Origin of the sequence: Rhizobium sp. TAL182 (assembly GCF_002117725.1) — a bacterium.
In the GTDB taxonomy this organism is placed as follows: domain Bacteria; phylum Pseudomonadota; class Alphaproteobacteria; order Rhizobiales; family Rhizobiaceae; genus Rhizobium; species Rhizobium esperanzae.
The window spans coordinates 513,213-627,355 of record NZ_CP021024.1; the positions used below are offsets into that span (position 1 = coordinate 513,213).

Consider the following 114,143-nt stretch of genomic DNA (forward strand, 5'->3'; position numbering starts at 1 on the left):
ACCCAGATGATGTCGTCCGGCTCGATCAACGGCGCCAGCCGGTGCGCGAAGAAACGGTTGACGCGGAAATAACCGGCCATTTCCTTGCGGCCATATTCGGCGAGATCCAGGCGGTAGTGGCAGATCGGCCAGAGAACGCGGTTTGCAAAGCCGCGATAATATTCCTCGACGTCGGTGTCGGTGAGGTCGGTCAGGGCATAGGTGATGTTGCCCTTCTGCTGCAGCGACAGCGCGCCGGGTTCCCTGTCGCCGCTCGATTCTCCCGACCACCCCATCCAGATGCCGCCGCGCGCCTGCAGGGCCGCCTGCAGCGCGACGGCGAGGCCGCCGGCCGCACCGCCATCTTTGCTCGGCACGGGAACGCGATTGGAAACGACGATAAGACGGCTCATAAGCTTCCTTCAGTTGAGATGCTACATGAAAACGCGAGATGACGAGCGTCCCGGAAAACCTCCTGAATGTGACGGGGACGATGCTGGGCAGGCACCGACATCGAACGAGCCATCCGGACGCGGGGCCGCCGCATAGGCCGGCGGGAACAATGGAACGGAGCGCCGTCCCGGGCTTGATAGGCCATGTCGTCGGAAGTACCCATTGCACAGAATTTGCTTGAATCTAGGGCGATTCCGGCGGAATGGAAGAATTCTTTCTACAATTTTCCATTAGAAGAACGTTTCATCCGGTTGCGGACGACGAGCCCGTCGCGCGGAGGCCCGCACCCGACCGCGTCGATGTCAGTTTGCAATGATGATGTCGGCGCCAATGGCGGCGTCGGCCGGTCATTGGGCGCGCCAATCGCAGCCTGTCGGCGGCCCCTCTCAGGCCGCCGGAGGATGGCAGGGACAGTTGCCCGGCCGCACGGATTGAGGTGATGCGCTGCCCTCGAGCGCCTACTTCGCGAGTTTCGCCAGCGCCGCGACCAGCCCTTGCGTCGAGGAATCATGGCCTGCCGCGCTCTCCTTGCCTTCGACAACAGGCAGCAGGCCCGTCGCCAGTTCCTTGCCGAGCTCGACGCCCCACTGGTCGAAGGAGTTGATGCGGAAGAGCACGCCTTCGACGAAGACGCGGTGTTCGTAAAGCGCAATGAGGCGGCCGAGCGCGTAAGGCGTCAGCTTGTCGTAAACGAAGGTGATCGACGGCCGGTTGCCCGTAAAGACGCGGTGCGGGGCGATGAAATCGGCCTTCTTGTCGTCCATGCCCTTGTCGGTCAGCTGCTTCTTGGCTTCGGCGAAGGTGCGGCCCTTCATCAGCGCTTCCGACTGGGCGAGAACGTTGGAGATCAAGAGCTGGTGCTGATGGCGCAGCTCCGGCTCGAAGGCATTGGCGGCGATCATGAACTCGGCCGGGATGATGCTCGTGCCCTGATGGATGAGCTGATAGAAGGCGTGCTGGCCGTTGGTGCCGGGCTCGCCCCAGACGACCGGGCCGGAATTGCCCTCGACCGGCGTGCCGTCGATGGTGACGCCCTTGCCGTTCGATTCCATGTCGAGCTGTTGCAGATAGGCCGGGAAGCGCGACAGGCGCTGGTCGTAGGGCAGGATGGCGCGGGTGGGATAACCCAGCACATTGCGATGGTAGAAGCCGATCAGGCCGAGCAGCATCGGCAGGTTTTCGGTAATCGGTGCCTGACGGAAATGATTGTCGACGGCATGCGCGCCGTCGAGGAACTTGCCGAAATTCTCAGGGCCGACGGCGATCATCAGCGGCAGGCCGATCGCCGACCAGATCGAATAGCGGCCGCCGACCCAATCCCAGAAGCCGAAGACGCGGGCGCTGTCGATGCCGAAGGCGGCGACCTTGTCGAGCGCCGTCGAGACGGCGGCGAAGTGATGCTGCACCGCCGCTTCGCCGAGCGCCTTGGCGATGAAATTGCGCGCCGTCTGCGCGTTGGTCATCGTCTCGACGGTGGTGAAGGTCTTCGAGGCGACGATGAACAGCGTCGTCTCCGGCTGCACGAGCTTCAGGATGTCGGCAATGTGGGCGCTGTCGATATTGGAGACGAAATGGGCGCGCGGGCCGTCATGGAAGGGGGCAAGCGCCAGCGCCGCCATGACAGGGCCAAGATCCGAGCCGCCGATGCCGATATTGATGACATCGGTGATCGCTTTGCCGGTGGCGCCCTTCAGTGCGCCGGAGCGGATCTCGTCGGCAAATCTGCCCATGGCGGCGAGAACCGCGTTGACATCGGGCATCACGTCCTTGCCGTCGACCAGAACCGGCGTGTTGGAGCGGTTGCGCAGCGCGATGTGCAGAACGGCGCGGTCTTCGGTGAAGTTAATCGCCTTGCCGGAGAACATCTCCTCGCGCTTCTTCTCAACGCCGCCGTCTTCGGCAAGCTTGACCAGCAGCTTCAGGATGTCGTCATTCACCGCCGTTTTGGAAAAATCCATCAACAGATCGTCGAGCGCGACGGAAAAGCGCGAAAAACGCTGCGGATCGGCGGCGAAGGCGGCACGGAGATCGGTCGCCTTGGTGGCGGCGGCAGTGCTTTTCAGCTGTTCGACGATGGCGTTCATGGGGAGGCTCCTTTGGAGGCGGAAAGGGTTGCGGAAACTATTCGCTTTATCGGGGCCAAATCAAGTTCGGCCGCCGCTCCGAATACAAAAAAGCCACCCGCGGGAAGCGGATGGCTCAGTTTGTTGACAAAGTCTCCTCCGTCATGCTCGGCCTATGCCGAGCCTCTGACCACGATCATTGTTTGACAGGAAAATATTTATTTTCAGATGCTTAATGAGACCGGCGCAGATCCTCGGCACAAGGCCGAGGATGACGTCGCGGGTTTTGCAGTGGTTTGTCCGCAGCCTGAGCCATCTGCAGGAAGCGGATGGCTGTTAATTTCATTACAGCGCCATGCGTCTGAAAGACGCGCAAAGACGCTGTAACACTTTGAATTCGTCAAATTCAGCCGCGCAGGTCCTTGCGCAGGATTTTGCCGACAGGCGACTTCGGCAACTCGGTGCGGAATTCGATGAAGCGCGGGCGTTTGTAATTGGTGAGATTGGCGATGCAATGGGCCTTCACCTCCGCCTCTGTCAGGTTCGGATCCTTCCTGACCACGAAGAGTTTTACCGCTTCGCCCGAATGCCCGTCCGGCACGCCGATCGCCGCGGCTTCGAGAATGCCGGCATGCATGGCGGCGACTTCCTCGATCTCGTTCGGATAGACATTGAAGCCCGAAACCAGGATCATGTCCTTCTTGCGGTCGACGATCTTGGTGTAGCCGCGTTCGTCCATGAAGCCCATGTCGCCGGAGCGGAAATAGCCGTCGGCCGTCATCACCCGCGCCGTTTCCTCCGGTTTCTGCCAATAGCCGGCCATCACCTGCGGCCCGCGGATGCAGATCTCCCCGATTTCGCCTGATGGCAGCGGACGGCCCTCCTCGTCGCGGATGTCGAGTTCGGTGGAGGGCAGCGGCAGGCCGATCGAGCCGGTAAACTCGATCGAATCGAAGCGGTTGGCGGTGGCGACGGGCGAGGTCTCGGAAAGGCCGTAACCCTCGGTAATTGCCGTGCCGGTCATCTTCAGCCAGCGCTCGGCGACCGGGCGCTGGACGGCCATGCCGCCGCCGAGCGACATGATCAGCGAGGAGAAGTCGAGCTTGGCGAATTCGGCATTGTTCATCAGTGCGTTGAACAGCGTGTTGAGGCCCGGGAAGATATGCACATCGGACTTTTCGAATTCCTTGACGAGGCCGGGAATGTCGCGCGGATTGGCGATCAGGATATTGTGGGCGCCGAGCGACATGCCCATCAGCGAATTCACCGTCAGCGCGAAGATGTGGTAGAGCGGCAGCGCGCAGAGGAAATTCAGCACTTCCGGCTGTTTCTTGCGCTCGAAGGCCGATCGCAGCCAGAGCGACAGCTGCAGCTTGTTGGCGAGCAGGTTTTGATGCGTCAGCATCGCACCCTTGGCAACGCCTGTTGTGCCGCCGGTATATTGCAGGAAGGCGACGTCGCCGCCGGCAAGCGTGACCGGCTGGAGGTTCTTCTTCGCGCCTTCGCGCAGTACTTGGCTGAAGCTCTTATGCTGCGGGATCGACCAGGAGGGAACGAGCTTCTTCACCTTGCGCACGACGAAATTGACGATCAGCCCCTTCGGCCCCAGCATTTCGCCGAGCGAGGTGACGACGACGTGGCGCAGGTCGGTCTTGTTCAGGACCTGCTCGACCGTGCGGGCGAAATTCTCCAGCACGAAAATCGCCTTGGCGCCGGAATCGCGCAGCTGGTGTTCGAGCTCACGCGGCGTATAGAGGGGATTGACGTTGACGACGACGAAACCGGCTCTGAGGATGGCATAGGTCGCGACCGGATTCTGCAGGACGTTCGGCATCATCACCGCGACGCGGTCGCCCTTCTCGAGGCCGATGCTCTGCAGCCAGGCGGCGACCTTGCGCGTCTGGTCCTCCAGCTCGCGGTAGCTCATCGCCTTGCCCATGCTGGAAAAAACCGTCCGGTCGGCGTAACGGGCGCAGGACTTTTCCAGGAGTTCGGCAAGAGAGACATGTTCCAGCGGCGGGAGTTCGGCCGGAACCATTTCGGGATAGGTGGCAAGCCAGGGCTTGTCGGCTTTTGCTCCGTTCGGATGGACGGAAATGCTGCTCATCGTGTCTCTCTCTCTCTCCCTTGCGGCCGCTGCGCCGGCGCCGAGCCGCTATCGGCTGGCCCGCAATTGACCGGAAGCATCCTCCATCTTCCTGTCCGGCAGCTTATGCCATTGCCTGAACGGTTCAAGCCGAATGACGCTATACTAACCTTGACGTAAACGTCAACATTGGCTCGCCGCGCAGCGCTCGAAAGGCAGGGAACTTTGAGTCCGCCATGGCGTTGACCTTTCATACCAACCATGAGGAAACACCAAAGGAGGTTCAAATGTTGAATCAGGACACCGACGCCAGCCGCCGTGACCCGAACGCCAAGGAAACGCATTCGCTGATCGCCAGCGACCGCGTCGAAGGTACCCGCGTCTATGGCGCCGATGGCCGGCATATCGGCTCGATCGAACGCCTGATCATCGGCAAGCGCGATGGCCGCGTTGCCTATGCGGTGCTGAGCTTCGGCGGCTTCCTGGGCATCGGTCACGATCACTATCCGCTGCCCTGGGAAAAGCTGAATTACGACACCCAGCTGGACGGCTATCGCATCGACCTGACCAAGGAGCAGATCGAAGGCGCACCCAGCTATTCGGACGATGATGACACCTGGTACAACGATAATGGCCGCCGGGTCTATGACTACTACGGCGTGCCGCCCTACTGGATGTAACGTCGTCCGATGGACCGAGCTGGAAGGGCCCCGTGCGATGCGGGGCCTTTTTGGTGTGTGGTGACGTGCCTTACAAAAGTTGCCAGGAACTGGGAGGCCGCGGCATCTCTTCTTCTCCCCGAGGGGAGAAGAGGGAGTCGAGACGTTGCTGCCGCCTTTATTGTCGACCCGCGACAAGATCATTGGCCGACCGCAGCACTGTACCGACGACAATGTCATTGGCCGAAATCACCTTTGCCGTCTTCACCGCAAACACATGGCCCTCGCCCGGCAGCAGCGTCACCAGCATCGTATCCACCACAGCATCCGGATCCAGCCGATCCGCCATCAGGCAGAGGTCTTTGAGGAAATTCTCGGCCGTCACCTTCACGGCATAACCGCCCTCAGTGCCGGTCACATCGACCGCCAGCCGCGGCACCGGCAGGGCAAGCTCGATATCCTCGACGAAATAATGCAACGCTCGCCGGTCGAGCATCTCGACGACGATGACCTCGTCCTTTGGTAAGTCCGGCCTGACGATATTCTCGGGCAGCGGAAATTCCTTGGCTTCGAAGCGGTCGCAGAGCAGGCGCCAGAATTCGAATTCGGCCAGCACGGTGCCGTCGAGCTTCAAACGTCTGCCGCTGATCTTCGCCCGCCAGAACAGCGTGCGTTCGTTGACCGCCACTGCCGCAAGTCCGCGGCCGCGCGGCTGGATGGTCAGCAGGCGTGGATCATAGGCTGCCTGCAGCGCATACCAGAGCGGCTTGCGGCGACCGGCCGAATCGAGCGCCGCCCAGGAGGTCACCGGCCAGCAATCGTTGAACTGCCAGACCACCGCACCCCTACAGATCTCCCGATGCGAGCGCAGGTGCTCGATGGCGAAGCGGATGGCGCGGGCCTGGTTGAGCTGGGTGGCGAAGTGCCAGTCGTCCATCGTCTTTGGCTCCGGCAGATGGCCGGCCAGCCCGCGGATCAGCTTGTCATTGCCCTGCGTCGCCTTCTGATGGTGGAAGACGCCGTTCGATTGCGGCGTCAGCGGCTGGTCATGCACGCTTTCTTCGATCGTCGCCCAGGCGGGCGGCGCCTGCCAGCCGAATTCAGAGCAGAAGCGCGGGATATAGTCGCGGTAGACCTCGTAGCCGACATCGTTCCACACGTCCCATATATGTTTGCAGCCATGTCCGTCGGCATTCGGCTCGATCTCCATCGAGCCGGAATAGGGGCTGCCGGGATAATAGGGCCGGTCGGGATCGAGCTCACTGCAAAGCCTCGGCAGCAGGTCGAGATAATAGCCGAGCCCCCAGCTCTCCCCTTGCTTGATGATCGGCCGCCAGCCCCATTCGTCGAAGCCCCAGATATTCTCGTTGTTGCCATTCCAGAGGATCAGGCTGGCATGCGGCATCAGCCGCACGACATTGTCGCGCACCTCCGCCTCGACCTCGCTTCGAAGCGGCTCCTCCTCCGGATAGGCCGCGCAGGCAAAGAGGAAATCCTGCCAGATCAGCATGCCCATGCGATCGCAGGCCGCGTAGAATTCGTCGCGCTCGAAGATACCGCCGCCCCAGACGCGCAGCATGTGGATATTGGCGGCCTTCGCCTCCTCAATCCGGGCGGCGTAACGGTCGGCCGTCACCCGCGAAGGGAAACAATCGTCGGGGATCCAGTTCGCGCCGGCGATGAACAGCGGCACGTCGTTGATGACGAAGGTGAAGGCCGAACCATGCGCGTCGGCCGAAGTGTCAAGCCGCAGCGAGCGGAAGCCGAGCTCGCGCTCGAAGCGGTCGAGCTGATCGCCGCTGGCCTCGTCGATCAGCATGAGCGTCAGCGGATAGAGCGGCTGCGCGCCGAGATGGTGCGGCCACCAGAGCTGGGGCGAGGGCAGGCTAATTTCGAAAGCGACCGTGTCTTCACCAGGCGCAATCGCCGCAGTCGTCGTCACACCGCCGATCTCGGCGGTCAGCCGGCACGGCCGGGCATTGCCGTGGCGCGCCAGCCTTGCATGCACCGTCACCAGCCCCTCGCCGCCGGCAAGGCTTGCAGACACCCGCGTCTCGGCGAGCCGCGCCCGATTCCAGTTCTCCAGCCTGACCGTTTTCCAGAGGCCCGCCGTCACCAATGTCGGTCCCCAGTCCCAGCCGAAATTGCAGGCCATCTTGCGCATCAGATTGCCCGGGCCTGGATAGTTGTTGGGCCGGTAGCCGTAGTGCTTCTCCATCTCTGCGCCGTAGGCGTAGGCGGAGCGGAAGGTGACGGAGAGTTCGTTGGCGCCGGTCTTCAGCAGCTCGGAAACATCGAAGCGGTAGGTGCGGTGCATGTTGAATGTGCGGCCGATCTCTTCGCCGTTGAGGCTGATGACCGCGATCGTATCGAGCCCGTCGAAGACGAGTTCCTGCACGTTGCCCTCGTCAGGCGTCGCCTCGAAGCGGCAGCGATAGGTCCAGCCCGCCCTGCCGACCCAGTCGTTGGTGATCTCGTTGACGTCGATATAGGGATCGGGGATCAGCCGGCCGGCGAGAAGGTCGGTATGGACGCATCCCGGCACCGTCGCCGCTATCACATTCGGCAGGTCGGGTCTTCCTGTATCGTTGCAGGTGAGTGTCCAGCCGGAATTGAGCGCGGTCTTCTCGATCATGGCGGGCTCCTGGTTATGCCGCTCGAAGCTGTGGGATTATGGTTGGGTCGGAAGATCGCGCGCGGTCAGAGAAACCGGCCGTGGCGCTGCAGCACCTCGATCTTGTAGCCGTCGGGATCGCTGACGAAGAAGAACAGGCCGAAGAGCTTGCCGTCGCGGTTGAGCTCCACCAGCTCGCCCGGTTTGAGCCCCAGTTTCACCATGCGCTCGCGCTCGATGGCGACTTCTTCGACCGAGACGGCGAGATGGCCATAGCCTTTGCCGAGATCGTAGGGGTCGGCGCGGCCCTTGTTGACGGTCAGCTCCAGCTCGAAGCCGGTCTCGGAATTGCTCAGGTAGATCAGCGTGAAGGTGTCGAAATCGACGCGGTCGGCGACCGTAAGACCGAAGGCCTTGCCGTAGAAGTCGACCGAGCGCACCTCGTCGAGAACGCGGATCATCGAGTGGATCATCTTGGCCAATTCTGCCTCCCATTGCTTCGATCACGCCAGCCTTGGTAGCGGTCCTCTTAAGCCGCGCGCAAGCCGATTCTTCGCGTGATCGCGCTTTCGATCAGACCCATGGCGTCATAGATCAGGACCGCCATCAGCCCGACGATCAGTCCGCCCTGCAGGATGAAGGCGGTATTGTCCGATATCAGCCCGGCGATGATCACCTCGCCCAGGCCCTTTGCCGCCACCGTCGAGCCGATCGTCGCCGTGCCGATATTGATCACGGTCGCGACCTTCAGCCCTTCGAGGATCAGGGGCAGGGCAAGCGGCAGCTCGACCCGCAACAGCCGCTGCGTGGCACTCATGCCCATGCCGTCGGCCGCGTCGAGCACCTGCGGCGACACCTGCTTGAGACCGGCGACGGTATTTTCGAAGATCGGTAAGAGGCCGTAGAGAAAGAGTGCGATCAGCGTCGGCATGGCGCCGAAGCCGGTGGCGGGGACGGCGAGCGCCAGCACCGCGACCGGCGGAAAGGTCTGCCCGGCATTGGCAATCGCCCGCGACAGCGGCAGGAAGTCGGCGCCGCTTTCGCGGGTGACGAAGATGCCGCCGAGCACGGCGAGTACGGCGCTGCAGGCGATGGATCCGACGACGAGCTGCAAATGGCCGGCAGCCAGCGACGCAAGGCTGTTCTGCGTATAGACGGCGGGCGCATTGTTGCTGGTCAGCGGCGTCAGCAGGAAGGAAAGCCACTCGGTCCTGAACAGCAGGATGAGCAGTAGGGCGAGCGCCGCCAGGCGGAAGAGATTGGCGACGAGGAGTTTCATGCCTTGCGGCCCAGTTCGAGCAGCCGCGCCATCGAGATCGAACCGACCGGCGCCTTCTCGCTATCCTGCACCGCCGCCTCATCGACCCCCTGCCAGATCATTTCGGCGAGCGCATCCCGAAGGCTGAGCGATTGCGGCAGGGCATAGGCGAGACCGCTCTTGGCCGGCTGCATGCTTTCCTTCAGCGGCAGCAGCGACATCAGCTTCAGCGCCCGGTCGGAGGTGCCGGTCAGTTGCTGCACAAAAGGATCGGCCGGTTCGGTGAGGATCTTTTCCGGCGTGGAGCATTGCAGCAATCGGCCCTGGCTCATCACCGCGATCTGATTGCCGAGATGGAACGCCTCGTCCATGTCGTGGGTGACGAGAATGATGGTGGTGCCGAACTGCTTCTGGATCGCCAGCAGGTCGTCCTGCGCCTTGCCGCGGATGACCGGATCGAGCGCGCCGAAGGGTTCGTCCATCAGCAGCAGTTCCGGTTCGGCGGCGAGCGCCCTGGCGACGCCGACACGCTGCTGCTGGCCGCCGGAAAGCTGGTGCGGATATTTGTCGGCGAAATCAGCCGGATCGAGATTGAAAATCCCGAGCAGCTCCTCGACGCGGGCGGCGATGCGTCTGGAATCCCATTCGAGCAGCTGCGGGACGGTGGCGATATTCTGCGCCACGGTCCGGTGCGGAAACAGCCCGTGCCCCTGGATTGCATAACCGATCCGGCGACGGAGCTCGGTCACCTCGACATCCATCACATTCTGGCCGCCGACGGAGATCTGGCCCTCGCTGATCGGCACCAGCCGGTTGATCATCCGCATCAGCGTCGATTTTCCCGAGCCCGATGTGCCGACGATGACGGTGATCTCGCCTTTGTCGACCTTCATCGAGACTTTGTCGACGACGGTGGCAGCACCATAGCGCTTGGTGACGTTGCTGATCTCGATCATGCTCATGCGGCAGGTCCCCGGATGCTGTCGATGACCGCATCGAGGATGACGGCCGATGAGAAGGCGAAGAACACGGTCGGCACGGCGCCGAGCAGGACGAGGTCCATCGCCGTCTGGCCGAGCCCCTGGAAGATGAAGATGCCGAAGCCGCCGCCGCCGATCAGCGCGGCGATCGTCACCATGCCGATCGCCTGCACCAGCACGATGCGGATGCCGGTGAGGATGACCGGAAAGGCGAGCGGCATGTCGATACCGGCGAGGATCTGCCGGCGCGTCAGCCCCATGCCGGCCGCCGCATCGCGCACCGAGGGGTCGACGCCCTGCAGGCCGACGACGGTATTGGCAACGATCGGCAGCAGCGAATAGAGCACCAGCGCAATCAGCGCCGGCGCCGTGCCGATGCCGCGAATGCCGATCGCTGATGCCAGCGGCACATGCGTGGCGAGATAGCCGAGCGGCAGCATCAACAGGCCGAAGAGCGCCAGGCTCGGGATCGTCTGGATGAGGCTCAGGCCCTGCAGCACGACGGCGCGCAGCCGCGGCACCCAGAAGCAGAGGATGCCGAGCGGCAGGCCGAGAATAATGGCGATGGCAAGCGAGCCGAGCGCCAGCAACAGATGCGAAAATGCTTCCGTCTCGAACTGGGCGGCCCGCGTCGAGAATTCCTTCATGATCGATAGGCTGTCGAGCAGGCCGGAGAAGAGGAAGACGAAGAGCAGCGTCGTGTAACCCGCAAGCGCCACCACCCGCATCCACGGTGCCAGTCGGATCTTGACCAGCGCATCCGATATGATGAGCCCGATCACCGCAAACAGCACCCAGAAACCGCCGCCGGGTGTCATGCGCGCCACCGTGCTGCCGGGCGGCGTCGCCGCAGTCGAGACCAGGCCGATCGCGGCGATCAGAGCGGCAAGGCAAAGGGTGGCAATGACAAGCCGCGCCAATGCGCTGCGCAGAAACAGCGTCGCCAGGGCGGTGAGAATAAGCAGGGCGGTCAGGATGACGACGGAAGGCTGGGGAAAGAGCTGGGTGAGCAACATCGGCTTGCCGGCGGCGATACGGTTTGCCTTGACGTAGATGAAGGGCATCAGTGCGGTGGCCGCAATGCCGCCGGCCACCAGAACCACGCCGAGCCGGTCCAGCCTGCGCACCGCTGAGGTTTCGTCCATCGATCCAACCTTATGGGGAAAGGACGCTCCGCCCGCTGCCGGGCGGAGCGGGCGATGATTACTTCAGGAAGCCTTTTTCCTTGAGATAGGCCTCGGCGACGGATTTTGCCGGCTCGCCGTCGACCTGGATCTTGGCGTTGAGTTTGCGCAACTCGTCGGCGCTGAGGCTCTTGAAGATCGGCGAGAGGATCTCCTCGATCTTCGGATTGGCCTTCAGCACCGCTTCGCGGATGATCGGGGTCGGCGCATAGACCTGCTGCACGCCCTTGTCGTCTTCGAGAACGGTGAGTTCGGCCGCTTCGATCGCGCCGTCGGTGCCGTAGACCATGGCGGTGTTGACGCCGTTCGTCTGGTCGGCCGCGGCCTTGATCGTCGCCGCCGTGTCGCCGCCGGAGAGAACGACCATCTGATCGGGCTTCAGCTGGAAGCCGTAGGTCGTCTGGAAGGCGGGAAGCGCGCCAGCCGAATTGACGAATTCGGCGGATGCCGCAAGCTTGGCGGTGCCGCCGCCGGCAACCCATTTGCCGAATTCGGACATGGTCTTCAGCTTGTTCGGGCTGGCGACGTCGTTGCGCACGGCAAGCGCCCAGGTGTTATTGGCCGGCGACGGCGTCAGCCAGACGATCTTGTTGGCGTCGTAATCGAGCTTCTTCGCCAGCTCATATCCCTGGTCGTTGTTCTTCCAGGCCGCGTCGTCGGCCTTGTTGAAGAAGAAGCCGGCATTGCCGGTATATTCTGGATAAATATCGATTTCGCCTGCGGTGATCGCCTTGCGCACCACGGGTGTGGCGCCGAGCGCGATGCGGTCCCGCGTCTTGATGCCGTTTGCTTCGAGCGCCAGTGCGATGACGTTGCCGAGCAGCGTGCCTTCCGTATCGATTTTCGACGAGACGACGACGTCTGCGGCCTGAACCGCACCCGCCGCGAAGGCGGAGAGCGAGACGGCAAGTGCGAGTTTCTTCAGCATGAATATCCCCTGTTTTAACACCGTTGACGTGGCGCAAGCCCCCGGCGGGAGGCGTATGCGCAGGAAATCCGCCGGCGAAGGCGACAAGGCCGCCATCATGCCGGAATTGCGTGCGTCATGGAAATAGCGTGCACGTTCGAAAAATCGATGCAAGCCCCCTCCAGTATTTGCGCTCGCGCCCGAGATTATGGCGGCGAACGCGGCTCGGCGCGCGGAAAGGCATTCCCTTTTCCACGGTCGGCGCGATTTGTTTTTGTTCCCTTGCGTGTTTCCGCGATGGTTCCGGTGCTCTTCTGCGGATAACCGCCGCCCGGATCTTTATGACGGCGACGATAGCCCGGCTCTGTCGAGGCAGGGATATCTTTTTTCCCGAACACATCATATCGTCCGGTTTTTAAAGCGCTTTCCGGAGCCAGCCTTTGCATCTCGGCGCCCTGTTCATCATCCGTCACGTCCTGACCTCGGCGTCGGTCCGCGAGACCGCGCGTCGTTTCCAGTTGTCGCCCTCCACCGTGTCTGCGGCCATCCGCAATGCCGAGACCGAGCTGGCGATGAAGCTGACGGAACGCGCCTCCGGCGAGTTGGTGACGCTGATCGCAAGCGGCGGCGTGCTCGAAGGCCTGGAGCCGATCACGGTCGCGATCGGCGAACTCTGCCTATTCGCCGGCCAAGTCGGCGCCGGCGGGATCGATGAGGCCTGGGCCGCCCGCATTCCCGTCAAGATCGGCGCGATCGAGCGGTTCCTCGAAGTCGCCGACCAGGGCAGCATCAACCGCGCGGCTCGCCGCCTGCATCTCGGTCAGCCGCAGCTTTCGCTGCAGCTTGCCAATCTCGAAAAATTTCTCGGCCGCCGCCTGTTCGAGCGGCAGGCGCAGGGCTCGGTGCTGACGGAGGAGGGCAGGCGCGCTTACCAGATCTTCATGGCGATCAGCCAGGCATGGAATGATCTGAAATCGGCGGCCGACGAGCGCTACCGGCGCACCGCCCGGTCGCTGCGCATCGGCTCGATCATTCCGACCGGATCGGAAAGCTGGGTGGCGCGCTGCCTCGGCTTGTTGGTCTCCGAATGGAATGCGCGCCGCAACAACAATGCGATCTCGCTGGTCTCGATGACCGCCGACGATCTGCGCGAGGCGCTGAAGAGCGGCCGCATCGATGTGGCGATTCTGGATTCGGTCTTCGGCCTGGATGACTTCCGCCACCGCGAATTGCTGCGAACCGAGATGGTGGTGATCGCACCGCCGCAAAGCACGCAAACCTCGGTTGCCGATCTCGTTGCCGCGCATGCGATCTGCATGCCGAGCCCGCGCACTGGCCTCGGCCATGCGGCCATGACCTTCAGCGACGAGCGGGCGCCCGACCGGCGCTTGCGCAGCCGCGATATCACCGCGGCGGATTCGCTGCCCGTGATCGTCGATCTCGTCGCCAATCACGGCTACGTCTCCTTTCTCGGCCGGGTCAGCGCCGTGCCGATCGCCGACAAGGTACGCATCGTCGATCTCGACGAGCATCTGCCGATGTCCTATCACGTCGCCTTCAACCATCGCAAAGCCGCCGCCGATGCCTGCGCCGTCATCATCGAAGCGGCGGCGAGGATTACGTCGGAATCTGTCGCGCAAACCAATAGCGTTAGGGAGAGCGCAGCATGACGATTTTACTTGAGGTCTGCGTCGACAGCGCCGAAGGCCTTGCTGCCGCAATCGAGGGCGGCGCCGGCCGCATCGAACTCTGCTCGGCGCTGGAGCTCGGCGGCCTGACGCCGCTGTCGAGCCTGATGAAGATCGCCGCCCGCGCACCCATCCCAATCTATGCGATGATCCGCCCGCATGCCGGCCTCTTCATCTTCGGCAGGACGGACGAAGAAGCGATGATGCTCGATATCGATTCCGTGCGCGCCGCAGGCCTCGCCGGTGTCGTCATCGGCGCCAACCGGCCGGACGGCACGCTCGACCTGCCGTTGGTCCGCCGCCTGAAGGCGCATGCATCAGGCCTCGGCTCGACGCTGCACCGGGCTTTCGATCTGGTGCCGGATGCCGACCAGGCGCTGGAGCAGGCGGTCGAGCTCGGCTTTGAGCGCATCCTGACCTCCGGCTGCGCGCTGAAGGCCGCAGACGGGATCGAAACGCTGAAACGCCTCTCGGCCAAAGCGGCCGGCCGCATCTCCATCATGCCCGGCAGCGGCATCCGCCCGGCCAATGCCGGGGCGATCTTGCAGGCGACCGGCGCCCGCGAGGTGCATGGATCCTGCAGCTCACCGGTCGAAAGCGCCGACCCCCGTGCGGTTGCCTTCGGTTTCGAGGCGAAGAGTACGAATAAGACGGATGTTGCGGTGGTCAGGGAGATGCGCAGAGTGATTGCGGCTGCGGGTTAGCGGCTGCTGGTGACGCGAACGCCTGGGGAAGAAGGGGATGCCGCGACCTCTCGAATCCCTCTTCTCCCCGAAGGGAGAAGAGATTTGCGGCAGCCTCTCTGTTCCTCGCTCACTTCTCGCAGGGGAAATTCGCGGGGTCGGAAGAACGGGTCGAGACCACTGGCTCGACCCCCGGCAATTCCTCTAACCCCCAACCCGGATCACCGCCTTGATCAGCCCGCTCTTCTCATGCGCCCAGCGGGCGAGATCGCGTGGCGCATCGGCAAGCGTCGTGCGATGGGTGATCAGCTTGTCCACCGGCACCAGGCCCTTGGCGATCGAATCCGCCACATGTTCGAAATCGGCGCGGGTGGCGTTGCGGCTGCCGATCAGCATCATTTCGCGCTTGTGGAATTCCGGGTCGGAGAAGCGGATATCGTCCTTGACGACGCTGACCAGCACCAGTGCGCCGCCATGGGCGACGAAGGAGAAGGCTTTCTCCATCGACGGGCCGTAACCGGTCGCGTCGAAGACCACGTCGAAACCGTCGCCATCGGTTTTTTCCCGCACGACATCTGCGGTTTTCGCATCGGCGACGATGCCTGAGGTAAAACCAAACCGTTCCGCGGCCATCTGCAGCCGTTCGGCACTGGTATCGAGCAGCGTCACCTCGTGACCGGCAATGCGCGAAAAGATCGCCGCGCCGAGGCCGATCGGGCCGGCGCCGATGACGAGTGCGCGCTGGCCGGCGCCGGCCAGCGAGCGGCGCACCGCATGCGCGCCGATCGCCAGAAATTCCGTGGTCGCCGCCGCCTCCAGGCTGAGGCCCCTGGCGGGATAGAGATTGCCTGCCGGAACAGAGATCTCTTCGCAGAAGGCGCCGTCGGTATGGACGCCGAGCACCTTGATGTTGGTGCAGCAATTCGGCTTGCCCTTGATGCAGGCGACACATTGGCCGCAGGAGAGATAGGGGTTGACGATAACAGGTGTGCCGGCCGCAAGCGTTACGCCGTCACCGGCTTCGATGACGGTCGCCGAGATCTCGTGCCCCATCACCCGGGGATATTCGAGGAAAGGGTGTTTGCCCTCGAAGATATGATAATCCGTGCCGCAGATGCCGACATGGCTGACGGCGAGCCGCACCCAGCCGGGCGCCGGTGCGGCGGGAGATGGCCGCTCGACGATCTCGAGCACGCCGGGCTCACGACAAACAACTGCTTTCATGACAGGTCTCGCATTCCTGGAAATTGAAGAAGCCGGCCTGTCCGACCGGCTTCGCTGTGTTTCTCAATTGCTCTTGCGGCGGCGCAACTGGTCGAAGAACACGATCACGATGATCAACAGACCGGTGATGATGCGCTGCCAGAAGGAATTGACGTTCAGAAGGTTGGCGCCGTTGTTGATGGTGGCGAGAATGAAGGCGCCGATCAACGGGCCGTGCACGGAGCCGACCGCCCCGAACAGGCTGGTGCCGCCGATAACGGAGGAGGCGATCGCCTGCAGTTCCCAGCCGTCGGCCTGTGTCGCATTGCCGATTGCGATGCGCGAGGCGAGCAGCACGCCGACGAAGGCGGCAAAGCCGGCCGAGAGGATATAGGCGAGATAGATCATGCCCTTGACGTTGACGCCGGAAAGGCGCGCCGCTTCCGCATTCGAGCCGACCGCGAAGAGATAGCGGCCCCAGCGGCTCAAATGCAGGAAGACGAAGGAAGGCACCGCCACCAGGATGACCATCCAGAACAGGCTCGGAATGCTGAGGAAATCGGCCCGCGCGAAATTGCTGAAACTCTCGTCGGTGATGCTGATCGTCGAGCCGTTGGTGATCAGCAGGCCGATGCCGCGCAGCGACGTCAGCGTTGCCAGCGTGATGATGAACGGCGGCAGGCCCATATGCACGATGCCGAAGCCGTGGAAGGCGCCGATCGCCACACCGATGGCGAGCGTCAGCACGATAGCGCCCCAGAGCGGCACGCCGGCCTGCAGGAGCCAGGCGATGATGACGGTGCAGAAGCCGACGATGGCGCCGACCGACAGATCGATGCCGGCGGTGATAATGACGAAGGTCTGGCCGAGCGCCAGAATCGCCGTCATCGCCCCCTGACGCAGCAGGTTCGAGATGTTGAGCGGCGTCCAGAAGCTCGGGGTGACCAGCCCAAGCACGACCCAGAGGAAGATCAAGAGCCCGATCAGCGTCAGGCCGAACAGGATGTTCATTTTCCGGCGCGGCGGCGGCGCGACGATTTCGGTGGGGGTGGCAGTCATGAATTTTCTCCCTCTTAGAGCCTTTCCGTTTTTTTCCGAACCGCGGAAATGCTCTATCTCTTTGTTGTCTCGTGCTCAGACGCCGATCGCTTCGCTGAGCACTTCTTCATGCGTCGCCGCGTGATAATCATGGCTGGCGACGATCCTGCCGCCGCGGAAGACGTGCAGCCGGTCGGCCAATTCGTAGACCTCGGGCAGATAGGAGGAGATCAGGATGATGCCGGCGCCCTCCTTCAGAAGCTTGGCGAACAGCCGGTAGATCTCAGCCTTGGTGCCGACGTCGACGCCGACCGTGGGTTCGTCGAAGATGAACAGCCTGGCGCCGTGGCTTAGCCACTTGCCAATGACGATCTTCTGCTGGTTACCGCCCGACATGCTGGAGGCCGGAACGCGCCGGCTCGGCGTCTTGATGCTGAGATTGCGGATCTGATTGTCGGCATTCGCCGATTCCCGCGCATGGTTGATGACCGGCCCGTGGCTGAGGCGCCCGAAGACCGGCAGGTTGATATTGAGGCCGATCGACTGATTGAGGCAGAGCCCCTGGTCGCGCCGGCTTTCCGGCGCCAGAGCAATGCCGAGCTCCATCGCGGTGCGTTCGTTCCGGATGTCGACGCGCTTGCCCATCCAGTGGATTTCGCCGGCGCTTGTCGGCTGGCGCCCATAAAGGCCGAGCGCAAATTCGCTACGTCCGGCACCGATCAGGCCATAGAGGCCGACGATCTGTCCTGATTTGACGCTGAGCGACACGTCCTCGAAGCCCGGACCCGAAAGCCCTTTGACCTCGACGATCGTCTCGCCGAAGGCGATCTCTTCCTTATGGTAGATCTGCTCGATCGAGCGGTTGATCATCAAAGCGATCAGCTCGGCATCGTTGGTCTCGCCGATCAGCCGGGTGCCGACATGCGTGCCGTCGCGCAGCACCGAGACACGGTCGGCCAGTTCGAAGACCTCCTCCATGCGATGGCTGATATAGACGATCGTGACGCCTTCGCCCTGCAGGCGGCGGATCAGCTTGAAAAGCTGCGCCGATTCCTGGCGGGTGAGATAGGCGGTGGGTTCGTCGAAGATCAGGAACTGCGTGCCGCGCATCGCCGCGCGCGCCGTTGCCACCAGCTGCTGCTGGCCGATCGTCAGCGAACTGAGAAGCGCGCCGGCCGGCAGGCCGAAGCCGAGATCGTCGAGCACGGCCTGGCCCATCTTCTCCATCTGCTTCTTGCGCATCAGGCCGTAGCGGTTGACCTCGTCGCCGAGGAAGAGATTGGCGGCGACTGTCAGGTGTGGGCAGAGCACCACTTCCTGGTGGACGGCGTTGATGCCGCGGGCGATCGCCTCGTTCGGCGTCGACAGCCCCACCGGGTGACCGCACCACAACACCTCGCCGGCCGTGCGGGTGATGACGCCGGTGAGCAATTTGATCAGGGTAGATTTGCCGGCGCCGTTTTCGCCGACGATGGCGTGGATCTCTCCCGCCAGGAAGGTCAGCGTCGCCGGTTTCAGCGCCTGCACATGACCGTAATTCTTCTGCAGGCCTTTGAGTTCGAGGATAGGCGACCCGGTGGGAATGCGATTGGCTTCTTTCAGCGTGGCGCTGTCATCATGGCGATGACTGACCTCTTCCAGTCCGATCATGGACCTCTCCTCCTCTTGTCGTCTCTCGCTCCATCCCGGGTGAATCATACCATGGATGAAAAAAGCCGCGCCGGTTTTTGACCCGGCGCGGCCATCTTGTTCTATTACTTGATCTTCGGGTTCAGCAGCGCATCGATCTTCGGATCGGCCATATTAGCCTTGGTCACGAGGTTAGCGCCGGTATCAACATTTTCCGGAACCTTCTCGCCCTTGGAGACGGCAAGCGCGGTCTTGATGCCGTCATAGCCCATGCGATAGGGGTCCTGAACGACGAGGCCGGCAATGGCGCCATCCTTGAGGAAGCCGACCGTCTTGTCGTCGCTGTCGAAGCCGATCACCTTGATCTTGTCGCCGAGCTTGTTTTCGGCGATCGCCTGGCCAACGCCCTGCGCCAGGATGAGGTTCGAGGCGAAGACGCCGACGAGCTTCGGGTTGGCGGTGATCAGGTCAGTCATCATGTTGAGGCCGGTCGTCGCCTGGCCGTCGCCATACTTGTCGGCGATGACCTTCAGGCCGGGATGCTTGGTCTTGATCTGATCCAGGAAGCCTTCGCGGCGCTGCTCCAGCGAGCCGACGCCGGGAAGATTGGTCAGGATGACGATGTCGCCTTCTTCCTTGCCGGTCATCTCCTTGATGGCAGCGGCAAGGCCGTCGGCGGCGATGCGGCCGCCCTGGACGTTGTCGGTCGTCAGGAACGACTTGAACGCCTTGGAGTCGGCGCCCGAATCGATGCCGATGATCGGAACCGACTTGGCGGCTTCATCGATCGGCTTGCCGAGCGCCTTGAATTCGGTCGGCGAAATGACGATGGCGGCCGGCTTGCCGGCGACGGCGTTCTCGAGAATGCTGATCTGGCCGTTGATGTCGGATTCTGCCTGGGCGCCGAGTTCCGGCACGTTGACGCCGAGATCCTTGCCCGCCTTGCGAGCGCCGGCCAGAACGATCTGCCAGTAGAAGGACGTCGTGTCCTTGACGATGATCGGGATCGTCACATCGGCGGCAAAGGACGTGACCGGCATCGCCGTGGCGATGACGGCGGCACCCGCGAGCGCGGTAAAGGCGCGACGCGACAGAATGGATTTCACGATGCTCATAAGGGTTCTCCTCTCAGGATGCGTTCTCCTCCAATAAACCGGACCGCTGAACGCTGGCGGAGGGTTTTTATCGATAAAAAACATTTGCAGGCAGAAGCTAGCCGAGGAGCAATCAAATTGCAAGAGCGTCAATTGCGCTTTTTTGCTCCGAAAAACTCCTCCCAAGCATCTGATTTCATTTCAATACAACGATAGCCTAAAATAGCTATCAGGTGAAATCGACCTCATGCGGATGCACGACGCCCTTTTTCAAAATCAAGTTGCCGTACAGCCGGAATTCGGTGGTCGCGACGATGTAGGCAGCCTTGCGCGCCATCGCATAAAAGGCGAAGCGCTCGACCGGGACAATCGAAAAATCGCCGGCGCGCTTCGAAACGATCTGCTGGAACTCGGCGCAGACTTCGGGCACGGCCTGCGGGTCGCCGACCACCTCCATCCGCCATGCCGTTTCCGGCACGAAGGTGTCGAGCGGCATATGTGTCAGGATAGCTTCGGCCATCGCTGTGGCGCTGACGCCGTCGGCGCGGATGACCGGCGGGCCCATCGAGCCCGCGGGGAAATTGGCGTCTGCGATAACGATGTCGTCGCCATGCCCCATCGTCTTCAGGGCATGGAGCAGGTCGGGACCGAGCAGCGGATGAATACCCCTCAGCATAGTTGTCTCCTCAGACTCGGACCGCTTCGGCGCCGAGCGGCGGCGCGGTGAGCGTATAGGGCTCGAATTCGGTAAAGATGCCCTCTGCAAGCGGCGGCTCGACGATTTCCATGTTGCGGGTCAGGCTCGACGGCTTGGCGGTGCCGATCAGCACCGAGGCGACGAGGGGATCGCGCAGCGGAAACTGCATGGCGGCGGCCGCGAGCGGCACGCCGTGACGCTTGGCGATCGCCTCCATGGCGCCGACCTTGGCAAGCACGTCCGCATCGGCCGGCATATAGTCGAAATGCGAGCCCGGCACCGGACCGGTGGCGAGAATGCCGGAGTTGAAGACGCCGCCGACCACGAGCGAGGTGCCCTTCTGCCGGCAGAGCGGCAGGAGTTCCTCCACTGCGGAGCGGTCGAGCAGCGTGTAGCGGCCGGCAAGCAGAATGCAGTCGAGATCGGCATGGCGCATGACGTCGAGGCAGACGGGCACTTCGTTGACGCCGAGGCCGAAGGCGGAGATCGCCCCGGAAGACTTCAGCTCTTCCAACGCCTTCACGCCGGAATCGAGCAGCTGCTTCTGATAGACCGCGTTCTTTGCCGCCCCATGCGTATAGACGCCGATATCGTGCACATAGAGAATATCGATGCGGTTGAGGCCGAGACGGGCATAGCTGAACTCGACCGAGCGCATGATGCCGTCATAGGAATAGTCGTAATCGGCATCGAAGGAGAGCGGATTGACATAGCTGTAATCCGGCACAGTCCCCGTCGGCACCGGCCGAAGCAGCCGGCCGACCTTGGTGGACAGCACGTAAGCGCCGTCCGGCTGGTCGCGCAGGAAATCGCCGACGCGTCGTTCGGCAAGGCCGAGGCCGTACCAGGGAGCGACGTCGAAATAGCGGATGCCACTGTCCCAGGCGGCTTGCAGCGTTTCCATCGCCTGCTCGCGCGGGCAATCGCGGTAGAGACCACCCAGTGGAGCTGCGCCGTAGCTGATTTCGGTCACCTCAAGCCCGGTCTTGCCGATCCGTCTCGTCTTCATCATGCCCCCTCGGGAATTGCATAAAAACAAAAGCTTAGCATCGCAATCTAGAGCGTTGCGCCGAGATGCCAAGGCACGAATTCGTTATCGCCGTAACCGAAGATCTCGCTCTTGGTCTTCTTGCCGGAGGCCGTGTCGACGATCAGATCGAAGATTTCGCGGCCCTTGCCGCTGATCGTCGCATCACCCGTCGCGATCGTGCCGCAATCGATGTCCATATCCTCCTCCATCGAGGCGTAGAGAGCCGAATTGCTCGAAAGCTTCAGCGACGGCGCCGGCCGGCAGCCGAAGCAGCTGCCGCGCCCTGTTGTAAAGGCGATCATGTTCGCCCCGCCGGCCACCTGGCCGGTCGCAGAGACCGGGTCATAGCCGGGGGTATCCATGAAGACCAGGCCGGCGGCTGTCACCCTCTCGGCATAACCGTAAACCGCCGTCAGCGGCGAGCGGCCACCCTTGGCAACCGCGCCGAGCGACTTTTCCAGGATGGTGGTGAGACCGCCGCGCTTGTTGCCGGGCGACGGGTTGTTGTCGAGCGAGGCGCCGTGCAGGGCGACATAGTCTTCCCACCAGGCGATTTTCTCGTCGAGCTTTCTCGCCACCTCGTCGCTGACGGCGCGGCTGCGCAGCAGATGTTCGGCACCATAGATTTCCGAGGTCTCCGACAGGATCGCCGTGCCGCCGGCCGCCGCCAGGAGATCGGCGGCGACGCCGAGCGCCGGATTGGCGGTGATGCCGGAAAAGCCGTCCGAACCGCCGCATTGCAGTCCGATGATGATCTCGCCGATCGAGATCGGCACCCGCTTCTCCTTGCCGACATCGGCGGCGATCTCGCGCAGCACGCCCATGGCGCGCTCGACCGCACGGCGCGAACCGCCGGCGTCCTGGATGTTGAAATGCCGTTTCGAGGCGCCCGCACCACTCTGGCCGTAAAGCGTCAGCTGGTTGACCTCGCAGCCGAGGCCGATCATCAGCACGCCGCCGAAATTGACATGTCTGGTATAGCCGGCAAGCGTGCGGTGCAGCACATTCATGCCGTCGCCGGTGGAGCTCATGCCGCAGCCTTGGTCATGCACGATCGGCACGAAGCCATCGATGCCGTCATAATGCGGCAGGATCGTCCGGTTCGCCTCGTCGGCGATCGCCCGGCAGACGGTGGTGGAACAGTTCACGCTGGCGATGATGCCGATATAGTTGCGCGTCGCCGCCCGCCCGTCGGCGCGGCGATAGCCCATGAAGGTGCGCGCCTTGTCTTCGGCCGTCGCCGTCTCCGGCGCCGAATTGGCGGTGGCGGCCAGCCGGTCGTTTTCGAAATGCAGATTATGGCTGTGCACATGGTCCCCGGCCTTGACCTCGGCGGTGGTGCGGCCGATCGCCTGTCCGTATTTCACCACGGCGGAGCCGAGCGGAATATCGGCGATCGCCACCTTGTGGCCCGGCTCGATCTTCTGGCGGGCTGCAATGCCGGCAACCGTCGAGCCCTCGGCGATGGCGGCCGTTGCGACCGCGACATTGTCGCCGGCCGACAGGATGATCCAAGGCTGTTTGTCCAATCTCTTCTCCCTGAAGGAAACGCTCGCTGCATCGGCGAATGCGATTGATTTTGTTTTTTATCTACAATAAACATTTTCAAGTCAACGGGAATATTGATCCTGTGGACGAGGGAGGCAATGCGCCGCAGACGATCGGAAATACGCTAATGGTTTTTTCAACAAGCTCCGGTCGGGCGCCGTTTCGCTGTTGAAGCGTGAACGGAAATCCCGGCACGCGGGCGGAAAGCGGGGGATCTGATGGCAAGGCAGAATACGGTCTTCAAGGAAGCCTACAACAGGTATGCCGCGGCCCTGCGCACGGATACCTCGTTGCCGTCGGAACCGGAGATCGCCGCCCAGCTCGGCGTCAGCCGTTCCACCGCGCGCGCCATCCTCACCCGCCTCAGCGACGAAGGCATCATCCGCTGGAACAAACGTCAGAAGATCGTGCTGCGCGAGCCCACCGACCGCGACCTCTTTCCCTCCGAAGAGACGGATTCGCTGCATGACATCATCGAGCGCAGCTTCATGCGGCGCATCCTTGCCGACGATGCCGCGCCCGGCATGCAGATCAATGAGCTGGAGCTTGCCCGCGAGATCGGCACCGGCACGACGAGCGTGCGCGAATTTCTGATCCGCTTCTCCCGCTTCGGACTGATTGAAAAGCGGCCGAACAGCCATTGGACGCTGAAGGGTTTTACGCGCGAATTCGCGCTCGAGCTTGCCGATGTCCGCGAAATGTTCGAGCTGCATTCGGCTGCCGAGTTCGGCCGGCTTCCCAAGGACAATCAAGCGTGGATCGATCTTGCCGCCATGCGCGAGGAGCATCTTTCCATGCTTGCCGACATCAACCAGCGTTTCAAGGACTTCTCCGTCCTCGACGAGCGCTTCCACCTGCTGATCCACCGCGCTTCGAAGAACCGCTTCATCGCCGATTTCTACGACGCGATCGCTATCATCTTCCACTATCACTACCAGTGGAACAAGACCGCCGCCCGCGAGCGCAACGAGCGCGCCATCCACGAACATCTGGATTATATCGCCGCACTGGAATCCGGCGACCAGGCAGCGATCGGCAAAGCCTGCCGCGTCCACCTGCGCTCCGCTCGCCAGACCCTGCTGCAGTCTCTGCCGCAGACTATGAGCGACAACGCCTGAGCCGCCTATGTCGGCAGACGTCATCTTCATGCGCGCGCCACGTCGGCGCCGGTGCCATGAAACCTTCTGATTTGTAAGCCGTTATCGTGCTTATGACCGACGTTAAAATCAAACCGAAATCGGTCGACGGCACCGAGCAGGGCGGTGCCGAGAAGTCGCGCCAGGAGAAGGTATCGACTGTCGAGGTCGCGCCGCCGCCAGATGTCATCGAACCAAGTCAGAAGCTCACGCCCGAGGAGGCCGAGCAGGCGCGCAAGCGATATTTACTGAGGCGTTTCTGGATCAGCGCCCGCCGTTACTGGGGCCGCAGCGGCGACAGGTTTGCCTGGCCGTGCTCGATCGGTCTGTTGATGATGATCTGCATGAATGTCGGCTTCCAGTATGGGATCAATCGCTGGAACCGCGGTATCTTCGACGCTATAGAGCGACACGACGCCGGCACCGTCTATTATCTCAGCGCCGTCTTCGTGCCGCTTGTGCTCGGAAGCGTCGCGCTTGTCACCGCGCAAGTCTATGTTCGCATGATGATCCAGCGCCGCTGGCGCTCCTGGCTGACGAAGGCGGTGATCACGCGCTGGCTGGCCAACGGTCGTTATTATCAGCTGAACCTCATCGGCGGCGACCACAAGAATCCTGAGGCGCGCCTCTCGGAGGATTTGCGGATCGCCACCGAAGCGCCGGTCGATTTCATCGCCGGCGTCATCGCCGCCTTTCTGTCGGCCTCGACCTTCATCGTCGTGCTGTGGACGATCGGCGGAGCGCTCACGCTGCCGGTCGCCGGGTCGACCATCACCATCCCCGGTTTTCTCGTCGTCACCGCGGTTCTCTATGCCGTGATCACCTCAACCGTGATCGCGGTCATCGGCCGCCATTTCGTCCAGGTCTCGGAGGTCAAGAACCAGGTGGAGGCCGAGCTTCGCTACACGTTGACCCGTGTGCGCGAAAACGGCGAGAGCATCGCCCTGCTCGGCGGCGAGGAAGAGGAGCGTAGCGACCTCGACAAGACATTTTCCAATGTGCTGAAGCAATGGGCGCTGCTTGCGCGCCAGCACATGCGAACGACCTTCGTTTCGCACGGGTCGATGCTGATTGCTCCTGTTGTGCCGCTCCTGCTATGCGCGCCGAAATTTCTCGCCGGCGGCATGACGCTTGGCGAGGTCATGCAGGCTGCCTCCGCCTTCGCCATCGTTCAGACGGCGTTCGGATGGCTGGTCGACAACTACCCGCGTCTTGCCGACTGGAACGCCTGCGCGCGACGCGTCGCCTCGCTGATGATGTCGCTCGACGGACTCGAGCGCGCCGAACAGAGCGACGCCCTGGGACGCATCAGGCACGGTGAAACCAAGGACAATACAATCCTGAATTTGAACGATCTCGCGGTGTCTCTCGATGACGGCACCGCGGTGGTCAAGGAAACCCAGGTCGAGATCGCGCCGGGCGAGCGGGTGCTGGTGGCAGGCGAATCCGGCTCGGGCAAGAGCACGCTGGTGCGCGCCATCGCCGGTCTTTGGCCCTGGGGTCACGGCAGCGTCGATTTCCACGGTGACCGGCGCTTGTTCATGTTGCCGCAGCGGCCCTATATCCCCTCCGGCACGCTTCGCCGCGCAGTGGCTTACCCCCGCGCCGCCGACAGCTGGACGCCGGAGGAAATCAAGGCCGCCCTTGCCAAGGTGGGGCTGGATTATCTGAGCGAGAAGATCGAGGAAGAGGCGCCATGGGACCAGATCCTGTCGGGCGGCGAAAAGCAGCGGCTCGCCTTCGCACGGCTGCTGCTGCATACCCCCGATATCATCGTGCTCGACGAAGCGACCTCGGCACTCGACGAGAAGAGCCAGGACAGGATGATGGAGATGGTGATCGACGAATTGCCGGCGGCGACCATCATCAGCGTGGCACATCGCGCCGAACTTGAAGCCTTCCACAGCCGCAAGATCACCTTGGAACGGCGCGAGGGCGGCGCCAAGCTCGTCAGCGATATCGATCTCGTCCCGCGCAAGGGAAGACGAAACTTGATCCTGCGCGTTTTGGACAACCGCCGCTAAGGCGATCCCACGAAAGGCGCGAAGCGGCTTTTCCGTAGGTGCTTGGATACCCGCGACGTCATCCTCGGCCTTGTGCCGAGGATCTGCACGCGTCCAATTAAGTATCTGAAAATAAATGAGTCATGCCAAGCAATTGCGGTGCTCAGATGCTCGGCACAAGGCCGAGCATGACGGAGGAGACGTTGTCAACAAACTGCCAGGCGCTTCCCCTGAGGAGCAACCTTATCAATGCGAGGCCGCCTCGCTTGCCACCGCCGGCTCTTCGCGCGTCTGGCGGTGGCCGACCGGGATCAGCCAGGTGGTGAAGAAGGTCAGCACAGCGACGACGACCACGCCCCAGAAGCTCCAGTGCAGCGCCGCGTCGAAGATGCTGCGGATCGCCGGATCGGCGGCGAGGGCCGAGAGCCCGGTCGGCTGGTTCAGCGCCTTATGAAGGGCTGCCGCCGTTTCGCCGCTCGCATAATGGCCGATGCCGGCATTGAGAATGGCGCCGAGCACGGTGGCGCCGAGCGTATTGCCGAGGCTGCGGGCGAAGATGATCGAGGCCGTCGCGCTGCCGCGCATCGACCATTCGACGCTGTCCTGCACCAGCACGATGCTCGTCAGGCTGATCAGGCCCATGCCGAAGCCCATGAAAAAGGAGCCGGCGCCGGCAAGAACCGGCGAGCTTTCAGGCGTCAGGAACAACAGGAAGCAGGCGCCGAACGGAAACATCAGGCTGCCGACGCGCAGCGTGCGGCGAATGCCGAAGGCCCGGTAAAAGCGGCTGGAGAGCATCACCGCCAGGGGCCAGCCGACGATGAGCATGGTCAGCGTGAAGCCGGCGACAACAGGCGAACGCCCGAGCACGCCCTGCACGTAGATCGGCAGGATGGTGGAAAGCCCGATCAGCGCCATGCCGGCAAGCAGGGTGGCGGCATTGCTGGTCGCGATCAGCCGGCGGCTCCAGAGGGCGATAGAAATGATCGGCTCCGGCGCCCGCCTCTCCTGGGCGAGGAAGAACAACCCCGAGACCACGAAGACGGCGAAAAGCGACAGCAGGATCCAGGCGCTCGCATCGGTTTCCGTCAGCATGATGAGCAGGGCGACGATCGAAATCGAAAACAGCACCGATCCGAGGTAATCGATCCTCGCCTGTTTATGCGCAACGTCCTCCTTCAGGAAGATCATGAAGGCGATGATCGAGACGATGCCGATCGGCAGGTTGATCCAGAAGATCCAGGCCCAGGAGAAGGTGTCGACGATGATGCCGCCGGCAAGCGGCCCGACCACGGCCGAGGTCGCCCAGACGGTCGCCATCGCCCCCTGCACGCGGCCGCGTTCCTCGAGCTTGAAGAGATCGCCGATGATCGTCATCGTCACCGGCTGGATGGCGCCCGCACCGAGCCCCTGCAGCAGCCGGAACAGCACCAGCGACATCATCGACCAGGCAAAGCCGCAGAGCAAAGAGCCGGCGAGGAAGATCAGGATGCCGCCGATCAATACCGGCTTGCGTCCGAAAATATCCGAAAGCTTGCCGTAGATGACCGTCGTCGTCGATTGCGCCAGCAGGAAGGCCGAAAACACCCAGCTGTAATAGGAAAAGCCGCCGAGCTGCCCGACGATGCGCGGCATTGCGGTCGCCACGATCGTCGCCTCGATGGCAACCATGAATGTCGCCACCATGATGGTCGCGACGACAAGCACGCGGTTCGAGCGATGCGCTGCATTCGACATGACGGTCCTCTTCGGGTGCTCCGCGGACGCCGGAGATATCGGCAGGCTGGCTGGGTGTGGCGATTGCCATGTGCGGAGGGATGCTGCCTTGTACGACCGGAACGCCGGCCGGTAAAGCAATTCTCATTGGCGGCTGTCATTTTGCGCGACGTCACCGGCGGCAGTTGAAATGAAAGCTCGGCGCCATCACGGCCGGGCCTTCATTCTGTCGGCAGGGGGCGCCATTTCTCACCGCTGGCATGCCTCGCTCATCGAACTGCTGCCGTCGGTGCAGCCCGGGGTCTGCTGGAGATCCGGATTGACGCCGCCCGGATTGATCGTGCCGCGGCCGCTGTTGAGATCGACGCCGCCATTGCCGGTGGTGCTGCCTGTCGTGCCGGGATCGGTGCCGATGGAACCGCTGCCGGTCGACCCCGTACCGACGGAGCCGCTACCAGTTGAACCCGAGCCTGTATTGCCCGAGCCGCCGATAATGGGCGCCACCGAAAGCCGCCCGCTGGAATTCGCCCCACCGGCTGTCTGGGCCAGAGCCGAGCCGGCAAGACCGATCGAAAGGAGGGATATTGCGATGAGTTTGCAGGACATGGTCTTCTCCATCCTTATTGTCTCAAGGGAGAAACCTGCTCGGGAGCGGCATGTTCCGTCCGATATTTCGCAGTCGAAAGGACGCGGCGGACAGCCTGACGCCACCCGGCCTGCATCGACTGTCGACCCGCACAAGTTGTGCCGCAGCGCATTAAAATCCGCTCGACACTATCCGGTTGCCGTCGAAGATGCTAACCCTGCCCGCGGATACGAATGGATAGAGGTATCTCATGGACGCGATGAAAGGCGGCAGACGCATCGAATGTCTGGATGGTTTGCGTGGTTTGGCGGCGCTATGGGTGCTGATCGGCCATGCGCACATCCTGACGGGATTCAAGGTGCCGATTATCGGAGATCCGGAGCTCGGGGTCGACCTGTTCATCATGCTCTCCGGCTTCCTGATGGTGTTTCACTATCAGCGGCGGAAGGGCAGGGAGCCATGGGAGAGCCCGCAAACATGGGCGGTCTTCTGGGCGCGTCGCTTCTTCCGCATCGCACCGCTCTATTACGTCATGCTGGTGGTTGCGCTCATCGCCGGGTCCGAGATCTATCAGGCAAGGATGGTCATCGATGCGTTCAACGGCAATCCGGCGCAAGCCGCATCCCGCTATCTGGACGATAGCCTGACCAATTACCTGATGCATCTCTCCTTCCTGTTCGGCTTGTCCCCGGCTCACGCCTTCCGTACGGCGCTGCCCGATTGGAGCATCGGCCTGGAAATGCAGTTCTATGCGGCTTTGCCCTTCATCATGATCGTTCTCGGGCGGCTGGGCTGGCTGAAGGGCATGCTCGTCACCGTCGGCCTGGCGGTCATTGCCGCCTGGGTGGTCCATCATCTGGGCTTTCGCTTCCCGATGCCGTCGTTTCTGCCGATGAAAATGCACATCTTCGCCGCCGGCATGCTGCTGGCGGGCGCATTGTGGATGTCGCAGGGCAGAGCTTACCTCGCTTTCGCGATTTCGGCTCTGCTGGTCCTCATCCCTCTCGGCGGCGACGTGACTGTGCTGCACGAAACTGTGCGCGTGGGGATCGTGGTGCTGTTCTTTGTCCTGGTGCACGCGGATCGTTTCCCGGGTTCCGCCGGCGATTATTCGCGCTCGGTCAATTCGGTGCTCGGCAACACCTTCTTCCGAAACCTCGGGGAACTTTCGTTCGGGGCCTATCTCATTCACCTGCTCATCATGCAGCCGGTGATCGCCTGGCTGATCGGCAATACCGACCTCAGCAATCCCGCTCGCTGGCTGGTGACGCTGATCGTCACCATCCCCGCCGTCTATGTCTTGTCCTTCATGGGCTACAAGTTCATCGAGCTGCCCGGTCAGTCGGTCGGCAGGCGCCTGACGCAACAGAGGCAGGTGGCGACATAGAGCCGCAGCGGATGGGCTCCTCCAGCCGCTACCTCATCGAGTCTCTGGGCCTACTTCGCCATTGTTTCGTCCGTTACTTCTTGAGCCGTCTTGGCGCACGGGCGCGTCAACCCTATTGATCGGCGAGTTTGCTATTTCGCTCGCCACAAGCGGCTTCAGCACTCTTTCGGCTTGTTGGATCGACGCCAGCGCCGACGCCAACCATAGATCACGCAGAGGCCATTTATTGCGGTGTTTTCGGCGAAGCACCTCGGCGAAGTGAGGGCTGCAAAGAAACTCCGCAAGTGACAAAGCACCTTTGGATCGGTTGCATCCCAAGCAGGCCGGAATCGTGAGGCCGCCGCTTCCGTGCACCTTCGGTACAACATGATCACGGGTCGCCTTGGTGTCGGGAAGCGGTCGGCCTGGCCCGAACCTGCGTCGCATCGGGATGCCGCAATAAGCGCACCAGTGGCGACGATCATCCTGCCACCAGTTCCCAAGTTCTCTTTGCAGTAAAGCGGCCGCCTCGCTTATTGCCCTCATGTTGTGATTTAAGCATAGAAGGTTGGAAGAGTCGATTCGCTAAGTGGTCTTCTTCTAGAGTTCTATGATTCATAAGTAGAGCGGGCGGAGGAAGATGAGTCGATAGTCTCCTGCTTTTTATAGCTATGCTTAGGTAAAACTAGAAGCGTATTACTATGGCTCCTCCTACAGTTCAGCATGGCACGCACCTGCTTCAGCTGGGTCCGCGGATGGGGAACAAAGCCGCGACTTGAGAATGCGGAAAGGGCTCTGCAAAGAAATGTCTCACCGGAATGTCCCGCCAAGCCGGGATAAAGTCTTTGATTTTGAAGAAAAATGGTGCCGCTTACGTGACTCGAACACGTGACCCCATCATTACGAATGATGTGCTCTACCGACTGAGCTAAAGCGGCATTTGGCGGCCGAAGCGTGCGGCCTGCGATTTGCATGGCGCTGATACAGGCATTGTCTGAAGATTTCAAGCACCCTGTCATGCCTTTGGCAAAAAAGAGGGCAGGGTGTGGAAGACCCTCAGAGCGCGAGCCGCGTGCGGGCGGCCTTGTATTCGGCCTCCAGCCGGTCGACGACATTGGCCACCGGCTCCACCGCCTTGACGGCGCCGATGCCCTGGCCGCTGCCCCATATGTCCTTCCAGGCCTTGGCGCCGCCGGTGGCTTGCTCGAAATCCATCTTCGAGGGGTCGGCGACGGGCAGGTTGTCGGGGTCCATGCCGGCGGCGACGATCGAGGGCTTGAGATAGTTGCCGTGCACGCCGGTGAAATAGTTGGAGTAGACGATGTCGCTAGCGGCACCGTCGACGATCGCCTGCTTGTAGGCGGGCGCGGCGCGCGCTTCCTCTGTTGCGATGAAGGGCGAGCCGATATAGGCCATGTCGGCGCCCATGGCTTCGGCGGCCAGGATGGCGCCGCCGGTCGCGATCGCGCCGGCAAGCAGCAGCGGCCCTTCGAACCATTCGCGGATTTCCTGGACGAGCGCGAAGGGCGACAGCGTGCCGGCATGGCCGCCGGCGCCCGAGGCCACCGCAATCAGCCCGTCCGCGCCCTTGCGGATCGCCGAATGGGCGTGGCGGTTATTGATAATGTCGTGCAGCACGATGCCGCCATAGGAATGCACGGCGGCGTTGACCTCCGGCACGGCGCCGAGCGAGGAGATGACGATCGGCACCTTGTATTTGACGCAGAGCGAGAGGTCGTGCTCCAGCCGCTTGTTCGACATGTGGACGATCTGGTTGACGGCAAAGGGCGCGGCCTGACTTTCCGGATGGGCGGCGTCGTGGCGGGCGAGTTCCTCGGTGATCTCGGCCAGCCATTCGTCAAGCTGGCTTTCCGGTCGGGCGTTCAGCGCCGGAAAGGCGCCGATGACGCCCGCCTTGCATTGCGCCAGCGTCAGCGCCGGATGCGAGATGATGAAGAGCGGCGAGCCGATCACCGGCAGTCTGAGTTTGTCCTTGAGGATCGGGGGCAGGGCCATAGTTCACCGCTCGCATTGACGTTTACGAAAACGTCAATCTCATAACAGAGAAGAAAAGCCGATAAAAGAGCAGCCGCCATGCCTTCGTCGATTTCAACCCGATATATCAGCTGCGCATGAATAAAAGGGCAAGGCCCGGAAGCCGTGAAAGCTGGCGATTATCGCCGCCGATCAACGGCTAACGGGGCTGCAAGGCTTGCGGTTTGCCGCGCTTGCCGCTACCGAATTTTGATAGAGAACGGCAGGGACGGCAGTTCGATGCCGGGTTCGAAGTGAAGGACTTGACGTGAGCGGATTAGAAACGGCCATCAGAACAGCGCTCGAAAATGCCGATCGCGACAATCCGGAGGTTCGAGCGAGGATCTACCAATCGGCCCGCCAGGCGCTGGAAGCCGGCCTGCGCAAGCAGGATATCACCGATGCCGAGGCCGTCGCCCATCATCGCCATCGTCTGGAAACCACCATCCACGCCATCGAAAGCGAGGAGCGAGACCGTCTTCACCCTCGCCAGAGACCGCCGGAAGTGCCGGTGCCGCCTGTCGTCGATATGCCGCCGCCGGCTCACCGAGGGGATGTGGCCGATATCGACAGCCTGATCGACAGCCCGGTGGCGGTCGGCGAAATCCGTGCTCCCGAAGTGATCATGCACCGCAGCGACGAGTCGAGGCTCGACGATGTGCATGCGAGCACTGCCGATCATCTCTCCGCCGCCCCGGTTGGCGACGAGCGGCTGCAGCGCGGCCAGCGCGCCGCCAACATGGATTTCCGTCCGGAGCGGGCCGCCGGCCGCCGCAAGCCGCGCAAGTTCTTTTCGAGGCTTCTCGTGTGGTGCGTGCTGCTCGCCTTCATCGGCATCGGCGCCTGGTGGGCCTATACGTCGGGCCTGCTCCTGACGGCGGTCGAGCGCGACACCAGCGTCGCCAATCCGCCGGCCAGCACCCAGCCGGAGGATTTCACCGGCAACGACGACAGCGCCGGCAATGCCGCCACCCATACCGATCAGCCGGTGACCATCGATCCGCAGAACAGCTTTTCGTCCGATTGGATCCCGGTGTTCAAGCCCGATGAAGCCGACAAGATCACAAGCGGCCCGCGGGCCCGCACCGAAAACATCACCGAGAATGACGGCCCCGCCGTGCGCCTGATTTCCGAAAGCGGTGCGGCTGACGGCAATATTTCGGTCAGTGTTCCCGCCTCTGTGCTGCAGCAGCTTGCCGGCAAATCCTCGACCATCGCGCTGACGCTGCAATCGACCACCGACGAGCCGACGCAGGTGACAGTCGAATGCGATTTCCAGTCGCTGGGCAATTGCGCCCGCCATCGCTTCAGCGTCACGCGCGAGAAGTCGGATGCGCTGCTGCAGGTGAAGTTCGACCGCTCGCTCGCCCCGAATTCGCCGGGCACCCTTGTGATCAACAGCGATCTCGACGGCAAGGCGCGCGGCATCAACCTCTTCGCCATCCGCATCCTGCCGGGGCAGTGACGCGGCAGGCGATCTATTTCAGGAAGCCGGGGCCCGAGCCGATGATCTCCTTATCGATGGCGCCGAGCGCCGCCTCGTCCTTGCCGTCATAATCCATCCGGTTGAGCATGTGACGGATGAGCTGCAGCCTTGCACGCCGCTTGTCGTTGGCGCGAATGACGGTCCATGGCGCGAAATCCGTATGGGTTTCCTTCAGCATGCGGTCGCGCTTTTCGCTGTAATCGCCCCATTTCGCCAGCGCCGCGATGTCCATCGACGACAGCTTCCAGACTTTCAGCGGATCGTGCCTGCGATCGTGGAAACGCTTGAGCTGCATCTCGCGGCCGATATCGAGATAGAATTTGAAGAAGAAGATCCCCTCATGGGCAATGATCTTTTCGAGCTGCGGCGCCTGTTTGAGGAAGCCTTCATATTGCTGCGGCGTGCAGAAACCCATGACCGGCTCGACGCCGGCGCGGTTGTACCAGGAACGGTCGAACAGCACGAATTCGCCTGCGGTCGGGAACTGTGCGACATAACGCTGGAAATACCATTGCCCCTGCTCGCGCTCGGTCGGCTTGGCGAGCGCGACGACGCGGGCAAGGCGCGGGTTCATATGTGCGGAGGAGGCCGAGATCGCGCCGCCCTTGCCTGCCGCGTCGCGCCCCTCGAACAGCGCCATCACCCGCTTGCCGGTCGCCTGCAGCCAGAACTGCACCTTGACGAGTTCGACCTGCAGTTTTGTGAGCTGCTCCAGATAATCCTCCTCGTTGAGTTTCTTCTTGTAGGGAAATTCGCCGGATTCCAGCGCGTGGTCGTCCACCCAGTCCGGCAGGACCGGATCGTCGACGTCGAAGATGCGCTTCTTGCCGCGGATATCGAGCTCCACGGCCCTGCTTTCGACAGCCTCGCCCATATGCTCCTCCTGCGCTGGTGGTCCTCTGGCCGCAGGCGAACATATTTGCCGTTGAAAATCAAATCTTTCGCTTTTGGTCGGTAATTTTTCTTGAAGCTTGTGCTGCAGTCTTTCGCTTGAGCGGCGCCAGCCGAAAACTTCTGTCATGAATTGCCGCTATCAGGCAGAGTTCAATATAAAGAAAAACGAATCGACGCCGCGAGGCCCAGTTGCAAGACGAAACCCCCTGGAGAAAAAGCCTGCTGGCGCGCATCCGGCGTGAACGGCCGGTACTGCTTGCGGCCATCCTCAGCGCGCTAGCCGCCCTTGCCGCCGGGATGAACAAGTGGGTCGTGCTCGTTCTCCTGCTCGTCATGATCTTGACCGCGCTGTTCAATGAGGCGCCGGTCCTCAAGGCGGAACCCGTCGAACCGGTGGAGGCGGGGCCGGAAACGCCGCCGAGCCGCCTGCCTGAGATTTCCGCCACGCTCGCCGGCCTCGATATTCCCGTCATGGTGCTGTCGGACGACGCTTCGGTGCTGTTCCAGAACCGCGCCGCCGAAAAGGCCTTCGGCGAGGTGGCGATCGGGGCACATATATCGGCCCGGCTGCGCTCGCCCGGCGTGCTCGACATGGTGCGCGAAACCATCGCCACCAATGCGCCGAACCAGATCGAGCATGCCGAGCGGCTGCCGTCCGAGCGCGTCTATATCGTCCGCAGCGCGCCTGTCGAATTCCGGGCCGACGGAGAGCCGGAGCGGTTTTTCATCCTGTCCTTCCGCGATATATCGGAGGTCCGCCGCATCGACCGCATGCGCTCGGATTTCGTCGCCAATGCCAGCCATGAGCTGCGCACGCCGCTTGCCTCGCTGCGCGGCTTCATCGAGACCATCCAGGGGCCAGCGAAGAACGATCAGAAGGCGCAGGCGCAGTTCCTCGGCATCATGCTTGATCAGGCCACCCGCATGAGCCGGCTGGTCGACGACCTCTTGTCGCTCTCCCGCCTGGAGCTGAAATCGCACATCGCGCCGGATGAAAAGGTCGATCTGGTGCCGCTGCTCGGCCATGTCCGCGACTCGCTGGTGCCGCTGGCCAGAGATGTCGGCGTCGACATCAACCTGCATCTGCCCGATGGCAAGGTCGAGGTGCTGGGAGACCGCGACGAGCTTGTCCAGGTTTTCGAGAACCTGATGGAGAATGCCTGCAAATACGGCCAGGAAGGCAAGATCGTCGACGTCTGGCTGAAGAACGGCGCCGGCGGGCCGGTGGAGGTCAGCATCGTTGACAAGGGGCCGGGCATTCCGGCCGAGCACGTGCCGCGTCTGACGGAACGCTTCTATCGCGTCAGCATCGAGGACAGCCGCTCGAAGAAAGGCACCGGCCTCGGCCTTGCCATCGTCAAACATATCCTGACCCGCCACCGCGCCCGGCTGATCGTCAAGTCCGAAGTCGGCAAGGGCACCGATTTTACGGTGCGGTTCTGACGTGTCCTGTGCGAGGTCTGCGAGGAGCGGAGAGGTTGCGGCATGTCCCTTCTCCCCAGCGGGGAGAAGGTGGCCCGAAGGGTCGGATGAGGGGGCCACACGGACATCCTTAAGTAATTCCCCTTTCAGCAAGCGGATGGTCTAAACCCGCATGAGGACGTTGGAAAGACCTGAGTTGCTGGCCCCCTCATCCGCCCTACGGGCACCTTCTCCCCGAGGGGAGAAGAGGGGGTCGAGAGGTAGCGGCACGTGCCCTTTCGCCCGTTTGCGGGCCTCCGGCAACCGATGGGCCGCTTATGAAAAATTTTGCAATGCCAGGTCGAGTGTGCGGTCCAAACTTTGCCGCCCGCCGACGTGATTGGCTGAGTGTTGCGTAATTTATCATTTAAAACAATAACTTAACCTGTCACAAATGTTTCACCGATTTGACATAAAAGGACGGTGCTTACAGCGCTAAGAGAGTCCCGCCGATGAAAAATGGCACTGCGGGGGCCTCTTTAGGCCGCACTCACACAAGCCCAATGCGGGAGATTTTAATGAACACCTTCAAGCTCACCGTTGCCGCGCTCGCTGCAACTGCTGCTTTCGCTGGCGCAGCCGTCGCTCGCGACCAGATCCAGATCGCTGGTTCGTCCACCGTCCTGCCTTACGCCAAGATCGTTGCCGAGTCCTTCGGCGAGACCTTCACCAACTTCAAGACGCCGGTCGTCGAATCCGGCGGCACGGGCGCTGGTCTGAAGGAATTCTGCAAGGGCGTTGGTGAAGACACCATCGACATCGCCAACGCTTCGCGTCCGATCAACAAGAACGAAGCCGAAGCCTGCAAGGCTGCCGGCGTGACCGACATCCAGGAAGTCAAGATCGGTTATGACGGCATCGTCTTCGCAACCGACTCGTCCAACCCCGATGTCGCTTACGTTCCGGCCGACATCTACAAGGCCCTCGCCGCCCAGGTCGTCGTCGACGGCAAGCTCGTCGCCAACCCCTACAAGAAGTGGTCGGAAGTCAACCCGAAGCTCCCGGCTGTTGATATCGCCGCCTATATCCCGGGCGAAAAGCACGGCACGCGCGAAGTCTTCGAACAGAACGTTCTTGCCGCCGGCTGCAAGGCTTCGGGCGCTCTCGACGTCATCGCCAAGGAAATCTCCGACAAGGCCGCCCAGACCAAGGCTTGCGTCGCAGTTCGCAAGGACGGCGCTGCAGTCGACATCGACGGCGACTATCCGGAAACCCTCGCACGCATTGCCGCCAACAAGACCGGCGTCGGCGTATTCGGCCTTTCCTTCTATGAAAACAACGCCGACAAGCTGAAGGTCGCCAGCGTGAACGGTATCGTTCCGTCCACCGAAACGATCGCCAACGGCACCTATCCGGTTTCCCGCCCGCTGTTCTTCTACGTCAAGAAGGCACATCTCGGCGCCGTTCCGGGCCTGAAGGAATATGTCAACTTCTTCGTATCCGACCAGATGATCGGCCCCGACGGCCCGCTGGCTGAATACGGCCTCGTTGCCGCTCCGGATGCCGAGCGCGATGCGATCCGCAAGGACGTCGAAGCCGGTAAGGCTATGTAATGACTTTGCCGGCGCGGTGCTTCAAACACCGCGCCGGCATCGTCTATGTCCCTGCGTGCCGGTCTTTCCGCTGCAGGGTTGAATTCCTTCTCCATGATTGGAAGCCGAAGGCAGGCTGTTGAAGCCGCCGCGCTTTTTTGGGGGCCACGGGCCTGGGGACGTAACGAATGAGCACATCCGTCATACTTCTGTGCCTTGTGGTGATCGGCGCCGCCGCCTATCTGGTCGCGCGCAGCCGTGCCACGGCCCTTGCCGGAGGCAGGTCCTCCGCACTGCATTCCCGGCCGGCCTATTACGGCGCCTATGCCGCGATCTGGGCCGTTCTTCCCGCCCTCATCGTTCTCTGCGTCTGGCTCTCGGTCAGCCCCGGTATCATTCAGTCCTCCGTGCGCGGCACTTTCCCCGCCGACGTCAAGGCCCAGGCCGCAGTCGAGCAGGATCTGAGCTATTCGATGGTGGCGACGATCGCGCGCGGCCTGACGATGCTGACTTCCGACGAAGCCGCCGCGGTCGCAAACGATCCGGCCGCCCTGCAGGCCAAACTCAGTGAGAAGGGTGTGCCGCTCGCCGGCCAGCCGCAGCCTTACATGGTCGAGGCCGCCAAGAAACTCAACGCCATGAGCCTGACGAGCCGCATGGCCATGACCGCGGTCGTCTTCATTCTGGCCGTTGCCGGCGCCTTCTACGCGCTGCGTGCCATTGCGCCCCGCTTCCGCGCCCGCAATCGCGTCGAGCGCGTCATGCTCTGGGGCTTGCTGCTCGCCTCCTCGATCGCCATCCTGACGACCGTCGGCATCGTGCTGTCGATGCTGTCGGAAGCCACGCGCTTCTTTGCCGTCGTTCCCGCCGGCGAGTTCTTCTTCGGCACGGTCTGGGATCCACGCTTTGCCGGCGCCGGCAGCTCCTCCTTCGGCCAGTTCGGCCTGATCCCGCTGTTGCTTGGCACGCTCTACATCGGCTTGGTCGCCATGCTGGTCGCAGTGCCGGTTGGGCTCTTTGCCGCCATCTACATGGCCGAGTACGCCTCGCCGAAGCTGCGCGGGGTCGCCAAGCCGCTTCTCGAAGTGCTGGCCGGCATTCCGACGATCGTCTACGGCTTCTTCGCCCTCGTCACTGTCGGTCCGTTCCTGCGCGATTTCTCCGCGCAGATCAGCGGCCTGCTCTCCGGCAGCTACACAAACTTCATCCAGGCGCAGAGTGTTCTGACGGCCGGCATCGTCATGGGCATCATGCTGATCCCCTACGTCTCCTCGCTGTCGGACGACATCATCACCGCCGTGCCGCGGGCCCTGCGTGACGGTTCGCTCGGTCTCGGCGCCACACGCTCCGAAACCATCAAGAAGGTGGTGCTGCCGGCAGCCCTTCCTGGCATCGTCGGCGCGCTGCTGATGACCGCCTCGCGCGCCATCGGCGAAACCATGATCGTCGTGCTGGCCGCCGGTGTCGCCGCCCGCATCCAGATCAACCCCTTCGAGCCAATGACGACGGTGACCGTCAAGATCGTCAATCAGCTGACGGGTGACCTTGAGTTCACCTCGCCGCAGACGCTGGTCGCCTTCGCCCTCGGCATCACGCTCTTCTGCATCACGCTTTGCCTCAATATCTATGCGCTCTACATCGTGCGCAAATACCGGGAGCAGTACGAATGACGGATATTGTTTCTCCCACATCAGGCGTCACAGTTTCCAAGGCGCCAGCCCGCCGCGATATCGGCATCAAGCGCCGCTACGCCGCCGAGCGCCGGTTCCAGGCCTATGGTATCGCCGCCATCACCTTCGGTCTCGTCTTCCTGTTCATCCTGCTATGGACGGTGATCGGCAAGGGCTACACCGCCTTCCAGCAGACGGCGATCACCCTGCCGATCGAATTCTCCGAGAAGACGATCGACCCCAGCAATAAGCGTGCGACCGACCCTTCGGTGCTGATCGCCGCCAATTACCCGGTTCTGCTACGCGACGCGATCGTCAAACAGCTGAATATCAATGCCTCGAGCAAGCCTGACGTGCGCGATGCATCCGCTATGCTCTCCAAGAGCGCGCCGATCCAGCTGCGCGACATGGTCGTCGCCGATCCCTCGCTGATCGGCAAGACGGTTAATGTCTCCGTTCTCGCCGACGCCAATATCGACAGCGCCAACAAGGGCCAGATCGATCTCACCGTCGATGAGAAGAACCGCAAGGTCAACGATAAGCAGGTGACCTGGATGAACCAGCTGAAGGCGAGCGGCGCTCTCCAGAAGCAGTTCAATACTGGCTTGTTCGTCAACGGCAACTCCAGCCGTCCGGAGGCTGCCGGCCTCGGCGTCGCCCTGATCGGCTCGCTCTACCTGATGCTGATCGTGCTGGCGCTGTCGCTGCCGATCGGGGTTGCCGCCTCGATCTATCTCGAGGAGTTCGCGCCGAAGAATAAGCTGACGGACCTGATCGAGGTCAACATCAACAACCTCGCCGCCGTCCCGTCGATCGTCTACGGTCTGCTCGGCCTTTCCGTCTTCATCAACTTCATCGGCCTGCCGCGCTCGGCCTCGCTGGTCGGCGGCCTGGTGCTGACGCTGATGACCCTGCCGACGATCATCATCGCCACGCGTGCGGCCCTGCGCGCCGTGCCGCCCTCGATCCGCGCCGCAGCGCTCGGCCTTGGCGCCTCGAAGATGCAGATGGTGTTCCACCATGTCCTGCCGCTCGCCATGCCCGGCATCCTCACCGGCACGATCATCGGCCTGGCGCATGCGCTCGGCGAAACCGCGCCGCTGCTCCTGATCGGCATGGTCGCCTTCGTCGCCAATGCGCCGACGACGCCGCTCGATCCCTCGACGGCCCTGCCGGTGCAGGTCTATATGTGGGCGAACGAGGCCGAACGTGCCTTCGTGGAGCGTACTTCGGGTGCCATCATCGTCCTGCTCCTGTTCCTGGTCGCCATGAACATGGGTGCCATCCTCTTGCGTCGTCGCTTCGAGCGCCGCTGGTAAACGGAGTAGATATCATGAACATGTTGACGGAAGCTGCAGTTGAAAAGGCGCTGGGTCAGAAGATGAGCAACGTCCCGTATAAAATGATCGGACAGGATGTCTCCGTATACTACGGCGAGAAGCGTGCGCTTTTCGATGTGAACCTGAACATCCGCGAAAACACCGTAACCGCCCTGATCGGTCCTTCCGGCTGCGGCAAGTCGACTTTCCTGCGAAGCCTCAACCGCATGAACGACACGATCGAGGGGTGCCGCGTCACCGGCAAGATCACCCTCGACAGCGACGACATCTATGATCCGGATATCGATGTCGTCGAACTTCGCGCTCGCGTCGGCATGGTTTTCCAGAAGCCGAACCCGTTCCCGAAGTCGATCTACGAAAACGTCTCCTACGGCCCGCGCATCCATGGCCTCGCCAAGTCGAAGGCCGATCTCGACCAGATCGTCGAGACCAGCCTGCAGCGCGCCGGCCTCTGGAACGAGGTCAAGGACCGCGTGCACGAATCCGGCACCGGCCTTTCCGGCGGCCAGCAGCAGCGCCTGTGCATTGCCCGCGCCGTCGCCGTCAGCCCGGAAGTCATCCTGATGGACGAGCCCTGCTCGGCGCTCGACCCGATCGCCACCGCCAAGGTCGAGGAGCTGATCCACGAACTGCGCGAGAACTACACGATCGTCATCGTCACCCACTCCATGCAGCAGGCCGCGCGCGTGTCGCAGCGCACCGCCATGTTCCACCTCGGCAACCTCGTCGAGGAGAACGACACCGACAAGATGTTCACCAACCCCGACGATCCGCGCACCCAGGACTACATCATGGGTCGCTTCGGCTGATTGCGGTCATCCGAAGCCTTCCCGTTATTCGAGGACAAAGCCCCATGGCATCGACACATATTTATTCTGCCTATGATGATGATCTGAAGTTCCTCTCCAGGCGGATTTCCGAAATGGGCGGCCTGGCCGAGCAGATGGTCGCCGAATCCGTCCGGGCGCTGGTCAACGGTGATACCGCGCTGGCGCAGAAGGTGATTTCCGACGACGTGATCCTCGATCACACCGAGCGCGAAATCGGCGACAAGGCGATCGTCACCATCGCCCGCCGCCAGCCGATGGCCGCCGACCTGCGCGAAATCATGGGTTCGATCCGCATCGCCGCCGATCTCGAACGCGTCGGCGACCTCGGCAAGAATACCGCCAAGCGCGTCATCGCCGTGCAGAGCACCGGCGTTCCGCGCAAGCTCGCTCGTGGTCTCGAGCACCTGTCCGAGCTGGCGCTCGTCCAGCTCAAGGAAGTGCTCGACGTCTATACGACGCGCGCCGCCGACAAGGCGACCGCCATTCGCGAACGCGACAACGAGATCGACGCGATGTACACCTCGCTGTTCCGCGAACTCCTGACCTACATGATGGAAGATCCGCGCAACATCACGAGCTGCACGCATCTGCTCTTCTGCGCCAAGAACATCGAGCGCATCGGCGACCACGCCACCAATATTGCCGAAACGATCTACTACATGGCGACCGGCGCCCAGCCGGAAGGCGACCGTCCGAAGGACGACAGCGCCAATACCGTCGGTGCCGCCACGGAATAACCGTGCCGAACCAGCCATTGCGTGCGCGCCCGTCCGGGCGCGCAAAGAGGTCGCAGCCAATTTCTGATTTTGCGCGGGATCCCTTGCTTAAATCACTCCCGGTTTAAGGATCGTGCGCGAGGAGACGGACACGCATGATCCCGAGAGTTGCAGTTGTTGAAGACGAAGAGGCCCTCAGCGTGCTTCTCCGCTATAATCTCGAAGCGGAAGGTTTCGAGGTCGATACCATCCTGCGCGGCGACGAGGCCGAAATCAGGCTTCAGGAGCGCACGCCCGATCTCCTCATCCTCGACTGGATGCTGCCTGGCGTCTCCGGCATCGAACTCTGCCGGCGCCTGCGCATGCGGCCGGAAACCGAGCGGCTGCCGATCATCATGCTGACGGCGCGCGGCGAGGAGAGCGAGCGGGTGCGCGGACTGTCCACCGGCGCCGACGATTACGTCGTCAAGCCTTTCTCGACCCCCGAACTCGTCGCCCGCGTCAAGGCGATGCTGCGTCGCGCCCGTCCCGAGGTGCTGTCCTCGGTGTTGAAATGCGGCGATATCGAACTCGACCGCGAAACCCATCGCGTTCATCGCAAGAGCCGCGAAGTCCGCCTCGGCCCGACCGAATTCCGCCTGCTGGAATTCCTGATGTCGTCGCCGGGCCGCGTCTTCTCGCGCTCGCAGCTGCTCGACGGCGTCTGGGGCCACGACATCTATGTCGATGAACGCACCGTCGACGTCCATGTCGGCCGCCTGCGCAAGGCGCTGAATTTCTCCAACATGCAGGACGTCATCCGCACCGTCCGCGGCGCCGGCTATTCGATGGAAGCCTGAGGCTGAGGGAGTGTGTGGTCGGCGTTCCCGCCGGTGCAGCCTTTCCCAGGCCCTTCATTGCACCGGCGCGGCGTATGAGCGGGCACCACCTCACCTCTGTCATCCAGGCACCACCTCTCCTCCGTCATCCCAGGGCTTGACCCTGGGATCCATGCGGCTGGCGCTGCGGGAGGAGCGATGGCATTCAAATGCAGGGAAATTATCGAAGCCGAGTGCCTGGTCGTGGATCCCAGGGTCAAGCCCTGGGATGACGGAATGCGTGGTCGGCTTTGCTGCCAAACACAAAGGTCGCTTCCCCACTCTAATCACAAAAAACGGGCTGCTCGGCCCGTTTCTCACTCTCGACGATGTCGCCCGCTCAGCTGACGCGCGCTGCCGCCCGGCGGCGTTCGTTGATCGGCTGGTAGGCAAGCTTCTGATGGTAGCTGCAATAGGGCGAATTGTCAGGGGATTCGCAGCCGCAGAAGTGGAAATCGTCCTTCAGCGGATCGCCGACCGGCCATTTGCAGGTGCGTTCGGTCAGTTCCGTCAGGCCGAGGCGGCGGGAAATCGGCACGACCACGTTGCCCTTCGGCACGTATTCCATTTCCTCGACCGTTTCGATCTCGATCTCTTCCTTCAGCATCGTTGCGCCCTGCTGGCGGGTCACGGTGCGGGTGGTGATCCGGGAGGCGTAGTTCGGCGCGCGCGGTGCCGATGTATTGCGCTTCGGCGTGCGCGCCGCCGTCGCCGTGCCGCCGGCCTTGGCACGACCCGGCAGGTTCAGCCGGTGCACCTTGCCGATAACGGCGTTTCGGCTGACCCCGCCAAGCTGCGCAGCAATCTGGCTGGCGCTCAGTCCTTCGGCCCAAAGCTTCTTCAGTTTCTCGACCCGCTCGTCTGTCCAGTTCATGCCCTGTCTCCACCTTTTGCGTTGGTGATGGCAGAATCCCTCACCGTTGTCCCGGAAGCCTCCGAAACAAGAAACGCTTGATCAATTTTGGTGACTAGTTCCGCCGCATGCAGTCTAGTAATTGAACTTTAACCTAGTGTGAGGCTGACTCCGTGACAAGAGTCGCGGGAATCCGGATGAATCGAATTTCAAGTTTTCCCCAACTTGCTTCCTCTGCGTGTCATTTCTGCAATAATGCCTGTTGAAGGCCGAAAGTGCCCCTGTACAAGCTTGCTGCATACGCTAAGGCCGCAGTTTTGTTGACATTGCAGCGCGAAAAGGAAATAGTACCGCTCGCCGCCGAAAGGCGGCATTTTTGATTTTTCGGACCTGGTTTCGTTAGCCGGAGTCCGTGCAAGACAACACTGAACGGGAGACCCGCGCCATGGCTGAAGCCGCGCCGCTTTATGACACCTATTCTCGCGCCCCGCTGCGGTTCGAGCGAGGCGAGGGCGTATGGCTGATCACCGAGAGCGGCGAGCGTTATCTCGATTTCGGCGCCGGTGTCGCCGTCACCTCCGTCGGCCACGGCAACCCGCATGTGGTCGCGGCGCTGAAGGAGCAGGCCGATAAGGTCTGGCACCTCTCCAACATCTATGAGATCCCCGGCCAGGAGCGTCTGGCCAAGCGCCTGACGGACGCCACCTTCGCCGATAAGGTGTTCTTCACCAATTCGGGCGCCGAGGCGCTCGAATGCGCCATCAAGACGGCGCGCCGCTATCAGTTTTCCAAGGGCCATCCCGAGCGCTTCCACATCGTCACCTTCGAAGGCGCCTTCCATGGGCGCACGCTTGCGACGATCGCCGCCGGCGGCCAGGAAAAATATCTCGAAGGCTTCGGCCCCAAGACGCCGGGCTTCGATCAGGTGCCGTTCGGCGACATCGAAGCGGTACGCGCCGCGATCACCGATGCGACGGCGGCAATCCTCATCGAGCCGGTGCAGGGCGAGGGCGGCGTGCGTCCCGCCACCAGCGAATTCATGAAGGCGCTGCGCCGGATCTGCGACGAACACGGCCTGCTGCTGATCCTCGACGAGGTGCAGACCGGCGTCGGCCGCACCGGCAAGCTCTTCGCCCATGAATGGTCCGGCATCACACCCGACATCATGGCCGTCGCCAAGGGCATCGGCGGCGGTTTCCCGCTCGGCGCCTGCCTTGCGACCGCTGAGGCCGCCTCCGGCATGAAGGCCGGCACCCATGGTTCGACCTATGGCGGCAATCCGCTGGCCATGGCCGTCGGCGGCGCCGTGCTCGATGTCATTCTCGCCGACGGCTTCCTTGAGCATGTGCGCGACGTCGCGCTCGTCTTCCGCCAAGGGCTGGCCTCGCTGAAGGACCGTTATCCCGATGTGATTGAGGATATCAGGGGCGAGGGCCTGCTGCTCGGCGTCAAGGCGGCCGTCCCCTCGGCCGAGTTGCTGCAGGCGATCCGCGCCGCGCATCTGCTCGGCGTGCCGGCCGGCGACAATGTCATCCGCCTTCTCCCGCCGCTCGTCGTCACCGCCGAGGAAGCCCGCGAGGGTCTCGCCCGCCTCGAACGCGCCGCCGAGAGCATCCGCGCCGCCAAGATCAAGAAGACGGCTTGAAGGGATCGCCGCCTTCGGGCGCACGACAGGTAAGAACATGGCTCCTAAACATTTCCTCGATCTTTCGGCCGTCACATCGGCCGACCTCAGAACCATCATGAACGACGCGCTTTCCCGCAAGCAGGCCTTCAAGGCCGGCGCCGGCGACAAGCCGCTCGCCGGCAAGATGCTGGCGATGATCTTCGAGAAGCCGTCGACGCGCACCCGCGTCTCCTTCGACGTCGGCATGCGCCAACTCGGCGGCGAAACCCTGTTTTTGTCCGGCACGGAAATGCAGCTCGGCCGCGCCGAGACGATCGGCGACACCGCCAAGGTGCTGTCGCGTTACGTCGACGCGATCATGATCCGCACCACCGAGCATTCGCGCCTGCTGGAGCTTGCCGAACATGCGACCGTGCCTGTGATCAACGCCCTGACGGACGATACCCATCCCTGCCAGATCATGGCCGATATCATGACCTTCGAGGAGCATCGCGGCCCGATCAAAGGCAAGACCATCGCCTGGACCGGCGACGGCAACAATGTGCTGCATTCGCTGGTCGAGGGTGCCGCGCGGTTCGGCTATCGCATGAACATGGCCGTACCCCTTGGTTCGGAGCCCAAGGATCACTATCTGAACTGGGCCCGCAATGAGGGCGCCGAAATCATGCTCTGCCATGATGCCGACCGTGCGGTCGAAGGCGTCGATTGCGTGGTGACCGATACCTGGGTCTCCATGAATCAGGAACATCGGGCCCGGGGTCATAACGTCTTCCAGCCTTATCAGGTCAATGCGGCCTTGATGGCCAAGGCCGGCAGCGATGCATTGTTCATGCATTGCCTGCCCGCGCATCGCGGTGAGGAAGTGACGGATGAGGTGATCGACGGCCCGCAATCCGTGGTCTTCGATGAAGCGGAAAACCGCCTTCACGCGCAGAAGTCGATTCTAGCTTGGTGCCTGGGCGCGATCTGAACCATAATCGGACGCCGTGCGCGAACAACGTGCGGCCGCGCGAGCGAAGGGCACCCTGACCCTTCGCTCTGAAAACTAGGAGTAAAGCCATGGCAGAAGCTGCAGCCGCCCTCGGCCAGTTCGATTTCGCCGGCGATGACCATGTCGTCCCCTTTCAGGTGGAGGGTCTGGATGTGCGCGGTCGCGCCGTCCAGCTCGGCCCCATGCTCGATGCCATCCTCGAGCGCCATCATTATCCCGCGCCCGTCGCCCGGCTGCTTGCCGAGGTCGTGGTGCTGACGGTGCTGCTCGGCACCTCGCTGAAGTTCGACGGCAAGTTCACCGTGCAGACCAAGGGCGACGGCCCGGTCGATCTGCTCGTCGCCGATTTCTCGACACCTGAGAACGTGCGCGCCTATGCCCGTTTCGATCGGGCGCTGCTCGACCAGGCCATTGCATCGGGCGAGACCGAGCCGGAGCAACTGCTCGGCAAGGGCGTGCTCGCCTTCACCATCGATCAGGGCAAGTTCGCTCAGCCCTATCAGGGCATTGTCGCGCTCGACGGCACCTCGCTCGAGGAGATCGCCGGCGTCTATTTCCGCCAGTCGGAGCAGATTCCGACGCGTGTGCGCCTGGCTGCGGCCGAACTCTTCGACCGTGACGACGCCGGCAAGCCGCGCCACCGCTGGCGGGCAGGCGGCCTCGTCGCCCAGTTCCTGCCGGAGGCGCCGGAGCGCATGCGCCAGCCCGATCTCCACGGCGGCGACGGCGACACCGGCGACCGCCCGCATGGTGAGGACGATGCCTGGACCGAAGCCCGCTCGCTGGTCGAGACCATCGACGCCGACGAGCTGACCGATCCGCAGGTCGGCACCGAACGGCTGTTGTTCCGCCTGTTCCACGAGCGCGGCGTGCGCGTCTTCGAGCCCCGCGCCGTCTTCGACCGCTGCAGCTGTTCGCGGGAAAAGATCGGCAACGTGCTGAAGGGTTTCACCGCCGAGGAGATCGAGGCCAGCCAGGAAAACGGCGAGATATCCGTCACCTGCGAATTCTGCTCGACCACCTACCGCTTCGAAGCGACCGAGCTTCAGCCGGCGGAATAATTCTCGGCGGCGCCGAAAACCCCTCCCCACAAGGGGGAGGGGCTTGGATGCCGCCCCCACTGTTTTCCATTTCACCGTCTCCGCAGAGAAGCAGATGTCTGCTGCAGTTGGCGCATTGCGTTAGAGCTTTTCCGGGTTAGATTGAAGCATTCTGTTGGCTCAAACGGAGTCGGATGGTCGACCGGCCGGCGCGCGTCGTAGCCCAGCTCTACGGCCAAGCCGGCCGGTCGATCAGCCGGCCCGTTTCAGCCAACCCGAAGGGCCGGGCATGTTTCCGCCAAGATCAGAGGCGATCGGCTCGGACGTACCTGGAGGTATGCCCATCGCCAATCGCCTCTGCCCTGACGAAAACCTGCTCCGGCAGAATGCTTCAATCTAACCCGGAAAAGCTCTAGCCCCTCCCCCTTGTGGCGAGGGGACTTTTTCAGATCTCGGCAATCTCCTGAGTGGGAACTTGCCCCTCAATTCAGCACGCGCAACAGCCCCGGCGAATCCAGCGAGAAGGCGGGGATGTCGACGTCGAACAGCTCGCCTTCATCCGTTTCCATCTGATAGTGGCCGAACATCAGGCCTGAGGGCGTGTCGAGCGGGCAGCCGGAGGAATATTCGTAGGTGTCGCCGGGGCTGAGCCGCGGCTGTTCGCCGACGACGCCGGGGCCGGTCACCTCGTCCACCTGTCCGTTCTGATCGGTGATGTTCCAGTAGCGGTTGACGAGGCGAACGGCGACGCCGGAATTGTTGCTGATGACGATCCGGTAACCCCAGACATAGCGATCGTCCTCCGGATCGGATTGCTCCTCCAGATAGAACGGTTCGACCACGACTTCGATATCTCTTGTGAGGGCGCGATACATGCCTTGCACCATAGTCAAGATATGTTACCCGTATCTTATAAAGAGGCCCTGTCCGTCAAGAAACGGAACGTTGATCAGCGGTCAAATGGTGATGATCGAAGGGTTTTCGATCGTTAAGCCTAACTGTCAGCGTTAATTTTACTTCGCAACGGCGGCGCGGGTGGACTTTTTCCCGCGGATCGGCGGCCGGCTCCGGACGAAGTCCGGCCGCTATTCCAATCGATCAGGCCGAGATCTTGGTAAGCGCCCGCGCGAAATCCTCGATCAGGTCGTCCGTGTCCTCTATGCCGGCCGAAAGCCGCACCGTGCCCGGAGAAATGCCGAGTTCGGCGCGCGCCTCTTCCGTCAGGTTCTTGTGCGTGGTCGTTGCCGGATGGGTGATCAGGCTCTTGCTGTCGCCGAGGTTATTGGAAATCTTGATGATCTCAAGCGCGTTCTGCAGCGCGAAGGCCGCCTCCTTGCCGCCCTTCAGCTCGAAGCAGACGAGCGTCGAGCCGCCGGTCATCTGCTTGGCGATGATTTCGGCCTGCGGGTGATCCTTGCGGCCGGGATAGATCACCTTGGCGACCTTGCCTTGCTCCGCCAGGAAATCGGCGATCTTCGCCGCATTCTCGGTCTGCTGGCGCACGCGCAGCGGCAGTGTCTCGATGCCCTTCAGAAGCGTCCAGGCATTGAACGGCGACATGGCCGGGCCGGTATGACGGAAATAGTCGTGCAGGTTCTCGTCGATCCATGCCTTGTCGGCGAGTACCACGCCGCCGAGGCAGCGGCCCTGGCCGTCAATATGCTTGGTGGCGGAATAGACGACGATATGAGCGCCGAGCTCCAAGGGCTTCTGGAAGAGCGGCGTCGCAAAAACATTGTCGACGATCAGCTTGGCGCCGACCTGGTTGGCGAGCTTGGCGACGCCTGATATATCGACCACTTCGAGCGTCGGGTTGGTCGGGCTTTCCAGGAAGAACACCTTGGTATTCGGGCGGATCGCCTTTTCCCAGTTGGCGAGATCCCGGCCGTCGACCAGCGTGCACTCGACGCCGTATTTCGGCGCCAGCGTTTCCACGACCCAGCGGCAGGAGCCGAACAGGGCGCGGGCGGCGACGATATGGTCGCCTGCCTTCACCTGGCAGAGAACGGCGGCGGCGACGGCCGCCATGCCGGAGGCGGTAGCACGGGCATCTTCGGCGCCTTCCAATGCACACATGCGCTTTTCGAACATGTCATTGGTGGGGCTGCCGTAGCGGGCGTAGATGAAGCCGTCCGTTTCGCCCTTGAAGCGGGCTTCGGCTGCTTCCGACGTGTCGTAGACGAAACCCTGGGTGAGATATATTGCCTCCGACGTTTCGCCATATTGCGAACGCAGCGTGCCGCCATGGACGAGTTGGGTTGCCGGGCGCCAGGTCTTGCTCATGCCATCACCTTCACATAACAAAAAAACCGGCCGCAAAAGCAGACCGGTTTCAACCCGGTCTTTTTAGCCACTTGTTTAACGTGGCTGCAAGCCGACCGGCCAAATCACCACGGGATAATTCTGCAATACTGCTGTTAGCTGCTTGCGTCAATTCCCCGTATTTGGTTTTGTCGGCGGCAAAATGATGGATGGGGCATGATGGCTCGCGAAACTGGAATTCTGGCGGACCGCGCGATTGCGGCGCTGTTCGAAACGGGGCGTCTGAACTCTGAGCGGGAGCTCGACCGCGATCAGATCCAGCCGGCAAGTCTCGACCTGCGCTTAGGAAGCAAGGCTTTTCGTGTGCGCGCTTCCTTCATGCCGGGGCCTTCGCATCTGGTCTCGGACAAGCTCGATCGGCTGAGCCTGCACGTGATCGATCTGTCCCAGGGCGCGGTGCTCGAAACCGGCTGTGTCTATATCGTGCCGCTGATGGAGAGCCTCGCGCTGCCGGCCGACATGTCGGCCTCGGCCAATCCGAAGAGTTCGACCGGCAGGCTCGATATCTTCACCCGCGTCATCACCGACTACGCCCAGGAATTCGACAAGATCCCGGCAGGTTATTCCGGCCCGCTCTATCTCGAAATCAGCCCGCGGACCTTCCCGATCGTCGTGCGCCGCGGCTCGCGCCTGTCGCAGATACGCTTCCGCGTCGGCCAATCCGTGCTCGGCGAGCCGGAACTTCTGAAGCTGCATGAAAGCGAGACGCTGGTTGCCAGCAAGCAGCCGAACGTGTCGGGCGGCGGCATCGCGCTGTCGATCGATCTCACCGGTGATAAGGACGGCCTGATCGGCTATCGCGGCAAACACCACACCGCCGTCGTCGATGTCGACGAGAAGGACCAGCACGATATTTTCGATTTCTGGGAGCCGCTCTATAGCCGCGGCCGCAACGAGTTGATCCTCGATCCCGACGAGTTCTATATCCTCGTTTCGCGTGAGGCCGTGCATGTGCCGCCGGATTATGCCGCCGAAATGACCCCCTTCGATCCGCTGGTCGGCGAGTTCCGCGTCCACTATGCCGGCTTTTTCGATCCGGGCTTCGGCCATGCGCCGGCCGGCGGGCGCGGCAGCCGCGCCGTGCTCGAAGTGCGCAGCCATGAAGTGCCCTTCATCCTCGAAGACGGCCAGATCGTCGGCCGCCTCGTCTACGAGCACATGCAGGAAAAACCCGCCAGCCTCTACGGCTCCGGTCTCGGCTCCAACTACCAGGCCCAGGGCCTTAAGCTGTCGAAACATTTCCGCATCTGAGCCGGCCTGAAGGGCTGCGACTTGACAGCCGGCCCCATCTGTTGGAAATCTCAGCGCATCGCGGGTGTAGCTCAATGGTAGAGCAGCAGCTTCCCAAGCTGAATACGAGGGTTCGATTCCCTTCACCCGCTCCAGCTGCTCGTTCACTGCTGACTGAATCTCACTCTTCTTCTGTGGAGTTTGCGATGCGCTTGACCGCAGCGGTCGCGGATTCGAGGACGCGCTCCGACATGCGCCGATCCGTCATGATGCGAGAGATCGTCACGGCGCCCACCATGAGGGACAGGATGACCATGGCCTTGTCATAAGGGTCCGTGCTCTCCGACGACGGGATCAGTTCGTCGAGAATCCGAAGATGAGCTTCAATGCCGGCTTGGAATGGAGCCCGGACCTCCTCGCTTTGACGTGCCGCGTCGGACCCAAGCGCGGTCAGGGGGCAACCGTCACCTTTCTCTTCCCGGTGCCCGGCTGAGAGATACAGGTCGACAACCGCGTCGAAGGGATCGGTGCTTCCGGCGGCAGCCGTCGACCATCGGCGAAGTGCGCTTTCCATTGCCCGTCCGGATGCGAGTGCGGCGAGATCGTCCTTCGATTCGAATTGCTTGTAAAATCCGCCTTGGGTGAGGCCGGCACCTTTCATCAAATCCTTCAGCCCGATGCCGTCGAAACCATGCTCCCGGAAGAGCCGGCTTGCGACATTGATCACCGTTTCGCGGTTGGCCTCGGCCTGGGCACGGCTGACTCTCATAGCGATCTCCAATTAGATTTCGTTTGACATCTATATCAGTTTTAGAGTTAGATCGCAATCTAAATGATCCGCCACGCGGTCAACAAGGGTTACTGAGATGAATCGCAAAATATTATTCGCCGCTTTTGGTCTTTTGGCTGCTGCCGGCGCCACCGCTTTCGTGCTTATCGAGGAGCCCTCCAAGGCAAGTGCAAAAGCCGCCGATCCCCGCACGGCACCCCCCTTTGTCAAGCTGGTGGAGGCAAAAAACCCGGAGGCGGCCGAACGCACCTTCACGGGCACCATTGCCGCCCGGGTGCAGAGCAATCTCGGTTTTCGTGTCCCCGGCAAGATCATGCAGCGTTATGTGGACGTCGGCGTGCCGGTCAAGGCTGGCCAGCCGCTGATGCGCATCGATGAGACCGATCTGCGTCTCGCACTGACGGCGAAACGAAACGCCGTTGCGGCAGCCCAAGCAGTGCTGATCCAGGCGCAAGCCGACGAGCGGCGTTATGCCGCCTTGGTGAAAAACGGATTGGCCGCGACGCCACAGCGCTATGAACAGGCAAAGGCAGCCCTCGACACCGCGACGGCGCAGCTTGCCGCGGCGGAAGCGGACGCCAAGGTCGCAGAGAACGAGACCGCCTATTCCATCCTCGTTGCCGATACCGATGGGACGGTTGTCGAAACGCTCGGAGAGCCGGGGCAGGTGGTGACGGCCGGACAAACAGTGGTTCGGCTCGCACAGGCCGGCCCGCGTGAAGCATTGGTCTGGCTTCCTGAATTCCTGCGGCCTGAGATCGGCCAGACGGCCGATGCCAGCATCTACGGAAGCGAAGGCCGGCGGGACAAGGCGCGGCTACGGCAGATCTCCGACGCGGCCGACCCTCAAACCCGCACCTATGAAGCCCGCTGGGTTCTGGATGGCGCGGCAGCGTCGGCCCCGCTGGGCGCGACGGTGACGATCAGGATCTCCAACAGCAGCGGCCAATCACAGGCCGCGGTGCCTGTCGGCGCGGTTTTGGACGACGGCAGCCGAACCGGCGTGTGGGTCTTCGATGAGAAATCTTCGACCGTCCACTTCAGGCAGGTGAAAATAGAACAAATAGGCGAGGAGGTCGCGGTGGTTTCCAGCGTCAAAGCAGGCGAGCCGGTCGTCGCTCTCGGCGCCCATCTGCTGCAGGACGGCGCCAGCGTGCGCACCAAGGTAGAACAGGCAGAGGCGGCAAAACAATGAACTTCAATCTATCCGCGCTCGCCGTCCGCGAACGCGCTGTTACGCTGTTCTTCATCATTCTGCTGGCCGCCGCCGGCGCCTATGCCTTCGTCAAGCTTGGGCGCGCGGAGGATCCCTCATTCACCATCAAGACCTTGACCGTGACGACCGTGTGGCCGGGTGCCACGGCGCGCGAGATGCAGGATCTGGTCGCCGAGCCGCTGGAGAAGCGCCTCCAGGAACTCACCTGGTACGATCGTGTCGAGACGACAACCCGGCCGGGATACGCCTTTCTGACTGTGACGCTGAAGGACAGTACGCCGTCCACGGCGGTCGAAGAGGAATTCTATCAGGCCCGAAAGAAGCTTGGCGACGAGGCCCGCAATCTGCCCCAGGGCGTCTTCGGTCCTTTCGTCAACGACGAATATTCGGATGTCAGCTTCGGGCTTTATGCGCTGAAGGCCAAGGGCATGCCGATGCGCGAGCTGGTGCGCCAGGCCGAGGTCATCCGCCAGGATCTTCTGCATGTGCCTGGAGTCAAGAAGATCAACATTCTCGGTGAGCGGCCCGAACAGATCTTTGTCGAATTTTCCTATGCCAAGCTGGCGACGCTCGGCATTTCTGCGCAAGACGTCGCGGCCGCTTTGCAGCGGCGCAACACTGTGACGCCGGCGGGGTCGATCGACACCCGCGGCCCGCAGGTCTTCATTCGCTTCGATGGCGCCTATGACAGCATTCAGGCGATATCAGACACGCCGATCGTCGCGGCCGGACGCACATTGAAACTCTCCGATTTTGCCGAAGTGCGGCGCGGCTATGAAGATCCGGCCACCTATCTTATTCGCCACGACGGCGAGCCCGCCATCATGCTCGGCGCGGTGATGCAGCAGGGCTGGAACGGTCTGGAACTCGGCAAGGCGCTGGAGGAAAGATCCGCCGCGATCGCCAAGACCTTGCCGCTCGGCATGACGCTCGCCAAGGTCAGCGACCAGGCCGTCAATATCCAGGAAGCCGTCGGCGAATTCATGCTGAAATTCGCCATGGCGCTCGGCGTCGTCTTGTTCGTCAGCCTCGTCAGCCTTGGTTGGCGCGTCGGGATCGTCGTGGCTCTGGCCGTTCCGCTGACCCTTGCCGTCGTCTTCCTCATCATGCTGGAGACCGGCCGGTTCTTCGATCGCATCACCCTTGGGGCGCTGATCCTCGCGCTCGGCCTTCTGGTCGACGACGCAATCATCGCCATCGAGGTGATGGTGGTGAAGATGGAAGAGGGGATGGACCGCATCAAGGCGGCCGCCTATGCTTGGAGCCATACCGCGGCCCCGATGCTATCAGGCACGCTCGTGACGATCATCGGCCTGATGCCGGTCGGCTTTGCCCGCTCGACCGCCGGCGAATATGCCGGCAATATCTTCTGGGTCGTGGGCTTTGCCTTGATCGTATCGTGGATTGTAGCGGTGATCTTCACCCCATATCTCGGCGTCAAGATGTTGCCCGCCATCAAACCGGTCGAAGGTGGCCATCACGCCATCTACGACACGCCGAATTACCGGCGTCTGCGGGGGATGATCGAATTTACCGTGCGTCACAAGTTCGTCACTTGTGCGGTGGTCGGCATCGTCATGGCGGTCTCTGTCGTGGGCATGGGAGCGGTGAAACAGCAGTTCTTCCCGACGTCGGATCGTCCGGAAGTTCTGGTTGAAGTCCGCATGCCTGAAGGGACCAGTATCGAAACCACGGCCGCAACGGTGGGGAAGCTCGAAGACTGGCTGCAGCAGCAGCCGGAGGCAAAGACCGTGACGAGCTATACCGGTCAGGGCGCTCCCCGCTTCTTCTTCGCCATGGCCCCTGAGCTGCCGGACCCGTCCTTCGCCAAGATCGTCGTACTGACCCCTGACGCCCACACACGCGAGGCTTTGAAGCTTCGCCTGCGCGCGGCCATCTCGGATGGGCTCGCTCCCGAAGCCTATGTCCGCGTCACCCAGCTCGTATTCGGTCCCTATACGCCGTTTCCGGTCGAATTCCGCATCATGGGTCCTGACACCGACCAATTGTACCGGCTCTCCGAAAAGGCCCTGGAAATCATGAAGAGCGTGCCGGATGTGCGTCAGGCAAACCGTGATTGGGGCAACCGCACACCGGTGCTGCGCTTCGTTCCAGACCAGGAACGGCTGGGCCTGATCGGCCTTTCGCCGGCGGAGGCCGCCCAGCAGATGCAGCTGCTGCTGAGCGGGATTCCGATTACCGAGGTTCGCGAGAATATCCGCAACGTGCCTGTCGTCGCCCGCAGTGCCGGCGACAACCGGCTTGACCCGTCGCGATTGGCGGACTTCTCGCTGATGAGCCGGGATGGCCGCCAGGTTCCGCTCGATCAGATCGGTCATTCCGAAATCCGGTTTGAAGAGCCGATCCTGAAACGTCGCGATCGAACGCCCGTTGTCACGATCCGTTCCGATATCGACGAGGCGACGCAGCCCCCGGAGGTGTCCCAGCAGGTCATGAAGGCGCTGCAGCCGCTGATCGCCACGCTGCCTGTGGGCTATCGCATCGAGATGGGCGGGAACATCGAGGAGTCGCTCAAGGCCAACGCAGCCCTCGTCAAAATCTTCCCGGCGATGATTGCCGCCATGCTGATCGTTATCGTGCTGCAGGTCCGCAGCCTGTCGACGATGACTATGGTCATGCTGACGGGGCCGCTCGGTCTTGCCGGGGCGGTTCCGGTGCTGCTTCTCTTCAATCAGCCCTTCGGCTTCAACGCCATTCTCGGATTGATCGGCTTGGCCGGAATCCTCATGCGCAATACCTTGATCCTGACGGAACAGATCAAGGAGAACAAGGCAGCCGGTCTCGACGATTATCACGCCGTCATCGAGGCGACGGTGCAGCGCACGCGTCCCGTTATCCTGACAGCCCTTGCGGCCGTCCTTGCCTTCATTCCTCTCACCCACTCGGTGTTCTGGGGGTCGATGGCCTACACGCTGATCGGCGGAACGGCGGTCGGGACCGTGTTGATCCTGCTCTTCCTTCCCGCTCTCTACGCAACCTGGTTCCGCATCAAGCCGACGAAAAACGAAAGTCACGAGAATTCACCAAAGGACGTGGATCTGCAGGCAGCATTGGCTGCCGAGTGATGCCTGTGTTGCCGAGGCAGCCGCTTCTACTGAAGCCCATAATTGATGACCCGCGCCAATCAAGGAGCATGCATGTCTAAAGATAAGGTTGTAGTGATTACCGGAGCGTCCTCTGGAATAGGCGAAGCTTCGGCGCGCCTTCTTGCACAAAACGGGTTCCAGGTCTTTGGGGGTGCGCGCGACCCGAAGCGCGCTAATCCGATCGCCGGCGTGCGCTTCGGCACTGTCGACGTCACCGATGATGCCTCGGTCTCGAACTTCGTCGAATGGGTTTTGTCCGAGGCAGGCAAGATCGACATCCTGATCAACAACGCCGGCGTTTCATTGGTCGGGCCCGTCGAAAACACGTCGATTTCCGAAGCGCATACGGTGTTCGATACGAATGTGTTCGGCCCTTTGCGCATGATCCGCGCCGTCTTGCCCTCCATGCGAGCCGCGCGGAGCGGGCTGATCATCAATGTCAGCTCAGTCCTTGGCTTCCTGCCTGCGCCATTTATGGGAGTCTATGCGAGCAGTAAGCATGCGCTGGAAGGACTGTCCGAGTCTCTCGACCATGAGATCCGTGAGTTCAACGTGCGCGTGGTGCTCCTTGAACCTACCTTCACGAACACGAAACTCGATGTGAACGCAGCACAAACGGAGATTCCCCTGGGAGTCTACGCGACGCAGGCTGACGCGACCATCAAAGCTGTACAGGCCCAGATCAGGACCGCGCCGTCGCCGCGGGCAGTAGCAGATAAAATCTTAGCTGCGATCGATGGTCCGTATCGAATGCGTCAACCAGCCGGTGGTCAGGCGACGCTTTTAAGCCGGTTGCGCAGGTTTATGCCGGCAAGCGCTGTCGATCGCAGCCTGCGTAAGACATTCGGTTTCGGAAAGCGAAGCGCGTCCTGAGTTTCATTCTAAATTTTACAACGCCGTCGGTTTCAACAGCATCGAGCACTGGTGAGCCGACGACGTCATACCATCAAGCGAAGCCTAATCCCCGTAGAACCGGATCGGCTTGTATTGCCGATGCGCGATGATCAGGCTTCGGTCCGGCTGGATGATGTAGGTTTCCTCCACCTGCCGGCCATACTGGTCGGTGAAATCATGTGGGAAGCTGGAGCCGGGTGGTGATTTGGTGAGCTTGCTGCGCGGCTGGCCGTTATAGGTGATGCTGCCCGGGATCGGTTCGAGGCCCGGTCCGCCATAGTAGGAAATGCTGTTGCACCCGGCAAGAACCAAGGTGCCGATGAGGCCGAGGAGTGCGGGTTTCATGTCCATCCCTTCCGATGCGCCGAAGCGACGATCTTACTCCTGATTGCATCTTGCTTGCCAGATCAAACGCCATCTCCGCCTTCACGCCTTCGCGAAGCATCGCCGGGAGCGCCGTGATCGCTTCAGCCTTCCATTGCCGAAACCGGCGCAGTCTGCTAGATCGGCATCGTCGAAAAAGGCAGGATCGGTTGAGGTAAGCCCGATCCCTTCCGTCTGGGCGTCAAAGCGCTCTGACGAAGCTCTGCTCCGTGCCCCAGGGCACGAGAACCCGCGACGTGATCCGCATGCAGATGCGGGATCCCGGCGGCATGCGGAGACGGCAAACGGCAGTCCCGGGATTTGTTTGAACGGAGACTGTCAATGCGCCTGAACCATCTCGATTTTCACGTAGCCGATATTGCTGAGACGGCGGATTTCTTCATCCGTCATTTCGGCCTGAAGCTCAAAGATATGCGCGGCAACAACGGCCTGGCGATCCTCAATGACGACACTGGCCTCGAAATCGTCTTCAGCCACGCCATCCCCAAGTTCGGCACCGCCGACCAGGTGGAGATAGGCCGCCAGACCTATCATATCGGCTTCATTCTGCCGGAAAGGGGTGATGTCGATACTGTCCATGCCGGACTTGTTGCCGCTGGTGCCGTGCTCTCCGGTCCGCCGGCCGCCATGCGCGGCGGCTGGCTGTTCTATTGCACGGCGCCGGGGAATATCCTCGTCGAGGTGGGTTGGCGGCCGGGTTAGAGTGGGCCGGAGCCGGTAAACGCGGCTAAGAGGGACATGCCGCGACCTCTCGATTCCCTCTTCTCCCCTCGGGGAGAAGAGAATTTACGGCAACCTCTCTGTTCCTCGCCCCTCGCAGGGCGCGTCTTCTCGTGCCTTGTGCCGAGGTCTGTTGCTCAGAACTCCGTCCAGTCCGCCTCCTGGCTCTTTGAGGGCGTGCTGCCGCCGCCGAAGGCGTTGGCGAGCGTCTGGCCGAGGGCGCGGGCCGGTGAGGCGGTCGGGCGGGCCGTGCCTTCCCCGGCGACGCGGATCGCGGGGGACTTGGCCAGCGGGCGCGCGGCGGCACGGGGGGCTGCTGCCGGCGGCCGGGTGGAAGCGATCGGGGCGGCGGCGGCGAAGCTGCCGGTACCGGTCAGCCGGAACTGGCCGAGCAGATTGTTGAGTGCCGTCGCCTCCGTGGCGAGGCTATGGCTGGCGGCGGTCGACTGCTCGACCATCGCCGCATTCTGCTGCGTGCCCTGATCCATGGTGTTGACGGCGGTGTTGATCTCCTGCAGCCCGATCGACTGTTCGCGCGAGGCTTCGGCAATCGCGTGGACGTGCTGGTTGATTTCCTGCACTTCGGTGACGATCGCATCGAGCGCCTTGCCGGTCTCGCCGACCAGCGAGACGCCGGTTTGCACATGCGTGCCGGAATTGGTGATCAGGTCCTTGATTTCCTTTGCCGCCTTGGCTGAGCGCTGCGCCAGCTCGCGCACTTCCTGGGCGACGACCGCAAAGCCTTTGCCGGCTTCGCCGGCGCGTGCCGCCTCGACGCCGGCATTCAGCGCCAAAAGGTTGGTCTGGAAGGCGATGTCGTCGATGACGCCGATGATGTTGGAAATTTCGCCCGACGACTTTTCGATCTCCTGCATGGCGGAGACGGCCTTGCGGACGATGTCGCCGGATCTTTCGGCACCGAGGCGCGTGCGGGTGACGAGCTGGCTCGCCTCTTCGGCGCGCTTGGCGGCGTCGTGTACCGTCGTGGTGATCTCTTCCAGCGCTGCGGCGGTTTCTTCGACCGAGGCCGACTGCTGTTCGGTTCGCCGGGAAAGCTCGTCGGCGGAGGAACGAATCTCGTTGGCGCCGGCGCCGATCGCCCGGGCATTGGCCCCGACCGCCTGCATGGTTTCGTTGAGCTTCTCGACCGAGTGGTTGAAATCCTGGCGCAGCGCATCGAGATGGGCGACGAAGGGCTCGTCGATATGAGAGGCGAGATCGCCGGCAGCAAGGCGGCGCAGGCCGTCGCCAAGGGCTGCGACGGCGCGTTCGAGCTCGGCTGCCTCGCGGGCTTTCTGCGCCTCGCGTTCGCGGCGCTCGCCGTCGCTGACGCTGCGGTCGGCCTCGGCGCGCGCCTCGATCTGGCGACGCTCGATCGCGTTGTCGCGGAAGATCGAAACCGCCTTTGCCATCTGGCCGACTTCGTCGCGGCGATCGAGACCGCTGATATCCCTATCGGTGTCGCCCTCGGCAAGCCGCGTCATGCGCAGGCTGAGCTTCGTCATTGGGCCGGCAATGCCTTTCTGCGCCACGGTGACGGCGAAGCCGATCGCGGTGAGGACAGCGATGCCGATCAGGACGAGACAGAAGGTGATCCGGCCATTGACGGACGTCGAAAGCCCGTCGCCGCCGTCGTTGAGCAATGCCATCATCGCATCATTGTTGGCGATCATCTTCGGCGTCAGCGCATCGAGCTTGGCATTGATCAGCGCGACGTTCGCGAGCGCGCCGGCGCTGTCCTTGGTCTTGCTCTGTTCGATGATCTTGTTCGCCAGAGCTTCGATTTCATCGATGCCGGCCTGGATTTCGTCGATTGCCGCCTTGCGGCTCGGAACCAGTGCGAGCGCCTGTTTCATCCGGTCGCGGGCCTGCGGCAGCTTGCTCGGGGTGGCAAGCGCCGTCTGGAAGGCCGGCGTATCGGGTTTCATGTCGGCCAGCAGGGTGACCTGCAGCACCGAGGCTACCACCGATGCGCTGGCGCGCGCGCTCAGCATCGAAGCCTGCGCCTCATGATCGATAAAGGCGCTATAGGCGGCGTCCGCCTGGCGGAATTCGGAGACGACATAGACCAGCCCCGCCATCGCGATCAGCCCGAGCAGCGCCACGACCGATATGATTTTGGTGCGGATTTTCAGATGCTTCAACATGGGTCACCCGATCTGGCCGGCCGCGCCGGGCGTCCGGTGTTTGGAAATTGGATTTGACAGGAGCGCTGCCTGATTGTCGCGGCGCCGGAAAGGGAGTTGACGCATGCATCATGCAATCGGCTGGCGGGGTCCGTATCGTCGCGACAAATAGAGGTGATATTCTTTAATTCCGCGCTAACGCGCAGGCGCCGTCCTGGCCTTAATTTTGAGGGGAGCAGGAGGTTTGCGCCAACCCCCAAGAGAGCCTCATCCTTGTACGTTGCCGTTGCTGTATAGTGGGGTTGCGCGACGGGGATGCGTGTCATCCCTGGGTTTTGAACTCGTGCCTCAGGACAAGGGCGTGAGGGGATGCCGCGGCCAGTGAGAAGCTTTGGAGGATGCCGCAGCCGATGAGTTCGTCAGCCTCATCCGCTACTTCACTCCATGGATATTCCCCGCCGGGCATGACTCTGTTACATCTCGGCGATCCCAACCCCGAAAATGGATCACCATGATTGAATCCCGGCAGGCATCTCCGACTCTCAGGGTTTTTCTAGCGGTCGGCCTGTTTCTGGCAGCGCTGTTTTCGAGCTTTGCGGCATTCGCCCAGCAAGCTGCCCCCTCGCTGCCGTTGCTCTTCGATGCCCGCGAGCGTCTCGCCAGACCGGATCTCTCCTCGCTGGTCCGTCTGCGCTTTCTGACGTCGGTTGATTTCCCGCCGTTTAATTTCACCGATCAGAACGGCAAGCTTTCCGGTTTCAACGTCGATCTCGCCCGCGAAATCTGTAGCGAGCTGGAGATTTCGGACAAGTGCCAGATCCAGGCGATCCCTTTCGCCGATCTCAAGGATGCGCTCGCCGCCTCGCAGGGCGATGCCGTCATCGCCGGCCTTGCGGTGACCCCGGAGCTACGCCGGCAATTTCTCTTCTCCCGACCATATCTGATGCTGCCGGCGCGCTTCGTGCGCAATCTTGGCGCTCCGCTCGATGGAAAGACCGCCGCCGCGCTCTCGAACCATCCGCTCGGCGTCGTCAAAGGCACGGTGCACGAGGCGATGCTGGCAGCCTTTTTCCCGGCACTGAAAGCGCAGGCTTTCGACACGAAGGAGGCCCTGCTTGCAGCGCTCAAGGAGCGAAAGATCGATGCCGCCTTCGCCGATGCGCTGCAGCTTTCTTTCTGGGTTTCTTCGCCGGCCTCCGACAAATGCTGCGCGCTGTTCGACGGCCCCTACCTATCGGAACAGTTCCTCGGCGAGGGCATGACGATCATGCTGCGGCAGAACGACAGTGTGCTGACCTCGGCCATCGACCATGCGCTTGCGACGCTGTCGCGCAACGGCCGTCTTCAGGAAATCTATCTGCGCTACTTTCCCTACGGGCTCTATTGAAATGCATGTCGCCCCAAAAGTGTGCAGCGGTTTTGGAATAACGACATGCATAAACAAAACATCAGCCCTTGCGGAAGCGGGCGATCGCGCTGCGTTCGATCGCCGCGCAGGTGAGCTTGTCGAGGCTGAGCCGGTCGCGCAGCAGGCTGAGCAGCCGCAGCTCCTCCGCCTTGACCGAGAGATCGGCGGAGGCCACTTCGACCGCAAGCGCATAGGCCGTGTCGTAGAGTTTTGCCGGCAGGGTATCGCGTACGGTTTCGAGAACGACGTCGAGGCCCTCTGGCCCAGCCAGCAGCGCGGCGCAGTCGCGCGCGATCGGAATCAGTTTGTCGTCATCGAAATCCCTGAAAACCGGCAGGAAGCCGATCAGCTGACCGATCCTCTCCATCTCCTTGTCGTTCATGGTGCTGTCGACGGCCGACGCCATCACCATCACGTAGATCAGCGCATCATGGGCGGAAAGCGGCTTGTTCATCTCTGATTCCTTTTTGATCAGCCCAGATTAGGAATTGGCGGCGGCCTTTACAAGAGATCGGCAGCATCTCGCTCCGGCGGGCGGCCCGTCATTTGCGGCGCGGATCGCCGCCGTAAATGCCTTTCTGCGCCTGCTTCGCCTTCTCGGCGACGGCTGCAAGCAGCGAACCAGCCTCTGCTTCCGCCCAGCCGTTCTCGGCAAGCCATGCGCCGAGATCCTGCGTGCCGAGCCGGCAGGAGGCGATCGCCGTTCCCTGCCATTCAGCCGTGTCGAGATCGCAGGTGATGCTGCGGTTGCGCAAGAGCTGGCGCAGCGCCGTCTTCGCCAGCATGCCGCAGGGCCATTGCCGGCCTGCCGGCCCGCATATCCTGTCGGCCGGCGTGGGGACGATGCCGGCAAGCTGGAGCCTGCGCTCGCCGAAGGAAAGACTGCCGGCGTTCTCGACCAGCGGCCGCGACAGCTCCATCGCCTTTTTCTCGGCAGGACCTGCAGCTTGGCTGGATGCCGGCGCCGCTTGCGGGATAGTGGCGGGTTTGGGCGCCCTGCCACCAGGCGCCGCCGCTGGGGGCGGGACCGCCGGTTCCACCGAGCGGGCGATTATTTCGGCGCGTTCGTCGGATATCGTCGCCGCCGGTTCGGCGGTCTCGGAGGCAACATTCGGCGCAGCTGCCGCCGTCTCCTCTGCGGTTACGGTTTCTTCCCCTGCGGTGCCGCCGCGAAGTCTCGCTTCGCCTGCCATCAGAAGGCCGACCACCGCCGCCATCCCCGTGATACCTGTAAAGACGGCGGCAGGGCGCATGGAATATCTTCCTACTGGCTGGCCCAGATGATGCGGGCGATCCAATCGACATCGGCAAGATCGAGCGTGCGGTTGGGATGTTCGGGATTGAGCGACATCAGCTCGATCGACCGCGGGCTCCGGCGCAGCAGTACCTTGGCCATCACCTCGCCCGCGCATGTGCGCACGACGACGCGGTCATTGCGGCGCACCTGCGCCCCGGGCTCGACGATCAGCACATCGCCGTCGCGATAAAGCGGCATCATGCTCTCGCCCTGCACCTCCAGCGCATAGACGCCGGATCGTTGCGACGGGTTGGTCGGAAACTCCACCACGTCCCAGCCATGACCGGCCGGAAAGCCGCTATCGTCGAAGAAGCCGCCGGCGCCGGCCTGGGCGAAGCCGAGCAGAGGAATGGCGCTGCCTGGCCGGGGGCTGGTACGCTCGCCGAGCCGTTCTCCGGAAGAATCGTCAGCCGGCTGCATGAAGGCGAGAAACTGCTCCATGCTCGCCCCTGTCGCATCGAGCACCTTGGCGATCGATTCCGTCGACGGCCAGCGTAGCCGCCCATCGGCGGAGAGCCGTTTCGACTTGTTGAATGAGGTGGGGTCGAGTCCGGCGCGGCGCGCAAGACCGGATGGCGTCAGCTCGTGCCGTTCGGCAAGCCTGTCGATCGCCTCCCAGATCTGCTTGTGTGACAGCATACGCGCCCGATTCCGTGCAGCCTGTCTCAGGCCGCGCTTTAGAACAATTCCAGGAAAAGTGCGAAGCGGTTTTCCGTCCGGAATTGCGTAAATCCAAAAGGTTAGAGCGGCTCTGCGCTTCCATGAAAAGCTGAACCACTCCAGAGCGCCGTGCGTTCGTTCGCACGCACAAAGGGCGCTCTAACTCTTTAAATCTACACATCGGCCCGAAAATCATCGATTTTCGGGCCGATGCTGTAGCCGGACGGAATAGTAACCGACCGTGCGGCGCCCGTAAAGGTAAAGGAGGAATAAAATCCTGCTATCGGCAGTTTTGGCGGCCCTCAGGCCACCATCGCCATGTTGATCTTGCCGAGTTGGATGACCGCCTGCGTGCGGCTGTCGACATCGAGCTTCAGCAGGATCGCCGAGACATGCGCCTTGATCGTCGCTTCGGAGACGCCGAGTTCATAGGCGATCTGCTTGTTCAACAGGCCTTCGGCCAGCATGGTCAGCACCCGGCTCTGCTGCGGCGTCAGCGTGTGCAGACGATGGATCAGATCGGCGACGTCGGGATCCTGCTCCTGGCCGTCGCGATAGCTTTCCGGCGTGGCGATATCGCCGGCAAGCACCGTCTGGATGCTGCGACGGATGTCTTCGATGCCCGAGGATTTCGAGATGAAGCCGGAGGCGCCGAGTTCCAGCGCCCGGCGGATCGTCGTGGCGTCGTCGCTCGCCGAAACGATGATGATCGGCAGGCTGGCGAATTCGGCGCGCAACGCCATTAGGCCGGAAAAGCCGCTGACGCCGGGCATGGCGAGGTCGAGCAGCATCAGATCGGCGTCCGGATGGGCGCCGGCTGCGGTCCGCGCGGCCGCGAAATCGCCGGCTTCGATAATCGACTGGCGGCCTTCCATGCCGATGACCGCCTGGCGCAACGCATCGCGAAACAGCGGATGGTCATCCGCAATGATGATGGTCTGTTCCTGCATCGAAAACTCCCTCCCAAGAGTCCGATCACGCCGCATGCTGGCCGTCCCCTCGGCGTTGCATGCATGTTTTCTGAAATGACTATATCAGATCATGTCTTCTGCGGAAGAGAATTGGTTTTTTCCTCAGCCTGGAACTCCTTCACCATCCCCATGAAACTCTTCATCATCCGCTCCATGATGCTGATCGAGCGGTCGATCTCGGCGTCGCTTGGAAGCGCCCGCTGGATCAAGCCGGCCTGTTCCAGCTTGGTCACCCGCTCTGAAAGCCGGTCGAGCTCATCCTCATAGGCCGCCCGCTCATCGGCCGCCATACGGCAGACAAGGGCGCCGTCCTTGTCCTGGCAGATCGACATGGCGCCGGTCTGGCGGTCGAGCCGGACGAAATGGTCGCCGCTCTTCTCCAGCTGGAACCGGCCCGCATCGGCCTCGGCCGCCGCGGCCGCCAGCGGCAGGAGAACAGCGCCAAGTGCGAGAACCAAAATCTTCATCGTCTCATCCTCCGGATTTTGCCTGGCTGGCCGTGCTTTTTAAGTGCCGGGGCGTGGACATCGCCGCCTCTTTCCGGCAAAGCGCTCATGACCCAAGGACCAGCAATCGCGAGGCCATGATGACCGTGACACCGACCCTTTACAAGATCGTGACGGAGACCCTCTGGCAGCAAGCCAGACAAAGCGGTGTTTTTCATGGCGCCGGCATCGATCTCAAGGATGGCTTCATCCATTTCTCGACGGCCGACCAGGTGAAGCAGACCGCGGCTCTGCATTTTTCCGGCCAGCCCGGCCTGATGCTGGTCGCCGTCGACGGCAGCGGTTTCGGTGACAAGCTGATCTTCGAACCCTCTCGCGGCGGCGATCTCTTCCCGCATCTTTATGCCGATCTGCCGCTGGCCGCCGTGCTTTGGGAGGCGCCGCTGCCGCTCGATGACAACGGCGTTCATACATTCCCGGAGCTTACGCCATGATCGATCCCTTCAAGCGCGTCGCCCGCAGGGGTCTCTTCCTGTTCGATCCGGAAACGGCGCACGGCATGTCGATCGCCGCGCTGAAGTCGGGTCTCGTACCCGCCTGCCGGATCACTCCCGATCCGCGCCTTCGCCAGACCGTCGCCGGCCTCACCTTCGAAAACCCGCTCGGCATGGCGGCCGGTTACGACAAGAATGCCGAGGTGCCCGAAGCGCTGCTGAAGCTCGGCTTCGGTTTTACCGAGATCGGCACGGTGACGCCGAAGCCGCAATCCGGCAATCCGCGCCCGCGCATTTTCCGCCTGGTCGAGGATGAGGGCGTCATCAACCGCCTCGGTTTCAACAATGAAGGCCATGAGGCCGCCTTCGGGCGCCTCGTCGCGCTGAAGGGCAACGGCATCGTCGGCGTCAATATCGGCGCCAACAAGGACAGCGACGATCGCATCGCCGACTATGTCGCCGGCATCCGCCGCTTCCATTCCGTCGCGCGTTATTTCACCGCCAACATCTCTTCGCCGAACACGCCTGGCCTGCGCGACCTGCAGGCGCGCGAAAGCCTTGCAGCGCTGCTTTCGGCGGTGCTGGCGGCGCGTGACGAGATGGCGCAGAAATCCGGCCGGAAGATCCCGGTCTTTCTGAAGATCGCCCCTGACCTGACCGAGGAAGGCATGGATGATATCGCCGCGGAAGCGCTCTCACATGCGCTTGACGGGCTGATCGTCTCCAACACGACGCTGTCGCGCGACGGTCTCAAGGACCAGCGACAGGCGAAGGAGGCGGGCGGCCTTTCCGGCGTGCCGCTGTTTGAAAAATCGACGGCGGTGCTTGCCCGGATGCGCAAGCGCGTCGGCCCTGATCTGCCGATCATCGGCGTCGGCGGCGTCTCCTCGGCCGAAACCGCGCTGGAAAAGATCAGGGCCGGCGCCGATCTCGTCCAGCTCTATTCCTGCATGGTTTATGAAGGTCCTGGCCTGCCCGGCGATATCGTCCGCGGTCTTTCGGCGTTGATGGACCGCGAAAAGGCCGGCTCGATCCGCGCGCTGCGCGACAGCAGGCTGGATTACTGGGCGGCGCGGAAGGTCTGATCGGCCCGCGGCCTGACCAGCATGGCGAGGAAGAAGCCGCGGAACAGCAGGAAGGCGTTCATGCCAAGCCACAAACCGTGATTGCCGAAGAGCGGCACTAAGACGGCGAGCATGGCCAGGTAGCCGGCAAAGGACATCAGCATGCGGTTGCGCATGTCGACCGACCATGTCGCGCCGATGAAGACGCCGTCCATCAGGAAGGCGAGCGCCCCCGTCAATCCGGTAATGGCAGCCCAGGGCAGATAGGTCTCGGCCGCCTGCCGCACCTCCGGCGAAGCGGTCAGCACCGAGATCAGCCAAGGGCCGGCGAGGAAGAAGAAGGCGGAAACGAGCGCCGCCAATCCGAACGACCAGAAGGTCGTCAGCTTCAACCCGCGGTCGAAGGCCGGCCGATAGCCCGCGCCGATCGCCCGGCCTGTGATCTGCTCGGCGGCATTGGCAAGCCCGTCGAGATAGTAGCCGGACAGCAGGAAGAAATTCATCAGGACGGCATTGGCGGCCAGTGTCACCGCCCCGAAGCCGGTGCCGATCCGCGTCATGATCGTGAAGGCGCCGATCAGCACGAATGTGCGGATCAGAATATCTCGGTTGAGGGCGAAAAGCTCCGCCAGGCGATGCCGGGAGAAGATCTCGGCCCACACCGGCCGCTCCGCCTTGGCAAAGCCGCTGAGCACGATGAAGAGTCCGGCGATAGCCCCGACCGTTTCGCCGGCCATGGTTGCCCAGGCGACCCCGGCCACGCCCCAGCCGAGCGACAGGCCGAGATAGATGGAAAGCAGGATATTGATGCCGTTGATCAGTGCCTGCAGCAGCAGGCCGACGGTGCCCTGTCCGCGCCCGAGCACGAAGCCGAGAATGGCGTAATTCGCCAGCGCTGCAGGCGCTGCCAGCATGCGGATCGAGAAATAGGTGCCGGTCGCCCCGGCAATCGCCCCTTCCGCGCCCATCAGCCGCAATCCCGCCGCCTCGAGCAGCGGCGAAAGACAGAGCAGCGCCAGCCCGCAGCCAAGTGCTGATATCAGCGCTCGCCAGAAGACAGCCTGCTGCTCGTGCCGATCGCGCCGTCCATAGGCCTGCGCCGTCAGGCCCGTCGTCGAGGCGCGCAGAAAGTTGAAACTGCCGAGGATCAGATCGAAGAGCATCGCGCCGATCGCCAGCCCCGCCAGTGCTTCCGCATCGCCCATATGGCCAACGACGGCGGTGCTCGTCAGCCCGAGCAGCGGCGTTGTCATGAAGCCGAGCGTCATCGGAACGGCGATCGACAGCACCAGCCGGTGCGTCACGTCGAAAGCGAGGATGTTGTTGCTGCGCGTATCCATGACCTGCCTCATATCGAGGCGGAATCGCCTCGGCTGGAAAGCACCATGGCCCAATAGGGCAGGTTTCTGGAAGACGTATTATGGGCGACTGCGACGCCGAGGCCGTCATAACGACCGAGCATGTTTTCCAGGTGATGCGGCGAATTGATCCAGGCCGTCACCACGGCGTCGACGCTTTGCTGGCCGGAAGCAATGTTCTCGGCCGCCGGCAACCGGACGCCGCTCGCCTTGACGCGGGCGCCGAAACTGTCGGTCATGCCCATCAGATGCGCCATCTTGCCGGCGCTCGCCATGCGCTTGGCCTGGAAAAGGGCGGCCGTCTGCGCCGCCGGATCGACCTCAAGCGGCGGCAGGCCGTTCTTCGCCCGCAACTGGTTGACGAGCGGCAGCACGGTCGTCGTCTCGTCCTCGCCGTTCGAGGGCGTGCCGGCAATTTTCGGCGTCGTGGTGCAGCCGGCGATGCCGGCGGCGAGTGCAAGTCCGGAGAGGGTGAGCAGGCTGCGCCTGGAAAGATCGATTGATGTCATGTTACCGGCGATAGCTGAAAAGGCGAAGGATGACGAAAAGCGGGATGACGATCGTCGCCCCGAGGAGCAGATAGTCGCCGACACGCCCGAGCGCTGCAAAGCCCCGGTGCCAGAGTTCCAGGATGAAGTCGCGGAATCCATAGATGATGTTCCACGGCGTCAGGCCGAACACGGTCATGACGAATCCGACGATCAGCGACACCACGACGAGTTTAATCAATGTGCGGCCGAGCGAATCGCCGAGGAACCTGTTCACTTGATCGGACATGCGCCATCTCCTGTTTGCCCCATGGAATAAGGTCGCGGCGCAACGCCCGCAAGCCCTTTCCGGAATTGGCCGCTTCGCCTCTGAAATAGGACTTGAGTTTTTTTGTGGCCGCCGCCAAATGCCAGCGAAACGATAGGTCCGTCATGCAATCCCACCAGCTTTCCTCAGGCGATGTCATCGCCGACCGCCGCGCCGACTATGCCAGGATGCTCGAAGAAGGCGGCGAGGCGGAGGCAGCGGCCGAGTTGATGGAACAGGCGCTCGAACTCGCGCCTGCCTGGGCCGCCGGCTGGTATCGGCTCGCCGCCTATCTGGAAAAGGCGGGCAGGGGGGAAGCCGCCATCGAGGCCTATCGCCGGACGGTCATCCTCGATCCCGAGGACATATTCGGCGCCACCCTCAAGCTTGCCCTTCTCGGCCACGCTGCGATCCCCGACCGGCCGCCGAGCCGCTATGTCGAGCGCCTGTTCGACGACTATGCCGATCGATTCGACACCGCCCTCGTCGACCGGCTCGATTACAGCGTTCCGCAAAAGCTTGCGGCCCTCGTCGCTTCCACCGACAGGCGTTACGAATACGCCGTCGATCTCGGCTGCGGCACCGGCCTGCTCGGTCCGGAGATCCGCGCTCTCGCCTGCCGCCTCGAAGGCTTCGACCTGTCGCAGAACATGCTGGCCAAGGCTGCGGAGAAACGGGTCTACGATTACCTCGCCCAGGCCGATCTGTCGCTGGCGCCCGATCGCTCCGGCCTGTTCGATGATGCCGGGCGCCGCCGCGCCGACCTCGTGACCGCAGCCGACGTGCTGATGTATCTCGGCAACCTCGAGAGCGTCTTTGCAATCGTCGATGAACTCGCCGCTGCCGGTGCGGATTTTGCCTTTTCCGTCGAGGATGCCGGAGACGGCTTCCATCTCGCCCCGTCGCTGCGTTATGCCCATTCGGAAGCCTATGTGAGGCAGCTGCTTTCCCGCCACGGCTTCGAAATCCTCAGGATCGTCAAGGCGGTCATTCGCAAAGATGGCGGAAAACCGGTTTCCGGCATTCTGTTCCTTACGCGCAAGGCTGCATGAGCGAACATTTCTTGCGATTTTTTAATAGGTCAGCATTGCTTACCTATTTTGCTTGATCGCAATGGCAAAAGGCTGATATTGCATTGATATCCGCCAACAGCGCGGCGATACAGGCCGGACCCGCCGGCTCATTTCACATGAGAAAAGCGTCACCGCCGTCAGGAGTTCCTCCGAGGCGTTCGCGAACTCGTCTGCCGTGGAGACTGAGATATGACACAGCGCATCAATGCCCTTGGCGTCTGGAATACCAGCGCGACGCGCCATACGCCGATCGAAGATGTGCAGGGTATCTTCTCCGGCAGCCTGATTGCCGCGCTCGGCCTCTATGTGCTCGCCAGTGCCGGCTTTCTCACCGGCAGCACCGCCGGTGTCGCCTTCCTGCTGCACTATGCCTTCGGCGTCAATTTCGGCCTCGCCTTCTTCCTGCTCAACCTGCCGTTCTTCTATCTCTCCTGGAAGCGCCTCGGCATGGTCTTCACCCTCAAGACCTTTATCGCCATCGGCCTGACCTCGGTGCTATCAGACGTGCAGTCACGCTTCTTTTCGATTTCGATTATCCACCCGGCCTGGGCCGCACTCCTCGGCGGTCTGCTGCTCGGCTTCGGCCTGCTGGCGCTCTATCGCCACCGCGCCAGCCTCGGCGGCGTCGGCATTCTCGGCATCTATCTGCAGGAGCGCTTCGGCATCCGCGCCGGCCTCGTCCAGCTCGCCATCGACCTATGCGTCCTCGCCGCCGCCTTCTTCGTCACCACGCCGCCCATCGTCTTCTATTCGGTCCTTGGCGCCATCGTCCTCAACCTCTTCGTCGCCATCAATCACCGCGCTGATCGTTATATTGCGCTGTAAGGGGCGCTGCCTCATCCTCAAGAAAAGTCCCCTCCCCAACCCCTCCCCACAAGGGGGAGGGGCTTATATGCCGCTCTCGTTGCTTTCTATTTCACTCTTGCATCCGCAGAAGGCTGACGTTTGTCTCAGTTGGTGCAACACGTTAGCCCTCCCCCTTGTGGGGAGGGGTTGGGGAGGGGTCTTTTTCTTGGCACGCCACGACCAAACTCAAACCTTACAAATCGGTAACCCATTCTAAATAAATCGTAACTTGCCTCAGATCAGCCCCGGCGCGACACTCCTGTCGCGCCGGATTTGATGAGGTGAATCATGTCAGATTTGGAAAAACTCGTAAGACGCCGCATGCAGGAAGAATACGCCAAGGGCGCTTCCGCAGAGGAAATTACCAAGGTCGTCCGCGACATATTCAACAGCATCGACCTCTCGGACAATGGGTCTGAAGCCGTTGCCGCCCGGCCCGCTGCGGATCACGATTGACCTGATATCGACCGACCCGAGATCTTCGGGTCGGTTTCGTCAATATCGATTACGCGGCTTTCGTCACCTGATCGACGGGATGCTGAGAGCGGAAGCCGACCGCAAGCCGGTTCCAGATATTGATCGCACCAATCGCCACCGTGATCTCGGTCATCTCCTTCCCGGAGAAATGCGCCTTCAGCGCCTCGTAATCTGCGTCCGGCGCGCCTGTCTTGGCGATAGTAGTCACCGCGTCGACCCAGCCGAGCAGGGCCCTTTCGCGCGCATCATAGACCGGCGATTCCCGCCAGACGCACATCAGGTTGATCCATTGTTCGCTGAGTCCGTCATGGCGGGCTTCCTTCACATGCATATCGACGCAGTAGGCGCAACCGTTGATCTGAGAGGCGCGCAGCTTGATCAAATGGATGAAGCGGCGCTCCAGCCCGGAAGACTGGACATATTGTTCGAGCGCGACGACGGCTTTGTAGGCATCCGGAGCGGCTTTGGCGAAATTGAAACGCGGTTGCATGTCTTTCTCCTGTGTTGTGGCTCAACGAGCCGTTTTGCGTTCATGGATTTCAAGGAAGGCGCAGCCTCGGGCTGCGATCGATCCGTCGTCGAGGGCGGCGAGTTCGATGCCAAGATCGGCAATGCTGGTCTTGGCGAGTTCGGCCCGGTAGACCCGCTCGGCCCGCAGCATCGCCGCGCTGATGTTGCAGGGCGTAGCGAAGAAGCGGTCGGAGACCGGGTTCGGTCCGCGCTGGCGGATTTCCGCGCAGCGAAAGGCCGGCGCCGGCCCTTCGACGGCGAGCAGAATATCGAGCAGCGAAATCTCCGCCGGCGCCTTCGCCAGCCGATAGCCGCCCTTCGGCCCGGGCACGGTATCGAGGATGCCGGCGCCCGACAGCGCCTGCAGATGTTTGAGCAGGTAGCTCGTCGAAACGCCGTGGAATTCCGCCAGCGCGGCGGCCGACAGCACGCCGCCTTCGGAGAGGCCGGAGAGCATGGCGACGCTGTGAATGGCCTGCTCGACTCCATCGCTCATTTTCATCGACGCCGTCTCCTCAATTCATGGATAAAATATATCCACGATTATGCGTGCTGTCAACGGCGTCTCGCTGGGCACTTGTCTTTATCCCTGCGCCGGATAGAAAACGGCAAAGCCGACAGGGGAACATCATGACATCCAACGCCTTCGCAGGCCTTCTGAATTCCAGCGCCGATCGCCATTCGCTGTTCGACGATGCGCAGGGCATCGTCGCCGGCAGCATGCTCGCCGTGCTCGGCGTCACGCTGCTTTCCGGCGCGGGGCTGCTGGCCGGCGGCACCGCGGGGCTTGCGTTCCTCGTTCATTACGCCACGGGGATAAGTTTCGGTCTCTGCTTCTTTGCGGTAAACCTGCCCTTCTATTATATCGCCTTCCGCCGTCTGGGGCCTGCCTTCACTATCAAGACCTTCGTCGCGATCGGGCTGACCTCGGTCCTGTCCGAATTCGTGCCCGGCTTCATCGGCTTGACGCATGTCCATCCGGTTGCCGGAGCGCTCTTCGGCGGCCTCGTCATTGCGGCCGGCATGCTGGCGCTCTTCCGCCACCGGGCCAGCCTCGGCGGCATCGGCATCCTCGCCCTCTATATTCAGGATCGCTTCGGCTGGCGCGCCGGCCTCGTCCAGCTCGGCTTCGACGGCATCGTGCTGGCGCTTTCCTTCTTCGTCGCCAGCCCCTTCATCATCGCCTGTTCGGTGCTCGGCGCCGTCGTGCTCAACCTGACGCTCGCCATCAATCACCGCAAGGACCGCTATATCGCGATGTGAGCGCGCGGACGCTCTTCTTTTTCCCTATTATTTCACTACCTTCAGGGCGTGGACCAGATCGATTCCGAAGCCAGCGCCCAGCTTCCTGCCACCTTTACCCGCTGGTTTGCGGAAAAGGGCTGGCGTCCGCGCGCCCATCAGCTGGAGCTGCTTGCCCGCGCCGAAGCCGGCGAAAGCACGCTGCTGATTGCGCCGACCGGCGCCGGCAAGACGCTGGCTGGTTTCCTGCCGTCGCTCACCGATCTCACCCGCCGCGGCCGCATTCCGCCCGGCTCCGCCTTCACCGGCATCCATACGCTCTATGTCTCGCCACTGAAGGCGCTGGCGATCGATATCGAGCGCAACCTGATGAAGCCGGTCGGGGAGATGGGCCTGCCGGTCACGGTGGAAAACCGCACCGGCGATACGCCGAACGCCAAGCGCCAGCGCCAGAAGCTCAGCCCTCCGGATATTCTGCTGACGACGCCCGAACAGGTCGCCCTGCTGCTGGCGAACCGCGAGGCCGAGCGCTTCTTCAAGGACCTGAAATATGTCGTACTCGACGAGCTGCATTCGCTCGTCACCTCCAAGCGCGGCCATATGCTGTCGCTCGGCCTTGCCCGTCTGCGCCGCCTTGCCCCCGATCTGAAGACGATCGGCCTGTCGGCAACCGTCGCCGAGCCGATGGATCTGCAGAAATGGCTGGTCGCCCAGGAGGAGGGGAAAGAGCATCATGCCGGCCTCGTCGTCGTCGAAGGCGGCGCCAAGCCCGATATCTCGATCCTGTCGACCGACGAGCGCATTCCCTGGGCCGGCCATTCCGCCAAATATGCCATTCCGGATGTCTATCGGCAGCTCCTCGACCACCAGACGACGCTGCTCTTCGTCAATACCCGCAGCCAGGCCGAAATGCTGTTTCAGGAACTCTGGACAATCAATGACGACAATCTGCCGATCGCGCTCCACCACGGTTCGCTCGATGTCGCGCAGCGCCGCAAGGTCGAGGCGGCGATGGCCGAAAACCGGCTGCGCGCCGTTGTTGCCACCTCGACGCTCGATCTCGGCATCGACTGGGGCGATGTCGATCTCGTCATCCATGTCGGCGCGCCGAAGGGCGCCTCGCGTCTTGCCCAGCGCATCGGTCGCGCCAATCACCGCATGGACGAGCCCTCGAAGGCGATCCTCGTGCCGGCCAACCGGTTCGAGGTGATGGAGTGCCAGGCCGCCCTCGACGCCAATTATATCGGCGCCCAGGACACGCCGCCCGTCGGCCGCGGCGCGCTCGATGTGCTCGCCCAGCACGTGCTCGGCATGGCCTGCGCCGAGCCTTTCGACATGCTGGAACTCTACGACGAAGTCACCAGCGCCTCACCCTATGCCGATCTCAGCTGGGAGACCTTCGAGCGCGTCGTCGATTTCGTCGCGACCGGCGGTTATGCGCTGAGGACTTACGAGCGCTACGCCCGCATCCGCAAAACCAAGGAGGGGCGCTGGCGCGTCTCCAATCCTGCTGTCGCCCAGCAATACCGCCTCAACCTCGGCACGATCGTCGAAAGCCCGATGCTGAACATCCGCATGGTCAAGCGCGGCGAGGGCGGCAGGATCGGCCGCGGCGGCGCGACGCTGGGGAAGGTCGAGGAATATTTCCTCGAGCAATTGTCGCCGGGCGACACCTTCATTTTTTCCGGCAAGGTGCTGCGCTTCGAGGGCATCCGCGAAAACGAATGCCTCGCCTCGCAGGCCTTTTCCCTCGATCCGAAGATCCCCTCCTATGCCGGCGGCAAATTCCCGCTGTCGACCTATCTCGCCGAACAGGTGCGGGCGATGATCGCCGATCCCGACCGCTGGCGCCACCTGCCGGATCAGGTGCGCGACTGGCTGTCGTTGCAGACCGACAAGTCGATGCTGCCGAAGCGCGACGAGTTCCTGATCGAAACCTTCCCGCGCGGCAGCCGCGGCTACATGGTCGCCTATCCCTTCGAAGGCCGTCTCGCCCACCAGACGCTCGGCATGCTGCTTACCCGCCGGCTGGAGCGGGCCGGCGCCAAGCCGCTCGGCTTCGTCGCCACCGATTACTCGCTGGCCGTCTGGGGCCTCGAAGATATGGGGCTGATGATCGCCAATGGCCGCCTCAGCCTCTCCGATCTCTTCGACGAAGATATGCTGGGCGACGATCTCGAGGCCTGGCTCGCCGAATCTTTCCTTTTGAAGCGTACCTTCCGCAATTGCGCCGTGATTGCAGGCTTGATCGAGCGCCGCCATCCGGGCAAGGAAAAGAGCGGCCGCCAGATCACCGTCTCGGCCGACCTGATCTATGACGTGCTGCGCAGCCATGAGCCGGACCACATCCTGCTGCAGGCAACGCGCCAGGATGCGGCGACGGGGCTTTTGGATATCAGCCGTCTTGGCGATATGCTGATGCGAATCAGGGGCCACATCACCCATCGCCCGCTCGACCATATTTCCCCGCTCGCCGTGCCGGTGATGCTGGAGATCGGACGGGAGGCGGTGCCCGGCGAGGCTCACGATGCGCTATTGGCCGAGGCGGCGGACGATCTGATCGCCGAAGCTTTGGCATGACGACGACTGGGAAGAACACGATCGTGATGAACCGCCTGGCGCTGGCGCGCAACATATCCGGATTGGCTGCGATCCCCGGCATTGAGACATCGGTGAACGGTATTGCCGCCCTCTGCGATCCGCTCGGCGCCCTCTATCTGCCGGATGCCGGTCTGCTCGTCGTCTCCGACCTGCATTTGGAGAAAGGCGCGGCCTTCGCCCGCCGCGGCATGATGCTGCCGCCCTATGACACGCTGGCGACCCTGACCGTGCTGGCCGCTGTCATCTCCCGCTACGATCCGAAGCTCGTCGTCTCGCTCGGCGACAATTTCGACGACCGCATCGGCTCCGCGCATCTGCCGGAAAACTTCCGCGCTCTGATCGTCGGCATGGCGCGCGGCCGCGAATGGATCTGGGTCAATGGCAATCACGATCCCGATGGCGTCGTCGATCTGCCCGGCGCTTCCGTCGACGAGGTGCGTTATGCCGGCCTGACCTTCCGCCACGAGCCGAGAAACGGCTTGCAGAGCGGCGAGATCGCTGGCCATCTTCATCCTTCGGCGACCGTGCGCCGCCGGGAACGATCCATCCGCCGTCCCTGTTTCGCCACCGACGGCGCCCGCCTCCTGATGCCGGCCTTCGGCGTCATGAGCGGCGGTCTCGACCTCGGCCATCAAGCGATGACAGGCCTTTTCGACAAGGAATCGCTGATCGCGCATCTGTTGGGACGCGATCGGATCTATTCGGTCCGGTACGGGAATTTGCGTGGGTAGCGTCTGTCCTCGATGGGGCGTGCCACACGGCACCCGTTGAACTCAATCACACCCCTGCAATTGCTGCTGATATGTTCCCGCCATTCGCGCGAACTTCTGCGCCGTCTGCTGCAATTGCCCGTTCGAGCGCCAGTCGCCGCGCTTGTATCCCGTCGGCCCGGAATAATAGGCAAGATAGAGGTTATAGGCATCGTTCAGTGGAATGCCGGTGTCCACGCTGTTCTGGTAATGATACCAGCCGATGAAATCGATGGCGTCGGTAAAATTCGTCCGCCGCGCCGCCCAGTTCCCCGTCTGCGACTGATAGTGATCCCATGTCCCGTCGAGCGCTTGCGAATAGCCGTAGGCCGTCGACGGCCGGGTCCAGGGAATGAAGCCGAAGAGCTTGGTGCGCGGCGGCCGCGCATAGGGCTGGAAGCCGGATTCGGTGTACATCGTCGCCATCAGGATCGGTACGGGCACGCCGTATTTCTTCTCCGTCCGCTCGGCCGCCCTCTGCCAGCTGGAGAAAAGCCCTTCGCGCTGATCGAAGACGGCGCAGATGTTCCTCGTCTGCTTCGGCGCCGTCGCGCAGCCGGCAAGCAGCGCGAGACCCACGGCGGTCAGAACGATACGAGTACGCATAACAGAACCTCTCGTTTCCGAGAGATTACTAACTCGTAAATGTTAAAAAGCGGTTTTTAGTCGAATACGAGCTTTTCCGAAGGGCCATTATGAAAACCCCTCCCCACGAGGGGAGGGGTTAATGCGCTGCGCCAACTGGGCAGACGTCAGCCTTTCCGCGGATGCAAGGGTGAAATGGAAAGCAGCGGCGGCGGCATATAAGCCCCTCCCCCTTGTGGGGAGGGGTTGGGGAGGGGTTTTCACAACCAGGAACTAGACAGCCATGAGCCACAGCCGGTACGACCTGACGGGCTCGTAGCGCAGGATCACTGCGCCGCTTTGCGTGGTCGCGGATTCAATGAGCTTCAACGGCACTTGGGCCTCATTTGCTTTGAAAAGCGGATTGCCGCCGCCGAGAATGACCGGCACCACGCAGACTCTGATCTCATCGATGAGGTTGGCCCTCAGCAGGCTGTCGGCCAGCGCGGCGCTGCCGAAGATGAAGATCGTCTTGCCGTCCTCCTGCTTCAGCCTGGTCAATTCGGGGATCGGATCGCTGACGATACGGGCATTGTTCCAGCCAGGATCGGTCATCGTTCGAGAGACGGCGATCTTGGCGATGCCGTTCATATAGGATTTGATCTTGTCTTCGTCCTCGGCTGTCGGCCAGTAGGCGGCCATGCCCTCATAGGTCTTGCGGCCGAAGACCAGGAGATCGCCTTCCTCGCCGAACTGCTCTGCATAGCGCTTGAGCTCTGGCCCCCAGGCGAGATTGTGGAAGTCGATCTCCCACGGTTTCGTTCCCTCGAAATAGCCATCAAGCGTCATCAGGTTCCAGACGACAAGCTTCCGCATTTCATCCTCCTCGGGTAAAACTGCTTTCAATAAGCAACTGGTTTACGATAGTACAACTGATTGCGATATGCAAGTGGTGCAAGGGGGGAGACGGGCTGCCGACAAGAAGTTCCGGCGCTTGACTCTTCTAGGTCAATTGTCCTAACACCTAGGTCAATCGACCTACGAGTCGTGGCTTCGCGGACAAAAGGGAGAATAAAAATGGTTGCTGCGGCCACCCGACAGCAGATTGTCGAAGCAGCCGACAGGCTTTTCTACGAGGGGGGCTTCGAAGCGACGTCCTTTGCCGACATTGCGGGAACAGTCGGACTCTCGCGAGGCAATTTTTATTATCACTTCAAGACGAAGGACGAGCTTCTCGATGCGGTGATCACCCATCGCCTCCTCAAAACCAGGTCAATGCTCGATGGGTGGGAAGCGAAAGCCGAGGCACCTGACGAGCGCATTCTCAGCTTCATCAATCTCCTCATCGTGAATCAGACGAAGATCATGGCGCACGGTTGCCCGGTCGGCACGCTTTGCGGCGAACTCGCCAAGCTCGATCATATTGCCAAGAGCCGTGCTGCCGAACTTTTCGATCTGTTTCGCCATTGGCTCTCACGTCAATTCAGTGCGTTTGGCCGCGAGGCTGAAGCCGATGCGCTTGCCATGCACATTCTGATGCGAAGCCAAGGGGTCGCGACGCTTGCGGCCGCCTATCGCGACGAAATCTTTGTTCGAAATGAGGTGGAAAACATGCGCGCGTGGCTGGTGGCGCAGCGGCCCGGAACCCCCGTCTTTCCCGAAACCCATTCCCGACAGCATTCCTAAAGGAGCCCTTGGATGTTTTTCGTTACGCTGAAGTTTTCTGATGACAAGGCCAAAGCGCCCGTTCTGATGGAGGCGCACAATGCCTGGCTCAAACGCGGCTTCGACGATGGGATTTTTCTTCTCGCCGGCGGCCTTCAGCCGAGCGCAGGTGGAGCGGTCGTCGCTCACAACACCTCGCGCGCCGAACTCGAAACCCGGATTCGGCAGGATCCTTTTGTAGCGGAAGGCGTCGTCAGCGCCGATATTCTGGAAATTGCCCCCGCCCGCGTCGATGAGCGGCTCGCCTTCCTGAAGACATAAGACAAGGGCGCGATGATTTGCAGTCGGCGCCGGATCATTCCTTGCGGAAGATCAGGCTGGCCCCCCAGCCGGTGACGACGGCGAGCGCCACGGCCGCAAAGCCGTAGAGGATTGGCTGATCATGGGCCGCATCGGTGATCGTCTGTTCGATGCCCGTCTTGATGACGCGCAGCGGCAGCGATTTATCGGTAATGAGATTGCCGCTCTTGAAGAGATAGGCGCGCACCGTGTGCACCCCGTTCGGAATATTTGCCGGCAGGCGCAGGCTCGCCTTGAAGAGGTTCGATGAAACGAACCGCACGCCGCTCGGGTTGCGGTCATAAAGCGCGCCGCCCTGCTGCAGCCGCAGGAAAGCCTGACGGAACTCGCCGAGATTGCTGCCGTCGCCGACGAAGCCGACCGGCGTCAGCGGAATGTGGTCGATGCCGATCCCCTGATCGGTCAGTTCGAGCGGCGTCGTCAGGTCGTCGATCATGCGCGAGCTCGACATCGAATAGGAATGCGGCACGGCCTCGAAAGTCATCGAGCGCCTGTTGACCCAGATGCCGAAGACGCGTTCCTTCTTGCGCACCGTTGCGTCCTCGCGCGGGCCTTCCAGCACCACCACCACGTCATACTGGCCAATGGCGAGCAGCAGCTGGTCGGTGTTCGAGAGCGCCCCGAAGATCGTCAGATCCGCGCCATGGAAATCCGAAGTGATGGCGATTTCGCTGGTCGACGTGCCGATCTCAAGGCCTTCGCGCACCGCTTCCGTTGCCTGCCCCGGCAGCCACTGCGCCCCGGCAACCGCCGGCAGCAGACACAGGAACAGGAGGATCGAGGCAAGCAGGCGCATCAGTTGCCGGTCCCCATCACCACCGAATAGACGTCCGCCGGGGTGACCACCAGTGCGATCGCCAGACGCAGGCCGACAGCCAGCACCAGCAGGCCGAGCAGCGCGCGCAGCTGTTCGCCGCGCAGCTTCTGGCCGACGCGCACGCCGTATTGCGCCCCGACGACACCCGCCACCATCAGGATGAAGGCAAGCACGATGTCGACTGAGAAGTTCGTCGCCGCCTGCACGATTGTCGTATAGGCGGTCACGAAAATGATCTGATAGAGCGAGGTGCCGACCACGACATTGGTCGGGATGCGCAGGAGGTAGATCATTGCCGGCACCATGATGAAGCCGCCGCCGACACCCATGATCGAGGTCAGGATGCCGATCGCAAAGCCGAGCGCAATGATCGGAATGACGCTGAGGAAAATCTTCGATTTCTTGAAGCGCACCTTGAGCGGCAGCTTGTGCACCCAGTGCTGGTGGCCCGGCCTGCGCGGTACGGGCGGCTCATTGCGTGCCGCCCGCCGCATGGCATTGATGCTTTCGAGCAGCATCAGCCCGCCAACCGTGCCGAGGAAGACGACATACATCAGCGAGATGATCAGATCGAGCTGGCCGATGGCCCGCAGCAGCGAGAAGATCCAGATGCCGACGGTCGCCCCTGAAAGACCGCCGAACAGAAGCACCGTGCCGAGCTTGACGTCGAGCGTGCCGCGCCGGAAATGGGTGATCGCACCTGAAATCGACGACGCCACGACCTGGTTGGCACCGGTGGCGACGGCGACGACGGGCGGGATGTTGTAGAAGATCAATAGCGGGGTGATGAGAAAACCGCCGCCGACGCCGAACATTCCAGACAGGAATCCGACGGCCGCCCCCATGCCGAGAATGATGAAGATGTTCACCGACAATTCTGCGATTGGCAGATAGATTGTCACAACCGACCCCGAATGATGACCGCTCCTGCCGGGCGGTTCCTGTGTCCCCGTTCGAATGCACACCATACTGTGAAATCGTTGCCAGAGGCTTTCGATCGGCCCTGATGGATGGAGATCGATGGCAGGAGATTCGGCGATGCGCGGATCGATATGTCCGGCATAATCGGGCTTTTTTCAGGTTTTGTGACGACGGTTGGAAAAATTCGGAAAAGCTTGCGGCAAAGCGCCGCGAAGCCGGTGAAGACCCCTCCCCAACCCTCCCCACAAGGGGGAGGGACTATGCGCGGCACCGCCCCACAGCAACATCAACGTTCCCGCGGATGAAACCGTGAAAGAGATAACGTCGGCGCGGCATTCAAGCCCCCCCTTTGTGGGGAGGGGTCTTCACCGGCGGCTCGACCTCCGTCGACGTGCCTCAGATCGCCTTGGCGACTTGCTTGTTGCGTTCGAGCAGCGCCTTCACGGTCGCGTCGCTCACCTTGCCGTCCGGCTCCTGGCCGATCGACTTCTGGAAGCTCTTGATCGCTGCGACGGTTTTCGCCCCCATTTCGCCGTCCGGCACGCCGGCGTCGAAGCCGTTATTGTTGAGGATCGCCTGGATGTTGCGGATCGCCTTCTTCATGTCGACGGTTGCCGTCTTCATGCCCGTGCCGGCCCATTCGTCGGGAATGTCGATGCCGTTGGCGCGATGGTCGAGCGGTTCCGGCTTCCAGAGATCGGCCTTGGCGCGCGCCCGTTCGAGCTGGTCGGGCTTCATCGCTTTGGCCACTTCGTCCCGCTTCTGCGCTGCATCCTTGTCGCCGGCCTTGGCGGCGATCGCGAACCACTTGTAGGATTCTTCCAGATCCGCCGGAACGCCGTTGCCCCTCGCGCAGAGGATTGCCAGGTTGAACTGGCTGTCGGTGATGCCGAGATCGGCGGCCTTGGTAAACCACGAGGCCGCCGTCGCATAATCCTGCTGGCCGAGCGCGCCGGAGGCGTAGAGGACGGCGAGATTGTGCATGGCGCTGGCATTGCCCTGGTTCGCCGCCTGCTCGTAGAAGCCCTTCGCCTTGGCGATGTCGCGTTCGACGCCGTTGCCCTTCTCATACATGCTGCCGAGCCGGTATTGTGCCGGCGCAAAGCCCTTGTCGGCCGAAAGCTCGTACCAGCCCGCGGCCTGTTTCTGATCGACGCTCATACCGTTGCGGCCGTCCGAATAGCGCGCGCCGATCTCGAACAGCGCCAGCGCATCGCCGCCCTGCGCCGCATCGGCAAGTGATTTCGGCTGCACGGTGTCGGGAATGGTGATCGCTGCCTGCGGCCCGGGCCCCGCTGCGATCGGGCTGTTCGCAGTGAAGCTCGACGTTTCCTGCGTTGCGACGGACGAACCGGCGGGGGCAAAGGTTGCAGCCCCTTCGCCGTCGAGCGGCATCGCATCGGTCAGATGATCGCCGGCGGCAGGCGGGGTTGTTTCCGGCTGCGCCTGATCGGTGGCCGGCGCGCTCGTCGTTGCAGCGGCGTTCATATCGGCAGCGCCGGTGTCCGGCTGGGCGGGTGTCGCCTCAGGTGGGACCGGCTGCGGGTTGTCCATTGCCCCCGTCAGTACCGAGACCTCCGCCGGCGACTGCGGCGCCGGCTCGCCACTCGTCAGCGTCCGGGCCAGCGGAAAGGCCATGATGGCGAGCAGCACGGCGCCGACGGCGAGAAGGATCGGCCGGCGGTAGCGCGAAAAGGCGCTGGTCTTGCCTGTTTCACCGATCTTGCCGGCCTTGGCGGCATTCGCGGCCTTTTTCTCGGCCTTGGCCGCCTGCTTCGGATTGGCGTCGACTTCCATTGCGGCTGCCTGCGCCGCCCGGCGCGCAGCGGCGATGTAATCGGCCCGATCGGTCTCGACGTTAGGTTTGCCGCGTTGAGCACTCTGGCTGGCGCGCACCCGCTCGAGAATCTTCTTGACGTCGGGCGCGCCCGAACCCGGCTCGAGCAGTTCGTTCGCGGCATCCGTCTGCACCACGTCGGCGGGATCGATTGACGGGGCGGGGTCGATCATCGGTCGTTCGTTCGCCTGCGCCTCGGCTTTCTTGGCGGGCCGCAGCCGCTTGCCAAGGCTGGCGAGCAGGCTGGTTTTTACAGGCGCCGGTGTCGGGGTCTCCGGCGTCCTCGTTGCCGCTTCGATGGCGATTGCGCTCGTCGCGCTCATGGCCGCAGCCTGGACTGGGGCGGCAGGTTCCGCCGCGACCTCTGCCGTGCGGATGACCGGAGAGGCTTTCGTCGCCGGCGCTGCGTCCGGTGCCCGGGCGGCTTCGGCCACCATCAGCGCATAGGGGTCGCCATCGAAATCGACGTCGGCCATCGGCATCTGGGCGACCGGCCGTCCGCGCTCTTCCATGCCGTCGAGCCGGTCGGCGATATGGACCAGCGTCTCGTGCAGCGCCTTGAAGGTCTTGTGCGTGCGCTCCTCGCTGTCGCGGCTGATATCCTCGAGATGGCGCAGATCCTCGGCCAGCGCCGCCAGTGCCGACATGTCGGCGGCGGGCACGCCGCCCTGAAGGCCGCCATTGCGCGAATAGGCCTCGACGACGGCTTCCGCCGCCTGCCGCGCTGCCTCGATGATATATTCGTCGCTCGTCGCCATATAGTCTTCGATCGCGCCCATGCGCCGGTCGAAGTCGGCCGGGATCGCGGCACTTTCGCGCGGCTCGCTCATCAGCGCCGAAAGGTTGGCGATCTGGTCTTCGAGGTTTTTCAGCGCCCGCGGATCGGTCGGCGCCGCCGCTGTTGTTTCTTCAAGCCGGGCGGCGATGTCGCTCAGCCGGCCTTCGAGACGCTGGAAGGCCCTGTCGTCGATCGCTGCGGCAGGGGCGGGCTGCTGATAAGCCATCTCGTCGATGCGCCGAGCGAGATAATCGAGCCGCTGCGCCAGCACGTCATTGACCGCGCCATTCTCCAGCGCATCGATCTTGCGGGAGATGTCGGAAAGCGGGCCGGTGAGGTCGGGTTGCGCGGCCGCCTTCTGGGTGCGCTCCAACAGATAGGAAAGATGTTCCAGGCGCTCGTCGAGCCGGGACGTCGCTTCCGCCTTGGTCAACTCCTCGACACGCTCCGTCAGGGCTTCCAGCCGCATCGCCAGCTCGTCGGCCGGATTTGCGCGGCTGGCCGCGTCATGGCTCATCAGGTCGATCTGGTCGGCGAGCGACGAGAGCCGGCTTTCCAGCCGCTGCATCAGCGTCGGATCGTTGCCGGCGGCCGCGCGTCCGCTGGCCGCGATCGCCCGGCTGATCTCGTCGAGTCGCGTGTCCATGGCGGCGAACTGCTCGGACATGATCCGGTCATGCGGCTGGATCATGTTGCCGAATTGCTCCATCGCCGTGGCGATGGCGATCAGCTTGTCTTCCAGTGCCCGCACCGCCGGGCTTTCGTCCATGCCGCCGAGATGGCGCTTGATGTCGTCGAGCCGGTAAGCGAGCGAAACGAGTTCTTCCTGCAGCCCCTCGGTATCGAGTGCCGCAAGCCGGCTCTCGACGCCGTCCCAGCGATTTTCCATATGGCGCAGCGATTCCTCCCGCGCCAGCCCGTCCATCAGCGAGCGCAGCTCCTCGAAATCCTCACGCAGGCCGGCAGCCTCCGGCCCGCTCGAGCGGCCGGTCAACTGGCTGATGCTCTGAGCTAGGCGGTTCATGTCGGCGCGGATGTCGTCGGCGAAGCGGCTGTCTCCGGCAGTCGCCTTGATCTCGCGCAGTTCGGCGCGCAGCGCGCTCATCTCGCGAGTCACGCCCTCGGAAATGTCGCGCTTCAGGTCCTGCCTGAGGTTGACGAGCGCCTGAGCGATCTCGGTCATCGTGTCGTCGCCGGCGCGCAAGGCAGGGGCGGAGAGTGGCGCGGTGGCGCGCGGTGCGGCGTCGCGCAGCTGGGTGGCCTGCTCGCGCCCATAGGAGCGTTCGCGGCCCGCTTCCAAAGCGCGCTGGCGCTGGCGAATTTCTGCCAGCGGATCCGGCCGCGGCTCGAGCGGCGCTCGTGTGGGGCGGGGTGCATTGGAGCCCGCATAAGGATCGCGCTCGGCCGTTGGCGTGCGCGTCCGCTGATCGCGTCCGCTGCCCATCAGCCCTTCGATGCGCGCCTCCAGCCCTTCGATCGTGCGGTTCAGCGCATCGAGCGAGGTCCTGTCGGACTGTCGGGAAGGATTTGATCGCGATCCGTTCATCTTCTTGCTCGCTTCGACTGCTCGACCTCTCGTCAGAGCTCGATCCGTGGCTTTTCGGTCTGTGCCCCGCGCCTGTCGCGGGACCGGCGCGCCCTCGTCCATGAGAAGATAGTCAATTAGACTTTCCTCACGCTGAACGATGTAGCGGCATCCTTGGAAAACGCGGGACGGGGAAAAGGAATGCGGATCACTACGGCTCAATCCGCACCTTTCACGAAACGTGGTAAACAAGCCGTTAAGATCGATGGGAATTTTTTAACGTTTGCGGTCGAAAGGCCGTTTTAGGCGGCAATTGCTGTGAAATTCGCCGGATCGGATAGCCATCGTCCGACTGGAATTTCAGCGCGGCGCGTCGATCGAATAGGCGCTGATGCGCGACAGATGAATGAAGGAAAGACCGGTCTCCTCGGCCCATTCATTGAAGGCCTGTTGGATCAGCTGCTGATCCTTCTTGGTCGTACCGGAGGAGGAGAGCGGCACGCCGGCCGATCTCAGGCAGGCGAGCACGTCGAGCGTGGCGACGAAGCTGTCGCGGCCGATGCCGCGCAGGAAATACTGGCCGGTCATGCCGCCGAGCCGGCTGCCGCGTTTGTTCAACAGCTCGAGAAGGCCGATCTGGTCCTCCCGCGGCCAGTCGGCGAAGAAGGCGCCAGCGCTGCCATGTTCCCTCGCCAGCTCTCTGACGAAGGCGGCATTGGCGCGAACCGACATGATCTTCGCGCCGTTGCGGATGATCCGCTCGTCCGATGTCAGCTCATGCCAGTAATCGTCGGGCGCGATATTCAGCGCCGCCGGATCGAAGCCGGAAAACGCCGCCTCGAAGCCCGGCCATTTCGCATCGATCACCTTCTGCGCGAAGCCGCTATAGAAAATGCGGCAGGTCATGTCGGCCAGGATGCGGTGGTCGGGCAGGCTGCGCAGCCGGTCGTGATCCGGCCGGTGTTTCTCCAGCAACGCCTGCAGCGCTGCCGCACCGCCTTTTCGCTGCTCCGCACGCTGCCTGATCGCCTCGAAACTGATCATCCCGCCGATCCCCTCTGGCATTCCCGAATTGCGGATTGAATGACGGTTCCGCTTATAGGCCATTCCAGCATGGACAAGGAAGGGGAGATGACGTCTCCTCAGCCGTGGAATTTTTTCATGAAAAGAAGGCAAAGGTGCAGAATTTGACGTTTACGCAAACGTCAATATTTTGTAAGACGATGACCAGGGCCGGCGCGATCCGGTTATTTGAATGGGAGGAATTTGAGAGATGCCAGTCTACAAGGCCCCGGTGAACGATACACTTTTCGTTCTGAACGACGTGCTGGGCCTCGAACGCTACAACAATCTTCCCGGTTTTGCCGATGCGACGCCCGATATGATCGAGGCCATCCTCGGCGAAGCGGCCAAGGTGGCTGAAGAAGTTCTTTTTCCGGTCAATTATTCCGGCGACCAGGAAGGCTGCAGACGGCAGGATGACGCCAGTGTCTCGACGCCGAAGGGCTTCAGGGAAGCCTATAACGCCTATCGTGAAGGCGGCTGGATCGGCCTTGCGGTGCCGGAAGAATTCGGCGGGCAGGGGCTTCCCTATACGCTGCATGCCGCCGTCGGCGAATATACCTCCGCCGCCAACATGTCGCTGATGATGTATCCCGGCCTGACCCAGGGCGCAATCGCCGCGATCCTCGTCCATGGCACGCAGGAACAGAAGGAAACCTATCTGCCGAAGATGGTCGACGGTTCCTGGTCCGGCACAATGAACCTGACCGAGCCGCATTGCGGCACCGATCTCGGCATGTTGCGCACCCGTGCGGTGCCGCAGGCGGACGGCAGCTATAAAATATCCGGCCAGAAGATCTTCATCTCTGCCGGCGAGCATGATCTGACCGACAACATCGTTCATCTGGTTCTGGCCCGCATCGAGGGCGCGCCGGAGGGCACCAAGGGCATCTCGCTCTTCATCGTGCCGAAATACCTGGTCGGCAAGGACGGCGCCCTTGGCGAGCGCAACGCCGTCACCTGCGGCGCGATCGAGCACAAGATGGGCATTCACGGCAACGCCACCTGCGTCATGAATTACGACGAGGCGATCGGCTTCCTGATCGGCGCCGAAAACCGCGGCCTCAACGCCATGTTCGTAATGATGAACGAGGCCCGCCTGATGGTCGGCCTGCAGGGCATCGCCATTTCCGAAATCGCCTATCAGAATGCCGCCAACTATGCCCGCGACCGCATCCAGGGCCGCTCGCTTTCCGGCGTCAAGGCCCCGGATAAGAAGGCCGATCCGATCATCGTCCATCCCGATATCCGCCGGTCGCTGATGACCATCCGCGCCTTCAACGAGGCCGGCCGCGCCTTCCTGCTCTGGACCGCGCTGAAATCCGATATCGCTCACCGCGCCACCGACGAGAAGGAGCGCCAGACCGCCGACGACATTCTCGGCCTCGTCACCCCGATCCTCAAGGGCGTGATGACCGACCGCGGCTTCGATCACGCCGTCATGGCCCAGCAGGTATTCGGCGGCCACGGCTATATCGAAGAACACGGCATGAGCCAGTATGTGCGCGATGCCCGCATCGCCATGATCTATGAAGGCGCCAACGGCATTCAGGCGCTCGATCTCGTCGGCCGCAAACTCGCCCTGAACGGCGGCCGCGCCGCCATGGCCCTCTTCAAGGAGATCGGCGATTTCTGCGAGGAAAACCGCAGCGACGAAAAACTCTCCTTCTTCACCAAGCACCTGAAGAAGGGCTTGAACGACGTCCAGGGCGCGACCATGTGGTTCATGCAGAACGCCATGGCCAAGCCCGACAATGCCGGCGCCGGCTCGACCGACTACATGCATCTCTTCGGCCTCGTCGTGCTCGGCTATATGTGGGTGAAAATGGCGAAGGCCGCCGAGGACGGCCTTGCGTCGGGTGACGCGAGCCGCGAGGATTTCCTGAGGAACAAGCTGGTGACCGCCCGCTTCTTCATGGAACGTATCATGCCGGAAACCGCGCTGCGCAAGGCCCGCATCGAAGCCGGCGCCGACACGATGATGGCGCTGGCCGCGGAAGCGTTTTGATTGTGTCCCCTTCTCCCCCGCTGGGGAGAAGGGAAAACACGAAAATTCACCGGCGCCGCCGCGCCGTCAGGGAGATGAGGAAATGACCGAGGTTTTCATTTACGACCACGTCCGCACGCCGCGCGGCCGCGGCAAGAAGGATGGCGCGCTCCATGAGGTGCCCTCCGTCCGTCTGGCGGCGAAGACGCTGGAAGCGATCCGCGACCGCAACGGGCTCGACACCAAAACCGTTGACGACATCATCATGGGCTGCGTCGACCCGGTCATGGATGCCGGCGCCGTCATCCCCAAGGCCGCCGCCTTCGAAGCCGGTTATTCCACCAGGGCGCCCGGCATGCAGATCTCCCGCTTCTGCGCCTCCGGCCTTGATGCCGTCAATTTCGGCGCCGGCAAGATCGCCCAAGGCGCCGACGACATCGTCATCGCAGGCGGCATCGAAAGCATGTCGCGCGTCGGCCTCGGCATGTCGGGCGGCGCCTGGTTCATGGACCCTTCGGTGAATTTCCCGGCCTATTTCATGCCGCAGGGCGTCTCGGCCGATCTCATCGCCACCAAATACGGTTTCAGCCGGACCGATGTCGACGCTTACGCCGTCGAGAGCCAGAAGCGCGCCGCCCATGCCTGGGAGCAGGGCTGGTTCGACAAGTCGGTCGTTCCGGTCAAGGATCAGAACGGCCTGACAATCCTCGATAAGGACGAGCACATGCGTCCCGGCACCGATATGCAGGCGCTCGCCTCCCTCAACCCGTCCTTCCAGATGCCCGGCGAGATGGGCGGCTTCGAGGCCGTCGGCATCCAGGCTCATCCCGAGATCGAACGGATCAACTATGTCCACCACGCCGGCAATTCCTCCGGCATCGTCGATGGCGCCGGCGCCGTGCTGCTCGGCTCCAAAGCCGGCGGTGAAAGCATGGGGTTGAAGCCGCGCGCCCGCATCAAGGCTTTCGCCAATATCGGCTCCGATCCGGCTTTGATGCTGACCGGGCCGGTCGACGTCACCGAGAAGCTGTTGAAACGGACCGGCATGCGCCTGTCGGATATCGACCTCTTCGAGCTGAACGAAGCCTTCGCCGCCGTCGTGCTGCGCTACATGCAGGCCTTCGACATCGACCACGACAGGATCAACGTTAATGGCGGCGCCATCGCCATGGGCCATCCGCTCGGCGCCACCGGCGCCATGATCCTCGGCACCGTGCTCGACGAGCTGGAACGTCGTGACCTCAACACCGCGCTGGTAACGCTCTGCATCGGCGCCGGCATGGGCACGGCAACCGTTATCGAACGCGTTTGATGGATCGGACCCCTCTCCATAAGGGAGGGCTTCACCGCAAGAGACTTCAGGGAGAGGAATTCCCAATGAGCAGCTACACCAATTTCACGATCGAAACCGACGCCGACGGCATCGCGCTCGTCACCTGGGACATGCCCGGCAAATCGATGAACGTCTTCACCGCCGAGGTGATGGAAGAGCTCAACGCCATCATCGACGCGACCACTGCCGACGCCGCCGTCAAGGGTGTCGTCTTCACATCAGGCAAATCCTCCTTCTCCGGCGGCGCCGATCTGTCGATGATCAAGTCGATGTTCAGCTCCTATCAAGAGGAGAAGGCCAAGAGCCCGGAGAAGGCGGTGCAGACGCTCTTCGGTCTCGTCGGCCGGATGAGCGGCCTGTTCCGTAAGCTCGAAACCTCGGGCAAGCCCTGGGTGTCGGCGATCAACGGCACCTGCATGGGCGGCGCCTTTGAACTGTCGCTTGCCTGCCATGGCCGCGTCGCTTCGAATGCCAAGAGCGTCAAGATCGCGCTGCCCGAGGTCAAGGTCGGTATCTTCCCCGGCGCCGGCGGCACCCAGCGCGTGCCGCGGCTGGCGAACGCCCAGGACGCGCTGCAGATGATGACGACGGGTCAGTCGCTGAGCGGCTCGCGCGCCAAGGCGATGAACCTCGTGCATCAGGTGGTCGAGCCGGATCAACTGATCCCCGCCGCCAAGCAGATGATCAAGGATGGCCTGAAGCCGGTTGCCCCTTGGGACGAGAAGGGCTTCAAGCTGCCGGGCGGCGGCATCTGGACGCCGGCCTCCGCCCAGCTCTGGCCGGCCGCGCCGGCGATCCTGCGCCGGGAAACATCGGGCAATTATCCGGCAGCACTCGCTATCCTGAAATGCGTCTATGAAGGCCTGCAGGTGCCATTCGATACCGGGCTGAAGATCGAGCAGCGTTATTTCACCGAGGTGCTGCAGACCCGCGAAGCCTTCTCGATGATCCGCTCGCTGTTCATCTCCATGCAGGAGCTTGGCAAGGGCGCCCGTCGCCCTGCCGGCATTGCCAAGACCGAGCTCAAGCATGTCGGCGTCGTCGGCGCCGGCTTCATGGGCGCCTCGATTGCCTATGTCACGGCTGCTGCCGGCATTGCGGTGACGCTGATCGACCGCGATATGGAGGCGGCGACCAAGGGTAAGGCCGTCTCCGAAGGGCTCGTCAAGGATTCTATCGGTAAGGGACGGCTGACGCAGGACGAGGCGGCAGCCCTCCTCTCCCGCATCAAGCCCTCGGCCGATTATGCCGATCTCGCCAATGCCGGTCTCGTGATCGAGGCCGTGTTCGAAGATCGCGAGGTGAAGAAGGCTGTCATCGAGGCGGTCGAGGCCGTGCTGCCGGAAGGTGCGATCTTCGCCTCCAACACCTCGACGCTGCCGATCACGGGGCTTGCGAAGAATTCCAGACGCCCAGCCGATTTTCTCGGCATTCACTTCTTCTCGCCCGTGGAGAAGATGATGCTGACCGAGGTCATCCTCGGAACCGAGACCGGTGACAAGGCGCTGGCCGTCGCTCTTGATTATGTCGCCGCGATCAAGAAGACGCCGATCGTCGTCAACGACACCCGAGGCTTCTTCGTCAATCGCTGCGTGCTGCGCTACATGTCGGAAAGCTACGACATGCTGATCGAAGGCGTGCCGCCTGCCATGATCGAGAATGCTGCCAAGATGGCCGGCATGCCGGTCGGTCCGCTGGCGCTCAACGACGAGGTCGCCATCGACCTCTCGCTGAAGATCCTCAAAGCCACCGTCGCCGATCTCGGCGAGAAGGCTATCGACCCCAGGCACATGGAGTTGATCTCCCGCATGGTGGAGAAGGAGGGCCGCTTCGGCCGCAAGAATTCCAAAGGCTTCTACGACTATCCGCCGAAACCGGCGAAGAAGTCGCTCTGGCCCGAGCTCAAGGACTTCTATCCGCAGAAGAAGGCGGACGAGGTCGACGTTAACGTGCTGAAGCAGCGTTTCCTCGTCACCATCGCGCTCGAAGCCGCCCGCACTGTCGAGGAAGGCATCGTCACCGATCCCCGCGAAGCCGACGTCGGCTCAATCCTCGGTTTCGGCTTCGCGCCCTATACCGGCGGGGCGCTGAGCTATATCGACGGGATGGGCGCAAAGGCTTTTGTGGAGCTGGCGGAAAAGTTAGCGGGAGCTTACGGAGATCACTTCAAGCCGACGCCGCTGCTGAGGGATATGGCTGCCAAGGGCGAGGCGTTCTACGGGCGGTTCGATCCCCATGCGGGGACGAAGGCAGCGGCGTAAGCGCGATCCGCGGGCTTGGTTTTAACGGGAGTATCTTTACCGTAGTACCGCGGCCGCCCCCTCTGCCCAGCCGGGCAGAGGGGGCGGCCGCGGTACTACGGGACCCTTTCGCCCCAAGAGCACGATTTCGACTTTCGCTTGCCGACGCCTTGCCGCGGACACAATTTGCAATTACATCCTCGCACATCGATCTTGCTAGATGAACTTTGAAACGGCGCTTGCGTCGTTCCTGACGACCTTCCTCCAAAATCGGTTTTCATCGCCGCTTGGGCTTTGCCCGGGCTGCAATCTTCTATGAGCGATTCGAAAAGGATATCGTCATGAACACAGGTACTGTTAAGTGGTTCAACGCAACCAAGGGCTTCGGATTCATTCAGCCGGATGACGGCGCCGCCGACGTTTTCGTCCACATTTCGGCCGTTGAGCGGGCCGGTATGCGTGACCTCAAGGATGGCCAGAAGCTGTCCTACGATCTCGTCCGCGACAACAAGTCCGGCAAGATGTCGGCAGACCGCCTCCAGGCGGCCTGAGCCTTCAAAGGCTTGAATATCATCTCCGGATCGTGACCACGGATGTACTGGCACGGTTCGTTGAGATGGCAGGGAAGGTCGGGTTAGCCCGGCCTTTTTTTTGTTTCCGGTCAACGGCGGGCGCATCATCACGGGGCCGAATTGCTCAATTGCCGGGTACCTCGTCGACCTCCATCATCTCCATCACCCGCGCCATGACAGTCCGCGCCGCATCAAGCTCCGCTGCCGTAAACGCCGCGCCCACCCCGTTTGCCCATCCCGCCTGCGCCATCTCGATCGTACCGAGCCGCGCCGCTCCTTCCGCCGTCAACCGCACCAGCTTGGCGCGCTGGTGCTGTGGGTTGTCGGCATAGGCGATCAGCCCTTCACGCTCCAGCACATCGGCCAGCCGCTGCACGCCCTGTCGGGCGAGGCTGAGCGCGCGGGCGATCTGCGCCACCGAGAGGTCGCCGCGCCTTGCCGCGGCCAGCACCTGCCAGCGCGCGCTGGTTTGTCCTGCAGGCTTCGCCAACCGGTCGCCGGCGGCGGTCAGGTGACCGGCGAGACGCAGAGCTGTGATCGCGAAAGCGGAGAAGGCGTCTCCTTCGACCGTTCGCTCGGGTCGATTTTGTTTGACAACATGTTGTCTATTTTGTATCTCATCCATAGTGACAACATATTGTCATATCGAAGAGCCTGATGCAACGTCGAAGGAGGAGCGCGCCATGAAGAGGACCTATCGGGGAAGCTGCCATTGCGGCAAAGTGCGTTACGAAGTGGACATGGACCTCGCAGCCGGCACCGGCCGCTGCAATTGTTCGATCTGCGCCAAGCGGCGCTATTGGGGCGCCAACGTCAAGCCGGAGGATTTTCGGCTGATGTGCGATCCGGCGGAAACGTCGGATTACCAGTTCAACACGATGAGCGGCCATCACCGCTTCTGCCGCACCTGCGGCGTGCCCGCCTATGGCGACGGTTACGTCGAGGCGATCGGCGGCGCTTACGTCTCGATCAACATCGCCTGCCTGGATAATATCACGCCCGAGGAACTGGCGGCGCTGCCTGTCCGTTACGCCGATGGCAGGCACGATGCCTGGTGGAACGAGCCCGAAGTGACCAGTTATCTCTGAAGCAACTCCAGCAAAACGCGGAATGCCAAGATTGAAATGCATCATTGTCGGATCGTCCTCCTGCCGCGCGTCCTCTGTCCATAACGGAGAAGGAGAACGGCCGTGAAAGACGAAGCAAATGCCAGGGAGGAAGAAGCGGTCATCGCCATGCTGATGATGCGGGCCAGGGCGCTCGGGGAAAAGAACGCCGAGGAGGCGCTTTCCTACGAGGCCGAAGATCCCGTGGAATTTTCCCTGGCGCCGCCGCTGGTCATCAACGGCAAGGACGAGGCGGGCCTGCAGGCCTGGTTCGACACCTGGGAAGGTCCGATCGGCGGCGAAGTGCGCGATGCCAAACTGACGGTCGGCGAGGGTGTCGCTTTCTGGAGTGGCCTCACGCGGATGACCGGGACCAAGACCGATGGCACCGAAGTCGATCTCTGGTTCCGTCAGACCCTCGGCCTCGTCAAGCAGGATGGCCGCTGGCTGGTCGCCCACCAGCACGCCTCGGTGCCTTTCGCCATGGATGGCAGCGGCCGGGCACTGCTGGATCTCCAGCCGTGAACACTCCCCCCGGAATCAAGCCGCATTCTCCGCCGCCTTTCCCCGGCCGGCGCGAACAGCCGTGATCCCGACGGCCAGCAACAGCAGGATGGCGCTCGCATAAATATCCGTCGCCACCTGGTAACCGGCGGATTTCGCCAAGAAGCCGGCAAGGATCGCCGGCAGGCTGAAGGCGAGATAGCTCTGGATGTAAAAGGCCGACAGCAGTCCGGCCCGCTCGTCCGCTTTGGCAAGCGGCATGATGGTGCCGAGCGAGCCGAGGAAATTGGTGCCGAAACCGGCGCCGGTAAAAATCGTGCCGATCAGCAGCAGCGGCACGTTTGCGAGATGCACGCCGGCAACGACCGTCAGGATACCGAGAGTCTTTGCCGATACGCCGAAGCCGAGATTGGCCTGGGCCGTCTTGCCGCGCCTAAGATAGACGGCGATCGCTCCGCTCGCCGTCAGTGCGGCGACGACCGCTCCTCCCGTCAGCGGCGCGGTGCTGCCGGTCGTGCTGGCGACCAGGGACGGGACCAGCGAAAGGTAGAAGCCGCCGAGCGTCCAGTTGGCGATATTGATCGGCGTCACCAGCGAGAGCGGCCGCTTCGCCTGCGGCGGAATGGAAACCCGCGGTACCAGCGAACCGAGCGCACCCGGCCGCGTGCCGCCGGTTTCGGGGATCAGCCAGATGGCGGCGGCCTGCAGCGCGAAGGCGACGAAGAGCAGCGCATAGACCAGATGCATCGGGAAGGGGCCATACTGGATCAGGGCGCTGGTGCCGACCGCACCCACTGCCATGCCGCAAAGCGGCGCAATCGAATTGACGATCTGGCCCTTCGCCCGGTCGACATCGACGAGGGCTGCTCCGAGCGAGGCGCCGGCGATGCCGGTGGCAATGCCCTGGACGATCCGCGCCGCGATCAGCCAGACGGGACCGCTGGCGGCGACGAAGAGAACCATGGCGACGATTTCGAGCAGTAGCGCTGAAAAGATCACTGGCCGACGGCCGAGATGATCGGAGATCGAGCCGGCGGTCAGCAGCGCCGCCAGAAGCGCAAAGGCGTAGACGGCGAAGATCACGGTGATCAGCACCGGCGAGATGGAAAAGTTCTCCTGATAGATCCGGTAGAGCGGCGTCGGCACCGAGGAGGCGCCGAAGAAGGTGGCGAGTGTCAGCGCATGAAAACCGATCGAGGGGCGCGGCGCATTCTCTGTGGATTTGGCGGCAGCGAACATATATAAGCCCCTTAAAGCTAACCCATTGCGTTAGCTACATGTAGGGCGAATAAGCCGCAAAGGCAAATTATTTGCGTTTATGCTCCTGTCAAAGATTTTGAACCATCGATGGCAGGACGAAGGTCGGGTTGCAGGCATGGCAGTGAAAGAAAATCTCCGTCCGGGCGGACGAAGCGCTCGGGTGCAGGCGTCGGTGCACAAGGCGACGCGCGATCTGTTGGCCGAGATGAGTCGTGCCGAAGTGACGATCCCGCTGATCGCCGCCAGGGCGGGCGTGACGCCGTCGACCATCTATCGCCGCTGGGGCGACCTGCAGGAGCTCCTCGCCGATGTCGCCGTCGAGCGGCTGCGGCCGGATATGCAGCCGGTCGACGCCGGCAGCGGCAGGGCCGATCTTCAGGCCTGGGCCGAACAATATGCCGAGGAAATGTCCTCCGGGCCGGGCCGCGAGATGATCCGCGACGTGTTGGCGGCGCAGGCCGGAGCCAATGCCTGCAAGTGCTGCGAATATACGCGTCAGCAGATCGTCGTCATTGCCGAGAGGGCGAAGGCGCGCGGCGAGGCCTTTCCGGACATCGATATCGTCATGGATCAGGTGGTGGCGCCGATCATGTACCGCATCCTGTTCGACGACGTGCCGGATGCGGCGCGTGTGCGCGATCTCGTTTCGCGCATCATGAGCACGCCTGGCTGAACTTGCCTTACTCCGCGGCGGCGCGCTTGAGGCCCGATATCTGGGTGATATAGGCGCGTAGCGCCGCCGGCCGCACCGGCTTGTGTTGAACGGCGATGCCGTAGCGCTCGGCCTCGCTGCGCACTTCAGGCGTGCGGTCGGCGGTAACAAGCAAGGCGGGGATGTCGATGCCGAACTGCCGGCGCAGATGCAGGATTGCGGCAAGCCCGGTGCCGTCGTCGAGATGATAATCGGCGATGGCGAGATCCGGTGGCCCATCCCGGCCGTCCATGGCGATCACCTCGGCAAGGCAATCCACCGCCGTCACCTCACAGCCCCAGCCGCTGAGCAGCAACCGCATGCCTTCCAGGATCTTCGGCTCGTTGTCGATGCAGAGGATTTTCAGCCCCTTGAGCGGCTGCCCCGGGCGATCGGCGGGGGTGACGGCCGCAGCGGCCTCGGCCGGGCGTGAGACGTCGAGCGGCATGGAGATTCGAAATTCAGTGCCCCTGCCATGCGTCGAGAGCAGCTCGACCGGATGGTTGAGCACGCGGGCGATGCGGTCGACGATCGAAAGGCCGAGCCCGAGGCCGGAAGCAGTCTTGGCGCCCTCGTCCAGCCGCGCGAATTCCTTGAACACGGTGCGGAATTTCGATGGCGGAATGCCGATGCCGGAATCGATCACCTGGATGATCACCTGGTTGCCGCGCCGCCGCGCCCCGACCAGCACCTTGCCGGTGATCGTGTATTTGATGGCGTTGGAAACGAGGTTCTGCACCAGGCGGCGCAGAAGGTTCGGGTCTGAGCGGACGCGCAGCGATGTCGGCATGACCACCAGCTTCAGCTGTTTCTCCCGGGCGATCGGCGCAAAATCGGTCTCGATCCGCTCCAAGAGGTCGGAAAGCGCGACCGAGGCAAGCCGCGGCCGCATGGCGCCGGTATCGAGCCTGGAGATATCGAGCACCGCGCCCAGGATGGTTTCGACCGATTCCAGTGCTGAATCGATGTTGCGCACGATCGGGCTGTTGTCGGATTGCGCCATGCGCTCGACCAGTGCCGAGGAATAGAGCCTGGCGGCGTTGAGCGGCTGCAGGATGTCGTGGCCGGCGGCGGCGAAGAAGCGGGTCTTGCCGATATTCGCCTCGTCGGCGGCGGCCCGCGCTTCGGCGAGTTCGCGGTTGACGCGGGTCAGCTCGGCCGTGCGTTCGGCGACGCGCTGCTCCAGCGTCTCATTCGCCTGTTTCAGCGCCCGATCGGCGCTGACGCGCTGGGTGATATCGGTGAAGGTGGCGACGATGCCTTTGTCGGGCATGGCGTTGGAGCGCACCTCGATGATCCGCTCGCCGCCACCGAGCACCAGTGCGAAGGGTTTGTCGAGCGTCAGGAAATGCCGCACCGTCTGCTGCAGATCGCCGGGCGCGATGTCGCCGCGCTGGCTGAGGATGGTGACGATCTCGGAGAGGGGAAAGCCGACCTGGCCGGCATTCTCGGGCAGCTCAAGCAATTGCCGGAAGCGCCGGTTCCAGATCGTCAGCCGGTTGGAACTGTCGAAGACGGCAATGCCCTGATCCATCTGCGACAGCGCCGTCTGCAGCATGTCCTGGTTATACTGCAGCGCCTCGCTCGCCTGATCGAGCAGCCAGGCGGTGTCGGACGAGGCGTCCTCGATCTTCTGCAGGATCAGCGACAATACGAGGCGGGCAGAGGACGAGCCGATGGCGCTGCCGAGCAGCTGTTCGCTGAAATGGATCAGCGCCATGTCGGCCTGCTGTTCGTCCTCCAGCTTGCGGCCGGAGCTCTGTTCATAGGTGGTGAACGAGCGCTGCATGCGCTCTTCGCCGAGATAACGCGAGATGGCCGCCTTGAGATCGCCGACGCTGATGCGGGTCTTCCAGCCGCGCGTGGCGAACTGCGAGCGCGAATGCCGTTTGACGAAGATGCCGGCCTGGATGCGCTCCAGCGGCCGGGCATTGCGGGTGAGCGAGGCGACGACGAAGAAGGCGGTGTTGACGAGTAGGCTCATGACGGTCGCATTGACCAGCGGATCCGCCCCGGGCGCGGTAAACAGCGTCGCGCCGGGAAAGATGAAGCCGAGCACGGCGCTCGCCACATAGGAATAATCAGGCCCGCCGAGCGAGGGCAGGAACAAGAGATAGATCCAGATGACGAAGCCGGAGGTCAGTCCGAGAATGGCGCCGCGCGCATTCGCCCGCCGCCAGATCAGCCCGCCGAACAGCGCAGGCGCGATCTGCGCGATCGCCGCAAAGGAGAGCAGGCCGATCGAGGCAAGCCCGGCGGTGCTGTCGGTCGAGCGGTAATAGGCATAGCCGAAGAGCAGCACGGCGAAGATGGCGCTGCGGCGAATGTTAAGCAGCGTCTTGGCGAAATCGTCGCGCTGGCCGGCACGGCCGGCCAGTTTGCGTCGGAGGAAGATCGGCATGATGATGTCGTTTGACACCATGATCGACAGCGCCACGGAATCGACGATGACCATCGCGGTGGCGGCAGAGAAGCCGCCGATGAAGATGATCAGCGACACCACCGGCATCTCGCCGGCCAGCGGCAGCGACAGCATGTAGAAATCGGCATTGCCGGCGCCGCCGAAGGTCAGGAGCCCGCCGATCGCCACCGGCAGCACGAAGAGATTGATTGATATGAGATAAGCGGGAAACAGAAAGCCTGCGAGTTTCAGCTGCTTCGCCGTCCGGTTTTCGACCACCGTCACATGGAATTGCCGCGGCAGCATGATGATCGCGAAGGCCGACAGAATGATCAGCGTGATCCAGCGGCTGATTGGCGTATGGTAAGCCAGCGCCGACATGACCAGGTCGTTTTCGAGGGTCTTCTGCCAGAGATCGGTGGGACCATCGAAGAGAAACCAGATGACGCAGATGCCGGCCGTGAGGAAGGCGACGAGCTTGACCACCGATTCCATCGAGACGGCGAGGATAAGGCCGTCCTGATGTTCCGTCGCATCCGTATGCCGCGTGCCGAACATGATAGCGAAACAGGCGAGCACCAGGGTGGCGGCGAGCGGCAGGTCGAGGAAATAGAGATTGCCGCTGCCGATGCCGTAATCGGACGGGTTGACCATGGCGCCGACGGTGCTCGAGATCGCCTTCAGCTGCAGCGCGATATAGGGAACGGTGCCGATCAGCGAGATCAGCGCCACGATCGTTGCGACCGTCGGGTTCTTGCCGTAGCGCGCGGCGACGAAATCAGCGACCGAGGTGAGCTTCTCCGCCTTGGCGAGCTCGATGATGCGGCGAAGCAGCGGCATGCCGAGCGTGAAGACCAGGACGGGGCCGATATAGATGCCGGCAAATTCCAGGCCGCGTTGTGCGGCAAGCCCGACACTGCCGAAATAGGTCCAGGAGGTGCAGTAGATCGCAAGGCTGAGCGCATAGACGACGGGCCATCCGCCTTCAAGCGCCCCCGGGCCGCGGTTCTTGCGGTCGCCGTAGCTTGCCACGGCGAAAAGCAGCAGCAGATAGCCGAAGGCAGACGCGAATATGACCCAGCCTGGAAGCATTGACCCTCCGCCGGCGAAAAGGCCGCCGGCACCTCCCGCAACGAGGTCAGCTTAAGTCATTTCAGCTGCCTTGAAAATTCCCGTCCATCTACACCTTAAGTCAAAGGCCGGTGGCGACTTCGCCAGATAATTGCGATTGCCGATTGATTAATTGCAACGAAGATGTAGCTAATCGAAACAACGGCATATCTCTGAAATGGGATCGAAGGGAGACGGATCCGATGCTCAATGAGTTCAAGGCCTTTATCGCCCGCGGCAATGTCATGGATCTTGCAGTCGGCGTCATCATCGGCGGTGCCTTCGGTGGCATCGTCAAATCGCTGGTCGACGACCTTATCATGCCGATCGTCGGCGCCATTTTCGGCGGCTTCGATTTTTCCAATTATTTCCTGCCGCTCTCGTCGGCCGTCAACGCGCCGACACTTGCCGCCGCCCGCGCCCAAGGGGCGGTCTTCGCCTATGGCAGTTTCCTCACCGTCCTCATCAATTTCTTGATCCTTGCCTGGATTATCTTCCTGATGGTCAAGGCGGTGAACTATCTGCGCCAGCAGGTCGAGCGTCAGGAAAAGCAGGAGCCGGAACAATTGCCGCCGCCGCCGGCCGACGTCCAGCTGCTGACCGAGATCCGCGATCTGCTGGCCAAACGCCCCGCCGTCTGATCGGTCGTCGGCCCGCTGTCGGGCCGGCCGCCATTCATCACGAAAATCGATATGCCATCACTTGTTATCATGGGATTTGCCGGCGCAAATTCGCTATGAAGGCGGAAACCGGAGATATGCATGTCGATCGTGGAAAGCCTCAGCCCGCGCGCCATAGCGGCGCCCGAAAGCGGAATCGTCGAAGTCGTCAATTATGCCCGCGGCCGTGAAGGCCTGTTGCCGCTCTGGGTCGGTGAAGGCGACCTGCCGACGCCCGACTTCATCAGCAGGGCGGCGATGGATGCGCTTGCATCAGGTGAGACCTTCTATACCTGGCAGCGCGGCATTCCGGAACTTCGCCGGGCGCTGTCGGATTATTATGTCAGGCATTTTTCCCTCCGCCTTCCGGCCGAGCATTTCTACGTCACCGGCTCCGGCATGCAGGCGATCCAGATCTGCGTGCAGGCGCTGACCTCGCCTGGCGACGAATTCGTTTACCTCACCCCCGCCTGGCCGAATATTGCCGCAGCCCTCGAAATAGCAGGTGCGCGCTCTGTCGGCGTCACACTGCAGTTCGAAGGCGGCAAATGGACGGTCGATCTCGAGCGCGTCGAAGCCGCGATCACGCCAAAGACCCGGGGGCTGTTCATCAATACGCCCTCGAACCCGACCGGCTGGACCGCAACCAGAAAGGACCTCGGCGATATCCTGGCGCTCGCCCGCAAACATGATCTCTGGATCATGGCCGACGAGATCTACGCGCGCTATCACTTCGCCGGCGGCCGCGCGGCCTCGTTCCTCGACGTGATGGAGCCGGACGACAAGATCGTCTTTGTCAATTCCTTCTCGAAAAACTGGTCGATGACGGGCTGGCGCGTCGGCTGGATCGTGGCACCTCCCGAGATGGGCCAGGTGCTCGAAAATCTCATCCAGTATTCGACATCGGGCGTGGCGCAGTTCATGCAGAAGGGCGCCGTCGCAGCCCTTGATCAAGGCGATGATTTCGTCGCCGCCAATATCGCCAAGGCGGCCCGGTCGCGCGATATCCTCTGCGACGCGCTGATTGCCACCAATCGGGTCGAGACGCTGAAGCCGGACGGCGCGATCTATGCGTTCCTCAAGATCGACGGCGTTGCCGATAGCCGCAGCGCCGCGATCGACATCGTCGACAAGACAGGCGTCGGTCTTGCTCCCGGGGCTGCCTTCGGCGTCGGCGGCGAGCGCTTCCTGCGCGCCTGTTTCCTGCGTGATCCCGCCCAGGTGGCGATCGCGGCCGAGCGGCTCTGCGACTATATCCTCAAGCGCTGAGAGGGCGCGGCGCGCGCCCTGCCGGGACGATTTCGTGCCGGAATCGCCAGATCGATAAAACTGTAGCAAAGACCGAAATCGGCCTCTAACCACGACTCCAAACATACCCGTTCAAAAGCCTTCCAACGGCGCCGTGATAAGAAAATCGGAAAGAAAACCGGCGCCTGATGCCCCTGCTCATGAATTGAAGCGGGGTGTGGGACATGGCGGTTTTGGTGACGGGCGGGGCCGGTTATATCGGCAGTCACATGGTTTGGGCGCTCATCGATGCGGGCGAGGATGTGGTCGTGCTCGACCGCCTCTCCACCGGCTTCCGCTGGGCCGTGGCGCCGGCGGCGCGTTTCTACCTTGGCGACATTGCCGATCCCGACATCTTGAAGAAGATCTTCATCGAAAACGACATCGAGGCGATCATCCATTTCGCCGGCTCCGCCGTCGTCCCGGTCTCGGTCGCCGATCCGCTTTCCTATTACGACAACAATTCCGGCAAGACCCGGGCGCTTCTCTCCGCCGCGATCAAGGCCGGCATCCGCAATTTCGTCTTCTCCTCGACGGCCGCCGTTTACGGCCAGCAGCAGACGGACCTGCCGGTAAAGGAGACGGCTCCCCTCAATCCGGAAAACCCTTATGGTCAGTCGAAGCTGATGACCGAATTCATGCTGCGCGATGCTGCCGCGGCCTATGATTTCAACTATGTCGCGCTTCGCTACTTCAACGTCGCCGGCGCGGACCCGCACCACCGCGCCGGCCAGTCGACTTCGGGCGCCACGCACCTCATCAAGGTTGCCTGCGAGGCAGCGCTCGGCAAGCGTGACAGCGTCCATGTCTACGGCATCGACTATCCCACCCATGACGGCACCGGCGTGCGCGACTACATCCACGTCACCGACCTCGCCGATGCGCATCTGAAAGCGCTGCAGCACCTGCGCAGGGACAAGGGCCCGCTCGTCGCCAATTGCGGTTATGGCAGCGGCTATTCCGTGTTCGACGTCTTGAACATGGTCACCCGCCTGCACGGGCATTCCTTCAAGATTCACATGGCGCCGCGGCGCGCCGGCGATTCGGCCAGCGTCGTCGCCGATCCTTCGCTCGCCCGGCAGGTGCTGGACTGGAAGCCCCGCTACGATTCGCTTGAGACCATCGTCCAGAGCTCGCTGGATTGGGAACTCTTCCTGTCGAACAGAAACGTCGATGATCTGCACAGCATCCACCGGGCACTTGCCGCCGCATCCTTCTGAGCGGTGTCCGGCGGCGACTGCCGTTTAACTCCGCGCCCGCGGGCTTCGAATGACATGACGTGAATAAGGAAACATCAAGCTTTCGCTGGCTGGCTCTGGCCGACGGATAAGAGAAGATGAAGAACTTTCTGGCCTCATTGCAGCTGCGAAAAGACAATCCGACGCTTCTGATGGCGCAGTTTCGGGCCCTGTCGTCGCAGATCCCCATTCTCTATATCCTGCTGGTCATCAATTCGCTTGCGGTGGCGATTACCCATCTGAAATCCGCACCGCTGTGGCTGTCGCTCTATATTCCGGTGGCCTTGAGCGTCGTCTGTGTCTTCCGTCTCTGCTGGTGGGAGATCAGAGGCAAGGAAAACATCACCGCCGAGCGGGCCTATAGGCTGATGAAGGTGACCATCTCGGGCGCCGGCATCCTGACTGTCGCTTTCGGCAGCTGGTCGATCGCGCTTTACCAATATGGCGATGCTTCGCAGCAGGGCCAGATCGCCTATTTCCTCGTTGTCACAGGCATTTCCTGCATCTTCTGCCTGATGCACCTGCCGATGGCGGCGGCGATGACCACGGTCATCACCTTCTCGGCCATGATCGCGACCTTCATGTTCTCCGGCAACCCGGTATTCGTTGCCACCGCCGTCAGCGGCCTTTTCCTGATCCTGCCCTTCCTCAGGGTGATCAACAGCTATTTCCAGAATTTCGTCGGCCTGGTGCAACTGACCGAGGAGCTGAAGCAGAAGCAGGAGGAAGCCGAGGAGCTGAACCTGGTCAACAGCCGCAACGCGCTGCAAGACCAGCTGACCGGCCTTGCCAATCGCCGCAGCTTCTTCCTATCACTGGATGAGCGGCTGCAGAAAAATCCGTCGATGCCGCCCGTCATCGGCATCATCGATCTCGACGGCTTCAAGCCGGTCAACGACGTCTTCGGTCATGCCGCCGGCGATCTGGTGCTCAAGGAGACGGCGCGGCGCTTCACGGTGCTGGTCGGCGAGGAGGGTATGGTCTCGCGTCTAGGCGGCGATGAATTCGGCATCATCTTTCCCTGCTCGATGACGCGCCAGGCGATCGCCGATCTCGGCCAGGCGCTTTGCGCCACCGTCCGCAACCCTTACGAAATCCCCGACGGCTCGGTCTGCGTCTTCGGCTCCTGCGGCATCGTCTATCCCGAAGCCGGCAGTTACACGGCCGAAGATCTTTATGAGAAGGCGGATTTCGCCCTCTATCAGGTCAAGAGCAAGCGCAGCAGCGGCGTCGAGTTCTTCTCGGCCGATCATGAGAAGATCCTGACCCAGCGCCACCTGATCGAACTCGAGCTGCAGGCAAATGACTTCGCCAGCGAGATGAAACTCGATTATCAGCCGATCGTCGAATTGCAGAGCGGCCGCGTCGTTGCCTATGAGGCGCTCGCCCGCTGGGACAGCGCCCGCTTCGGCCGCATCAGTCCCTCAGCCTTCATCCCTGCCGCCGAGCGCACCGCCGTGATCGGCCGCATGACACGCATTCTCTTTGCCCAAGCGCTCGAAGCGCTGGCGATCATGCCGCGCCATCTGCGGCTGTCCTTCAATCTCTCGGCCCGCGATATCTGCGACCACGAGACCTCGATGGCGCTGCTGGCCATGATCACCCGCTCCGGCCTCGATCCCCGGCGCATCGAATTCGAAATCACCGAGACCGCGCTGCTCTCCGATTTCGACACGGCCGACCGGGTGATCACGATGCTGCGCGCCGCCGGCATCTCGATCGCACTCGACGATTTCGGCACCGGATTTTCGAGCCTCAGCCACATTCATCGCCTCGCCTTCGACAAGCTGAAGATCGACAAGGGGTTCGTGATGAATTTCGACCGTGACGCCCGGTGCATGAACATCACCCGTTCGGTCGCCAACCTCTGCCAGAACCTCGGCATCGCCTCCGTCGCTGAAGGCGTCGAAAGCGAGGCGATCGCCGAGGGGCTGAAGGCGATCGGGGTTCGCCTGGCGCAGGGCTATTATTTCTCGCGGCCGCTGCCGCTGGAACTCGCCATGGACTATGCCGCCCGCTGCGAGGCAAAAGCGGCCGCCCGGGATTCGCTGTCGGCTTGACCCATCGATGCCGGCTGGCCTGAAATGCTCTGGAGCGATCTTGCATCGTCGTCTATGCATGTTTCAACAGCGGAGGTGAACCATGCAGGACAGCGAAGTCATCATCGAGCGGCGAGGCACTGCCGGCATCATCCGGCTCAACCGGCCGCGGGCGCTGAACAGCCTGACGCTGGCGATGATCCGGACGATCACCGAGGCGCTGGATGGCTTTGCCCGCGATGCCGAGGTGGCGACCGTCGTGGCAACAGGGGAGGGCGAACGCGGCTTCTGCGCCGGGGGCGATATCCGCGCCCTGCATGAGAGCGCCCGGGCTGGCGACGGCCTCGCCGGAACCTTCTGGCGGGAAGAGTTCCGTCTCAACCATCTGATCGCCGTCTACCCCAAACCTTATGTCGCGCAGATGGACGGCATCACCATGGGCGGCGGTGTCGGCCTGTCCTCACACGGCCGCCACCGTATCGTCACCGAGCGCACCCGTCTTGCCATGCCGGAGACCGGCATCGGCTACGTCCCCGATGTCGGCGCCACCTGGTTGCTGCCGAAGGCACCCGGCGAGGCCGGAACATGGCTCGGCCTGACCGGGCTCGATATCGGCGCCGCCGATGCGATCTACGCCCGCCTTGCCGATCTTCGGATCGCCTCGTCGCGGCTCGGCGAAGTGATCGAGAGGTTATCGGGCCTGCCGCGCGGCAGTTCGTCGGGCGATGTCGACAGCGTCTTGCAGGTATACGCTGAGCCTCCGGGCGAGAGCCGGCTGCGACAGAACGCGACAATGATCGATCGCGCTTTCCGTTTCGACAGCGTCGAGGAGATTCTGGCGGCGCTCGACGTGGAGGACGGCGAATTCGCCGCTGAGACGCGCCGTGTGCTGCTGGCGCGCTCGCCGACCAGCCTGAAGCTTGCTTTGCAGCTCTTGAGGGCCGGCCGGAGCAGCGGCTCGCTCGCCGAATGCCTCGGCCGCGAACTCGGCGCCTGCCTGGAGATGCTGGATAATCCCGACTTCTTCGAGGGCATCCGCGCCGCCGTCATCGATAAGGACCGCAATCCGAAATGGTCGCCGGCCTCTGTCGAGGCCGTGAAGGCGGAAACGATCGCGAAATTCCTGAAACCGGCCGAGCCGCCGCTTTTTCTCTGACGCTCTCATCCCCTGAATGCTAGATGCGCGCGGCACCGTGCGACGGGCGAGAGCCTCTGCGTCCTGATGCCAGCCTCTTCAACACCAAGTCTTCGGCGTGACGCGCCGAAACCGTAGGCCGGCCTGTGCTAAAGCCTAGCTTTCCCTCTCCTTTGAACTGATCGACCGCCAACCACGCTTCGGCATAGGGTCCGCGACGTGACCCTACTCGACATCTCTCGATCACGAACAAACAGGAGCGCATCATGTCGCAGGCAGAAGCAAAACCCCGTACGACTGGTCGGCAGGAGCCTGGCAGGCCGAAGCCCGAAGAATTGGTTCCGTCGCGCTATGCGGTGCGGATCGGCGAAATCGAAGTGCTGATCATCAGCGATGGCGTGCTGCCGCTCCCGACGACGATGCTGGGACACAACGCCGACGCGGCTGACCGGGCAGTCTGGCTGGACGATATGTTCCTGCCGCGAGACGCTTTCGACTGGGCGTTGAACGTGGTCCTCGTGCGCAGCGGCGGGCGGACCATCCTCATCGACGCCGGGCTGGGCCTGGATCCGGACTTGAACTTGCCGCGCGCCGGGCAGTTGATCAAGCGACTGGAGGGTGCCGGCATCGATCTGGCATCGGTGACCGACGTGGTGCTCACCCACCTGCACATGGATCACATCGGCGGGCTGCTGGTCGATGGCGTGAAGGACCAGCTGCGTCCCGACCTGAGGATCCATGTGGCGGCCGCCGAGACCAAGTTCTGGGAGGCGCCCGATTTCAGCCACGTCTCCATGCCGCCCGGCTTTCCGGATGCGCTGCGGGCAACGGCAAAGCGATTCCTCAGCGAGTATGGCAGCCATCTCAACCTGTTCGACGAGCGGTCCGAGGTGGCGCCGGGTGTGGTCGTCCAACGCACCGGCGGCCATACCCCCGGACATAGCGTGGTCCGCCTGGCATCCGGCGGCGACCGGCTGACATTCGCCGGCGATGCCGTGTTCGCGGTCGGGTTCGAGCACCCCGATTGGTACAATGGTTTCGAACACTATCCCGAGGAGGCCGCTCGCGTTCGCATCGATCTTCTCAGGGAGCTGGCGGCGAACGGCGAACAGCTGGTCGCCACCCACCTGCCGTTCCCATCGGTCGGCCGGGTGGCGGTCGACGGTGACGCCTTCCGTTGGGTGCCGGTGTTCTGGGACTACTGAGCATCTGCCAGGTCGGGGCCGAAGCAAAGCGCGTCGCATGGACCTATGCGATGCGCTTTCGCTTTTTGGTCTTATGCATGTCGTTGTCCCGGAACCGCTGCACGCTTCCGGGCGACATGCATTATCGCCACATGCCGCGCATGCGGGCGCCGACATCGATGCGCACCTGCCGCGCCTGGGCTTGCGCGGCGGCATCCGATTTCACCTGCGGCCAGCTGCAGGCCTCGAAGAATTGCAGCAGGGTCGCCGGAATGAAGCGGCTGCGCGAGGCATAGACGTGCCGGTCGCCCTGCGCATTCTGCCCATAGGTGAAGAAGCGCTGCGGCACGACGAGGTCGAGACCGTCGCGGGCGCGCGTCATCGCCACATAGAGCAGCCGGCGTTCTTCCTCGATTTCGGCGGTGGCGCCGACGGCAAGATCGCTCGGAATGCAGCCGTCGACGACATTCAGCATGAAGACCCTCGTCCATTCCTGGCCCTTGGCCGAGTGGATGGTCGAGAGGATGAGATAGTCCTCATCGAGCAGCGGCACGCCGGCCTGATCGCTCGTCGCATCCGGCGGATCGAGGGTGAGTTCGGTGAGGAAGCGCTCGCGCGAGGCATAACCGCCGGCGATCTGCTCGAGCTGCAACAAATCGGCCTGCCGCGTCGCCGCGTCCTCATGCAGCCGTTCCAGATGCGGCGCGTACCATTGCCGCGCCAGCTCGATTTCCGCCGGCCAGCCGGCCTTGCCGGATTTCATCTCCTGCAGCATCGAAACGAAATCAGTCCAATCCTCGCCGGAGCGCGGCGGCGCCGGCATGGCGGCAAGCGCCGACAGCGGGCTCGCATCCTCGGACATCAGGTCGAGCGCCTTCTGGGCCGTCGAGGGGCCGACGCCGGGCAGGATCTGCATCAGCCGGAAGCCCGCCACCCGGTCGCGCGGATTTTGCGCGAAGCGAAGCGCCGCCAGCATGTCCTTGACATGGGCGCTGTCGAGAAACTTCAGCCCGCCGAATTTGACGAAGGGAATGTTGCGTCGGGTCAGCTCGACCTCCAGCGGCCCGCTGTGATGCGAGGCGCGAAACAGCACCGCCTGCTGCTTGAGCTTGAGGCCTTCCTCGCGATGGTCGAGCACCTTGTCGGCGACGTAACGCGCCTGGTCGGCCTCGTCGCGCACCGTGACGAGCCGCGGCCGCTCGGCCGATTGCCGCTCGGTCCAGAGATTCTTGGTGAAGCGCTCCGAGGCGAGATCGATGACGGCGTTGGCGGCTGTCAGGATCGGTTGCGTCGAGCGATAGTTGCGGTCGAGCGTGACGATATTGGCGGGCGGGCTGAAGGCCGCGGGAAAGTCGAGGATGTTGCGCACTGTCGCTGCGCGGAAGGAATAGATCGACTGCGCATCGTCGCCGACGACCGTCAACCCCTGGCCTTGGGGCTTCAGCGCCATCAGGATCGAGGCCTGCAGCCGGTTGGTGTCCTGATATTCGTCGACCAGCACATGGTCGAAGCGGCTGCCTATATCTTCGGCAATTACGCTCTCCCCCACCATCTGCGCCCAGTAGAGCAGAAGGTCGTCGTAATCGAGCACATTCTGGCTCTGCTTGGCCTCGACATAGCAGGCGAAAAGCTCGCGCAGCTGTTTTTCCCACGCCGCGCACCAGGGAAAGGCGTCGCGCAGCACTTGGTCGAGCGCGGTTTCCGAATTCACCGCCCTCGAATAGATGGCAAGGCAGGTGCCCTTGGCCGGAAACCGGCTTTCCGTCTTGGAGAAGCCGAGATCGTGGCGGATCAGGTTGATCAGATCGGCGCTGTCTTCGCGGTCATGGATGGTGAAATCGGCATCGAGGCCGATCTGGTGGGCATAGTCGCGCAACAGCCGCGCGCCGATGCCGTGGAAAGTGCCGGACCAGGCAAGCGCATCGGCCATCACAGCGGCATTCGCACCCAGCACATCGCGGCAGATGCGCTCGACGCGCCGCGCCATCTCCGCGGCCGCCCGGCGCGAGAAGGTCATCAGCAGGATGCGGCGGGGATCGGCGCCCTTGACGATCAGATGGGCGACCCGATGCGCCAGCGTATTGGTCTTGCCGGAGCCGGCGCCGGCAATGACCAGCAGCGGCCCGGCAACATGGCTGCCGTCGGTGAGCGTGCCATGCTCGACGGCCATGCGCTGCTGGGGATTGAGCTTTTCGAGATACATCCAGCCGTCCGGTCGGGCTCCCGCAGAATCACTGCGAGAAGATTAGATGTTCCTTGAATGTTCGCGAATTAGGCCGCTGTCAAGTCTGCGGCGCAGCGATCCTCAATCGGGGAAATCCGGTCCCACCTCGCGCCGCACCAGCTTCAGGCTGCGGTCCGGCTGGAGAATATAGGTTTCCTCCACACGCTGGCCCGTCTCATTGTAGAACTGGTTGTAGACGGCGCTGCCGACCGGCGATTTGGTGAGCTTGGTGCGCGGCTGGCCGCCATAGGTGATGCTGCCGGGAATGGGTTCCAGCGCCGGGCTGTCGGCCGAGGAACAGCCGGCCAGCAAGACTCCGGCAAGAAAGACGGGTATCAGCACTTTCATTGTCGTCATCCCTCTGTCGACTGCACCAGATATGGAAGCCGCTGCAGTGTCCGCCAAGGGCACGCCACACCGGAGCCCGCAGAAATTAGGCTCGCAGATCGCGTCGAGCCCTTGCAACGAAAGCCCCTGCCGCCGCGTTAACTGAGATAAACCAACCTCAGGAGACGCTTAAGTGATCGGGTTTCCGGTATTCCCCGACCATGACGAACCCGGCCGGCAGGGTCATGGCGAGGCGGCGACACGCGCTTCAGTCGAGAGCGCCCTTCATGCCGCCGGCGATCTCGACGCGCGCGAAATCACCGTCAGCACGCTCGGCGCCGATATCGTCCTCGAAGGTTTCGTGCGCCGGCATGGCGATGTCGAGCGGGCGGCCGAGATTGCCGAAAGCATCGTCGGCCGCGGCCATGTGCATAACCGCCTGTTGCGGCGCTAAGGGAACCAAGTGTCCTCCCGGGTGTTGAAATGCCGGATCTGAAACGCTGGAGACCCTCATGCAGACGCTTCTTCGCCTCTGGGCGTCCACCCTGATCATCGGCGTCTTTGCCGGCTCGGCCCATGCCTCGCTTGAGACCGGCACGGATTATTCCGCCTTGCCGAAGGATCAGATCGCCCTCAACGACTATACCGCCACTGTCGCCTGCCAGCCGGCAGAGCCGCATTATCTGCCGTCCTTCATCCGCGCGGCTGACGGCACGATCATCGGTGTCGGTTATGTCGAGGTGGAAAATGCCGGCGACGCGGGCTGCTGACAAACGGGTTTGTCCGAACGAGGCTCGCCGGCGTTTCCGGTGACGAGCCTCTGACCATCATCATGATGGCTGTGTGTTTTCTATCGAAACAGCGGTCCCGGGCGCAACGCCCTTTGCGCCGAAACCCGGCAGCTGCTCGATCCAGGGTTAAGTGAAAATTAAACAATGTATCGTTCCGGCACGCTATGCCGGACAAAAAACGCAAACAGCCGGGCGTTCCTTGCCGTGTTAATGCAGCAGCTTCAGCTTCGCCTCTTCGGCCGCCGCCAGGAACTCGGCTCTTGCCTCTTCCACGCTCTTGCGCCCGTCGAGTGCTGCCCGGCAGGTGCTGCGCGCCTTGATATAATGCAGTCCGCGCGCGCTCGGCCAGAGATCCGCCAGACATTTCAGCGCATCGAACGGCCCGTTGACGGTCCTGAGGTCAGTGCCTTCGAAACCGACCTTGACCGGGTCGTGCCATTTTTCAGTTGCCATCGATGCTCCTCCAGGGTTTCGACAGAACTACGGTGCAGCGCCCACCTATCCTCAGGCGAGACGCCGCCATGATAGCCATTCTAGCGAGATTTTTGCGGTCAACAATGGTGAATCGTTTGTTGCCGATAAGGCGAAATGCCAGCCTGCGTAAGATGGGTCGCGTCGCGCGCAGCCTCAGAGATATTTTGGGTAGTCGCAGATAAGTTGTATGGCGCTTGCGCGCTGCTACCGCTACCATGCCGGGAAAGCTGAGGGCTCGACATGGATTTCGATCGAAAATTGATCCGGGCTGCGTTTCTGTGCAGTGCGCTGGCAATGCCGGCCCTTGCTCACGGTGCAGAGATATCCGCTGAAGACGCTTTGCTGGCGCGTATTTCCGCTGAGCTCGTCCCAAAAATGCAGCGGGAATATCTGCGGGCAACCCTGCGTGGCTACGGTGAAGGCGGGGTGATAGATATCGCCTCCTATGTCATATCAGAGAGCCGTGATCGATGGTATGTCGAGGGCATTTTTGATGGGGTTAATGCGCTGCCCCATGCGCCAGTTCCCGGTGAAGAGGTGGTGGTAACCGGTGAACTGATCGAACGGTGGCAGTTATCCCCGTTCCTGCCTTATTATCTCGAAGCATCCGACATTCCCGATTGTACTGACATGCAGTCCGCTTCGTGCGGATGGCTGCCCCTCACCCTAACCCTCTCCCCGTAAACGGGGCGAGGGGACGTGCCCTACACGAGGCTTGCGGGGGACGGAGAGGTTGCGGCATGGTCCCTTCGCCCCGCCCGCGGGGAGAAGGTGCCGGCAGGCGGATGAGGGGCTGGCCAGGCGGATACGCGAGAAATGATGTCGGATAAGAAAACTGGTGCTGCCGAGTGGGATTGAACCACCGACCTCACCCTTACCAAGGGTGTGCTCTACCACTGAGCTACGGCAGCAGGACCAGATCCGCGTGGAGCCGGGCGGCTCAATTGCGGGAACGGGGCGGCTATTGCCACAGCTTGACGACAAGCGCAAGCCGCAAAATCCAACTTCGCGTGGATAGAGGTGCAAGGGACTTTTGGATCGGCGCGAATTCGGCTAATTCTATATGCATGAACGACAAGACCGAAACCGGCCAGAAGAGCCGTAAAGAGGCGATCGAGGCACAGGCGAAACTGCGCCGCGAGCGCGCCGCCGAAAAGCTCAGGGAAAATCTTTCGAGACGCAAACAGCAGGTGCGCGCCCGCCGTTCCGGCCAGGCCGACGAAACAAACGGGCTGCCCGCCGCAAAAATGGACGAATCGTAATGTTCCGTCCCGGACGAATTGAAGCCTCTTCATAAATCCCCTAAACACCTCACCTTCTTTCAAGGCAGAACTTTCAGGAAGTAAGCGCACATGGATCGTATCAGAATTGTCGGCGGTAATGAGCTGAATGGCATCATTCCGATTTCCGGCGCCAAGAATGCCGCACTGCCGCTGATGATCGCCTCGCTTCTGACCAGTGACACGCTGACGCTGGAAAACGTGCCGCATCTGGCCGATGTCGAGCTTCTGATGCGCATCCTCGGCAATCATGGCGTCGATGTCGCCGTCAACGGCCGCCGCGAGCGCCAGGAGGACTCCTACGCCCGCACGATCCATTTCACCTGCCGCACCATCGTCGATACCACCGCTTCTTATGAACTGGTCTCGAAGATGCGCGCCTCCTTCTGGGTCATCGGGCCGCTCTTGGCGCGCGAAGGCCATTGCCGCGTGTCACTGCCGGGCGGCTGCGCCATCGGCACGCGCCCGGTCGATCTCTTCATCGATGGCCTGACGGCGCTTGGCGCGACCATGGAGATCGACGCCGGCTACATCAACGCCAGGGCGCCCGACGGCGGTCTGATCGGCGCGCGCTACACCTTCCCGAAGGTTTCGGTCGGCGCCACCCATGTGTTGATGATGGCGGCGACCCTTGCCCGCGGCACGACGGTTATCGGCAATGCCGCCCGCGAGCCTGAAGTCGTCGACCTCGCCAACTGCCTGAACGCCATGGGCGCCAAGATCTCCGGCGCCGGCACCTCGACGATCACTATCGAGGGCGTCACCTCGCTCTCCGGCGCCCGCCACCGCGTCCTGCCGGATCGCATCGAGACCGGCACCTATGCCATGGCCGTCGCCATGGCCGGCGGTGACGTCGTGCTCGAAAACACCGATGTGGCGCTGCTCGAAACCGCGGTGGAGACGCTCCGCCGCGCCGGCGCCGACATCTCCGCGACCAATAACGGCATGCGCGTCAGGCGCAACGGCGCCGGCATTAAGCCGGTCGATATCGTCACCGATCCTTTCCCGGGCTTCCCCACCGATCTGCAGGCACAGTTTATGGCGCTGATGACCCGCTCCTCCGGCATCTCGCATGTCACCGAGACCATCTTCGAAAACCGCTTCATGCACGTGCAGGAGCTTGCCCGGCTCGGCGCCAGGATCACGCTCTCCGGCCAGACCGCGAAGATCGAAGGTGTCCAGCGCCTGCGCGGCGCGCCCGTCATGGCGACCGATTTGCGCGCCTCCGTCTCGCTCGTCATCGCCGGTCTCGCCGCCGAGGGTGAAACTACGGTCTCCCGCGTCTACCACCTCGACCGCGGCTTCGAGCGGCTCGAAGCGAAGCTGACCCGCTGCGGCGCCGTCGTCGAGCGCATCAGCGAGTAAGAGACACCTTCATTCCAGTTGCGTAATCGGTCGCAGCATCTTATTTCCCTTGTCTGACGCATCGCCATTCCGGCGATGCCTGTTAAATAGCAAGAGCATGATGTCGTCCGAAAACAGCTCGCGCTTTTCGGCATCCTGCTCTAGGGATTGAGCCTGAATGACCGACCTGAAGCTTGTTGCGCTCGATGACGAAGACCTCGCGATCATTTCTGCGCATATGCAGGACAGCGTCTTCAAGGTCGGCGACATCGACTGGTCGCCGCGCGGCGCCCAGTTCGCGCTTGCCGCCAATCGCTTCGTCTGGGAGAGTGCGGCGCGCAAGCGCAGAGGTTTCGAGCGCCGCCGCGCCGCTCTGGTGTTCAAGCGCGTGCTAGCCGTCCGTTCGCTCGGCGTCGATCGCGGCAAACGCGATGAGGTGCTGTCGCTGCTGGCCCTGCGTTTCGAGAAGAAGGGCGAGGGGCCGGATGGCACAATCGAGCTGGCGCTGTCGGGCACGGCCTCGATTGCGCTCGACGTCGAATGCATCGAGGTCCAGATGGCCGATATCGGTGGCGCATGGCAGGCGGCTTCCAAGCCCCGCCACCCCTGAAGTTTGAACATCGCGGTTCGAGTTGAGAAGGAATATAGCTCTTGGCAATCTGGCTGGATCACGCATCGGAAGGTTTCGAGCAGCATTTTGCCGCTTTTCTGACGACGAAGCGCGAAGTGTCCGAGGATGTGAACGCCGTCGCCCGCGCCATCATCGATGATGTCAGGGCGCGCGGCGATGTGGCGCTGGCCGAATATTCGCTGAAGTTCGACGGCATCGATTTCGCCGCCGTGCCGATGCGCGTGACGCCTGAGGAGATCGACGCCGCGATCGAGGCGGTGCCCGCCGAAGTGCTGGGCGCTCTGAAGCTCGCGGCATTGCGCATCGAGAGCCATCATCGCCGCCAGCTGCCGAAGGATGATATCTACGAGGACGACATGGGCGTCGGTCTCGGCTCGCGCTGGACGGCGATCGAGGCGGTCGGGCTCTATGTTCCCGGCGGCACCGCGAGTTATCCGAGCTCTGTTCTGATGAATGCCGTGCCGGCCAAGGTCGCTGGTGTCGACCGCATCGTCATCGCCGTTCCCGCGACCGGCGGCGCCGTCAATCCGGCGGTGCTTGCCGCCGCCAAGCTTGCCGGCGTGACCGAGATCTATCGTGTCGGCGGCGCCCAGGCGATCGCGGCTCTCGCTTATGGCACCGAGACCATCGCTCCCGTCGCCAAGATCACCGGTCCCGGCAACGCCTATGTCGCCGCCGCCAAGCGCCATGTCTTCGGCACCGTCGGCATCGATATGATCGCCGGCCCCTCCGAAGTGCTGGTGATTGCCGATAAGGACAACAATCCTGATTGGATCGCCGCCGACCTTTTGGCGCAGGCCGAGCACGATGCCAGCGCCCAGGCGATCCTGATCACCGATAATGTCGAATTCGGCAAGGCGGTGGAGCAGGCGGTCGAACGCCAGCTGAAGACGCTGAACCGCGCCGAGACGGCAGCGGCAAGCTGGCGGGATTTCGGCGCGGTCATCCTCGTTGCCGATCTGAAGCAGGCCATTCCGCTCGCCAACCGCATCGCAGCCGAGCATGTCGAGCTCGCCCTCGCCGATCCCGACCGGCTGCTCGACGGCATCCGCAATGCCGGCGCGATCTTCATCGGCGCTCATACGC

General features: G+C 62.6%; 102 protein-coding genes, 3 tRNA genes and 1 riboswitch (2 of these 106 cut by a window edge). Of the genes, 54 read left to right on the top strand and 51 right to left on the bottom strand.

All coding sequences use genetic code 11. The annotated features are described in order from the left end of the window. From otsA to Tal182_RS02615, 3 genes are all read right to left on the bottom strand, one after another. On the bottom strand, window positions 1-392 hold the beginning of the coding sequence (otsA, locus tag Tal182_RS02605) for an alpha,alpha-trehalose-phosphate synthase (UDP-forming) (protein WP_085857974.1). 1,012 nt of this gene lie to the left of the window's left edge; 392 of the gene's 1,404 nt are visible here — the first part of the coding sequence; its start codon is at window positions 390-392; its stop codon lies off the left edge, out of view. Window positions 393-890: 498 nt separating this feature from the next. Then, window positions 891-2,516 carry a glucose-6-phosphate isomerase gene (gene pgi, locus Tal182_RS02610; protein WP_085857975.1) on the bottom strand — a complete coding sequence of 542 codons (1,626 nt, stop codon included), beginning with the start codon at window positions 2,514-2,516 and terminating at the stop codon, window positions 891-893. 385 nt (window positions 2,517-2,901) lie between these two features. Further along, on the bottom strand, window positions 2,902-4,602 hold the full coding sequence (locus Tal182_RS02615; protein ID WP_085857976.1) for a long-chain fatty acid--CoA ligase: 1,701 nt from the start codon (window positions 4,600-4,602) through the stop codon (window positions 2,902-2,904). A 266-nt stretch (window positions 4,603-4,868) separates the two neighbouring features. On the opposite strand from Tal182_RS02615, the gene Tal182_RS02620 reads away from it, so the two are divergent. Then, on the top strand, window positions 4,869-5,261 hold the full coding sequence (locus tag Tal182_RS02620; protein ID WP_037143114.1) for a PRC-barrel domain-containing protein: 393 nt from the start codon (window positions 4,869-4,871) through the stop codon (window positions 5,259-5,261). A 157-nt stretch (window positions 5,262-5,418) separates the two neighbouring features. Here Tal182_RS02620 and Tal182_RS02625 read toward each other — a convergent pair whose 3' ends face one another. The 7 genes from Tal182_RS02625 to Tal182_RS02655 form a co-directional block, all read right to left on the bottom strand. Then, window positions 5,419-7,875, bottom strand: a complete 2,457-nt coding sequence (locus Tal182_RS02625) for a glycoside hydrolase family 2 protein (protein ID WP_085857977.1) — start codon at window positions 7,873-7,875, stop codon at window positions 5,419-5,421. 65 nt (window positions 7,876-7,940) lie between these two features. After that, window positions 7,941-8,336, bottom strand: coding sequence for a VOC family protein (locus Tal182_RS02630; protein ID WP_085857978.1), 396 nt, complete (start codon window positions 8,334-8,336; stop codon window positions 7,941-7,943). Between the two features lie 47 nt (window positions 8,337-8,383). Continuing rightward, a complete protein-coding gene (locus Tal182_RS02635) occupies window positions 8,384-9,133 on the bottom strand; it encodes an ABC transporter permease (protein WP_085741695.1) in 750 nt (249 codons plus the stop codon). Beyond that, window positions 9,130-10,074, bottom strand: coding sequence for an ABC transporter ATP-binding protein (locus Tal182_RS02640; RefSeq protein WP_085857979.1), 945 nt, complete (start codon window positions 10,072-10,074; stop codon window positions 9,130-9,132). Before Tal182_RS02640 ends, Tal182_RS02635 begins: the two co-directional genes overlap by 4 nt. Next, window positions 10,071-11,237 (bottom strand): ABC transporter permease, encoded by a 1,167-nt coding sequence (locus Tal182_RS02645; protein ID WP_085857980.1) that lies wholly within the window; start codon window positions 11,235-11,237, stop codon window positions 10,071-10,073. The genes Tal182_RS02640 and Tal182_RS02645 overlap by 4 nt, the downstream gene beginning before the upstream one ends. Window positions 11,238-11,295: 58 nt before the next feature. After that, entirely contained in the window at window positions 11,296-12,204 is a 909-nt protein-coding gene (locus Tal182_RS02650) for an ABC transporter substrate-binding protein (protein WP_085860782.1), read from the bottom strand. 185 nt (window positions 12,205-12,389) lie between these two features. Then, on the bottom strand, window positions 12,390-12,656 hold the full coding sequence (locus tag Tal182_RS02655; RefSeq protein WP_245344802.1) for an acetyltransferase: 267 nt from the start codon (window positions 12,654-12,656) through the stop codon (window positions 12,390-12,392). On the opposite strand from Tal182_RS02655, the gene Tal182_RS02660 reads away from it, so the two are divergent. Both Tal182_RS02660 and Tal182_RS02665 read left to right on the top strand, forming a co-directional pair. Next, window positions 12,624-13,853 carry a LysR family transcriptional regulator gene (locus tag Tal182_RS02660; RefSeq protein WP_085857982.1) on the top strand — a complete coding sequence of 410 codons (1,230 nt, stop codon included), beginning with the start codon at window positions 12,624-12,626 and terminating at the stop codon, window positions 13,851-13,853. The two genes, Tal182_RS02655 and Tal182_RS02660, sit on opposite strands and share 33 nt — an antisense overlap. Then, entirely contained in the window at window positions 13,850-14,575 is a 726-nt protein-coding gene (locus Tal182_RS02665; RefSeq protein ID WP_085857983.1) for a copper homeostasis protein CutC, read from the top strand. Before Tal182_RS02660 ends, Tal182_RS02665 begins: the two co-directional genes overlap by 4 nt. 183 nt (window positions 14,576-14,758) lie before the next feature. Here Tal182_RS02665 and Tal182_RS02670 read toward each other — a convergent pair whose 3' ends face one another. From Tal182_RS02670 to Tal182_RS02700, 7 genes are all read right to left on the bottom strand, one after another. Continuing rightward, complete coding sequence (locus tag Tal182_RS02670) at window positions 14,759-15,778, bottom strand: zinc-binding alcohol dehydrogenase family protein (RefSeq protein WP_085857984.1); 1,020 nt, start codon at window positions 15,776-15,778, stop codon at window positions 14,759-14,761. A gap of 63 nt (window positions 15,779-15,841) precedes the next feature. Further along, window positions 15,842-16,816, bottom strand: coding sequence for an ABC transporter permease (locus Tal182_RS02675; protein WP_003570656.1), 975 nt, complete (start codon window positions 16,814-16,816; stop codon window positions 15,842-15,844). 75 nt (window positions 16,817-16,891) lie between these two features. Further along, window positions 16,892-18,445: a sugar ABC transporter ATP-binding protein gene (locus Tal182_RS02680; protein ID WP_064800530.1), complete on the bottom strand. Its 1,554-nt coding sequence runs from the start codon at window positions 18,443-18,445 to the stop codon at window positions 16,892-16,894. Between the two features lie 104 nt (window positions 18,446-18,549). Next, entirely contained in the window at window positions 18,550-19,539 is a 990-nt protein-coding gene (locus Tal182_RS02685; protein WP_064809504.1) for an ABC transporter substrate-binding protein, read from the bottom strand. A gap of 208 nt (window positions 19,540-19,747) precedes the next feature. Then, a complete protein-coding gene (locus Tal182_RS02690; RefSeq protein ID WP_064809505.1) occupies window positions 19,748-20,194 on the bottom strand; it encodes an RbsD/FucU domain-containing protein in 447 nt (148 codons plus the stop codon). Between the two features lie 10 nt (window positions 20,195-20,204). Beyond that, the gene (locus Tal182_RS02695; protein WP_085860783.1) at window positions 20,205-21,224 is read right to left on the bottom strand and encodes an aldo/keto reductase; all 1,020 of its coding nucleotides are present in this window, start codon (window positions 21,222-21,224) and stop codon (window positions 20,205-20,207) included. 47 nt (window positions 21,225-21,271) lie between these two features. Continuing rightward, the gene (locus Tal182_RS02700; protein ID WP_085857985.1) at window positions 21,272-22,774 is read right to left on the bottom strand and encodes an altronate dehydratase family protein; all 1,503 of its coding nucleotides are present in this window, start codon (window positions 22,772-22,774) and stop codon (window positions 21,272-21,274) included. Window positions 22,775-23,011: 237 nt separating this feature from the next. Here Tal182_RS02700 and Tal182_RS02705 point away from each other — a divergent pair, with 237 nt between their 5' ends. Both Tal182_RS02705 and Tal182_RS02710 read left to right on the top strand, forming a co-directional pair. Then, window positions 23,012-23,911 (top strand): GntR family transcriptional regulator, encoded by a 900-nt coding sequence (locus tag Tal182_RS02705; protein ID WP_085857986.1) that lies wholly within the window; start codon window positions 23,012-23,014, stop codon window positions 23,909-23,911. 92 nt (window positions 23,912-24,003) lie between these two features. After that, a complete protein-coding gene (locus tag Tal182_RS02710; RefSeq protein ID WP_085857987.1) occupies window positions 24,004-25,953 on the top strand; it encodes an ABC transporter ATP-binding protein/permease in 1,950 nt (649 codons plus the stop codon). A gap of 225 nt (window positions 25,954-26,178) precedes the next feature. Here Tal182_RS02710 and Tal182_RS02715 read toward each other — a convergent pair whose 3' ends face one another. Continuing rightward, a complete protein-coding gene (locus Tal182_RS02715) occupies window positions 26,179-27,669 on the bottom strand; it encodes an MDR family MFS transporter (protein ID WP_085857988.1) in 1,491 nt (496 codons plus the stop codon). Between the two features lie 228 nt (window positions 27,670-27,897). Further along, a complete protein-coding gene (locus Tal182_RS02720) occupies window positions 27,898-28,254 on the bottom strand; it encodes a hypothetical protein (RefSeq protein ID WP_085860784.1) in 357 nt (118 codons plus the stop codon). A 230-nt stretch (window positions 28,255-28,484) separates the two neighbouring features. Here Tal182_RS02720 and Tal182_RS02725 point away from each other — a divergent pair, with 230 nt between their 5' ends. After that, window positions 28,485-29,621 (top strand): acyltransferase, encoded by a 1,137-nt coding sequence (locus Tal182_RS02725; RefSeq protein ID WP_085857989.1) that lies wholly within the window; start codon window positions 28,485-28,487, stop codon window positions 29,619-29,621. Between the two features lie 841 nt (window positions 29,622-30,462). On the opposite strand, the gene Tal182_RS02730 is transcribed toward Tal182_RS02725, so the two are convergent. Beyond that, window positions 30,463-30,538, bottom strand: a tRNA-Thr gene (locus Tal182_RS02730). Between the two features lie 118 nt (window positions 30,539-30,656). After that, entirely contained in the window at window positions 30,657-31,616 is a 960-nt protein-coding gene (locus tag Tal182_RS02735; RefSeq protein WP_085857990.1) for a nitronate monooxygenase family protein, read from the bottom strand. Between the two features lie 286 nt (window positions 31,617-31,902). Here Tal182_RS02735 and Tal182_RS02740 point away from each other — a divergent pair, with 286 nt between their 5' ends. Then, window positions 31,903-33,099: a regulator gene (locus Tal182_RS02740; RefSeq protein WP_085857991.1), complete on the top strand. Its 1,197-nt coding sequence runs from the start codon at window positions 31,903-31,905 to the stop codon at window positions 33,097-33,099. A gap of 13 nt (window positions 33,100-33,112) precedes the next feature. On the opposite strand, the gene ppk2 is transcribed toward Tal182_RS02740, so the two are convergent. Beyond that, the gene (gene ppk2, locus Tal182_RS02745) at window positions 33,113-33,994 is read right to left on the bottom strand and encodes a polyphosphate kinase 2 (protein WP_085857992.1); all 882 of its coding nucleotides are present in this window, start codon (window positions 33,992-33,994) and stop codon (window positions 33,113-33,115) included. Window positions 33,995-34,236: 242 nt separating this feature from the next. Here ppk2 and phoR point away from each other — a divergent pair, with 242 nt between their 5' ends. The 7 genes from phoR (at window position 34,237) to phoB (ending at window position 42,402) form a co-directional block, all read left to right on the top strand. Beyond that, window positions 34,237-35,457 (top strand): phosphate regulon sensor histidine kinase PhoR, encoded by a 1,221-nt coding sequence (phoR, locus tag Tal182_RS02750; protein WP_085860785.1) that lies wholly within the window; start codon window positions 34,237-34,239, stop codon window positions 35,455-35,457. A gap of 536 nt (window positions 35,458-35,993) precedes the next feature. Beyond that, a complete protein-coding gene (locus Tal182_RS02755) occupies window positions 35,994-37,028 on the top strand; it encodes a substrate-binding domain-containing protein (protein ID WP_085857993.1) in 1,035 nt (344 codons plus the stop codon). A gap of 167 nt (window positions 37,029-37,195) precedes the next feature. Next, window positions 37,196-38,677 carry a phosphate ABC transporter permease subunit PstC gene (gene pstC / locus Tal182_RS02760; protein ID WP_085857994.1) on the top strand — a complete coding sequence of 494 codons (1,482 nt, stop codon included), beginning with the start codon at window positions 37,196-37,198 and terminating at the stop codon, window positions 38,675-38,677. Beyond that, window positions 38,674-39,996 (top strand): phosphate ABC transporter permease PstA, encoded by a 1,323-nt coding sequence (pstA, locus tag Tal182_RS02765; protein WP_085857995.1) that lies wholly within the window; start codon window positions 38,674-38,676, stop codon window positions 39,994-39,996. The genes pstC and pstA overlap by 4 nt, the downstream gene beginning before the upstream one ends. Before the next feature lie 14 nt (window positions 39,997-40,010). Beyond that, the gene (gene pstB, locus Tal182_RS02770) at window positions 40,011-40,826 is read left to right on the top strand and encodes a phosphate ABC transporter ATP-binding protein PstB (RefSeq protein WP_085857996.1); all 816 of its coding nucleotides are present in this window, start codon (window positions 40,011-40,013) and stop codon (window positions 40,824-40,826) included. Between the two features lie 44 nt (window positions 40,827-40,870). Next, the gene (gene phoU / locus Tal182_RS02775) at window positions 40,871-41,584 is read left to right on the top strand and encodes a phosphate signaling complex protein PhoU (protein WP_004672769.1); all 714 of its coding nucleotides are present in this window, start codon (window positions 40,871-40,873) and stop codon (window positions 41,582-41,584) included. Between the two features lie 134 nt (window positions 41,585-41,718). Beyond that, the gene (phoB, locus tag Tal182_RS02780) at window positions 41,719-42,402 is read left to right on the top strand and encodes a phosphate regulon transcriptional regulator PhoB (RefSeq protein ID WP_004672768.1); all 684 of its coding nucleotides are present in this window, start codon (window positions 41,719-41,721) and stop codon (window positions 42,400-42,402) included. 358 nt (window positions 42,403-42,760) lie between these two features. On the opposite strand, the gene Tal182_RS02785 is transcribed toward phoB, so the two are convergent. Beyond that, window positions 42,761-43,294: a GcrA family cell cycle regulator gene (locus tag Tal182_RS02785; RefSeq protein WP_085857997.1), complete on the bottom strand. Its 534-nt coding sequence runs from the start codon at window positions 43,292-43,294 to the stop codon at window positions 42,761-42,763. Between the two features lie 424 nt (window positions 43,295-43,718). Between Tal182_RS02785 and Tal182_RS02790 the strand changes: the two genes are divergently transcribed. From Tal182_RS02790 to Tal182_RS02800, 3 genes are all read left to right on the top strand, one after another. After that, window positions 43,719-44,918, top strand: a complete 1,200-nt coding sequence (locus Tal182_RS02790) for an aspartate aminotransferase family protein (protein ID WP_085857998.1) — start codon at window positions 43,719-43,721, stop codon at window positions 44,916-44,918. Window positions 44,919-44,955: 37 nt separating this feature from the next. Beyond that, window positions 44,956-45,870: an ornithine carbamoyltransferase gene (gene argF, locus Tal182_RS02795; protein ID WP_085857999.1), complete on the top strand. Its 915-nt coding sequence runs from the start codon at window positions 44,956-44,958 to the stop codon at window positions 45,868-45,870. An 89-nt stretch (window positions 45,871-45,959) separates the two neighbouring features. Then, window positions 45,960-46,952, top strand: coding sequence for an Hsp33 family molecular chaperone (locus tag Tal182_RS02800; RefSeq protein ID WP_064800559.1), 993 nt, complete (start codon window positions 45,960-45,962; stop codon window positions 46,950-46,952). A 461-nt stretch (window positions 46,953-47,413) separates the two neighbouring features. Here the strand turns inward: Tal182_RS02800 and apaG are convergent, their stop codons facing one another. Continuing rightward, complete coding sequence (gene apaG / locus Tal182_RS02810; protein ID WP_011423893.1) at window positions 47,414-47,806, bottom strand: Co2+/Mg2+ efflux protein ApaG; 393 nt, start codon at window positions 47,804-47,806, stop codon at window positions 47,414-47,416. 223 nt (window positions 47,807-48,029) lie between these two features. Continuing rightward, window positions 48,030-49,214, bottom strand: a complete 1,185-nt coding sequence (locus Tal182_RS02815; protein ID WP_064800560.1) for an O-succinylhomoserine sulfhydrylase — start codon at window positions 49,212-49,214, stop codon at window positions 48,030-48,032. 42 nt (window positions 49,215-49,256) lie between these two features. Then, a riboswitch (SAM riboswitch) is annotated at window positions 49,257-49,335 on the bottom strand. A gap of 74 nt (window positions 49,336-49,409) precedes the next feature. Between Tal182_RS02815 and Tal182_RS02820 the strand changes: the two genes are divergently transcribed. Then, window positions 49,410-50,504, top strand: a complete 1,095-nt coding sequence (locus Tal182_RS02820) for a 2'-deoxycytidine 5'-triphosphate deaminase (protein WP_041678538.1) — start codon at window positions 49,410-49,412, stop codon at window positions 50,502-50,504. Window positions 50,505-50,564: 60 nt separating this feature from the next. Further along, window positions 50,565-50,638, top strand: a tRNA-Gly gene (locus tag Tal182_RS02825). Between the two features lie 26 nt (window positions 50,639-50,664). Here Tal182_RS02825 and Tal182_RS02830 read toward each other — a convergent pair. Then, a complete protein-coding gene (locus tag Tal182_RS02830) occupies window positions 50,665-51,252 on the bottom strand; it encodes a TetR/AcrR family transcriptional regulator (protein WP_085858000.1) in 588 nt (195 codons plus the stop codon). A 97-nt stretch (window positions 51,253-51,349) separates the two neighbouring features. On the opposite strand from Tal182_RS02830, the gene Tal182_RS02835 reads away from it, so the two are divergent. From Tal182_RS02835 to Tal182_RS02845, 3 genes are all read left to right on the top strand, one after another. Then, on the top strand, window positions 51,350-52,468 hold the full coding sequence (locus Tal182_RS02835; RefSeq protein WP_085858001.1) for an efflux RND transporter periplasmic adaptor subunit: 1,119 nt from the start codon (window positions 51,350-51,352) through the stop codon (window positions 52,466-52,468). Next, window positions 52,465-55,575, top strand: coding sequence for an efflux RND transporter permease subunit (locus Tal182_RS02840; RefSeq protein WP_085858002.1), 3,111 nt, complete (start codon window positions 52,465-52,467; stop codon window positions 55,573-55,575). Before Tal182_RS02835 ends, Tal182_RS02840 begins: the two co-directional genes overlap by 4 nt. Window positions 55,576-55,647: 72 nt before the next feature. Next, window positions 55,648-56,469 carry an oxidoreductase gene (locus Tal182_RS02845; protein ID WP_085858003.1) on the top strand — a complete coding sequence of 274 codons (822 nt, stop codon included), beginning with the start codon at window positions 55,648-55,650 and terminating at the stop codon, window positions 56,467-56,469. 84 nt (window positions 56,470-56,553) lie between these two features. Here Tal182_RS02845 and Tal182_RS02850 read toward each other — a convergent pair whose 3' ends face one another. After that, window positions 56,554-56,835, bottom strand: a complete 282-nt coding sequence (locus Tal182_RS02850; RefSeq protein WP_085860787.1) for a hypothetical protein — start codon at window positions 56,833-56,835, stop codon at window positions 56,554-56,556. Between the two features lie 360 nt (window positions 56,836-57,195). Between Tal182_RS02850 and Tal182_RS02855 the strand changes: the two genes are divergently transcribed. Next, window positions 57,196-57,576: a VOC family protein gene (locus Tal182_RS02855; RefSeq protein ID WP_085858004.1), complete on the top strand. Its 381-nt coding sequence runs from the start codon at window positions 57,196-57,198 to the stop codon at window positions 57,574-57,576. A 155-nt stretch (window positions 57,577-57,731) separates the two neighbouring features. Here Tal182_RS02855 and Tal182_RS02860 read toward each other — a convergent pair whose 3' ends face one another. Then, a complete protein-coding gene (locus tag Tal182_RS02860; protein WP_085858005.1) occupies window positions 57,732-59,741 on the bottom strand; it encodes a methyl-accepting chemotaxis protein in 2,010 nt (669 codons plus the stop codon). Between the two features lie 490 nt (window positions 59,742-60,231). Between Tal182_RS02860 and Tal182_RS02865 the strand changes: the two genes are divergently transcribed. Continuing rightward, complete coding sequence (locus Tal182_RS02865) at window positions 60,232-61,107, top strand: transporter substrate-binding domain-containing protein (protein ID WP_085858006.1); 876 nt, start codon at window positions 60,232-60,234, stop codon at window positions 61,105-61,107. 61 nt (window positions 61,108-61,168) lie between these two features. On the opposite strand, the gene Tal182_RS02870 is transcribed toward Tal182_RS02865, so the two are convergent. The 5 genes from Tal182_RS02870 to Tal182_RS02890 form a co-directional block, all read right to left on the bottom strand. Beyond that, window positions 61,169-61,582 (bottom strand): tellurite resistance TerB family protein, encoded by a 414-nt coding sequence (locus Tal182_RS02870; protein ID WP_064800572.1) that lies wholly within the window; start codon window positions 61,580-61,582, stop codon window positions 61,169-61,171. A gap of 88 nt (window positions 61,583-61,670) precedes the next feature. Next, window positions 61,671-62,381, bottom strand: coding sequence for a thermonuclease family protein (locus Tal182_RS02875; RefSeq protein WP_085858007.1), 711 nt, complete (start codon window positions 62,379-62,381; stop codon window positions 61,671-61,673). Between the two features lie 11 nt (window positions 62,382-62,392). Further along, window positions 62,393-63,064: a helix-turn-helix transcriptional regulator gene (locus tag Tal182_RS02880; protein WP_085858008.1), complete on the bottom strand. Its 672-nt coding sequence runs from the start codon at window positions 63,062-63,064 to the stop codon at window positions 62,393-62,395. A gap of 323 nt (window positions 63,065-63,387) precedes the next feature. Continuing rightward, entirely contained in the window at window positions 63,388-64,035 is a 648-nt protein-coding gene (locus Tal182_RS02885; RefSeq protein ID WP_064800575.1) for a response regulator transcription factor, read from the bottom strand. Window positions 64,036-64,124: 89 nt separating this feature from the next. Continuing rightward, window positions 64,125-64,523, bottom strand: a complete 399-nt coding sequence (locus Tal182_RS02890) for a hypothetical protein (protein ID WP_085858009.1) — start codon at window positions 64,521-64,523, stop codon at window positions 64,125-64,127. Window positions 64,524-64,642: 119 nt separating this feature from the next. On the opposite strand from Tal182_RS02890, the gene Tal182_RS02895 reads away from it, so the two are divergent. Next, a complete protein-coding gene (locus tag Tal182_RS02895) occupies window positions 64,643-64,996 on the top strand; it encodes a DUF952 domain-containing protein (protein WP_064811625.1) in 354 nt (117 codons plus the stop codon). Next, window positions 64,993-66,081, top strand: coding sequence for a quinone-dependent dihydroorotate dehydrogenase (locus Tal182_RS02900; RefSeq protein ID WP_085858010.1), 1,089 nt, complete (start codon window positions 64,993-64,995; stop codon window positions 66,079-66,081). Before Tal182_RS02895 ends, Tal182_RS02900 begins: the two co-directional genes overlap by 4 nt. On the opposite strand, the gene Tal182_RS02905 is transcribed toward Tal182_RS02900, so the two are convergent. Genes Tal182_RS02905 through Tal182_RS02915 form a run of 3 tightly spaced genes read right to left on the bottom strand, consistent with a single transcriptional unit; the run spans window position 66,057 to window position 68,195 of the window. After that, the gene (locus Tal182_RS02905) at window positions 66,057-67,400 is read right to left on the bottom strand and encodes an MATE family efflux transporter (protein ID WP_085858011.1); all 1,344 of its coding nucleotides are present in this window, start codon (window positions 67,398-67,400) and stop codon (window positions 66,057-66,059) included. The two genes, Tal182_RS02900 and Tal182_RS02905, sit on opposite strands and share 25 nt — an antisense overlap. 8 nt (window positions 67,401-67,408) lie before the next feature. Beyond that, a complete protein-coding gene (locus tag Tal182_RS02910; RefSeq protein ID WP_085858012.1) occupies window positions 67,409-67,927 on the bottom strand; it encodes a CAP domain-containing protein in 519 nt (172 codons plus the stop codon). A 1-nt stretch (window position 67,928) separates the two neighbouring features. Beyond that, on the bottom strand, window positions 67,929-68,195 hold the full coding sequence (locus Tal182_RS02915; protein ID WP_064800579.1) for a DUF6460 domain-containing protein: 267 nt from the start codon (window positions 68,193-68,195) through the stop codon (window positions 67,929-67,931). Window positions 68,196-68,338: 143 nt separating this feature from the next. Between Tal182_RS02915 and Tal182_RS02920 the strand changes: the two genes are divergently transcribed. The 3 genes from Tal182_RS02920 to Tal182_RS32080 all read left to right on the top strand — a co-directional run bounded on the left by Tal182_RS02920 (window position 68,339) and on the right by Tal182_RS32080 (window position 70,588). Next, window positions 68,339-69,265 carry a methyltransferase gene (locus Tal182_RS02920; RefSeq protein ID WP_085860788.1) on the top strand — a complete coding sequence of 309 codons (927 nt, stop codon included), beginning with the start codon at window positions 68,339-68,341 and terminating at the stop codon, window positions 69,263-69,265. A gap of 210 nt (window positions 69,266-69,475) precedes the next feature. Beyond that, on the top strand, window positions 69,476-70,111 hold the full coding sequence (locus Tal182_RS02925) for a YitT family protein (RefSeq protein WP_064809537.1): 636 nt from the start codon (window positions 69,476-69,478) through the stop codon (window positions 70,109-70,111). Between the two features lie 309 nt (window positions 70,112-70,420). After that, window positions 70,421-70,588 carry a hypothetical protein gene (locus Tal182_RS32080; protein ID WP_164517741.1) on the top strand — a complete coding sequence of 56 codons (168 nt, stop codon included), beginning with the start codon at window positions 70,421-70,423 and terminating at the stop codon, window positions 70,586-70,588. 49 nt (window positions 70,589-70,637) lie between these two features. Here Tal182_RS32080 and Tal182_RS02930 read toward each other — a convergent pair whose 3' ends face one another. Both Tal182_RS02930 and Tal182_RS02935 read right to left on the bottom strand, forming a co-directional pair. Beyond that, on the bottom strand, window positions 70,638-71,099 hold the full coding sequence (locus tag Tal182_RS02930) for a carboxymuconolactone decarboxylase family protein (RefSeq protein WP_085858013.1): 462 nt from the start codon (window positions 71,097-71,099) through the stop codon (window positions 70,638-70,640). Between the two features lie 21 nt (window positions 71,100-71,120). Continuing rightward, window positions 71,121-71,621: an Rrf2 family transcriptional regulator gene (locus Tal182_RS02935; protein ID WP_064809538.1), complete on the bottom strand. Its 501-nt coding sequence runs from the start codon at window positions 71,619-71,621 to the stop codon at window positions 71,121-71,123. 128 nt (window positions 71,622-71,749) lie between these two features. On the opposite strand from Tal182_RS02935, the gene Tal182_RS02940 reads away from it, so the two are divergent. Genes Tal182_RS02940 through pdeM form a run of 3 tightly spaced genes read left to right on the top strand, consistent with a single transcriptional unit; the run spans window position 71,750 to window position 75,693 of the window. Continuing rightward, window positions 71,750-72,382, top strand: coding sequence for a YitT family protein (locus tag Tal182_RS02940; RefSeq protein WP_085858014.1), 633 nt, complete (start codon window positions 71,750-71,752; stop codon window positions 72,380-72,382). 48 nt (window positions 72,383-72,430) lie between these two features. Beyond that, window positions 72,431-74,941 (top strand): ligase-associated DNA damage response DEXH box helicase, encoded by a 2,511-nt coding sequence (locus tag Tal182_RS02945; protein WP_085858015.1) that lies wholly within the window; start codon window positions 72,431-72,433, stop codon window positions 74,939-74,941. Window positions 74,942-74,967: 26 nt separating this feature from the next. Then, the gene (pdeM, locus tag Tal182_RS02950) at window positions 74,968-75,693 is read left to right on the top strand and encodes a ligase-associated DNA damage response endonuclease PdeM (protein ID WP_085860789.1); all 726 of its coding nucleotides are present in this window, start codon (window positions 74,968-74,970) and stop codon (window positions 75,691-75,693) included. 42 nt (window positions 75,694-75,735) lie between these two features. Here the strand turns inward: pdeM and Tal182_RS02955 are convergent, their stop codons facing one another. Beyond that, complete coding sequence (locus Tal182_RS02955) at window positions 75,736-76,317, bottom strand: transglycosylase SLT domain-containing protein (protein ID WP_064800586.1); 582 nt, start codon at window positions 76,315-76,317, stop codon at window positions 75,736-75,738. A gap of 252 nt (window positions 76,318-76,569) precedes the next feature. Then, complete coding sequence (locus Tal182_RS02960; protein ID WP_085858016.1) at window positions 76,570-77,151, bottom strand: dihydrofolate reductase family protein; 582 nt, start codon at window positions 77,149-77,151, stop codon at window positions 76,570-76,572. Window positions 77,152-77,352: 201 nt separating this feature from the next. Here Tal182_RS02960 and Tal182_RS02965 point away from each other — a divergent pair, with 201 nt between their 5' ends. Both Tal182_RS02965 and Tal182_RS02970 read left to right on the top strand, forming a co-directional pair. Continuing rightward, window positions 77,353-77,961: a TetR/AcrR family transcriptional regulator gene (locus Tal182_RS02965; RefSeq protein WP_085858017.1), complete on the top strand. Its 609-nt coding sequence runs from the start codon at window positions 77,353-77,355 to the stop codon at window positions 77,959-77,961. A 12-nt stretch (window positions 77,962-77,973) separates the two neighbouring features. Further along, window positions 77,974-78,261 carry a YciI family protein gene (locus tag Tal182_RS02970; protein ID WP_085858018.1) on the top strand — a complete coding sequence of 96 codons (288 nt, stop codon included), beginning with the start codon at window positions 77,974-77,976 and terminating at the stop codon, window positions 78,259-78,261. A gap of 34 nt (window positions 78,262-78,295) precedes the next feature. Here the strand turns inward: Tal182_RS02970 and Tal182_RS02975 are convergent, their stop codons facing one another. From Tal182_RS02975 to Tal182_RS02990, 4 genes are all read right to left on the bottom strand, one after another. Further along, window positions 78,296-79,096: a TIGR02186 family protein gene (locus Tal182_RS02975; RefSeq protein WP_085858019.1), complete on the bottom strand. Its 801-nt coding sequence runs from the start codon at window positions 79,094-79,096 to the stop codon at window positions 78,296-78,298. After that, entirely contained in the window at window positions 79,096-80,019 is a 924-nt protein-coding gene (locus Tal182_RS02980) for a sulfite exporter TauE/SafE family protein (RefSeq protein WP_064800591.1), read from the bottom strand. Before Tal182_RS02980 ends, Tal182_RS02975 begins: the two co-directional genes overlap by 1 nt. A 415-nt stretch (window positions 80,020-80,434) precedes the next feature. Beyond that, window positions 80,435-84,199, bottom strand: a complete 3,765-nt coding sequence (locus Tal182_RS02985; RefSeq protein ID WP_085860792.1) for a peptidoglycan-binding protein — start codon at window positions 84,197-84,199, stop codon at window positions 80,435-80,437. A 339-nt stretch (window positions 84,200-84,538) separates the two neighbouring features. Further along, entirely contained in the window at window positions 84,539-85,222 is a 684-nt protein-coding gene (locus Tal182_RS02990; protein WP_085860794.1) for a DNA-3-methyladenine glycosylase I, read from the bottom strand. Between the two features lie 229 nt (window positions 85,223-85,451). Between Tal182_RS02990 and Tal182_RS02995 the strand changes: the two genes are divergently transcribed. The 4 genes from Tal182_RS02995 (at window position 85,452) to Tal182_RS03010 (ending at window position 91,351) form a co-directional block, all read left to right on the top strand. Then, on the top strand, window positions 85,452-87,248 hold the full coding sequence (locus tag Tal182_RS02995) for an acyl-CoA dehydrogenase C-terminal domain-containing protein (protein ID WP_085858020.1): 1,797 nt from the start codon (window positions 85,452-85,454) through the stop codon (window positions 87,246-87,248). Between the two features lie 82 nt (window positions 87,249-87,330). Continuing rightward, window positions 87,331-88,539 (top strand): acetyl-CoA C-acetyltransferase, encoded by a 1,209-nt coding sequence (locus Tal182_RS03000; protein ID WP_085858021.1) that lies wholly within the window; start codon window positions 87,331-87,333, stop codon window positions 88,537-88,539. A gap of 65 nt (window positions 88,540-88,604) precedes the next feature. Next, entirely contained in the window at window positions 88,605-90,821 is a 2,217-nt protein-coding gene (locus Tal182_RS03005) for an FAD-dependent oxidoreductase (RefSeq protein ID WP_085858022.1), read from the top strand. Between the two features lie 320 nt (window positions 90,822-91,141). After that, entirely contained in the window at window positions 91,142-91,351 is a 210-nt protein-coding gene (locus Tal182_RS03010) for a cold-shock protein (RefSeq protein WP_011423929.1), read from the top strand. Window positions 91,352-91,496: 145 nt separating this feature from the next. Here Tal182_RS03010 and Tal182_RS03015 read toward each other — a convergent pair whose 3' ends face one another. Continuing rightward, window positions 91,497-91,997: a MarR family winged helix-turn-helix transcriptional regulator gene (locus Tal182_RS03015; protein WP_085858023.1), complete on the bottom strand. Its 501-nt coding sequence runs from the start codon at window positions 91,995-91,997 to the stop codon at window positions 91,497-91,499. 58 nt (window positions 91,998-92,055) lie between these two features. Here Tal182_RS03015 and Tal182_RS03020 point away from each other — a divergent pair, with 58 nt between their 5' ends. Both Tal182_RS03020 and Tal182_RS03025 read left to right on the top strand, forming a co-directional pair. Next, entirely contained in the window at window positions 92,056-92,460 is a 405-nt protein-coding gene (locus tag Tal182_RS03020; protein WP_085858024.1) for a GFA family protein, read from the top strand. Between the two features lie 102 nt (window positions 92,461-92,562). Beyond that, window positions 92,563-93,003 carry a nuclear transport factor 2 family protein gene (locus tag Tal182_RS03025; RefSeq protein WP_010010353.1) on the top strand — a complete coding sequence of 147 codons (441 nt, stop codon included), beginning with the start codon at window positions 92,563-92,565 and terminating at the stop codon, window positions 93,001-93,003. A gap of 15 nt (window positions 93,004-93,018) precedes the next feature. Here the strand turns inward: Tal182_RS03025 and Tal182_RS03030 are convergent, their stop codons facing one another. Further along, window positions 93,019-94,221 carry an MFS transporter gene (locus Tal182_RS03030; RefSeq protein ID WP_085858025.1) on the bottom strand — a complete coding sequence of 401 codons (1,203 nt, stop codon included), beginning with the start codon at window positions 94,219-94,221 and terminating at the stop codon, window positions 93,019-93,021. A gap of 136 nt (window positions 94,222-94,357) precedes the next feature. On the opposite strand from Tal182_RS03030, the gene Tal182_RS03035 reads away from it, so the two are divergent. Then, window positions 94,358-94,915 carry a TetR/AcrR family transcriptional regulator gene (locus Tal182_RS03035; protein ID WP_064805890.1) on the top strand — a complete coding sequence of 186 codons (558 nt, stop codon included), beginning with the start codon at window positions 94,358-94,360 and terminating at the stop codon, window positions 94,913-94,915. Window positions 94,916-94,922: 7 nt separating this feature from the next. Here the strand turns inward: Tal182_RS03035 and Tal182_RS03040 are convergent, their stop codons facing one another. Continuing rightward, complete coding sequence (locus tag Tal182_RS03040; RefSeq protein ID WP_085858026.1) at window positions 94,923-98,426, bottom strand: PAS domain-containing hybrid sensor histidine kinase/response regulator; 3,504 nt, start codon at window positions 98,424-98,426, stop codon at window positions 94,923-94,925. A gap of 221 nt (window positions 98,427-98,647) precedes the next feature. Here Tal182_RS03040 and mscL point away from each other — a divergent pair, with 221 nt between their 5' ends. The 6 genes from mscL to Tal182_RS03070 all read left to right on the top strand — a co-directional run bounded on the left by mscL (window position 98,648) and on the right by Tal182_RS03070 (window position 106,007). Further along, window positions 98,648-99,085, top strand: coding sequence for a large conductance mechanosensitive channel protein MscL (gene mscL, locus Tal182_RS03045; protein ID WP_011423936.1), 438 nt, complete (start codon window positions 98,648-98,650; stop codon window positions 99,083-99,085). A gap of 120 nt (window positions 99,086-99,205) precedes the next feature. After that, the gene (locus tag Tal182_RS03050) at window positions 99,206-100,372 is read left to right on the top strand and encodes a pyridoxal phosphate-dependent aminotransferase (protein WP_085858027.1); all 1,167 of its coding nucleotides are present in this window, start codon (window positions 99,206-99,208) and stop codon (window positions 100,370-100,372) included. Window positions 100,373-100,575: 203 nt separating this feature from the next. Then, window positions 100,576-101,610 carry a UDP-glucose 4-epimerase GalE gene (galE, locus tag Tal182_RS03055; protein WP_064800601.1) on the top strand — a complete coding sequence of 345 codons (1,035 nt, stop codon included), beginning with the start codon at window positions 100,576-100,578 and terminating at the stop codon, window positions 101,608-101,610. A gap of 116 nt (window positions 101,611-101,726) precedes the next feature. Beyond that, window positions 101,727-103,688, top strand: coding sequence for an EAL domain-containing protein (locus tag Tal182_RS03060; protein WP_085858028.1), 1,962 nt, complete (start codon window positions 101,727-101,729; stop codon window positions 103,686-103,688). An 82-nt stretch (window positions 103,689-103,770) separates the two neighbouring features. After that, window positions 103,771-104,823, top strand: coding sequence for an enoyl-CoA hydratase/isomerase family protein (locus Tal182_RS03065; protein WP_085858029.1), 1,053 nt, complete (start codon window positions 103,771-103,773; stop codon window positions 104,821-104,823). Between the two features lie 245 nt (window positions 104,824-105,068). Continuing rightward, window positions 105,069-106,007, top strand: a complete 939-nt coding sequence (locus Tal182_RS03070; protein WP_085858030.1) for an MBL fold metallo-hydrolase — start codon at window positions 105,069-105,071, stop codon at window positions 106,005-106,007. Between the two features lie 121 nt (window positions 106,008-106,128). Here Tal182_RS03070 and Tal182_RS03075 read toward each other — a convergent pair whose 3' ends face one another. Both Tal182_RS03075 and Tal182_RS03080 read right to left on the bottom strand, forming a co-directional pair. Continuing rightward, window positions 106,129-108,189, bottom strand: coding sequence for an ATP-dependent helicase (locus tag Tal182_RS03075; RefSeq protein WP_085858031.1), 2,061 nt, complete (start codon window positions 108,187-108,189; stop codon window positions 106,129-106,131). Window positions 108,190-108,291: 102 nt separating this feature from the next. Further along, on the bottom strand, window positions 108,292-108,558 hold the full coding sequence (locus Tal182_RS03080) for a hypothetical protein (protein WP_085858032.1): 267 nt from the start codon (window positions 108,556-108,558) through the stop codon (window positions 108,292-108,294). A gap of 172 nt (window positions 108,559-108,730) precedes the next feature. On the opposite strand from Tal182_RS03080, the gene Tal182_RS03085 reads away from it, so the two are divergent. Together Tal182_RS03085 and Tal182_RS03090 are read left to right on the top strand one after the other, a co-directional pair. After that, entirely contained in the window at window positions 108,731-108,991 is a 261-nt protein-coding gene (locus Tal182_RS03085) for a BON domain-containing protein (RefSeq protein WP_085858033.1), read from the top strand. Window positions 108,992-109,049: 58 nt separating this feature from the next. Continuing rightward, entirely contained in the window at window positions 109,050-109,307 is a 258-nt protein-coding gene (locus Tal182_RS03090) for a hypothetical protein (protein WP_085858034.1), read from the top strand. A 228-nt stretch (window positions 109,308-109,535) separates the two neighbouring features. Here the strand turns inward: Tal182_RS03090 and Tal182_RS03095 are convergent, their stop codons facing one another. Continuing rightward, window positions 109,536-109,781: a DUF982 domain-containing protein gene (locus Tal182_RS03095; RefSeq protein ID WP_085858035.1), complete on the bottom strand. Its 246-nt coding sequence runs from the start codon at window positions 109,779-109,781 to the stop codon at window positions 109,536-109,538. Window positions 109,782-110,042: 261 nt separating this feature from the next. Between Tal182_RS03095 and Tal182_RS03100 the strand changes: the two genes are divergently transcribed. After that, window positions 110,043-110,486, top strand: a complete 444-nt coding sequence (locus tag Tal182_RS03100) for a hypothetical protein (protein WP_085858036.1) — start codon at window positions 110,043-110,045, stop codon at window positions 110,484-110,486. A gap of 152 nt (window positions 110,487-110,638) precedes the next feature. On the opposite strand, the gene Tal182_RS03105 is transcribed toward Tal182_RS03100, so the two are convergent. Beyond that, a tRNA-Thr gene (locus Tal182_RS03105) sits at window positions 110,639-110,713 on the bottom strand. 156 nt (window positions 110,714-110,869) lie between these two features. Here Tal182_RS03105 and Tal182_RS03110 point away from each other — a divergent pair. From Tal182_RS03110 to hisD, 4 genes are all read left to right on the top strand, one after another. After that, a complete protein-coding gene (locus tag Tal182_RS03110) occupies window positions 110,870-111,064 on the top strand; it encodes a hypothetical protein (protein WP_011423945.1) in 195 nt (64 codons plus the stop codon). A 90-nt stretch (window positions 111,065-111,154) separates the two neighbouring features. Next, a complete protein-coding gene (gene murA / locus Tal182_RS03115) occupies window positions 111,155-112,447 on the top strand; it encodes a UDP-N-acetylglucosamine 1-carboxyvinyltransferase (RefSeq protein WP_064800609.1) in 1,293 nt (430 codons plus the stop codon). A 157-nt stretch (window positions 112,448-112,604) separates the two neighbouring features. Beyond that, window positions 112,605-113,036, top strand: coding sequence for a DUF2948 family protein (locus Tal182_RS03120; protein ID WP_085858037.1), 432 nt, complete (start codon window positions 112,605-112,607; stop codon window positions 113,034-113,036). A gap of 41 nt (window positions 113,037-113,077) precedes the next feature. Further along, window positions 113,078-114,143, top strand: partial view of a histidinol dehydrogenase gene (hisD, locus tag Tal182_RS03125; protein ID WP_085858038.1) — the 5' portion only. The gene runs 230 nt beyond the window's last position; only the first 1,066 of its 1,296 coding nucleotides appear in the window; its start codon is at window positions 113,078-113,080; its stop codon lies off the right edge, out of view.

Coding starts and splice junctions, on each gene's coding strand:
- pgi (WP_085857975.1), bottom strand. CDS start 2,516: ATGAACGCCATCGTCGAACAGCTGAAAAGCACTGCCGCCGCCACCAAG.
- Tal182_RS02615 (WP_085857976.1), bottom strand. CDS start 4,602: ATGAGCAGCATTTCCGTCCATCCGAACGGAGCAAAAGCCGACAAGCCC.
- Tal182_RS02620 (WP_037143114.1), top strand. CDS start 4,869: ATGTTGAATCAGGACACCGACGCCAGCCGCCGTGACCCGAACGCCAAG.
- Tal182_RS02625 (WP_085857977.1), bottom strand. CDS start 7,875: ATGATCGAGAAGACCGCGCTCAATTCCGGCTGGACACTCACCTGCAAC.
- Tal182_RS02635 (WP_085741695.1), bottom strand. CDS start 9,133: ATGAAACTCCTCGTCGCCAATCTCTTCCGCCTGGCGGCGCTCGCCCTA.
- Tal182_RS02640 (WP_085857979.1), bottom strand. CDS start 10,074: ATGAGCATGATCGAGATCAGCAACGTCACCAAGCGCTATGGTGCTGCC.
- Tal182_RS02645 (WP_085857980.1), bottom strand. CDS start 11,237: ATGGACGAAACCTCAGCGGTGCGCAGGCTGGACCGGCTCGGCGTGGTT.
- Tal182_RS02650 (WP_085860782.1), bottom strand. CDS start 12,204: ATGCTGAAGAAACTCGCACTTGCCGTCTCGCTCTCCGCCTTCGCGGCG.
- Tal182_RS02665 (WP_085857983.1), top strand. CDS start 13,850: ATGACGATTTTACTTGAGGTCTGCGTCGACAGCGCCGAAGGCCTTGCT.
- Tal182_RS02670 (WP_085857984.1), bottom strand. CDS start 15,778: ATGAAAGCAGTTGTTTGTCGTGAGCCCGGCGTGCTCGAGATCGTCGAG.
- Tal182_RS02675 (WP_003570656.1), bottom strand. CDS start 16,816: ATGACTGCCACCCCCACCGAAATCGTCGCGCCGCCGCCGCGCCGGAAA.
- Tal182_RS02680 (WP_064800530.1), bottom strand. CDS start 18,445: ATGATCGGACTGGAAGAGGTCAGTCATCGCCATGATGACAGCGCCACG.
- Tal182_RS02685 (WP_064809504.1), bottom strand. CDS start 19,539: ATGAGCATCGTGAAATCCATTCTGTCGCGTCGCGCCTTTACCGCGCTC.
- Tal182_RS02690 (WP_064809505.1), bottom strand. CDS start 20,194: ATGCTGAGGGGTATTCATCCGCTGCTCGGTCCCGACCTGCTCCATGCC.
- Tal182_RS02695 (WP_085860783.1), bottom strand. CDS start 21,224: ATGAAGACGAGACGGATCGGCAAGACCGGGCTTGAGGTGACCGAAATC.
- Tal182_RS02705 (WP_085857986.1), top strand. CDS start 23,012: ATGGCAAGGCAGAATACGGTCTTCAAGGAAGCCTACAACAGGTATGCC.
- Tal182_RS02710 (WP_085857987.1), top strand. CDS start 24,004: ATGACCGACGTTAAAATCAAACCGAAATCGGTCGACGGCACCGAGCAG.
- Tal182_RS02715 (WP_085857988.1), bottom strand. CDS start 27,669: ATGTCGAATGCAGCGCATCGCTCGAACCGCGTGCTTGTCGTCGCGACC.
- Tal182_RS02720 (WP_085860784.1), bottom strand. CDS start 28,254: ATGTCCTGCAAACTCATCGCAATATCCCTCCTTTCGATCGGTCTTGCC.
- Tal182_RS02725 (WP_085857989.1), top strand. CDS start 28,485: ATGGACGCGATGAAAGGCGGCAGACGCATCGAATGTCTGGATGGTTTG.
- Tal182_RS02735 (WP_085857990.1), bottom strand. CDS start 31,616: ATGGCCCTGCCCCCGATCCTCAAGGACAAACTCAGACTGCCGGTGATC.
- ppk2 (WP_085857992.1), bottom strand. CDS start 33,994: ATGGGCGAGGCTGTCGAAAGCAGGGCCGTGGAGCTCGATATCCGCGGC.
- Tal182_RS02755 (WP_085857993.1), top strand. CDS start 35,994: ATGAACACCTTCAAGCTCACCGTTGCCGCGCTCGCTGCAACTGCTGCT.
- pstC (WP_085857994.1), top strand. CDS start 37,196: ATGAGCACATCCGTCATACTTCTGTGCCTTGTGGTGATCGGCGCCGCC.
- pstA (WP_085857995.1), top strand. CDS start 38,674: ATGACGGATATTGTTTCTCCCACATCAGGCGTCACAGTTTCCAAGGCG.
- pstB (WP_085857996.1), top strand. CDS start 40,011: ATGAACATGTTGACGGAAGCTGCAGTTGAAAAGGCGCTGGGTCAGAAG.
- phoU (WP_004672769.1), top strand. CDS start 40,871: ATGGCATCGACACATATTTATTCTGCCTATGATGATGATCTGAAGTTC.
- phoB (WP_004672768.1), top strand. CDS start 41,719: ATGATCCCGAGAGTTGCAGTTGTTGAAGACGAAGAGGCCCTCAGCGTG.
- Tal182_RS02785 (WP_085857997.1), bottom strand. CDS start 43,294: ATGAACTGGACAGACGAGCGGGTCGAGAAACTGAAGAAGCTTTGGGCC.
- Tal182_RS02790 (WP_085857998.1), top strand. CDS start 43,719: ATGGCTGAAGCCGCGCCGCTTTATGACACCTATTCTCGCGCCCCGCTG.
- argF (WP_085857999.1), top strand. CDS start 44,956: ATGGCTCCTAAACATTTCCTCGATCTTTCGGCCGTCACATCGGCCGAC.
- Tal182_RS02800 (WP_064800559.1), top strand. CDS start 45,960: ATGGCAGAAGCTGCAGCCGCCCTCGGCCAGTTCGATTTCGCCGGCGAT.
- apaG (WP_011423893.1), bottom strand. CDS start 47,806: ATGTATCGCGCCCTCACAAGAGATATCGAAGTCGTGGTCGAACCGTTC.
- Tal182_RS02815 (WP_064800560.1), bottom strand. CDS start 49,214: ATGAGCAAGACCTGGCGCCCGGCAACCCAACTCGTCCATGGCGGCACG.
- Tal182_RS02820 (WP_041678538.1), top strand. CDS start 49,410: ATGATGGCTCGCGAAACTGGAATTCTGGCGGACCGCGCGATTGCGGCG.
- Tal182_RS02830 (WP_085858000.1), bottom strand. CDS start 51,252: ATGAGAGTCAGCCGTGCCCAGGCCGAGGCCAACCGCGAAACGGTGATC.
- Tal182_RS02835 (WP_085858001.1), top strand. CDS start 51,350: ATGAATCGCAAAATATTATTCGCCGCTTTTGGTCTTTTGGCTGCTGCC.
- Tal182_RS02840 (WP_085858002.1), top strand. CDS start 52,465: ATGAACTTCAATCTATCCGCGCTCGCCGTCCGCGAACGCGCTGTTACG.
- Tal182_RS02845 (WP_085858003.1), top strand. CDS start 55,648: ATGTCTAAAGATAAGGTTGTAGTGATTACCGGAGCGTCCTCTGGAATA.
- Tal182_RS02850 (WP_085860787.1), bottom strand. CDS start 56,835: ATGAAACCCGCACTCCTCGGCCTCATCGGCACCTTGGTTCTTGCCGGG.
- Tal182_RS02855 (WP_085858004.1), top strand. CDS start 57,196: ATGCGCCTGAACCATCTCGATTTTCACGTAGCCGATATTGCTGAGACG.
- Tal182_RS02860 (WP_085858005.1), bottom strand. CDS start 59,741: ATGTTGAAGCATCTGAAAATCCGCACCAAAATCATATCGGTCGTGGCG.
- Tal182_RS02865 (WP_085858006.1), top strand. CDS start 60,232: ATGATTGAATCCCGGCAGGCATCTCCGACTCTCAGGGTTTTTCTAGCG.
- Tal182_RS02870 (WP_064800572.1), bottom strand. CDS start 61,582: ATGAACAAGCCGCTTTCCGCCCATGATGCGCTGATCTACGTGATGGTG.
- Tal182_RS02875 (WP_085858007.1), bottom strand. CDS start 62,381: ATGCGCCCTGCCGCCGTCTTTACAGGTATCACGGGGATGGCGGCGGTG.
- Tal182_RS02880 (WP_085858008.1), bottom strand. CDS start 63,064: ATGCTGTCACACAAGCAGATCTGGGAGGCGATCGACAGGCTTGCCGAA.
- Tal182_RS02885 (WP_064800575.1), bottom strand. CDS start 64,035: ATGCAGGAACAGACCATCATCATTGCGGATGACCATCCGCTGTTTCGC.
- Tal182_RS02890 (WP_085858009.1), bottom strand. CDS start 64,523: ATGAAGATTTTGGTTCTCGCACTTGGCGCTGTTCTCCTGCCGCTGGCG.
- Tal182_RS02895 (WP_064811625.1), top strand. CDS start 64,643: ATGACCGTGACACCGACCCTTTACAAGATCGTGACGGAGACCCTCTGG.
- Tal182_RS02900 (WP_085858010.1), top strand. CDS start 64,993: ATGATCGATCCCTTCAAGCGCGTCGCCCGCAGGGGTCTCTTCCTGTTC.
- Tal182_RS02905 (WP_085858011.1), bottom strand. CDS start 67,400: ATGGATACGCGCAGCAACAACATCCTCGCTTTCGACGTGACGCACCGG.
- Tal182_RS02910 (WP_085858012.1), bottom strand. CDS start 67,927: ATGACATCAATCGATCTTTCCAGGCGCAGCCTGCTCACCCTCTCCGGA.
- Tal182_RS02915 (WP_064800579.1), bottom strand. CDS start 68,195: ATGTCCGATCAAGTGAACAGGTTCCTCGGCGATTCGCTCGGCCGCACA.
- Tal182_RS02920 (WP_085860788.1), top strand. CDS start 68,339: ATGCAATCCCACCAGCTTTCCTCAGGCGATGTCATCGCCGACCGCCGC.
- Tal182_RS02925 (WP_064809537.1), top strand. CDS start 69,476: ATGACACAGCGCATCAATGCCCTTGGCGTCTGGAATACCAGCGCGACG.
- Tal182_RS32080 (WP_164517741.1), top strand. CDS start 70,421: ATGTCAGATTTGGAAAAACTCGTAAGACGCCGCATGCAGGAAGAATAC.
- Tal182_RS02930 (WP_085858013.1), bottom strand. CDS start 71,099: ATGCAACCGCGTTTCAATTTCGCCAAAGCCGCTCCGGATGCCTACAAA.
- Tal182_RS02935 (WP_064809538.1), bottom strand. CDS start 71,621: ATGAAAATGAGCGATGGAGTCGAGCAGGCCATTCACAGCGTCGCCATG.
- Tal182_RS02940 (WP_085858014.1), top strand. CDS start 71,750: ATGACATCCAACGCCTTCGCAGGCCTTCTGAATTCCAGCGCCGATCGC.
- pdeM (WP_085860789.1), top strand. CDS start 74,968: ATGAACCGCCTGGCGCTGGCGCGCAACATATCCGGATTGGCTGCGATC.
- Tal182_RS02955 (WP_064800586.1), bottom strand. CDS start 76,317: ATGCGTACTCGTATCGTTCTGACCGCCGTGGGTCTCGCGCTGCTTGCC.
- Tal182_RS02960 (WP_085858016.1), bottom strand. CDS start 77,151: ATGCGGAAGCTTGTCGTCTGGAACCTGATGACGCTTGATGGCTATTTC.
- Tal182_RS02965 (WP_085858017.1), top strand. CDS start 77,353: ATGGTTGCTGCGGCCACCCGACAGCAGATTGTCGAAGCAGCCGACAGG.
- Tal182_RS02970 (WP_085858018.1), top strand. CDS start 77,974: ATGTTTTTCGTTACGCTGAAGTTTTCTGATGACAAGGCCAAAGCGCCC.
- Tal182_RS02975 (WP_085858019.1), bottom strand. CDS start 79,096: ATGCGCCTGCTTGCCTCGATCCTCCTGTTCCTGTGTCTGCTGCCGGCG.
- Tal182_RS02985 (WP_085860792.1), bottom strand. CDS start 84,199: ATGAACGGATCGCGATCAAATCCTTCCCGACAGTCCGACAGGACCTCG.
- Tal182_RS02990 (WP_085860794.1), bottom strand. CDS start 85,222: ATGATCAGTTTCGAGGCGATCAGGCAGCGTGCGGAGCAGCGAAAAGGC.
- Tal182_RS02995 (WP_085858020.1), top strand. CDS start 85,452: ATGCCAGTCTACAAGGCCCCGGTGAACGATACACTTTTCGTTCTGAAC.
- Tal182_RS03000 (WP_085858021.1), top strand. CDS start 87,331: ATGACCGAGGTTTTCATTTACGACCACGTCCGCACGCCGCGCGGCCGC.
- Tal182_RS03005 (WP_085858022.1), top strand. CDS start 88,605: ATGAGCAGCTACACCAATTTCACGATCGAAACCGACGCCGACGGCATC.
- Tal182_RS03010 (WP_011423929.1), top strand. CDS start 91,142: ATGAACACAGGTACTGTTAAGTGGTTCAACGCAACCAAGGGCTTCGGA.
- Tal182_RS03015 (WP_085858023.1), bottom strand. CDS start 91,997: ATGGATGAGATACAAAATAGACAACATGTTGTCAAACAAAATCGACCC.
- Tal182_RS03020 (WP_085858024.1), top strand. CDS start 92,056: ATGAAGAGGACCTATCGGGGAAGCTGCCATTGCGGCAAAGTGCGTTAC.
- Tal182_RS03030 (WP_085858025.1), bottom strand. CDS start 94,221: ATGTTCGCTGCCGCCAAATCCACAGAGAATGCGCCGCGCCCCTCGATC.
- Tal182_RS03035 (WP_064805890.1), top strand. CDS start 94,358: ATGGCAGTGAAAGAAAATCTCCGTCCGGGCGGACGAAGCGCTCGGGTG.
- Tal182_RS03040 (WP_085858026.1), bottom strand. CDS start 98,426: ATGCTTCCAGGCTGGGTCATATTCGCGTCTGCCTTCGGCTATCTGCTG.
- mscL (WP_011423936.1), top strand. CDS start 98,648: ATGCTCAATGAGTTCAAGGCCTTTATCGCCCGCGGCAATGTCATGGAT.
- Tal182_RS03050 (WP_085858027.1), top strand. CDS start 99,206: ATGTCGATCGTGGAAAGCCTCAGCCCGCGCGCCATAGCGGCGCCCGAA.
- galE (WP_064800601.1), top strand. CDS start 100,576: ATGGCGGTTTTGGTGACGGGCGGGGCCGGTTATATCGGCAGTCACATG.
- Tal182_RS03060 (WP_085858028.1), top strand. CDS start 101,727: ATGAAGAACTTTCTGGCCTCATTGCAGCTGCGAAAAGACAATCCGACG.
- Tal182_RS03065 (WP_085858029.1), top strand. CDS start 103,771: ATGCAGGACAGCGAAGTCATCATCGAGCGGCGAGGCACTGCCGGCATC.
- Tal182_RS03070 (WP_085858030.1), top strand. CDS start 105,069: ATGTCGCAGGCAGAAGCAAAACCCCGTACGACTGGTCGGCAGGAGCCT.
- Tal182_RS03075 (WP_085858031.1), bottom strand. CDS start 108,189: ATGTATCTCGAAAAGCTCAATCCCCAGCAGCGCATGGCCGTCGAGCAT.
- Tal182_RS03080 (WP_085858032.1), bottom strand. CDS start 108,558: ATGAAAGTGCTGATACCCGTCTTTCTTGCCGGAGTCTTGCTGGCCGGC.
- Tal182_RS03090 (WP_085858034.1), top strand. CDS start 109,050: ATGCAGACGCTTCTTCGCCTCTGGGCGTCCACCCTGATCATCGGCGTC.
- Tal182_RS03095 (WP_085858035.1), bottom strand. CDS start 109,781: ATGGCAACTGAAAAATGGCACGACCCGGTCAAGGTCGGTTTCGAAGGC.
- Tal182_RS03100 (WP_085858036.1), top strand. CDS start 110,043: ATGGATTTCGATCGAAAATTGATCCGGGCTGCGTTTCTGTGCAGTGCG.
- Tal182_RS03110 (WP_011423945.1), top strand. CDS start 110,870: ATGAACGACAAGACCGAAACCGGCCAGAAGAGCCGTAAAGAGGCGATC.
- murA (WP_064800609.1), top strand. CDS start 111,155: ATGGATCGTATCAGAATTGTCGGCGGTAATGAGCTGAATGGCATCATT.
- Tal182_RS03120 (WP_085858037.1), top strand. CDS start 112,605: ATGACCGACCTGAAGCTTGTTGCGCTCGATGACGAAGACCTCGCGATC.